The organism is Aldersonia kunmingensis (assembly GCF_001646865.1).
GTDB classification, from domain to species: domain Bacteria; phylum Actinomycetota; class Actinomycetes; order Mycobacteriales; family Mycobacteriaceae; genus Aldersonia; species Aldersonia kunmingensis.
Map to the genome: position 1 here is coordinate 1 of NZ_LRRB01000081.1, position 85007 is coordinate 85007.

The following is an 85007-nucleotide window of genomic DNA, read 5'->3' on the forward strand; positions in this document are numbered from 1 at the left end:
AGTTGGAATATACGGCGTGGAACTGTTGGATTCAACGGCTCGGTTCGCGGTTAAGTAGAAGACATGGGCGCCACATCCCCGAACGGCGAAGCCGAGCAAGCCACCTTCAAGCGCGACACCCGGTACATCGCCACACGCATCACCGAGGACGGCCGCGACGGATATCCCGTCGCGCCGGACAGGTACCGCCTGATCGCGGCGCGCGCGTGCCCGTGGGCGAACCGCGCGCTCATCGTGCGGCGACTGCTCGGGCTCGAGGACGTCCTATCGCTCGGACTGTGCGGCCCCACCCACGACGAGCGCAGCTGGACGTTCGATCTCGACCCCGACGGCGTCGATCCGGTGCTGCAGATCCCGCGCCTGCGTGACGCCTACCTGGCACGCGACCCGGACTTCTCGCTCGGCGTCACAGTGCCCGCGATCGTCGATGTACCCACCGGTCAGGTGGTCACCAACGACATCTTCACCCTCACCGTCGACCTGTCCACCGAATGGACGAAGTACCACCGGCCGGGCGCGCCGCAGCTATACCCCGAGGCCTTGCGCGTCGAAATCGATGAGCTCGCCGAACTCATCTACCAGGACGTCAACAACGGCGTGTACCGCTGCGGCTTCTCGGGATCCCAGCGTGCATACGACCTCGCCTACGACAGACTCTTCGCCCGGCTCGACTGGCTCACCGAACGGCTTTCCACGCGTAGGTATCTGGTCGGCACGACGATCACCGAGGCCGACGTCCGGCTGTTCACGACACTCGTTCGGTTCGACGCCGTGTACCACGGGCACTTCAAGTGCAATCGCCGCAAACTCACCGAGATGCCAGTCCTCTGGGCGTATGCGCGCGATCTGTTCCAGACCCCCGGCTTCGGCGACACCATCGACTTCGGGCAGATCAAGACGCACTACTACGTGGTGCACACCAACCTGAATCCGAAGCAGATCGTGCCGAAAGGCCCCGACCCGACCGGCTGGCTCGCGCCGCACGGCCGGGATGAACTCGGCGGGCTGCCGTTCGGCAACGGCACGCCGCCGACGCCCCCTACTGCGGACGAGACGGTGCCGCCGCTGCACGCGCTGTCCTTCTGAGCTACTCCCCTGCGTAACTGCCGAAAGACCAGTAAACGCCCTCGGGATCGCGGCAGAGGAAATCGCGTCCGCCGTAGTCTTCGTCGCGAGGTTCGCGGACGATCTGCGCGCCGCCCTCGACCGCGCGGCGGTACAGATCGTCGACGTCGTCAGTGACGATGTAAATCGAGCCGACGCCGGGTGGCAGGTCGCTCAGCGCGCTGCCCTCGCGCACCGACCCCAGCATCAGTCCGCCACCGCCGGGCCAATCGAGTTGCGCATGTTCCACCACGTCGCCCTCGCCGTACACGGCGATCTCGTTGAATCCGAAGACGTCCACCAGGAATCGGATTGCCGCGCGCGCGTCGCGGTAGGACAGCGTCGGCCATACGGTCGTCTTCGCGCGGCTGGAACTCTCGTTGTGCTGTGTTGTTTCGGCCATGTTCGTCATGTCGTCGAGTGTTCGCCGTGCTCGGCGTCGGGATCTTGGATAAATGCGAAGACCTCGTTCTCGCGCCATGCCGACGGCGACATGCCGGCGAGTTCGCGCCACTCCCGGGCCATATGCGCCTGGTCGTAGTAGCCGCAGTCGGCGGCGACGACCGCGAGCGACGGGATGCTGCGGCGGCGCAGCTGATCGTGTGCGACCGAGAAGCGCGCGATCCGGGCCGACTCCTTCGGGGTGATCCCGTACTCGGCGGTGAACCGGTTGACCAGGTGCCGCCGGCTCCAGCCCACTTCCTGCGCGACATTCGCGACCCGATTCCGGCCACCGCTGCCGACGAGCAGCTGCCAGGCGCCGTGCACGGACGGATCGATGCCCAAATCGTCCCTACGGCCGATCTGCTCGGCGAGCCGCCGCATGAGCACCGCGTCGAGCACGTCGAACCGGGCATCCCACGAATCGAGTGCGGCGATCCGCTCGCGGAGTTCGCGTCCATCGGCACCGATCACATCGTCCAGATCGACGATCCATGCGCCGAGTTCCGCGGTCGGGACGCCCAACAGCGCTCGCGCACCCTGGGGCGTCAGCGAAAGCTGGATTCCGTGCTGATTGCCGTCGTGCACGATCGTCACCGGCGCACTCGCGATCCCGCTGGCCAGCGCCCCCCACCGGCCACCCGGTTGATGCGGCTGCGCGATAGGCCCGATCTCGATCTCATCACCGATCGTGATGACCACCGTCAGAAACGGCGACGGCATGCCGACATGGGTTCCCGGCGCGTACCCGCTGAGCCGGTAGCCGTCGTAATCGCGCAGGTATGGGCGCAATGCAGGGGCCGGCGCGCGCCGGGCGCCCGCAGAAATCGGGCTCACCGTTTCAGGGTATGCAGATATCGGGCTCGGGGTCGATCGGAATTCGAGCACCGCAGTAGTGCGGAACCGGGCGGGATCGGCGATCGTTGATCAGAACAACCCGTCCGGACAAACCCGGCGAGAAACGAAGGGCGAACAATGGCACGGCAGTCGAGACTCGATCGCACCGTGGTGTCACTCCTCGACAACGGCAGCAAGCTGCAGTCCCCGGCGGTGGACAAGTACGTCGAGCGACTGCGCCGCGCGCACCCCGACGAGTCGCCCGCGCAGATCATCGAGCGCATCGAGCACCTGTTCCTCAACTCCGTGACCGGGTCCGGCGCCGCGGTCGGCGCGACGGCAGCAGTCCCGGCAATCGGAACCGTGGCAACGCTCGCCGCCGCCGGCGCGGAGACCGTCTTCTTCCTGGAAGCGTCCGCGCTGATGACCCTCGCGGTTGCGTCGGTGCACGGCATCCACCCCGCTGACCACGAACAACGGCGTGCGCTGGTGCTTGCCGTTGCCCTGGGCGACAGCGGCGCGGCGATCATGGCGCGCACCCTCGGCAAGACGAACAAGACCTGGGTCAACGCGATCGGCGGCAAGATCCCCGGCATCAAGTCGGTCAACGAGACGCTGCTGCGCAAGTTCGTCACGCAGTACGCGGCGAAGCGCAGTGCGCTGCTGCTCGGCAAGATCGTGCCCGCCGGCATCGGCGCGGTGATCGGCAGCGTCGGCAACCGGGCGATCGGCAAGAAGACGATCGAGCACGCCCGGAGCACATTCGGCCCTGCACCGACCACGTGGCCGAACCGTCCGCCCGGCAATGTCGTGAATCTAAGGCCAGCGATCGAAGCGTAAAAGCTGCGTTCCGGTCACGCGAAAGTCGCGATCTGGTCACATGACCATTTGCCTGCTAGTGTTGCAGATCACATGGTGACGGCCTGCGGGCCACGTAGCGCGGAGGCGGAGTGCAATGGCGCACGATTCCGGCCCGTTGGGGCTGCACGTCGAGACCTACGGCAGGGGTTCACACACCCTGTTGCTGATCCACGGCTTCTCGGACAACATCTCCACCTGGCAGCGCGTGATTCCGGAGCTCGGCAGGGATTACCGGGTCATCGCAGTGGACCTGCCCGGCTTCGGCCGGGCCAGCCGTAGCTGGCCCACCCCGCTCGTCCCGGGCTATGTCGAGTTGCTGCGCGAGCTGCTCATCGCACACCGCACCGGACCGGTCACGGTCATCGGCAACTCGCTCGGCGCAGTCACGGCACTCATGCTCGCGACCGAGCATCCCGAACTCGTGCACCGCGTGGTGCTCGCGGACATGCCCGGCATCGACGGCATCCCGCGCTACTGGCACATGATCGGGAACCAGTTCACCGAACGCGCGCTGCGGCTGCTCTCCGTCGGCGTTCCCTCGCCGGTCCTGCAGCAGGTGCTGCAGCACGGGTACAGCCTCGCGGGCATGCGCCACCCGCGGCAGAACGGCAGCGACGAGATCCGCCGCGCCTGGGGCACGCATTATGCGGACAAGGCCCGCGCCCTGGACCTGTTCCCCATTGCGCGTCAGCTGTTCGAAGAGCTCCCGTCAATGCCGGTTCGGCGGATGGTGCGCGAGCTGACGATGCCGGTGCTGCTGCTGTGGGGCCAGCACGACGTACTCACCCCGTCGAGCAAGGCGCGCAGCTTCGTCAATGGCCCAGCCCGGCGCGTCGTGGTAATCCCGGATTGCGGCCACTGCCCACACCTGGACCGGCCCGAGGAGTTCCTGGCCACCGTGCGCCCGTTCCTCGAACAGTCATTCCTGCTCGCCGGCTGAGCGAAGCGAACCGACCACGCTGACTCGGTCACACCCAACTCCGAGCGGCGGCGAACGCCAGTAGGCTCGTGGCGATCCGGACACCGGAGACAACGACCACGACAGTTGGGCGGAGCCGACGATGAGTTCCACGTTCGCCCGACCGCACGGAATCGGCCTGAGAGCAATCGATCTCAGCAAGGAGTTCGGCCAGATCCGCGCGGTCGACGATCTGAGTTTTACGGTGCCGCCGGGTGCCGTCACGGCCTTTCTCGGACCGAACGGTGCGGGCAAGACCACCACGCTGCGGATGATGCTCGGGCTGATCCGGCCGACCGCGGGAATGGCGCTCTTCGATGACATTCCGTATGCGGGCCTTCCTTATCCGGCGCGAACGGTCGGCGCGGTGCTCGACACCGTCGGCCTGCACCCCGGGCGCACCGCGATCGGCCATCTCGAGATCTTCGCCGCCGCCATCGGTGTGCCCCGCGGCCAGGCCGCCCGGGTGCTCGCCCTCGTCGGTCTCGAGCGCTCCGCCCGAGCGAAGGTCCGCACGTTCTCCCTCGGCATGCGGCAGCGCCTGGCGTTGGCCACCGCACTGCTGGGCGAGCCGCGGGTGCTGGTGCTCGACGAACCGGCAAACGGCCTGGACCCCGAGGGCACCGCCTGGCTGCGGGAGTTCCTGCGTTCGTTCGCCGATCGCGGTGGCACCGTATTGATTTCGAGCCACATCCTGCGCGAGGTCGAGCACAGCGCGGACAACCTGGTCGTGGTGAGCCGAGGCGCCCTGGTCTACGAGGGTTCACTTGCCGCGCTGCGGCAGCGCAATCGCGGCCGGGTTCTGGTCGCGAGCGCCTCGCCCGCACGGCTGGCCACCGCGCTCGCCGCCAACGGGTACACCGACGCCCAGGTACAGCCCGACGGCCGGCTCGCGGTCGCGGGCTGTGGCGAGCCCGAGATCGGCGCCATCGCGCACGCCGCACAGGTGGAGATATTCGGCATGGCCACCGAGCAGATCGACCTGGAACAGATCTTCCTGTCCATGACCTCGGGTGCGAACGCGGCGCAACCGCTTATCGCCGGGTCCGAAACATATTGGCAGCCACCGAACCCGGGGTACCGCGATGAATACCGGGCTGCTCGTCTCCGAGTCGCGCAAGGTCACGACCCTCAATTTCTGGTGGGCCCTGCCGATCGCGCCCATCGTCGTCGGCATGTTCGCCAGCGCGATCTACGCGGCGCTGGCCGACTCCCTCGACCCGTATGGCGATTCGGGGCTGTCCACCGGCGCCGCAACCATCGGGATCTACTTCGCGCTGGCGTGGGTGATCCTGTTCGCCGGGATCTTCGGCGCAGTCAACGCGGGCACCGACTTTCGGCACAAGACGCTGACGCCGACGTTCCTCGTCGCGCCGCGCCGCGACAGCGTCGTCGCGAGCAAGCTGATCGTGACTGCGGTCGTCGGCCTCGCCTATGGCGTGCTGGCCGAGGCGGCCGGCGTGATCTGCATGTCGCTCTTCGGTGGCGGGCGGGTGGAGTGGTCGGGCACGTTTGCCGCGGTGCTCGCCGCCGGACTGGTCGCGACGGTGTGCTGGGCGCTCATCGGGGCCGGCCTCGGCCTACTGCTCGCCTCCCCGATTGGTGCCGCGCTCGCCCTGGTGGCCTGGTATCTGGTCGGCGAGATCACGGTCTCGACGATCAGCGCGGGGCTCGGCTTCCAGCGCCTCGGGGGTCTGCTGCCGGGCGGATCGACCTTGTCCACCGTCGCGGTCGGTTCGCTCGATGGCTCAGACGTATTCGTCTCGTGGCCGGCGGCGCCGGTGCTGCTGCTCGCGTGGACCGCGCTGTTCGCTGGTGGCGGCTGGCTCGCCGTGCGGGTCCGCGACGTGCTGTAGGGCGTGTCTCCCAATTTTCCTCGGATGCACCTGACAGGACAATCGTCGTCCAGCAAGGCGGAGGAGAAGCCGATACCGGGGTTGTATCGGCGCCGACGACAACGCAGCGGGGCGGCGATTGGACGCCAGGGGCGCCGAGAAGGAATTGGGAGACATGCCCTCGCACCGCCACCCGCTCCTGTCGGGCGCTCGGACTACCGTGGCGAGTAAATGACGAGCCACCCGGACCACCATCAGCAGGGCTGGATTCGCCGGTTGTGGCAGCGGTGCTGGTCGCAGCGCGGCGTGACGATCGGTGCCCTGACCGCGACGAGCGTCGCCGCCCTCGTCGAGATCGCCGGTCCGTTGCTAACCAGGAACGCCATCGACTCCGCGAGCGCGGGCATGGTGGACCGCATTCCGCCGATCGCGATGACACTTGTCGCGCTCGCCTTCGTCCGGTTCGGCTGCCAATTCGCGCGGCGCATGCTGGCCGGCAAGCTTTCGCTCGGCGTCCAGCACGATCTGCGGCTCGAACTGCTGGGCTCGCTGCAACGGCTCGACGGACGCGGTCAGGACCAGATCCGAACCGGGCAGGTCGTTTCCCGGTCCATCACCGATCTGCAGCTGGTGCAGGGGCTGCTCGCAATGGTGCCGCTGTCGGCGGGGGCACTCCTGCAGTTCGTGCTCGCGCTGGTGGTGATGGCGTGGCTGTCGCCGCTGCTGACGCTCGTGGCGCTGACGATCGTGCCCGCGGTCATCGTGGTCGTGTACCTGGTGCGGCCCAAGCTGTTCGCCGCGACATGGTCGGCGCAGCAGCGCGCGGCCGACCTCGCCCAGCACGTCGAGGAAACGGTCACCGGCGTCCGCGTGGTGAAGGGTTTCGGGCAGGAGGCCCGGGCAGTCGAGACGCTGGAACGGCATGGCCGCCAGCTCTACGCCGAGCGGATGCGGGCCGCGCGCATCAACGCCCGATTCGCACCGAGCATGGCCAGCCTCCCGCAGCTGGGCCTCGTCGGTGTCATTGCTCTCGGCGGCTGGCTGGCGATGCGTGGTTCTATCAGCATTGGCACCTTCCTGGCCTTCGCCTCGTACGTCGCGACAATGACCAGCACCACCCGCACGATTTCCTCGGTCGTGATCATGGCCCAGCTCTCCCGCGCGGCAGTAGAGCGTGTGTACGACGTGATCGACACCCGGCCCGAGGTCGCGGACCCAGCCTCGCCGGACGCGCTGCCAGACGGCCCGCTCGGCGTGCGGATCAACAACGTCCACTTCGGTTTCGACGGTGACCGCGACGTATTGCGCGGGCTGGACCTCGATGTCGCGCCCGGCGAGAGCGTCGCGCTCGTCGGGCGCGCCGGGTCTGGCAAGACCGCGCTGTCATTACTACTGCCACGGTTCTACGCACCGCACGCCGGGCATATCGCACTCACGGCCAACGGCAGTTCGGTCGATATCGCTCAGGCCCGCGGCGATGATCTACGCAGCGCGATCGGGCTCGTTTTCGACGAGCCCTTCCTGTTCTCCGACACAATCGCCGCCAACATCGCGCTCGGCCGCCCCGACGCGAGCGCCGAGGAGATCCGGAACGCGGCGAAGATGGCCGCGGCCGATCAGTTCATCGAGGAGTTGCCCGACGGCTACGACAGCGTGGTCGGCGAACGCGGACTAACGCTGTCCGGCGGGCAGCGGCAGCGCATCGCGCTGGCCCGTGCGCTGCTCGTCGAGCCGCGGGTGCTGATTCTCGACGACGCCACCTCCGCGGTCGACGCCGAAACCGAGGCGGCGATATTCGATGCGCTCGGCTGGGCGGGCGCGGGCGGCAGTGTCGATGCGCGCTCCGCAGGCTCCGGCGGCAGTGCCGATGCGCGCTCCGCAGGCTCCGCGCGGGCGGGCCGCACCACGTTGATCCTTGCGCACCGCCGATCCACGCTGATGCTGGCCGATCGGGTCGCGGTGCTGGACGAGGGCCGCATCCTCGATGTCGGCACCGTCGCCGAACTCGACGATCGGTGTGCACTGTTCCGAACTTTGATGTCCGCGGACGGCGAGCCCTCCGGACAGGCCGATTCGCTTGCCACGGAACCTGATTCGATCGCGACCAACGGCTCGCACGATGGTGCGCGACTCTGGCCGGAGGTGAGTGAGGACGGCGAGGGCTCGCGGGTCATCGCGGCCGGCGATGGCGGCGGCCGCGCAGCGGGCCGTGGAGGCGGTGGCCGGTCCGGTGGCGGCGGACCGATGTCCGGCGCAATGGGTGCCATGGCCGCGACCCCGGAACTGCGGGCCGCGGTCGACGCGTTGCCGCCCGCGATCGAAGACCCCGAGTTGGACACCACCCGGCTCCAAAAGCCCGATCCGGCATTCCGGCTCGCCCGCCTACTGCGCCCCGTCCGGGGACTGCTCATCGCGGTGATCGCCTGCCTGGCACTGGATTCGATGATCTCGATCGCCTTCCCCGCGGTGGTGCAGCGCGCGATCGACCACGGCGTGATCCCGGGCAACCCAGACGGGCTGTGGACCGCGGTCGCGTTCGGTGTGGTCCTCGTCGTGGTGGATTGGCTGCTGCTCACCCGGATGACGGTGATCACCGCGCGCGCCGGGGAGCGGGTGCTGTTCGCGCTGCGGGTGCGCTCGTACGCCCACCTGCAGCGGCTCGGCCTGGATTACTACGAACGCGAACTGTCCGGCCGGATCATGACCCGGATGACCACCGACGTCGACGCGCTGTCGACGTTTTTGCAGACCGGGCTGTCCACGGCAGTGGTCAGCGTGCTCACCGTGTTCGGTATCTCGGCCGCCCTGCTGATCACCGACCCGCAACTCGCGCTCGTCGCGCTGTCGGTGGTGCCGCCGCTATTGGTGGCGACGTTCGTCTTCCGGCGAGTGTCGTCGGTGGCGTACGCGGTCTCGCGGGAGCGCGTGTCGATCGTCAACGCCGATTTCCAGGAGAACATCGCCGGGCTCCGAGCCGCCCAGGCCTACCGCCGCGAGGCCGGCGCCGCGCAGCGATTCGCCGAGCGCGCCGAGAGCTACCGTTCGGCCCGGATGCGGTCACAACGCGCGATCTCGATCTACTTCCCGCTCGTCGCGCTGCTGTCCGATCTCGCGCTTGCCGCGGTCATCTACGCCGGCGCCCATCAGGTCGCCAGCGGCACGACGAGCGCGGGCGTGCTTATCGCGTTCGTGCTCTACCTCGGTCTGCTGTTCGGCCCGATCCAGCAGCTCTCCCAGGTCTTCGACGGCTACCAGCAGGCGCGCGTAGGCCTCACCCGGATCGGCGACCTGCTGGCGACCCGCAGCTCCATCGAATCCGCACTCGACGGCGCGGCAGACACCCGGCCGATCACCGGTCACCTGCGCGGTGACGTCAACCTCGACCACATCCGCTTCCGCTACGCGGGTTCGTCCACCGACGCGCTGTCCGACATCCACCTCGAGATCCCGGCCGGGTCGACGGTCGCGCTTGTCGGGCGGACCGGCGCGGGCAAGTCGACGGTGGTCAAGCTGCTCGCCCGGTTCTACGACCCGACCGATGGCGCGGTCCGGGTGGACGGCGTCGATCTGCGGAACTACGACCTCGCGGAGTACCGCGGCCGGCTCGGCGTCGTGCCGCAGGAAGCGCATCTGTTCACGGGTGACGTGGCGAGCAATATCGCCTACGGGCGTCCGGACGCGAGCCGTGCGCAGATCGAGGCGGCAGCCCGCGCGGTCGGTGCGCTCGACACGATTTCCGCACTGCCGCTGGGCATGCGACAGCCGATCGGTGAGCGCGGCCAAGGCCTGTCCGCCGGGCAGCGACAACTGGTCGCGCTCGCCCGCGCGGAGCTCGTCGACCCGGACCTTTTGCTACTCGACGAGGCCACGGCGACCCTCGACCCGGCGACTGAGCGCAAGGTGCTCGACGCCAGCGACGCGCTGCTGCGGCGGCGGACCGCCGTGGTTGTCGCACATCGCCTGGTGACAGCTGCCACAGCAGACGTCATTGTCGTAGTCGATCACGCTAGGATCATCGAAGTCGGCGAGCATGCGACGTTGCTGCGAGCTGGAGGTCATTACGCCCGGCTGTGGGGGGCCGCGCAGGGCCGAAGCGGAATATTTTCGTATCCGGAAGAGTCTTAAGTCTGGGGTGCGGAAGCGCTGTGCGCGCTGCCACAAGCGGCGCGTCCCGACCATGCGACAGCCAACGGCGGCGGGAATACGCGCACGGTCAGGTCGAGAGGATTAGCCTCGAAGACACAGGCTCCGATACTCCAGGGCTTTGTGTAACAGAGAAAAGAGGCGAACCTCTGCCGTGAGCAGCTCCACAACGCAGTTCGGTCAGAACCAGTGGCTGGTAGACGAGATGTACCAGCGGTTCAAGGAGGACCCGTCGTCGGTCGACGCCAGCTGGCACGAGTTCCTCGCCGACTACACGCCGGAGCCCGCCGAAGGCGGTAACGGCCAAGCCACCTCGCCCGAGAACGGCGCCGCCGCCGAGCCGAAGACCGCACAGCCCGCAGCCAAGCAGGAGCAGCCCGCGAAGCAGGCGCCCGCAACAGCCGCGGCCGAGGCGCCCAAGAAGCAGCCCGAGGCCCCGAAGAAGCCCGTCGCCCCGCAGCCGAAGGCCGCAGCCTCCACAACTCGCGAGCCGCACACCACGCCGGCACCCGCGTCCAACGCCGCGAAGACCTCGGGCGCACCGAAGCCGCCGAAGGATGCCGAGCCCGCCGGTGTGAGCACCCAGGTGCTGCGCGGCGCCGCTGCCGCAGTTGCGAAGAACATGTCCGCGTCGCTGTCGATCCCGACCGCGACCAGCGTGCGCGCCCTCCCGGCGAAGCTGATGATCGACAACCGTTTGGTCATCAACAACCATCTCGCACGCACCCGCGGCGGCAAGATCAGCTTCACCCACCTGCTCGGCTACGCGATCGTCCAGGGCATCAAGAAGTTCCCGAACATGAACCGGCACTTCGCCGAGATCGACGGGAAGCCCAACTCGGTCACGCCGGCGCACACCAACCTCGGCCTCGCGATCGACCTGCCCGGCAAGGACGGCAACCGCACGCTCGTCGTCGCCGCCATCAAGGGCTGCGAGGAGATGACCTTCGGTCAGTTCCACGCCGCCTACGAAGACATTGTCCGGCGCGCGCGTGACGGCAAGCTCACTGCCGAAGACTTTGCGGGCGTGACTGTTTCCCTGACCAACCCGGGCACGATCGGCACGGTGCACTCGGTGCCGCGGCTGATGCCGGGCCAGGGCGCGATCATCGGCGCCGGCGCGATGGAATACCCGGTCGAGTACCAGGGTGCGAGCGACGAGAAGATCGCCGAGATGGGCGTCGGCAAGCTGATGACGCTGACCTCCACCTACGACCACCGCATCATCCAGGGCGCCGAGTCCGGCGACTTCCTGCGCACGCTGCACAACTTGCTGATCAGCGACGAGTTCTACGACGAGATCTTCCATCAGATGGGGATCCCGTACGAGCCGATCCGGTGGCGCAAGGACGTGTACGTCCGCGGCATCGACAAGAACACCCGCGTGCTCGAACTCATTGCCGCGTACCGCAACCGCGGCCACCTGATGGCCGACAGCGACCCGCTGCGTCTGGTCAAGGACAAGTTCCGCAGCCACCCCGATCTCGACGTCATCACCCACCAGCTCACGTTGTGGGATCTCGACCGCGAGTTCAACGTCGCCGGATTCCACGGCGAGGAGCGGATGAAGCTCCGCGAAGTTCTCTCCGTGCTGCGCGACGCCTACTGCCGTCACATCGGCGTCGAGTACATGCACATCCTCGAGCCCGAGCAGCTGCGCTGGCTGCAGGAGCGCGTCGAGCAGAAGCATGTCAAACCGACTGTGGCGCAACAGAAGTACATTCTGAGCCGACTCAACGCGGCTGAGGCGTTCGAGACCTTCCTCCAGACCAAGTACGTCGGCCAGAAGCGCTTCTCGCTCGAGGGCGCCGAGGCGGTCATCCCGATGATGGACTCGGTGATCGACCGCAGCGCCGAGCATGCGCTCGACGAGGTTGTCATCGCCATGCCGCACCGCGGCCGGCTCAACGTGCTCGCCAACATCGTCGGCAAGCCCTACTCCACGATCTTCACCGAGTTCGAGGGCAACATGAACCCCTCGGCCGCACACGGCTCGGGTGACGTGAAGTACCACCTCGGCGCCGAGGGCACCTACATCCAGATGTTCGGCGACAACGACATCAAGGTCTCGCTCACCGCAAACCCTTCGCATCTCGAGGCGGTCGACCCGGTGCTCGAAGGCCTGGTGCGCGCCAAGCAGGATCTGCTCGACAAGGGCGACGGCGCGGACGGCTTCTCGGTCGTGCCGCTGATGCTTCACGGCGACGCGGCTTTCGCCGGCCAGGGCGTCGTCGCGGAGACGCTCAACCTCTCGATGCTGCGTGGCTACCGCACCGGCGGCACCATCCACATCGTGGTGAACAACCAGGTCGGTTTCACCACCGCGCCGGAGTACTCGCGGTCGAGCGAGTACTGCACCGATATCGCGAAGATGATCGGCGCACCGATCTTCCACGTGAACGGTGACGATCCGGAGGCGTGCGTCTGGGTCGCTCAGCTCGCGGTCGACTTCCGCCAGCGGTTCCACAAGGACGTCGTGATCGACATGATCTGCTACCGGCGCCGTGGCCACAACGAGGGCGACGACCCGTCGATGACGCAGCCCTATATGTACGACGTGATCGACACGAAGCGCAGCGTCCGCAAGAGCTACACGGAGAGCTTGATCGGCCGTGGCGATATCTCGCTCAAAGAGGCCGAAGACGCTCTGCGCGACTACCAGGGTCAGTTGGAGCGGGTCTTCAACGAGGTGCGCGAGCTGGAGAAGTATCCACCGGAGCCGAGCGAATCGGTCGAGTTGGACCAGACGATCCCGCACAAGCTCGTCACCGCCGTGGACAAGTCGGTCCTGCACCGAATCGGCGATGCGTTCGTGAACGTGCCGGATGGTTTCTCGGTGCACCCGCGCGTCAAGCCGGTACTCGACAAGCGTCGCGAGATGGCTTACGAAGGCAAGGTCGACTGGGCATTCGCCGAGTTGCTGGCCTTCGGCACGCTGGTCGACGAGGGCCGCTCGATTCGTCTGACCGGTCAGGACAGCCGCCGCGGCACGTTCAGCCAGCGGCACTCGGTGTTGATCGACCGCCGCACCGCCGACGAATACACCCCGCTGCACAACATCGGCAGCGAGAGCCCCGGCCGCTTCGCCGTGCACGATTCGGCTCTCAGCGAGTTCGCGGCGGTCGGCTTCGAGTACGGCTACTCGCTGGGTAACCCGGACGCACTGGTGCTCTGGGAGGCTCAGTTCGGCGACTTCGTCAATGGCGCGCAGTCGATCATCGATGAGTTCATCTCCTCCGGTGAAGCGAAGTGGGGCCAGCTCTCGCAGGTCGTGCTGCTGCTGCCGCACGGACACGAGGGCCAGGGCCCGGACCACACCTCGGGCCGAATCGAGCGCTGGCTGCAGCTGTGTGCCGAGGGCTCGATGACGGTCGCGGTGCCTTCCACCCCGGCGAACTACTTCCACCTGCTGCGTCGCCATGCCCGCGACGGCATCCGGCGCCCGCTGGTGGTGTTCACACCGAAGTCGATGCTTCGCAACAAGGCCGCGGTCAGCAATGTCGAGGACTTCACCGATGGCAAGTTCCACTCGGTGTTCGACGAGCCGACCTACGAGACCGGCGACGGCGACCGCAGCAAGGTCAAGCGGGTTCTGCTGACGAGCGGCAAGATCTACTACGAGTTGCTCGCGCGCAAGCACAAGGAGAACCGCGAGGACGTCGCGATCGTGCGGATCGAGCAGCTGTACCCGATTCCGGAGTTCCGCATCGCCGAGGCGATCGACCGCTTCCCGAACGTCAACGACGTCCGATGGGTGCAGGAAGAGCCGGCGAACCAGGGTGCCTGGCCGTACTTCGGCCTGATGCTCCCGGAGAAGCTGCCGGAGAAGCTCAGCGGAATCCGCCGGATCTCGCGGCGCGCGATGTCCGCACCGTCCTCGGGCTCGAGCAAGGTACATGCCGTAGAGCAGCAGGAGATTCTCGACGAGGCCTTCTCGCCGACCAAGTAAGTCGCAATCGGGCGTTCTCCCGATGACCAAAACGTTATGTGCATCACATTTTGACCCCTCGGGTGCGGGGACATAGGCACGGCTCGCCAATCGGCCTACGCGGGCTGAAACGGGCAGTAACGGGCAGTAACGGGCAGTAACGGTACGGTCGCGTACGACTATTACCCATATGTCAAGCTGCGTTAACTCCGCGGGGGTGCGTTATTGGCTGCCCTGGCGGCTCTTCGCGGACTGGATCCACATCGCGCTTGCTGGGAACTGCCAGGAAGTTCCCAGAAATGGGGAGACACAGAACCGGGATCGAACTGTTACAGTATTGCGACTGCCGGGGGCCCGACGAAGGTCAACACACATAGAAGGACTCGAATGTTCAAGACTCGAAGCTGGTTCGATAGCACCATCAACAACAACACCACCAACAACGTTGACACGACGATCAACATGGTGATGCAGGCCCTCGTCCTCGATCTTGGAAGCAGCAACCTCGGCAGCGGCAGCTCCCTGTTCGGCCCCTCCTAACCAACCGCGGCCGGACGGCACCTGCCGTTAGACGATGCCCTCGAACGACTGCCCGGGTCGCAACGCGACCCGGGCAGTCGTTTGTTCCGGAGGCGGTAGCGGTATCCCGAGCGGCCGGCGGCATCCGGCACGCGGTGGAACGACAGGTAATCCTCGATGAGGCATTCTCGCGAACCAACTGAATTGACGTCCCTGCCCCTCATCCGGGTCGAACTGCGCCAACGCGCATCGTTCGACCCGGACGCTTGGTATCTGGACCTCCCCGCAATCGCCGAGTTGCGCACGGTGGGCCTCGATTTCGAGGCCCCGATCACCGTGATCGTCGGGGAGAACGGCTCGGGCAAGTCGACGTTGCTCGAGGCCATCGCGGGCCACTGGGAGAGCAGCCTCACGGGCCTGGAGTACCACCCGTGGTCGGCCGGCACGAGTCCCGAGGACACCGACCTCCGCGAACATCTGCAATGTATCGGCGCCGATCCCCGGCCACAGGGCGGCTGTTTCCTGCGCGCCGAGGCGATGCACACGGCTTTTTCCCGGGCCGACACTGCCCGGCCGCGTGACACCGATCAGGCGCTCAATCAGCTATCGCACGGCCAATCGTTTCTGCGCTACGTCGGGGATCGCCCGATCGAGCAAGGGCTGTGGGTGCTCGACGAACCCGAGGCAGCGCTGTCCTTCCACGCCTGCCTGGCCCTCATCGCGGTGCTCGGCGAGCTCGCCGCCGAGGGCTCACAGGTGATCATGGCGACGCACTCCCCTGTCCTCGCCGCATGCCCGGGCGCCGACATCTGGGAACTCACAGAGACCGGCATCGACGCGCGCCAATGGGATGAGTTGGACATGGTGCGCAACTGGCGCGCGTTCCTCGACGAGCCGCAGCGTTACCTACGTCACCTTTGAGCCACTGCGGACAGCGCGAATTCCCGCTGTTACCAGCAGATTTGCGGGATGCCACCAATCCTGGCGGGTGATTCCCTCCGCGCGGGGGTGTTTAGTGTGCGCTCGCTCGTGCAAAGCCTCTGTCGCTGGACGTTGTTGGGCGCGCGAGATCGCGTGCCCGCAGCGAAAGTGTAAGAACAGAAGGGAAATACATGATTCCGGTCATTATCGACACTGGCAGTGCAGCACTGAACGGCACCTTTGACGTGGCGGCCGCCGCCTGGAACGGCTTGGTCTCCACGTTGTTCACCGGATCGTTCGGCGCCTGATCGCCGAAGTCGTTGGACCGAACAGGTCTTCGTCTGCCCGGGCCGCTCGGCGGCCCGGGCAGGTTCCTGTCCGGGCGGCTCTGCGAAGCCGCAGCGAATCTTCCGCTGGATGACAAATGTTTCGATTGAGCTTTCATCGCATCTCGAACGAAATCTATAGGTGAAATCACGCGGTTTCGGGTCTACGGTGAAACCTCGTCGGCGAAACTCAGAAACGCCGAAAAGATCGGCGAAGCGACAGAGAGGACCTCATATGGGATCGGTCACGGGATCACTCGAAACCATCTTCAATTTCGGTCTAGACCAGGTTCAGGCCTGGGGACACCTCTTCCTCGGCCTGCTCCAATCACTGCCAGGCGGTTCCCTCTGACAGTCTTCAACCCAGCGTTGCCGTTGCCCGGGTCCGGTCTGGACCCGGGCAGACGCATTCTTGCCACCGGCGCGTGGCGCGTACCGCGGGATATAGCGGCCGAGCAGGCCTGCGCCCAGTCCCGACAATCCGGATACCGTGAAGATCGCGACCGGTAGCGAAACGAGTGCCACCACAAGCGATATCGAGAGCGGCCCCAACAGAAACCCCGCGTCGTGGGTGAGCCGCCACGCGGCGAGGAACTCGGCACGCCCGGTGTCCGGTGCAATATCGGCGCCAAGCGTCATGATCACGCCGTTACCGAAGCCGTTGCCAATACCCATCACCACCGCAACCACGGTGAACGCAATCGCGTTGTCGGTGAACGGCACTGCGAAGTACGACACGGCAAGAATGATGATCGAGGGCAGGGCGACGAACGCCCTTCCGAAGCGATCCATCAGGTGCCCCGCGGGATATGAACACGCGACGTCGAGCGCGGCGCCGATCCCGAAGATCAGGCTTGCGGTCGCGGCCGACATGCCGAGATGGTGTGCCCATAGCGGCAGCACAGCCTCCCTGGACGCACGAGCGACGCCGAGCAGCAGCGATCCGGCACCCAGCGAACTCAGTAGTTGGCGGTGATCGGCGAACACCCTGCGCAGCGAGTGTGGTGACGCGACCGCTCCGGCGCCCTCCGGGTCCGGCAGCCTGGCCATCAGGGCTCCCGAGACGATCACCGCGATCAGTTGCACCACGAACCCGCCGCGCACGCCGAGCCCCCAGATCGCTAGGGCGCCGAGCAGCGGTCCGACGAAGAAGCCGAACCTCATCGCGCCGCCGAACAGCGACATCGCCCGCGCACGCCATGCGAACGGAACCGCGAGCGAGAGGTAGTTTTGCCGGGCCAGGCCCCATACCGAGTTGGCCAGGCCGACCGCGAGGATGCCGCCGCACAGCCACCACACCGTCGGCGCGAAGATGCAGACGAGCACACCGACCGTGGCCACGCTGCTTGCGACGATGATCGAGCGGCGCTCGCCCAGCCGCGCGACCACCTGGCCGGCCTGCAGGTCACCGAGCACCTGACCCAGCCCGACAAGCGCGACGGTCAGTCCGGCCAATGCGACGCCAGCGCCGAGGTCGAGTGCGGCGAGCGTCATCACCGGCGCGGCGGCGCCCATGCCGATGCCGTAGGCCGCGGCCGGGATGTACACGGTCGATGCCAGGGCAGTGAGTGGATTGGCCGACGAAGTATCGCTGGACAAGGCGGTCTTCCTTCGATTCGCACAAAGCAGGGGATGCCTGAAGTTTCGGCGAAATCGTTGCTTCAGCGAAGGGTTCGGCGCGGGGTGATCCGATTGCGGCGGATCGAAACTAGCCGAACGGCTACTTCCCCGGCGGAACCGTGCGATTGTCTCCGGCATGGGGATCCGGAAGATCATCAGGAAGAACGCGAACATGACTCGCGCGCTCCGGTTGGGCGTGCTCGCCACCGCGATGGCCGCAGTACTTCAGGGCGGTGTTGTCGCGACCGCACACGCCGATCCCGCACCTGAACTGCCACTTCCCGTGCCCAACCAGTTCCTCATCGATGCGATCCGGGGCGCGCTGCAGGGTCCTGCCGCAAGCCCACCGGGGACCAACGACTGGTCATGCAAGCCCTCGGCCGCGCACCCCGAGCCGGTCATCCTTATCCATGGCTTCCTCGCCAACCGCAACGACAATTGGCAGACCTACGGACCGCTGCTCAAGAACAGCGGGTACTGCGTGTTCGCGCTCACCTACGGCTCCCCCGATGGCAACCCCGATGCGCTGATCGGCGGACTGGCACCGATGGAGACCAGCACGGCAACGCTGGATGCGTTCGTCGACCGGGTGCGTCAGGCGACCGGCGCGCCGAAGGTCGCACTGGTCGGGCACTCCGAGGGCGCAACCATGCCCTATTGGTACATCAAGTCCGGTGGTGCGCCGAAGGTCTCGAAGATGATCGGACTAGCGCCTGCCGTCCACGGCCTCGGCGGCCAGGAACTCGCTGCCACCGGCATCGACACCGGGTCCGCCGGCGATCCGTCGGCGTTCCAGTTCCTCGCCACGTCCCCGTTCATTCGGCAACTCAACGCGGGCGGGATCACCGTGCCCGGCGTCGCGTACACGCAGATCGTCACCCGCTACGACGAAATGATCCTCCCGTATACGGCGGGGATCATCACCGAACCGGGCTCGATCAACCACACCGTCCAGGACTTCTGCCCCCAGGACTTCGCCGACCACCTGTCGATCAACTCCGACCCGACGACGGCCCAATTGGTCCTCAACGCACTCGATCCCGCAAACACGCGGCCCGTTCCCTGCACCCTGGTGTTGCCGGCGATTGGAGTGCCGCCGAGCGGTTTGGGTGGGTAGCGCGGTTCGTTCGACCTAACCCGCGACGGTGGCCTTCGCCCAGCCGTAGTCGGCCTTGCCGGCCGGGGTCCGCTTGACCTCGTCGACGAACGAGACCTTGCGCGGGATCTTGTAGCCGGCGAGCGATGTGCGGCAGTGGTTCTGGATGTCCTCGAGTGTGAGCTCAGGGGTATCGGGATAGGTCGCGATCACCGCTGCCACCTGTTGGCCCATGCGCTCGTCGGGAATCGGAACGACGAGCGCATCGAAAACCGACGGATGCGCGTGCAGTGCGGCCTCGACCTCTTCGGCGAAGACTTTCTCGCCGCCCGTGTTGATACATTGCGAGCCGCGGCCGAGGAAGACGATGGTGCCGTCGGCCTCGATCTTGCCCATATCGCCGAGCACCGACATTCGGACGCCGTCGGCGCGAGTGGGGAAAGTCCGTGCGGTCTTTTCCTCGTCCTTGTAGTAACCGAGTGGGACGCCACCGATCCGGGCGATGTAGCCGATGTCGTCCGAACCGGGCGCGATCTCGTTCAGCGCCTCGTCCACCAGGATCATCTTGGGGGAAGGCGGCATTCGGAGGGTGCCGGCCTCGTCGATCGTGAAGGCGCCATCGTTGCCCGATTCCGAAGCGCCGAAGTTGTCGCGCAGCAGTAGATCCGGCTTCACAGCAAGCATGCGGTCACGGACGCTGGTCGACCAGAGCGCCCCGCCCGAGGTGACCGAGAACAGCGAGCCGAAGTCGACCTCACCCTGCCTGCGTTCCATCTCATCGACCAGCGGCAGACCCATCCCGTCGCCGACGATAAGGATCACATTCAGTGATTCCTTCTCGATCGCGTCGACGACCGTCGCCGGAATGAAATCGCGCTGGAGGACGACACGGGCACCGAGCGTGAAGAAGGTGAACAGGGAGTACAGCGCGGCACCGTGCATCAGCGGCGCCGCAATGAGGAATGCCATTTCCGGGAATTCCTTTGCCGCCTCCGCGATCTCGGCAAGGTCGCGCCGTGGTTCGTCGCCGTACGGATTTCCGCCGGACAGCGGCTTACGGAAGAAGTCGTCGTGTCGCCACATGACGCCCTTGGGGTATCCGGTGGTTCCACCCGTGTAGAGCAGGTAGAGATCATCGCCGCTACGAGCGGCAAATTCTGCGACAGCGGGTAGCTCGTGCGCGCGGCCGAAAGCGACGACGGATACGCCGCGAGCCTCTGCGGCCGCTCGAAGAGCGGCGGTCGTTTCCCCAACCACGATCACCGTGCGGAGCACCGGGCACTGATCGAGGATCGTTGCGAGCACGTTCTGATGTTCGGCAACTTCGACCACGACGGCGACCGAGTCGGAGTTGGTGAAGATGTACTGAAGTTCGGCAGGCGTATACCGGTAGTTGACGTTGATCGGCACCGCGCGGATCTTGATCAGGCCCAGGATGCTGGTGACGTGCTCGACGCTGTTCTTCAGGAACAGGGCGACGTGCTCGCCCGCCGAGACGCCGGCCTCTGCGAACATCGCCGCGGTCTTGTTTGCCTCGCCGCTCAACGCCGCGTACGAGATGTTCTCACCCTCGTAGCTCAGCGCGACGCGGTCTGGCACTGCGGCAGCAGTCGCTTCGAAGACGTCCGCAAGGTTGAACTGCATCGGTTTCCTTTCGTCGTCGACGCGATGTCGAAGAGATCGCCTCAACCTAGAACTTGTTCCACCTGTCCGAAAGTCTACGAACATCGTCCCGACCCGCCGCGTCGCGGCACGACGCGATCACTCCGATAGGACCGATCCGCGACTGTTCAGGGGCTCAGGCGGTCATGGGTTCAGTCGGCACACCATTGCAGTTGCGCGGACGTCCTCGCCGACGCAGGACCAGACGTTTATTTGCGAATCCGTGGTCTCGGTGCGGAGCGTCACCGATTCCCCGAGCGTGATCGGCTTGCGATATTCGATGACTGCCCGGTACGGAGGTTCGGCGAGCTGAGGGTAATGGGCCAGCACCTCAGGTATGGCATGCCAATAGGCCGAGTTGGTGACGTGCTCGAACGAGTCGATATCGGTGTGCCGCAGCGGAATGGATATTCATCGGCATCGACGGTGAATGTCTTGGGGAGACGCGGACGCCATCTGAGCCGGTGGTTGTCGGTCGTCGTTGCCATCCTGTTGAAGAACTCGTCGGCCAACAGCGACGGGGCTGGTCCTTTCCTGAAAGAACGCACGATTCGTCAGGACTGCAACTGCGCCGCGAGCTCCGGAGTGAGCGCCACCGCCGGCAGTGCCCGGAAGTTGAGCTCGATCAGCTCCTCACGAGTGATCTGCTTATCACGCAGCCAGCTGATCGTGGTCTCTTCGAGGAACGCGATCCAGCCGCGCACCGCCAGTTCCAACTGGGCGCGCCCTTCCACCGGGAATGGCAGGTTGTCCACGATGCGGGCCGCATTGGCCGTGCGGTTGGCCTCGAACACGGCGACAAACTCCGGATCCGCGCTGGCTGGGCCACGTAGCTGCGAGATATAAGCCTCGCGGTTCTCGACGACGTAATCGACGTAGCGCTCGATCGAATCGCGCAGCATGTCGAACGGTTCGAGATCGCGATTCGGCTCAGTCGCCTCGAGCAGCATCTCGCTTGCGCGACGCACGATCGCGAGGTGGAAGTCGCGCTTGGAAGAGAAGTAGTGGAACAGCAGGCCCTTCGAGATGCCGGCTTGTTTGGCGATCTCGTCCACCGAAAGCGCCTCGAGTCCGCGCGACGCGAGCATCTCCACGCCCAGCTTGATCAGCTGCGCGCGGCGTGCCGCGGGGGCGAGTCGAACTCGTTTGATGTCCATCGGTTGCCACTCTAATTGAATCCAGGTCAATAGCTATTGACTACTACTCAGCAGTTCTCTACCCTACGTTATATGAGTCTTCCAGTTACAGATAACTCTGCAGCCGCGGAATCCGTGCCCCGCCACGTACGCACGCTGATCATCGGAAGCGGCTTCGCCGGACTCGGCGCCGCGATCAAGCTGCAGCAGGACGGCCATAGCGACTTCGTCGTACTCGAGCGGTCGAACGAGGTCGGCGGCACCTGGCGCGACAACACCTACCCCGGTGCGGCCTGCGACGTGCCGTCCCATCTGTACTCGTACTCCTTCGCGCTCAACCCGGACTGGACGCGCTCGTTCTCCGCCCAGGGCGAGATTCAGCGCTACATTGTGTCCGTCGCAGATAAGTACGGCGTGCGCGAGAAGCACGTCTTCGGTTGCGACGTCACCGGCGCCCGCTGGAATGCCGGCCGCGCGCACTGGGAGGTGGACACCACCGTCGGGTCCTACACCGCCGACTTCGTTATCAGTGCCGTCGGCGCACTGTGTGAGCCGGCGCTGCCCGATATCAAGGGCATCGATTCGTTCCAGGGCGAGATCTTCCACTCGTCGCGCTGGGACCACGATTCCGATCTCACCGGCAAGCGCGTGGCCGTGATCGGCACCGGCGCGTCGGCGATCCAGATCGTGCCGGCGATCGCACCCAAGGTCGCCCAGCTCGACGTTTACCAGCGCACCGCACCGTGGCTGTTGCCGCGCGGCGATCGCGCGTACACGCTGCCCGAGCGGCTCGCCTTCAAGCACCTCCCGGGTTTCCAGCGCCTGTCCCGATTCGGGATCTACGCCATGCGCGAGACCCAGGTGGTCGGCCTTGCCAAGGCGCCGACGTTCATGAAGCCGCTAGAGCTCGTTGCCCGCGCCAAGCTGCGCGCCGAGGTGCGCGACCCCGAGCTGCGCGCGAAGGTCACGCCGAACTTCAAGATCGGCTGCAAGCGCATGCTCATCTCGAACGATTACTACCCCGCGCTCGGCCGGGAGAACGTCGATCTGGTCACCGCCGGCATTGCCGAGATCACCGAGAACGCCATCATCACCAAGGACGGCACGCTCCGCGAGGTCGACGCCATCGTCGTTGCCACCGGTTTCCATGTGACCGACTCCCCCACCTTCGAGACAATCACCGGCCGCGACGGGCGCACGCTTGCAGCGACTTTCGATGAGGGTGGGCAGCAGGGCTACAAGGGCACCACGGTCGCGAACTTCCCGAACATGTTCTTCCTGGTCGGACCGAACACCGGCCTCGGCCACACCTCGATGGTGTACATGATCGAATCGCAGATCAATTACGTGGCCGACGCGCTGCGAACGGCCGAGCGCAAGTCCGTGCGCACTGTCGAGGTACGCCGCGAGGCCCAGGACCGCTACAACCGCGACTTGCAGGAACGGCTTTCGAAGAGCGTCTGGATGAACGGCGGCTGCGCCAGCTGGTACCTGGACAAGCACGGCAACAACACGACGCTGTGGCCGGGCTTCACCTTCGAATTCCGTAATATCACAAGGAATTTCGATCTCAGCGCGTACGAGACGACAACGGTCGCCGGTGGCGCCGATATCATCGCGATCGGCGCGGACAGCAAGGACGACGATTCCAAGGTGGTTACTCGATGAGCTCATTCACAGGCAAGGTCGCCGTCGTCACCGGCGCCGGCTCCGGAATCGGGCGTGCGCTCTCGGTCGAACTCGCGCGCCGCGGCGCCAAGCTCGCGATATCCGATATCGACACCGAGGGGCTCGCGGAGACCGCACGGCAGTGCGAAGCCATTGGCGCCGAGGTGAAGCAGGACCGGCTCAACGTCGCCGAGCGCGAGGCGGTGCTGCTCTACGCCGACGAGGTCAAGGCCCACTTCGGCAAGGTCAACCAGATCTACAACAACGCCGGCATCGCCCACCACGGCGAGGTGGAGACCACCGCGTTCAAGGACATCGAACGCATCATGGACGTCGATTTCTACGGTGTCGTGAACGGCACCAAGGCGTTCCTGCCGCACCTGATTTCGTCGGGCGACGGTCACGTCGTCAACATCTCCAGCCTGTTCGGCCTCATCGCGATTCCGGGCCAAAGCGCCTACAACGCAGCCAAGTTCGCGGTCCGCGGGTTCACCGAGGCGCTCCGGCAGGAAATGCTGATCAGCGGGCACCCGGTCAAGGTGACGTGTGTGCACCCAGGCGGCATCAAGACGGCGGTGGCCCGAAACGCGACGGTCAACGAGGGCGCCGACCAGGAGTCGTTCGCCCAGCTCTTCGACCGCAAGCTCGCGATTCACACGCCGGAGTACGCGGCGACGACGATCCTGGGCGCGGTCGAGAAGGGACACGGCCGTGTCCTGATCGGCTACGAGGCCAAGGCACTCGACTTGCTCGTGCGCGCGACCGGGTCCTGGTACCAGCGCCTGGTGGCTTTCTCCACTAAGCGCCTGATCCCCCAGTAGCGGTGCGCTAGGCTCCGCGAAATGCGGACCCTGAACGTGCCCCTGCCGGTCGCAAAGGCAATGGCGCGCGGCGTACTCGGAAACATCCTCACCACCCGTTTCTCCTGGGCACGTCAGCGCTCGCTGATCGCGGGGATGGTGAAGATCATTCCGCTGCCGCCGGGCACAGAGGTCGAGCAATTGACGCTGGGTGGCCGCCCCGCCGACCGGGTCACCAACGGCACCCCCACGGCCGGGATTGCCGTGCTGTATTTGCATGGCGGCGGCTACACCACCGCGTCACCGGCCAGCCACCGCTCGCTGGCGAGTTTGATCGCGCGTGACACCGGCGCGCCGGTCTACGTTCTCGACTACCGACTGGCGCCGGAGGACCCGTTCCCCGCGGGAGTGGACGATTCGATCGCGGCGTTCGTGGATTTGGTTGAGAACCACGGCTTCACACCCGATCGCATTGCGGTAGCGGGCGATTCGGCCGGCGGCGGGCTCACCCTCGCCGCCAGCCGCCGGCTCATCGACGACCGCGGCATGCGCCCGGCGGCTCTCGGGTTGCTTTCGCCGTGGGTGGATCCCGAGGCCGTCCTTCCCGGTTCCCGCGACACCCTGCTCAACGTTCCGTGGCTGCGAGCCTGCGCCGCCGCATACCGCGGATCGGCGAGCACCACCGACCCGGGCTACGCGCCGCTGCACGGCGACCTGTCCGGCCTGCCCGACACGCTGATTCAGATCGGCACCACCGAGCTCTTCCATCCGCAGGCGCTGCGACTTGCCGCGAAGATTCAGGACGCCGGCGGCGACGTGACGCTGCAGGAGTTCCCCGTCCTCTGGCATGTCGCGCAGCTGCAGGCCGTGCAGATCAAGGAAGCGGCAGAGGCGGTCTCACAGTTCACCGATTTCCTGCGGGAGCGGCTACAGCCCGTGGATATCGAGCCAGGACCGGGCGACGTCGCCTGACGATTCACCCGCCGCGACCGCGGCGGTCATCTCGGCCAGTCCGGCGGTGGTCAGTTCGCCCGCAACGATGTTGAGCCGCCGAATCTGATCCTCGGTGAGTGCGCCGGTGCGAAACACCGGCAGGACATTCTGGGCCGAGGTTTCATCTCGAGCATCGACCTGCGCCGCCGGTACCTCGGCCATTGCGTAGTCCGAAACCGAGATCCCCTCGGGCAGAGAGCGATTCAGCTCGGTGTAGACATCGTCGGCGTCGGTGACATCGGCCGATGGGTGCAGGTAGGCCAAGTAGGCACCAGACTGCTCGGGCAACAGGGTGATTCGGCCGGAATCCAGTGCACCGAGGTACGTGGTGCGCTCCCCCAGCCCGAGGTCGGTGCGGACCTGTGCACCCGTGCCGCCTATCGCTCCCGCGTACAGCTCGGCAACGATTGCGCTTTCGGGCGAATCGGCCGAACCGACGACGATGACCTTGTCCTCCTGTGCGGCATCGACCGGTTCCACCGAACCGCATGCCGTTGCCGCCAGCACGGTGATCGGCACGACTGCCAATGCGAACCGCGCTACGGTGCCACGCCGCTTCGGCGTTCGATCCACGCTCACTATCCCGTCCCGTCGCTCGACCGGCGCTATGGTAGCCGAGAGGCGTTCCGACACGGGTTCGGAAAGGTTGGTCATGGGGATTCGGTCACGACCCTGGTTCATCGCTCTCGCGATTTCGGCCATCGTCGCGGTATCCGGCGGCTGTGGCGATTCGGAAAGTCCGATCGGCGGGAACGAAACCGGCACCAGCACCGATGCCACAAACTCGGTCATGATCGGTTCGGCGAACTTCCCCGAATCGGAGACGGTCGCGAGCATCTACGCCGCGGCATTGCGGGCCAATGGCTTCGATGTCAGTACCAAGCTGAATATCGGCAGCCGTGAGGCATACATGCCGGCGCTCAACGACGGATCCATCGACGTCATCCCTGATTACACCGGAAACCTGCTGCTCTACCTCGATCCGAATGCCACCGCCTCGTCGTCCCCGGATGTCGCGGCAGCGCTCACCAAGGCGATCGGACCCGATCTCGTGCTCGGCACGCCTGCTCCGGGCGAGGACAAGGACGCCGTCGTGGTCACCAAGGAGACCGCCGACCGCTGGCAGCTCACCGCTATCGGCGATCTGGCGTCCCATTCGGCGGAGATCAAGTTCGCCGGCCCGCCCGAGTTCGCGGAACGTCCGGCGGGCCTTCCCGGACTCGCCGCGAAGTACGGCGTTATTGTCGCGCCGCAGAACTTCGTGCCGATCGCGGACGGAGGCGGTCCCGCGACTGTCGATGCGCTGGCCAAGGGCGACGTCACCGCGGCGAATATCTTCACCACGTCGCCGTCGATCAAGGAGAACAACTTCGTCGTTCTCGCCGACCCGGCAAACAACTTCCCCGCGCAAAATGTCATCCCCGTCGTACGCAACGAGAAGTACTCGCCGAAGCTGATGGCCGTGTTGAACGCGGTCTCGCAGAAGCTCACCACCGACGAGTTGATCGCGCTCAACACGCAGGTGTCCGGAGACAGCAAGACCGAGCCGGATGACGCGGCACAGGAATGGATCCTGGCGCACCAGCTGGACAAACCGCTCGGCTGATCGTCCGGCATTGATCGAATTCGATGGCGTCACCAAGACCTACGCGGACGGCACGACGGCGGTCCGCGACCTGAACCTGCGTGTTGAGCCCGGTTCCCTGACCGTGTTCGTCGGACCGTCGGGATGCGGCAAGACCACCTCGATGCGAATGATCAACGCGATGATCACACCGACGACCGGCACGGTTCGGGTGGATGGGCGGGATGTCACCAAGGGCAGCGCAGTCCGGCTGCGCCGCGGTATCGGCTACGTAATTCAGAGCGGCGGCCTGCTGCCGCACCGCACCGTGGTGGACAACGTGGCGACCGTGCCAATGCTGACCGGTACCTCACGCCGGTCGGCACGCACCGCCGCACTCGGGCTGCTCGAGCAGGTGGGACTGGATCCGGAACTGGCTGGGCGCTATCCGGCTCAGCTGTCCGGCGGGCAGCAGCAGCGCGTCGGGGTGGCACGCGCCCTCGCCGCCGATCCGCCGATCCTGCTGATGGACGAACCGTTCAGCGCGGTCGACCCGGTGGTGCGCGCCGGATTGCAGCAGCAGATGCGGGAGCTACAGGCCCGGCTGCACAAGACGATCGTGTTCGTCACCCACGACATCGACGAGGCAATCCGACTCGGCGACCGGATCGCGGTCTTCGGCACCGGCGGGGTACTGCAGCAATACGACGAACCGCAGCGCGTTCTGGCAGCACCCGCGACGGAGTTCGTTGCCGATTTCGTCGGCCGGGACCGCGGCTACCGGGGGCTGTCCTTTCGGTCGGCCGACGGGGTGCCGGTGCACCCGATCGTCACCGTTCCTGCCGACCGTGTGGCCGAACTCGAACTGGCCGAGTCTGATTGGGCCCTCGTACTCACCGATACGGGCGGAGCCCGCGGCTGGATCGACGCGCAAGGCATCGCGGCAGTGCGCGCGGGGAGCGCTAGCGCCGAGGTCATTGCGGCCGTCGGATCGCTCTATCGCCCTGGCGAATCGCTGCGTCAGGCGTTGGATGCTGCCATCTCCTCCCCCGCCGGGATCGGCGTCGCGGTTGACGAGCTCGGCGCGGTGCTGGGCGGGATCCGGGCCGGCGAGGTGCTCGATCAACTCACCCAACAGCGCCGGGGCGAGCGCGCGGTGGACGGACTGCCGGGGTGAGGTACCTCGTCGAAAACTTCGATGACGTCCTCGAACTCGCTCGGACCCACCTCTACCTGTCGCTGGTTCCGCTGTTCATCGGACTGCTGATCGCGATACCGGTCGGCGCAGCGATCCGGTCGGTCCGCTGGTTGCGCCGTGGCACCCTCCTCGCGGCGAGTATCGCCTTCACCATCCCGTCGCTGGCGTTGTTCGTGATCCTGCCGCCGTTGCTCGGTATCAAGGTGCTCGATCCACTGAACGTGATTGTCGCGCTGACGATCTACTCCACGGCACTGTTGGTGCGGGCCGTTCCCGAAGCACTCGATGCCGTGCCTTCAGATGTGGTCGACTCCTCGATTGCCATGGGATTCACCCGGATTCGGCGCGCACTCGGTGTGGAGCTGCCGCTTGCGACGCCGGTGCTGATCGCGAACATTCGCGTCGTCGCGGTCACCAACATCTCGCTGGTATCAGTCGGCGCAGTGATCGGCATCGGCGGGCTTGGCAAGCTGTTCACGCAGGGCTACCAGCGTGATTACCCGTCCGAGATCGTCGCCGGGATCATCGCGATCCTCACGCTGGCATTCGTCATCGACCTCACCTTGTTCCTCTTTGGGCGATTTCTGACGCCCTGGACTCGGGGCAGTCGCAGGGCCATGTTCGCGCGGGCGGTGGGCCGCCGATGACGCTCTTCACCGAAGCCTGGGCCTACCTGACCGACCCGGCGAACTGGTCCGGGCCGACCGGAATCGCCAGGCGGATCGCGCAGCACATCTGGTACAGCCTGCTCGCCGTCGGCTGCGCGAGCGTAATCGCGATCCCGCTCGGCGCACTGATCGGCCACACCCGGCGCGGTGCCGGCCTGCTCGTCGGCCTGGTCAACGCGATGCGCGCGCTTCCCACCCTCGGCCTGATGACCCTGCTGGTACTGCTGTACGGACTCGGCCTGATACCCCCGATTGCCGCGCTGGTGGTCCTGGCCGTTCCGCCGCTGCTGGCCGGCACCTATGCGGGAATCGTGAACGTCGATGCGGCGGCGGTGGATGCGTCCCGCGCGATGGGCATGACCGAATGGCAGATTCTCACCCGTGCGGAACTGCCGAATGCCCTGCCGCTCATCCTCGGTGGCCTGCGCGGCGCGACACTGCAGGTGATCGCGACCGCGACGATCGCCGCGTTCGTGAATCTGGGTGGGCTCGGGCGCTATATCTTCGACGGCCTCGCGCTCTACCAGTACGACATCGTGCTGGTCGGAGCCATCCTGGTGGCGGTGCTCGCGTCCGCGGTGGACGGGATGCTCGCAGTCGCGGTGTGGTTCTCGATTCCCGGCACCGGCCGGGCCCGAAAAGCGCTCAACCCGGGCAAATCCCGTTCGGGGGTGTGAAACACCTTCCCCGCGAACACGATTTGCCCGGGTTGAGGACCTGAGGGCTGAAACTCAGGAAATCAGGCGACGCCGTCCGCACGCGCGGCATCGGCAACCGCCGCGGCAACGGCCGGGGCGACGCGCGGGTCGAGTGGGCTCGGCACGATCTTCTCGGGGCCGAGCTCGTCGGCGACCACGGACAGGATCGCATTCGCGGCAGCGATCTTCATGTTCTCGGTGATCCGGCGCGCACCCGCGTCGAGGGCACCCTTGAAGACGCCCGGGAACGCGAGAACGTTGTTGATCTGGTTCGGAAAGTCGCTGCGGCCGGTCGCGACGATCGCCGCGTGCTTCTTGGCGTCCTCCGGCAGGATCTCCGGGTCCGGGTTCGATAGCGCGAACACGATCGAGTTCGGGGCCATCGAGGCGATGAGCTCCTCGGGGATCTTGCCCGCGGAAACGCCGAGGAACACGTCCGCACCGTTCAGGGCTTCGGCGGCACCGCCGGTGACATTGCGCGGGTTGGTCCGCGAAGCCAGGTCGACCTTGACCGCGTTGAGGTCACCGCGGTCCTTGGACACGACGCCCTTCGAGTCGAGCACGACCACGTCGCTGATGCCCGCGGCGAGCAGGATGTTGGCGCACGCGACACCGGCCGCGCCGGCGCCGGAGATAACGACCTTCAGCGGCTCAATCTCACGGTCGAGCACGCGGGCGGCGCCGTTGAGCGCGGCGAGGACCACGATCGCGGTGCCGTGCTGGTCGTCGTGCATGACCGGGCAGTCCAGCGCCTCGATCACGCGCTGCTCGATCTCGAAGCAACGGGGCGCCGAGATGTCCTCGAGGTTTACTGCACCGAAGCTCGGGCGCAGACGAATCAGCGTCTCGACGATCTCGTCGACGTCCTTCGTGTCGAGGACGATCGGAATCGAGTTCAGTCCGGCGAACTTCTTGAAGAGCGCCGACTTGCCCTCCATCACCGGCAGCGACGCACGCGGGCCGATATCGCCGAGGCCGAGCACGGCCGAACCGTCACTGACCACGACCACGAGACGGTCCGTCCACGTGTACCGCTTGGCCAGGGTCGCATCAGTCGCGATTGCACGGCTGACCTGCGCGACACCCGGGGTGTAGGCGATGGACAAGTCGCGCTGCGTATCGAGCGGAGCGGTCAGCTCCACCGAAAGCTTGCCGCCGATGTGGCCATCGAAGATGTCCTCATCGGTGATCGCGGAGACGGTCTGTGTTTCGTTCAACGCTTCGGTCACACGCATAGGGTTCCACTTCCCGTTTCATCCGGATATACCCGGGTCCGACATCACTACGGCCGCGCTGCCACGGTGAGCATTCCCGCACACCATTCGCACTGCTTGGGGCGGTTTTCAGCCCCACCACTGTGTCCAAAACAACAGCCCTACTGTTACCAAAACGACCAGGCAACCGGCATATCCCGCAAAGCCACGGCGGCGATCGGCATAGATCTGCGCCGCAACAGCCACAATCGCGGCGACCACATGCCCGCCGATCGACACCCCACCGGGCCCCGCGAGACCGTGTTCGTCGCCGAGTATCGCGCTCCCGATAACCACCACTGTCAGTACCACCAGGCCACCGGCAAGCAGGCCTGTGAACGCCCGCACGAATCGCAGCATGTGATCAGCGCTCGCCGCGGGCGTCGGACCGGCCGTGCAGCACCGCTGCGCCACTCGCACGTGCAACGAGCGCGTCGAAAGCGTCCAGATCGGTCGTGCACGCGCCGAGCGCCTGTTCCTTGTGATCGCCGTGGTAATCCGACGAACCGGTGACGATCAGGCCGAGCCTGCGAGCCAGCCCATTCAGCAGCACCCGCTCGTCCTCGGGGTGGTCGGGATGGTCGACTTCGAGACCGCCCAGACCGCGCTCGGCGAGCTCCTCGATGTGGTCGATCGCCAGCAACCGACCACGCATCCGCGCCCGTGCGTGGGCGATCACGCTGACGCCACCCGCCGCCGCGATCATTGCGACCGCTTCGTCGATCGGGGCGTCCTGCTTGTTGACGAAGTACTTGCTCTTGCGTGAGAGCAGCTCCTCGAACGCCTCGGAGACCGAATCGACAACGCCGGCCTCGACCAGCGCCGCCGCCAGGTGCGGTCGGCCCGCCGAGGTGCCCACCCGTGCGAGCACCTCTTCCGGATCGATCGGGTAGTCGGCGGCGATATTGATGGCCATCGCCCGCAACCGGGAGACCCGTTCCTCGCGCTGCCGAATGCGCTCGGCGGCGAAGGTGGAATCGGCGGGGTCGAACAGATAGGCCAGCAGATGCACCGGTACCGGGTCGCCGTCTTCGCCGCGACCCTCGCACGACATCTCCATCCCCCGGACCAAACGGAAGCTGGTGGGGGCGTCGTCGAGGGCGGCTTGGGCCTCGGCCCAGCCCGCAGTGGTGTCGTGGTCGGTTATGGCGACGACGTCGAGCCCGGAAGACACCGCTTTGGCGACCAGTTCCGCCGGAGTGTCCGTCCCGTCCGAAGCGTCCGAATGGGTGTGGAGATCGATGCGCACGACCTCCATCCTGTCAGTCTTTCGACACCGATTGCCCTGCGTGCCGGGCGTACGATGCGCTCGTGCCGTCGATTCCCGCACTTCCATCGATCCGCGGACAGGCTCGCGTAGCGGGCGCGCCGCCGCGTATCCGCGTGCCCGCGTCCGAGGCAATCGTCGACTGCGCGGTGTATCGCGGTGGGCACCGCCTGCGCGGGAAGTTCAGTCATTCCGCAGCGCTCGAGGAAGTGCGCGAACAAGGCACCGGATTCGCCTGGGTCGGCCTGCATGAGCCGGACGAGGGCCAGATGGCGGCGATCGCGGAAACCTACGGCCTGCACGAACTCGCCGTCGAGGACGCGGTGCACGCCCATCAGCGGCCCAAACTCGAGCGCTACGACGACCTGCTATTCGTCGTGCTGCGCACAGTGAAGTACGTCGAGCACGACTTGCGCATCCCCAGCGAGATCGTCGAAACCGGCGAAATCATGATCTTCATGGGTCCCGATTTTGTGGTGACCGTCCGCCACGGCGACCACACCCACCTCAGCGGGGTCCGCAAGGACCTCGAGGCCAATCCCGAGCAGCTCGAATTCGGCCCGTCGGCGGTGCTGCACGCTATCGCCGACCACGTCGTGGACTCGTATCTCGGCGCCGCGAACGCCCTCGAGCAGGACGTCGACGAGATGGAGGAAGCGGTTTTCAGTCCCGGCGGCGACGTCCCTATCGACGGGCTCTACCAGCTCAAGCGCGAGATCGTGGAGCTGCGGCGGTCGGTGAAACCGCTCGCGACGCCGCTCCAATCGCTCTCCCGCGGTGCCGCAGGGTCGATTCCCAAGGAAGTGCGCCGCTACCTGCGCGACGTCAGCGACCACCACGCCACCGTGTCCGAACGCATCACCGAATTCGACGAGACGATCAGCGCGCTGGTCGATACCGCGAGTGCGAAGATCGCGATACGGCAGAGCACCGATATGCGCAAGATCTCGGCGTGGGTCGCGATCGCCGCGGTGCCGACCATGATCGCGGGCATCTACGGGATGAACTTCGACAATATGCCCGAACTGCACTGGACCTACGGCTACCCACTCGTGGTCGGGTTCGTGGCGCTCGTGTGCGGTGGCCTGTTCTTCACCTTCCGCCGCAATCACTGGCTGTAGCCGTCCCGCGCGCGCTGCTTCACGGGTGCAGATTGTGTTCCCGAGTGCGAAATTTCGGCCCCGGAAACAAGTTTTGCACCCGGTTAGGTGCGGACGGACCTGACCACCTAGAGGGTGGCGGCGGACCGACCCGGATCGCGCGGGTCGATCCCGGCCTCGCGCCAGGCTTCGCGCAGTGCCTCCGCGCCCTTCAGCCGGATCCAGGCGGCCTCGGTGCCGGTGATCGGTGCGCCCTCGAAGAACTGGACCGGATCGGCGGGGGGATCGAGCGGCAGATCCGACACCTCCGAGGCACCGAGGAGGATCGCCGTGAACGGCGAACCGTGCCAGAGCGGTTCGCCCAGGTCCATCAGTCGGTCCACGCCGAGCACGACACCCTCCACCGCCGGCGCCGCGGCGAGCACCGCCAGGCTGCGGTGGATCCCCGACGCGGTACCGGCACCACCACGCAGGCGCACCAACACCTCGGCGCGCGGCCCGCGCACCGGGTCGGCGACAAGGTCGTTGGGGTCGGTCATCGGGTATCGGGAGCAGCCGAGCGTCGCGTAGGTCACCAGATCGTCGGTGTCCGGGCCGAAGCGCAGGACCTGCAGCGGTTCGAGCCCAACGAAGGTCACCGACGCCGCCGATGGGTTGTCATCGCCAAGCGCCGCGCACAGGTGCGCGCGCACGGAACTCACCACATCGGACACGCCTTCATTGTTTCACTGTGGCGCCCAGCGCCCGCACCGCCCGCCGCGCACCGGTCGGTCACCTTGCGCGCGAGCCGGTTTCGCGGTGTCAGATGGCGAGGCGGGCGAGTAGGTCGCGGGCGTGCTCGGCGGACTTCGGGTCGCACAACACGTCGTAGCGCCCGGCGACGAGTTGCATCGTCGAGGCGAAATCGCGCTGACCCCGGGTGGCCGCGTAGGGAATCGAGGTGGAGATCACTCCGAACACGATGCCGCCGACGATGCCGACGATCAGCGGCCCGAGCAGCCCGCCCGTGAAGATGCCGAGCAGCAAACCAAGGAAGACACCGAGCCACGCACCCGAAACCACGCCGCCACCAACGACTTTCGACCACGACAGTCGGCCGAGCACCCGCTCCACCTGCATGAGGTCCACGCCGACGATCGTCACGTCCTCGACCGCGAACTGCTCGTCAGCCAGGAAGTCCACGGCGCGTTGCGCTTCGGCGTACGTGGGATACGAACCGACCGGCCATCCCGACGGGGGCGTCGGCAAACCTCGACTCGCACGGTTCCCTGGTCCGAGTGGATTCGTCATCCCCCCATTGTGCCCCGATCAGGCTCGAATCGGTCTGTGGCGCCTGCTACGCGGGCGGGGTGAACGTTTCGGTCCGCGAAAGCCCGGCAGCTCGGCCCTTTGCCGCGATGACCAGCGCCATCTTGCGGCTCGCCTCGTCGATCATCTCGTCGCCGAGCATCGCCGCGCCACGCGCGCCACCTGCCGCGGAGGTGTGGTACTCGTACGCGTCGAGGATCAATTCCGCGTGGTCGTAATCGGACTGGCGCGGGCTGAAGATCTCGTTCGCCGCGTTGATCTGGTCGGGGTGCAGCACCCATTTGCCGTCGAATCCGAGTGCCGCGGTGCGACCGGCCGCCCGGCGGAACGCGTCCACGTCGCGGATCTGCAGGTACGGACCGTCGATGGCCTGCAGGCCGTGCGCCCGCGCGGCGAGCAGGATCGTCATCAGGATGTGGTGGTACGCATCGCCCGTGTCGTAGCCCTCGGGCTGTTCACCGACCACGAGGGTCCGCATGTTGATGCTGGCCATGAAATCGGCAGGACCGAATACGAGCGTCTGCACACGCGGGCTGGCGGTGGCGATCGCGTCGATATTGCGCAGACCGATGGCGTTCTCGATCTGCGGCTCGATGCCGATCCGCCCCACCTCGAGGCCGTCTGCCTTCTCCAGCTGAGTGAGCAGCAGGTCAAGTGCGACAACCTGCGCCGCGTCGGTGACCTTGGGCAGCAGGATCGCGTCGATATTCGCTCCGGCGCCCTGCACCACGGCGATCACATCGGCGTAGGTCCACTCCGTGGTCCAGTCGTTGACCCGCACCACCCGGATCTGGCTGCCCCACCCGGAGGAGTTCAGTCCAGCGACGATATTGGCGCGCGCTTCGGCCTTCGCCAGCGGCGCCACTGCGTCCTCGAGATCGAGAAATACCGCGTCGGCGGGCAGCCCTTTGGCCTTCTCGATCATCTTCGTGCTGCTCCCGGGCACGGCGAGTACCGAACGTCGCGGCCGCATGACACTCCCTCCAGATAGGTCCGAACCAGCACCGAAGCTTTAGCCTTGCAAGCATGGCAGCGACAAAGGTGTTCGCCGCCAGGCTGGCCGGCCTGGTGGTGCTTGGCCCAGACGGGGAGTCTATCGGCCGAGTACGCGATGTCGTCATAGCCATCCGCATCAATCGAATGCAGCCACGAGTTCTCGGTCTTGTGGTCGAATTGCCCACGCGGAAAAGGATTTTCGTCCCGATGCTGCGGGTGACCGCAATCGAGCCCGGGTCGATCACGCTCAACACCGGCAACGTGAGTTTGCGGCGTTTCGCGCGCAGGCCCAGCGAGATCCTCGTACTCGCACAGGTTCTCGACTCCCATGTGCGGGTCGATGATCCAGAACTCGAGCAGCTCGCGGGAATCGACGTTGTGGTGGTCGATCTCGGCATCGAGCAGCTGCGCACCCGGGACTGGGTCGTGTCGCGGGTCGCGATCCGCCAGCACCAGCGCCGTCTCGCACGCCGCTCGGCCGTGCACGTGGTCGATTGGCAGCACGTGCAGGGGCTCACCCATCAGGACCTGTCGCTTCCCGGCCAGGGCGTTGACCAGTTGCTGCAGCAGTTCGAAGGACTGCGGCCTGCCGACGTCGCCAACGCGCTGCGGGAGCTGCCGGAAAAGCGGCGCATCGAGGTCGCGCTGGCCCTCGACGACGAACGCCTCGCCGATGTCGTGCAGGAATTGCCGGACGACGACCAGGTCGAGCTGCTCGGCAAGCTCGAGGCCGACCGGGCCGCGGACGTGCTCGAGGCGATGGATCCCGACGACGCGGCCGACCTTCTCGGCGAGTTGCCCGCGAACGAGGCCGAATCGCTGCTGCGCCTGATGGACCCGCAGGAGTCCGAGCCGGTGCGCCGCCTGCTCGAGCACTCCCCCAATACGGCCGGCGGCATGATGACGCCGGAACCGGTCATCCTCACGCCCGCGACCACCATCGCTGAGGCACTCGCCCGCGTCCGCGATCCGGACCTCACGCCGGCGGTCGCGTCACTGGTGTTCGTGGTGCGGCCGCCGACCGCAACCCCGACCGGCACCTACCTCGGCTGTGTGCACCTGCAGCAGTTGTTGCGTGAGCCGCCGGCATCGCTGGTCGGCGGCATCCTCGATAGCGATTTGCCCAAACTCCAACCGGACGACAGCCTCGCCGGGGTGACCCGTTACTTCGCGACCTACAACCTCGTGTGCGGGCCCGTCGTCGACGAGGAAAACCACCTGCTCGGCGCGGTCACCGTCGACGACGTGCTCGACCACCTGCTCCCCGAGGACTGGCGCGAACAGGAGGCCGTCGATGAGTGAGAAGTCCGCTCAGATCGCTCGGCAGCGCCTCGACACGCCACGCGAGTCGCGGATCCGATTCCAGGTCGACGTCGAGGCGGTCGGCCGGATCGGCGAGACCGTCGCGCACTTCCTCGGCACCGGGCGCTACCTCGCGATTCAGACCACGATCGTCATCTTCTGGATTGCACTCAACCTGTTCGCCATCCGACTGCAGTGGGATCCGTACCCGTTCATCCTGCTCAACCTTGCGTTCTCCACCCAGGCCGCCTACGCCGCGCCGCTGATCCTGCTCGCCCAGAACCGGCAGGAGAACCGCGACCGCGTCTCCCTCGAGGAAGACCGGATCCGGGCGGCGCAGACGAAGGCCGATACCGAGTTCCTCGCACGCGAGCTCGCGGCGCTGCGGATTGCACTTGGCGAGGTCACCACGCGCGATTACCTGCGTCGCGAACTCGAGGATTTGCGCGAGGACCTTCGCGAAGACCTGCTCGGCGAGCTCGAGGACGAGGGCGATTCCGACTCGCCAAAGGCCAAATCGCGCTCCCCCCGCAAGCCGAGCTGAGCTTCTACCAAACCGGTCCCGGAGGCCCTTACCAAACCGAGCCGGGAACCTCAATATCGTGTCCCGCGCGTCACCGCTATGTAATGTTGGACACGTTATTGAGGGTGGCCACCGCGTCAACGTCGAGACCAGCAGAAATGCGGCCCAGCTGAGACGGTGGTCACCGTACGGTCTAACGGGGTGGGTGTTGCCGTAATGCGTTGGAGAGGTCCGATCACTGTCTCGGCGTTGATCGCCGCAGGTCTGGTTACGGCAAGCTCATCGACCGGCTGGTCAGCTACCGAGACGGACCCACCACAACCCGATAAACCCGATGTCACCACGCTCGCCGCCGCGCAATCAGCAGTTGGGGGAACTGCTGCACCCGTGGGCAAGGTCGGGCTGCTGCCAGCGTCACCCAAGCAGGGACGCACCCTCCGCGCGTACACGCCAGAGCCCGAAACACCGTTTGCCGGCGCGTTGCCGCTCTACAACGTCGCCATTCCAACGGCGTTCGGCCCGCTCGGCATCCCGGAGATGGTGCTCGCGGCATACCGCAATGCCGAACTCGCCCTCGCGACGTCCGAGCCGGGCTGCGGCGTGAGCTGGAACCTGCTCGCGGGAATCGGCCGCATCGAGTCCGGACATGCCGGCGGCGGCCGCACCGACGCGGCGGGTACCACGGTGACCCGGATCCTCGGCCCGGTCCTCGACGGCCGCTTGGCCGGAAACGCGATCATCCGCGACACCGATGCGGGCGCCTTCGACGGCGACAACGGCCACGACCGTGCGGTCGGGCCGATGCAGTTCATCCCGAGCACCTGGCGAGCCTGGGCAACCGACGGAAACGCGGACGGCGTAGCGGATCCGAACAACATCTTCGACGCCACCGTGTCCGCGGCGAAGTACTTGTGCGCCGGCGGACTGAACCTGCGTGACGCGCAGCAGGAAGTGCGCGCGGTGCTGCGCTACAACAACTCGATCTCCTACGCCGCCAATGTGCTGAGTTGGTCGGCGGCCTACCGCACCGGCGGCGCACCGACGCAGGTGATGCTCTCCCCGGATTTGGTCCCGCCCGGTGCCTCGCCGGTCGACGCCGCCTCGCTGCTGCAGGCCGACGCGACGACAACCACCACAACAACGACCACTACAACGACAACCACCACGACTACTACGACGACGACCCCGCCGATGATCACCATTCCGGGGTTGCCACCGATTCCCTGCGGCATCTTCTGCCCACCGCCTCCTCCGCCTCCTCCGTCTCCGCCGGCTCCGGTCAACCAGGGCGAGGTCGCCCCGCCGGCACCGGGCGCGACGGCGGAGTCCCCTGTTCCGCCGCCGCCCGCGACAACGACAACCACGCCGCCCCCGCCACCACCGCCCGGTCTGCCGCAGCTGCCGGCGCTGCAGTTCGGTGCCGGATTGCCGGGCGTGCAGCCGGTACTCCCGGGTGGTCCCGCGCCGCGGTAGCCGAGCCTTCCGGACCGGCAAAAATCGGTCACGAGGGGGTAACGGAAATATCTCGAATCATGTACCGTCGGTTCCGATCTGAAATCGGGACGTCCCCTCGGGGCGACGGGAGGTTTTGGTGGGGCGCCACCGGACGAAGTCGAACAATGTCGGTCGGCACCACACCATCATCGCGCTCTCCGCGCTCGTACCCGGCGGGCTGATCGCAGCAGCCACTTCGGCGCACGCCAACGGGGCACATCTGGGGCCGTACCCCTCGCGAGACCACATCTCGGTCGATGCGGCCGCCTCCCCGCCACCGGACACCATCCCACTCGAACGCGTCTACCCGGACTTGAACGCGACACCGCCGCCGGCGGACACGGCCCCGGCGCCGGTCCCGAGCGTCGCAGGCACCCACCCGCTCATCAAGGCGCGGATAACTGCCCCACCAGCCGGTTCGGCGGTACCCGCGCCGCCGCCTCCCGCCGTAGCTCCGCCACCTCCGCCGATGCCGGCCGAACCGCAGTTGCCGACGAGTCTCGCGGCCGGTCGACTCGGCGTGCCCGCAATCAACCTCGCCGCCTACAAGAATGCCGCGCACCTCCTCGCCGAGCAGGAACCCAACTGCGCAATCCCGTGGACGCTGATCGCCGGAATCGGGCGGGTCGAGTCCACGCACGCCAATGACGGCAAGGCGGACCCCGACGGCACACTCGACCCGCCGATCTACGGACCGGTGCTCGACGGCAGCCTGTGGGGCAACAACGTCATCCACGACACCGATGGCGGCGCACTCGACGGGATCGCCAGGTACGACCGCGCGGTCGGCCCGATGCAGTTCCTGCCCGAGACGTGGCACCGCTACGGCGCGGACGGCAACGGGGACGGCAAGGTGGACCCGCAGAACCTGTTCGACGCCGCACTCACCACTGGTCGCTACCTGTGCTCCGGCGGCCTGGACATGCGCGACCTGTCCCAGCAGACACGAGCGATCCTGCGCTACAACAACTCCATGGCCTACGTCACGAACGTGATGGCCTGGTCCACCGGCTACCACACCGGCATCGCGCCGACACTCGAGGAGCTGCCCCGCATCTGATCGCGGCGTGGGTCGGACCAGGGCAAATTCGTACCGGCGGCACTCCGTAGGATCGTAGGCATGCCAGTCATTACGGAATCCGACGTTCGTGCTGCCCTCTCTCGGGTGAACGACCCGGAGATCCGCAAGCCGATAACCGAGCTCGGCATGATCAAGAGCATCCGCGTCGGCGATGATGCCAGCGTCGATGTCGAGGTCTACCTGACCACCGCGGGTTGCCCGATGCGCACCGAGATCACCGACCGGGTCACCAAGGCAGTTGCCGACGTGCCCGGCGCCGGCCAGGTGCGCGTGGAGCTCGATGTAATGAACGACGAGCAGCGCACCGAACTTCGTAAGTCGCTGCGCGGCGACTCCGCCGAGCCGGTGATTCCGTTCGCCCAGCCGGGATCGTTGACGCGCGTGTACGCCGTCGCGTCCGGTAAGGGCGGCGTCGGCAAGTCAAGCGTGACAGTCAATCTCGCTGCTGCCATGGCAGCCCGCGGCCTGTCGGTCGGCCTGCTCGACGCCGATATCTACGGCCACTCCATTCCCCGCATGCTCGGCACCGATGCCCGCCCGACCCAGGTCGAGCGGATGATCATGCCCCCGGTCGGGCACGACGTGAAGATGATTTCGATCGCGCAGTTCACCCAAGGCAATACCCCGGTGGTGTGGCGCGGCCCGATGCTGCACCGCGCGCTGCAGCAGTTCCTCGCCGACGTGTTCTGGGGCGACCTCGATGTGCTGCTGCTCGACCTCCCGCCCGGTACCGGCGACGTCGCCATCTCGGTCGCCCAGTTGATCCCGAACGCCGAGATCCTCGTCGTCACCACCCCGCAGCAGGCTGCGGCGGAGGTTGCCGAGCGGGCCGGCGCGATCGCGCTGCAGACGCGGCAGCGCGTGGTCGGCGTGGTGGAGAACATGTCCTGGCTCGAACTGCCCGACGGCACCCGAATGGACGTGTTCCAGTCCGGCGGCGGCCAGGCCGTCTCCGAGCGGCTCAGTCTCGCGGTCGGCGCAGACGTTCCACTCCTCGGGCAGATCCCGCTCGATCCGGCGGTCGCGAAGGCCGGTGACGACGGTGTGCCGATCGTGCTCGGGATGCCCGAGTCCCCCGCCGCGAAGGCGCTCCAGGCGATCTCCGAGAAGCTCGCGGTGCGTTCGCGCGGTCTCGCGGGCATGTCGCTGTCGATCGACACCACCCGCAACCTTTAGGGCGTTCTCAGCGCACAACCGACCTCTCTCGGGCCCCGCCGCTAGGCTTGGAACGATCAACGGCACATTCCGCTGAGGCGATTCGCCGACCGCGAGGAGACACCGTGCAGCTCGACGACAAGGTGGTACTTGTCACGGGCGCGTCGGCGGGAATCGGGCGCGCCATCGCGGCCCGGGCCGGCGCTGCGGGCGCGCGCGTGCTCGTGCACGGCCGAGACGAGGAGCGCACCCGTCTGGTTGCCGCCGAAGTCGACGGATTTCCCCTGGTCGCAGACCTGTCTGTGGGAGCCGAGCGGGCCCGGCTCTGCGACGAGGCGCTCGAGCAGTTCGGTCGCGTCGACGTGCTGGTCAACAATGCGGGCGTCGGCTGGGCCGGACCGCTGACCGAGATGACGGTCGCGCAGTTGCGCGCCGTGATCGAGGTGGACCTGCTGGCCGCCCTGGAACTCACGCATGAACTGCTTCCCCCGATGGTGAACCGGGGCGAGGGCGCGATCTGCTTCGTTTCCTCGATCGCCGGGCGCACCGGCGTCGCGGGCGAGGCGGTGTACTCGGCCGCGAAGGCCGGCGTCGACATGTTCGCCGAAAGCCTGCGCGCCGAGACCGCCGGCACCGGTGTCGGCGTGAGTGTGGTGGTCCCTGGAGCGGTGAGCACCGGATTCTTCGAGACCCGCGGCCGGCCGTACACGCGAAGCCGGCCGCGTCCGGTGCCGCCCGAGGACGTGGCGAATGCGGTGCTGACGACCATCACGCGCGGGCGCGCCGAGGCGTGGGTGCCCGGTTGGCTGCGGATCGCGCCGGCCGTGCGGGTGCTCGCGCCCGGCGCCTACCGCCAGTTGAGCACGCGCTTCGGTGAGCAGGTCCGCGTCAGTCCCGAGCCGAACCACACGTCCCACGAGGGCGCGTCATGATCCTGGTCCTCATCCTCGGACTGCTGGCGTCGTTCCTGTTCGCCCTCGCCGCGTGGTTCCAGCAGCGCGCGGCACGCGCGACGGTCGCGCCGGACATAACGACGGGCGCCGACATCCCCCGTGCGACCAGCCTCATCAAGGTGCTGCTGCGCAGCCGCACCTGGCTGACCGGCTGGGCGACCAACCTCGGCGGCTTCCTCACCCAGGCAATTGCGCTGCATTTCGGATCGGTGGCCGTAGTGCAGCCGCTGATGTCGACGCAGCTCCTGTTCGCGCTGCCGCTGTCCGCGGCCGAACAGCGCCGCTGGCCGACGCGGCGCGACTGGTGCGCGGCAATTCTGGTGGTCGGTGGTCTGGTGCTGCTGCTCACCGCCGACGATGCCGCGCCGCTGTCCGGCGACCCCCGGCGCTCACGGGTCCTGCTGGCAATCGTGAGCGCGGTCGGGCTCATCGCGATCCTGCTCGCGGTGAGCCGCCGGGCATCGCTGCGGACGGCCAGCATGCTGATCGCGGTGGGCGCGGGGGTTTGTTTCGCGCTGAGCGCGGTATTCATGAAGATGACCGTTGACAACCTGGTACACGTCGGGATACCGGGAACCGCCGTGGACTGGCCCGGCTACGCGCTCGCCGGTTCGACGTTGGCGGGGCTGCTCCTCGAACAGCAGGCGTTCGCCAGCGGAACACTGCCCTCCGCGGTCGCCGCAATGAGCGTCACCAATCCAGTGGTCAGTCTCACAATCGGGCTGATGGCATTCGAGGTTCCAGCGCCCACAACGCCGGGCACTCTGGCCGCCATCGCGGGTGCGGGAGTGCTTATCGCCGTGGGCATCACGGGCCTCGCGAACTCGCCCAGCGTGCAGGCGATGTATGGCTCGGGCGCGGCCGCCACGCCGTCCGGACGGGTACCCCCGCAGGGCATAACCAGGGCGAATGCACCAGCCACGCCGAAAAGCTAGGGGCGACTTTGACGAACATGCATGGCATATTGGCCCATATGCCAATCGACGCTGATGCTGCCGATTCGGCCCTTCTCGGTCCCACTGCTGGCGTTGCTACGGCCCAACCGGATCGCTTTACGGGCTCTACGACGGACACGCAGGAACACGACCACCACCACTTGATCGTCGAGCTCGGAAAGCTCCGGCCCACGCTGCTGCGCGGACTGCGCCTGTTGTTGGAGACGGTCGTTATCCCGACGATGCTGCTCTACGCGTGCACCCTCACCGTCGGTTCCTTCTGGGGTTTGATCGCCGTGCTCGCCTGGTGTGCGTTCACCGTCGGCGTCCGGTTCATCGCCCGGGCCCGCGTGCCCGGCACCCTGCTACTCGCGGTCGGGATGATCGTCGGCCGCACCACCATCTCGCTGGCGTTCTCGAGCGTCTACGTCTACCTGTTCCAGCCGATCATCGGCTCGCTGTTCATGGCGGCACTGTTCCTCGGTAGCGCGGCGATCGGCCGCCCGGTGACGATGCGGCTCGCGCAGGACTTCGTCGCATTGCCGAACCGGTTGTTCCACGACAAGCGGGTCCGCCGGATGTTCACCGAGGTCGCCCTGATCTGGGGTGCGTCACGGCTGATCGATGCCAGCCTCGGTTACAGCATGCTGCAGTTCGGCGGCGTCGACGCCGGCCTGCTCTCCCGCGGGACGTTCAGCGCACTGCTGACGGTCACCGCCGTCGCGGCGTGCGCAGCGTGGGGCTGGAACAAGCTCCGCCGCATGCCGGGCGTGACGTTCCGGATGGCATGACACTTTAAGCACGCTGTACGGCGCTCCGAGGGCTTCGCACTTGCGGGCACGCCCGGGTGTGTTATTACCGAGGGTGTGACCGTCGCCTTCGACGCACCACCCTCACGGCCCAATCCGGTTCGGGAAGTCGCCGCCGGACTCGCGGTGTTCGGCTTCTATCTGGTCGTCGATTTTCTCGGCGGCCCCGACCGCCAAGCGACGGCTGACCACAATGCCGAGCAGCTGATCGATCTCGAGCGCTGGCTGCACATCGACAACGAGCGCGCGCTCAACGACTGGCTGCATCCGCACGAGACACTCACCACCCTGGCGAACTACGAGTACGCCATCACCTACGTCATCAGCGCGTTCGCGCTGCTGGGCTGGCTGTACTGGCGCGACCCGATCGACTATCGCCGGGCGCGCAGTTCGTTCATCGTGCTCAACCTGCTCGCCATCACGTGCTTCGCGTTCTATCCCGTCACCCCACCCCGGCTGCTGCCCGAACTCGGCTACACCGACACGGTCCTGCAGGGCGGCACTATCGGCTCGTGGGGTACGCCGCTGGTGGGCAACGCCAATCAGTTGGCGGCGATGCCGTCGCTGCATATCGCATGGGCCTTGTGGGTCAGCGTTGTGCTCGCCCGCCTCGCCCGCGGACGGTTCGTGCAGGGCGTCAGCGGCATACACGTCGCTGTCACCCTGTTCGTCATCATCGCGACGGCGAACCACTACTGGGTGGACGCGCTCGCCGCGGTGCCCTTCATCTGTGTCAGCGTCGTGGTGGTGGACTGGCATCGCACCCGCACCACCCGCGCCAAAGTGCCCGCCTCCGACGCATTCTTCCTCCATGTCGAGAGCGATCAGGCGCCGCAGCACGTCGGCGGCATGGTCGTCCTGGATACGTCCGCCCCTGGAGTGCCGAGCCTCGACGAGGTTCGTGCGCTCATCCACGACGAACTCGGGAACCTGCCCCGGTTCCGGCAGCGCATCGTGCCGCCCACCAGGTGGCGCCGGGCGCGCTGGGTCGACACGGACCACGTCGACTGGGAGTGGCATGTGTGCGAACGCATCGCGCGCCCGCCCGACGGCGTGACGGACGGCGGTGTCGACGCCGCAGCGGCGGCGCAGAGTCTCGCCATCGCCGATCTCGCCGCCGAGCGGCTGCCGCTCGACCGGCCGCCGTGGCGGATGGTGCTGATCCGCGAGATCACTCCCGGCCGAACCGGCCTAGCGTTCCTGGTGCACCACAGCGTGGCCGACGGGATCGGCACCGTCGTGCAGGCGCTCAACCTGCTTCGCCCGCGCTACGACTTGCCGGAGTCCGACCGGCCGCCGCTGAGCCGCACACGCAAGGCGGCGGCAATCGGCGCTGGTCTCGCGCAGCTCGCCACGGATGGCTCTCCGGCGGATCGGCTGCAAATAGCCTCTCCAGCAAGAGAATTCGCAACCGCCCGACTGCCGATGTCGATGGCCCGTGCCGTTGCGCACGCGAACGGCGCCCGAGTGACCGATCTCGTGCTCGCGCTCGTTGCCACCGCGATCGTGCGGACGAATCCCCATTTCGCCTTGGCCGCCGGCGGGCGCCTACGGGTATCGGTGCCGATCATGCTGCGCGAACCGGGTGCCGCCGCCGAGGGCAATGTGACCGCGGCCGTCATGATCGATGTGCCGCTCGGCGACCTAAGCACCGCTGAACGATTGGCGGAGATTCGCAGCCGCAGCGACCGGTTGCGCACACCGACGCGGGCGCTCGCGTCGCGCTTCGTGATGAGTTCGGCACTCGGCCTGTTCCCTGTTCCCGCGCAACGCTGGTTCGCGCGAACCGTCTACGGCCCGGCCATCTTCCAGTCGATCGTGTCGAATATGCCGGGTCCGGACGTCCAGATGAGCTTCTGCGATGTCCCGATCGAATACGTGGTGCCGATCCTGCCGTTGGCCCCCGGCGTCCCCGTCGCCGTCGGGGCACTGAGCTGGAACGGCTACCTCGGTCTCGGCATCGCCACCGATCCCGCAGGGGTGCATGCGCGCCCGTTGGCCGACGAAATCGCCCGCGCGCTGGACGAACTCGCCGCCGGGCACCCCGTGGTGCCCGCTCAGTCCTCCTCGGCGCTGCCCCACTCGAGTGCAAGCAACATCTGGGCGCGTGCCCGCGGCGAATCGAGCGCCCCTCCGAAGTAGTTGCGCAGCTGCGCCATTCGATAGCGAACGGTCTGCGGATGCACGTACAACTCCTCGGCGACCGCGGATCGGTCACCCATATGCCGCAGCCAGGCTGCGAGCGTCTCTGTCAGCCGCTCGCGCGTCGCCGGTGCGAGGTCGGCGAGCGGCGCGAGCACCTGCCGCCGCAGCGCATTGATCGGCCGCGGGTCCCTGTGCACGATCAGCGTGTCGAGGTGTTCGGTGACGAAGAGCGGGTCGCCTGCGAGGAGCCCGCGCCGCTGCAGGTCCATTGCGATCTGCGGCAGTCGCATGCTTGCGGGAAGCAGATCGAGCGGAACCGATGGTCCGACAATGGCATTCGCGCCACGGAGCGCCGTCTCCGCGCGGTCGCGACGGGCGCGACCGATCGGGCCGGGCACGATCGCGCCGTACAGCGTGGGTGTTCGCACCGGGAGGCACTGGGAGTCGAGGCGATCCACCACCGCGCGAGCCGTCGCCTCGGCCGGGTCGACGAGCACGACGCAGGCCTGCTCGGGTAGCTCCCATCTGGCCCGCTCGGCCGCACTGCCGACAGCGACGCTGTCCGACCGGTCGGACAGCAGCAGATCCGAGAGCTCGCGTCGGAATCGCTCGCGCTCGGCGACGGCCTCGGACTGTTCGAGCACGTAGCCGTTCGCGGACGCTGAGGACAGCTGATCGACGAAGACGAAGACCGCCTCGGCGAGTGCGGCGAGCACCTCGGAGGACAGGTGCATCTCGAGGGCGATCATCGAGACCTGCCGCCACGCCGCGCGGGCTCCGACCTGGTACGCGCTCAACAGGGAGGTGAGGTCGCGGCCGTGCATCCACTGCAGGCGGCCGATCTGCTCGAACACCAACTGCACGGTCGGCTCGGTGTTGAGCGGTTCCGGTTCGCGGTGCTCGAGTCCGCGCAGGGCCATCTCGATGAGTCGGTGCACGAACAACCCCGCGGCCTCGGCAACATCGAGGCCGTTCTCGTCGAGGAACTCCGCATAGTCCGGCCAGTCCATCCGGAGTAGGTCACCGACCTGATCGAGCAACCCCGGCAAGCGAGCCACGAGCGACCGCTCCAGGCGTTCGAGGTCTGGAGCACTCCGCAATACGGAGCCTTCGGGGTGCTCCGCAGGCTGCGTACCCGAGTTTTCCATTTGTCAGAAATAGCACGATTTGGGACGGCGTGTCGGCTTTGTTTTATCACCGCATGACAAAAATGCGTTCCAAGAACTACGCGGAGCAGTGCAGATTTAGCCCCTGACGGCGGGAAACAATGATCAACATGTGCGCGATGCACTTCGCATCGGAATCGGATTCGATGCACGCCAAAGAGAGCGCGGAGAATTTTCCGGTCGCCCTCCGGTTGTTGCCCGCCGGTATTCGCAATGATCTGCACGCGCTCTATTCGGTCGCCCGAACCATCGATGATCTCGGTGACGAGGCGCCCGGAAATCGGGTCGCCGCACTCACCGAGTTCCGCGACGACATGCGCCTCATCTGGGCCGGCGAGACACCCTTCAACCCGGTGCTCCGCGCACTCGTGCCGACCGTCCGGGCACACAATCTCCACCCAGAACCGTTCGAGCGACTGGTCGAGGCCAACCTCGTCGATCAGCGCGTCACCCGCTACGGGACCTACGAGGATCTGATCGGGTACTGCCATTTCTCCGCCGACCCGATCGGCCACCTGGTGCTGGCGGTCTTTGACGCGGCCTCCCCCGCACGCATCGAGCTGTCGGATCGGGTCTGCCGCGCGCTGCAACTGCTCGAGCACTGGCAGGACGTGGCCGAGGACCGCGCCGCCGGACGGGTGTATCTCCCGCTCGAGGACCTCGAACGATTCGACGTCGCGGAGTCCGAATTGGACCGGCCGTTCGCGAGCGCGGCCCTGCGCCAGCTGATGCGTTTCGAAATCGAGCGGGCTGCCGCGCTATTGGAGTCCGGCGCTGCACTGGTCGGGCACCTGCGCGGCTGGGCAAGGGTCGCCGTCGCCGGCTATGTGGCCGGCGGCCGGGCCACCGCGCACGCGTTGCGCCGTTCGAACGGTGATGTGCTCGCCGCCAAAACCAGCCCCAGCCGGGGCCGCACTGCCGCGAGCGCGGCCCGACTGTTGATCGCACCACCGCGATCGAAGAGTGAAAGGGGCGGTGTTTGACCACACTCGACGACGCCTACTCGGCGTGCGCACACATCACCCGCACCGAGGCGAAGAACTTCTACTACGGAATCCGCCTGCTACCAGCGCCGAAACGCTCGGCGCTGTGTGCCGTGTACGCCCTTGCCCGGCGCATCGACGATATTGGCGACGGCGACCTGCCCACCGCACAGAAGGTCGCCGAACTGGCCAAGATCCGCAAGTTGCTCGAAGAAATCGACAGCGCCGGCGATCCGGTGTTGCTGGCCGTTGCCGACGCGGCACGCCGATTCCCGGTGCCGCTCGGTGCCTTCGAGGAATTGATCGACGGCGTGCAGATGGATCTCGACGCGGTTCACTACGCCGATTTCCCCGCGCTCGTGGTCTATTGCCGTCGCGTGGCCGGCTCGGTTGGCCGGTTGTGCCTGTCCATCTTCGGTACCGAGGAAGGACACATCGACCCACGCACCTCGACGTACGCCGATCAACTCGGCATCGCGCTGCAGCAGACCAACATCCTGCGCGACGTGCGTGAGGACCTGCTGAACGGGCGGATCTATCTGCCCCAGGACGATCTCGACCGGTTCGGGGTGGTGTTGCGGGTCGACGAATCCGGCGAACTCGCCGACCCCGAGGCCCGGCTTGCGGCCCTGCTGCGGGATTCCGCGGCCCGCGCCGAGGACTGGTACGCGCTGGGGATGCGCCTTGTGCCGTACCTCGATCGGCGCAGCGCCGCGTGTTGCCTGGCCATGGCCGGTATCTACCGGCACTTGCTCAACCGGATCGAGGAGGACCCCACGAGCATCTACCGCTCACGCATGTCGTTGTCGGGCGGAGAAAAGGCGCGGGTCGCGGCCGCGGCGCTGCTGAGGGCGGCGCGATGACAATAGCTCGGGGGGCGCGCTCGCATGAGCATCGCGTTGCTGTCATCGGCGGCGGACTTGCCGGCATCACCGCTGCGCTGGACTGCGCCGACGCAGGTTCGGCCGTAACGCTTTTCGAATCGCGTTCATTCCTAGGCGGACTCACGTTCTCCTTCCGCCGAGGCGATCTCTGGGTGGACAACGGGCAGCACGTCTTCCTGCGCTGTTGCACGAGCTACCTTGCGCTGCTCGAACGGCTCGGGGTCACCGACAAGACGGTGTTGCAACCGCGCCTGGACATACCGGTGCGTAGTCCGGCCACCGCGGGTCGGCTGCACCGCAACGGTTTTCCTGCCCCGCTGCATCTCTCCGGCTCGCTGCTTCGCTATCCGTGGCTGTCGCACGCCGAGCGGGTACGGTTCGCCCGCGCGGCGCTTGCCCTGAAGAACGTCAATCGCGCCGACCCACGCACGGACGAGCAGAGCTTCGGCGACTGGCTGCGCGCGCACCGACAGAGCGAGCGCGCTATTGCGACGCTGTGGGATCTGGTCGGAATAGCGACGCTCAATGCGCGGGCTGACGATGCCTCACTGTCTCTGGCGGCGACCGTCTTTCAAATCGGCATGCTCAACGCCAACTCGACGGGCGACATCGGCTGGGCCAGCGTGCCATTGCAGGAGCTGCACGGCGATGCCGCGATGACCGCGCTCGACCGGGCCGGTGCACGGGTCCGGCTGCGCGCCAAGGTAACCGGGCTGCGGGCCAGCGGTGCCGGCTGGACGGTTACGACGGACTGCGGCGCGGATGGCTTCGATGCCGTCGTCCTCGCCGTCCCACCCTCGGTCGCCGAACAACTCGCGCCTGCGGCGCTGCGGCCGGGACTGGCGGACGAACTCGGCAGCGCGCCGATCGTGAATGTGCATGTGGTGGTGGACCGTCAGGTGCTCGACGCGCCGTTCCTCGCCGGCGTGGACAGCCCGGTGCAGTGGGTTTTCGACCGCACCGAACAGTCCGGTCTCACACGCGGACAGTATCTGGCGATCTCGCTCTCCGCCGCCGACGACGTCATCGACGTGCCGACGGCCGACCTACGGGACCGGTTCCTCCCCGCACTACGAGACCTGCTGCCGCGGTTGCGTGAGGCCAACGAAATGGACTTCTTCGTCACACGCGAGCGCGCCGCCACGTTCCGCCCGGTGCCCGGTAGTGCCCATCATCGGCCCGGACCGGTGACCGCGAGCCATGGTCTGTTTCTCGCCGGCGCATGGACCGACACCGGCTGGCCCGCAACGATGGAGGGTGCGGTGCGCAGCGGCGCCGCCGCGGCCTCCGCCGTCCTCGACAGTTCCCGAATCCGGGCAACGAAGGAGGTTGCGTGACCGCAACACTGAATGGACTGGGCTACGGTCGGGACCTCATCGATGCGGCGCTGCGCAACGCGGTAGCCCGGCTCGACCCGGACACCGGGCTAGTCGTCTCATACCACCTCGGCTGGTGCGATCCGCAGGGCAATCCGCTGACCGGTAACGGCGGCAAGGCAATTCGGCCCATCATGACGTTGCTCGCTGCCCGTGCCTGCGGGGCCGCCGACACCGCCGCACTGCCCGGTGCGGTCGCCGTTGAGCTGGTGCACAACTTCTCACTGGTGCACGACGACCTGATGGACCGCGACCGCGAACGCCGCCATCGCGCGACGGTGTGGGCGGTGTGGGGTGACGCGACCGCGGTCCTGGCCGGGGACATGATGCTGTCGCTCGCGCATGACGTCCTGCTCGAGAGCGACTCACCGCACGCGGCACCAGCGGGCAGAGTGATCGCCGCCGCGACGCGCGATCTCATCCGCGGGCAGGCCCAAGACATTGCGTTCGAGCGGCGCAACGACGTTGGCCTACAGGAGTGCCTCGACATGGCGTTCGGCAAGACGGGCGCACTACTCGGGGCGAGCTCGGCGGTGGGCGCGGTCCTGGCAGGAGCGGACGAGCCGACGGTCGCAGCGATGTCGGATTACGGCCGCCACGTTGGGCTGGCATTCCAACTCGTCGACGATGTGCTCGGCATCTGGGGCGAGCCCGAGATCACGGGAAAGCCGGTCTATTCCGATCTGCGTTCACACAAGAAGTCGTTGCCGATCACGTGGACGCTGGAACAAGACGACACAACGGCGAGTGAGCTACGCGAATGGCTTGCAGCCGAACCGGATTCGATGGTGACCGAGTCCGAACTCCGCTCTGTCGCCACACTGATCGACCACAGCGGTGCGCGCGACTGGACACTCGCCGAGGCCCGCCGCCGCGTCGAACTCGCCCAGCGCGCCCTGGACAGCATCGACCTGCTCACCACGCCCCGCGCAGCGCTGTGCGATCTCGCGCAATACATCGTCGACCGGGAGGCATGAATGACGCAGACCGCCGATCGCACCGACACCTCCGCTTCGGCTGCACAGGTCTCGCTCGATGCCAACGCGCGGGCCGCGCTCGACACCGCGGTAGGACTGCTCCGCTCGCAGCAGCACGAGAACGGTTGGTGGAAGGGCGCGCTCGACACGAATGTCACGATGGATGCCGAGGACCTGCTGATGCGCGCGTTCCTCGGTATCTCCTCCCCCGAGGTCACAATTCCCGCGGCGCGCTGGATTCGGTCCCAGCAGCGCGCGGACGGCACCTGGGCCACCTTCCACCATGGGCCCGGCGACCTGTCCACCACGATCGAGGCGTGGGTGGCGCTGCGGCTGGCCGGTGACGAGCCCGACGACCCGCATATGCAGGCGGCGGCCGAGTTCGTGCGGGCTCAGGGCGGTATCGAGGCAAGCCGGGTGTTCACCCGAATCTGGTTGGCGCTGTTCGGCCTCTGGTCCTGGGACGACTGCCCGAATATGCCGCCCGAGATCATGTTCCTGCCGTCCTGGGCACCGTTGAATATCTACGACTGGGGCTGCTGGGCGCGCCAGACCATCGTCCCGCTCACCATCGTCGGCACGCTGCGTCCGGTCCGGCCGTTGCGCACCGCCACTGGTGACCCGATCGGTATCGACGAATTACATACTGGGGCAATCTCTCCTGAGCCGCGACTGTTCTCGGCGAAGGGTGCGTTCGCCCGGCTCGACTCCGTGCTGCACACCTACGCCCGCCGTCCGATCGGGCCGGTCCGCCGGCTCGCGATGCGGCAGGCCACCGAATGGATCCTGGCCCGCCAGGAGGCCGACGGCGGCTGGGGCGGCATCCAGCCGCCATGGGTGTACTCGCTCCTCGCCCTGAACCTGATGGGCTACCCGATCGACCACCCGGCGATGAAGGCCGGACTCGACGGCCTCGACACCTTCGTGCTGCACGGACAGACCCCGGAGGGACCCACCCGGCGGCTGGAAGCCTGCCAGTCGCCGGTGTGGGACACCGCCCTCGCGCTCGCGGCCCTGCTGGATGCCGGTGCGCCATCGGATGATCCGGCCGTACTGCGCGCCGCGAACTGGCTGCTCGACGAGCAGGTCACCGGTGCGGGCGGCGACTGGCAGGTGCGCCGGCCCGATCTCCCGCTCGGCGGTTGGGCATTCGAGTTCGCCAACGACAACTACCCCGACACCGACGACTCCGCGGAGATCATCCTGAGCCTGCGCCGGGTCGCGCACCCGGAACCCGGCAGGCTCACCGACGCGCTGGACCGCGCGGTGGAGTGGACCGCGGGTATGCAGTCGCGTGACGGCGGCTGGGGCGCGTTCGATGCCGACAACACAAGCACCGTGCCGACCATGCTGCCGTTCTGCGATTTCGGCGCGGTGATCGATCCGCCCTCGGCCGACGTCACCGCCCACGTCGTGGAGATGCTCGCCCGCGAAGGCGATCGACATACCGAGCGGGTACAGCGCGGGGTGCGCTGGCTGCTCGACAATCAAGAGCCGGACGGTTCGTGGTTCGGCCGGTGGGGGGCCAACTACATCTACGGGACCGGCGCGGCGGTGCCCGCGCTCATCGAGGCAGGCGTTGATCCTGGATCGTCGGCCATCCGATCGGCGGTGCGCTGGCTGACCGAACACCAGAATCCTGATGGCGGCTGGGGCGAGGATCTGCGCTCGTATCGCGACCGGGACAAATGGGCGGGTCGCGGCGAGTCGACGCCCTCGCAGACCGGCTGGGCACTGATCGCACTGCTCGCTGCGGGCTGCGGGTCGGCGGCGTTCCGCACCGACAGCGACTCATCCGCGGTGCGGGCCGGCGTCGAGTACCTGGTTGTGACGCAACGTATCGATGGCGGCTGGGACGAGGACTATTTCACCGGCACCGGATTTCCCGGTGACTTCTACATCAACTACCACATGTATCGGCTGGTCTTTCCGATCTGGGCGCTCGGCCGATACCTGAGGGGCCGACCATGACGGCCCACACGCCGGCCACGGTCTGCACCCCGCTACGCAGCGAATACGCGGCGCTGCGCGGCAGGGTCGCGGTGCCGGTGCACAGGACCGGCCGCGGGCCAGAACGGCCACTGCCCGCGGCCGGCCCGGTGCTTATCGCCGGGGTAGCCGGTGCGCTGGACACCAACCTGCGTCCCGGCGATGTCATCGTCGCCAGCGAATTGCGCACCCCGACGAGCACTCTCACCAGCCCGGCGGCAGTGCTGCTCGCGAACGAACTGCGCCGACTCGGACTGCCCACCCATTTCGGCCCACTGCTCTCGACGGATCGGGTGGTGGACGGAAAGGCGCGCACCGCAGCAGCCGCAACCGGCGCCCTCGCTGTCGACACCGAGTCCGCCTTCCTCGCCGCGCAGGCACCGCCCGGTCAGGCCGTCGCGCTGCGCACCATCGTGGACACACCCGTTGCCCCGCTGTTGCGGCCGGGAACCCCATGGCGCGGGTACTCCGCGCTGCGGGCGCTGCGGACTGCGGCACCGGCGATCGATGCCTGGGCCGCGGCCACCGGCGCGCGCGAACTGCTGTTGGCCGGTCCGCGCTCGTTCTGCGCCGGGGTGGAACGAGCCGTCGAGATCGTCGAGCGCGCGCTGGCCCAGTACTCGGTGCCGGTCTATGTGCGACGACAGATCGTGCACAACCGCCACGTCATCGACGACCTGCGCAGCCGGGGTGCGGTCTTCGTCGAAGAGGTCGAGCAGATTCCGGAGGGCTCGGTCGCGGTCCTCGCCGCGCACGGCGTGGCGCCTGCCGTGCGCCGCGCGGCCGCGGCACGTTCACTGCGCGTCATAGATGCGACGTGCCCGCTGGTTGCGAAGGTGCACTCCGAGGTGCGCCGCTTCGCTGCAAAAGGCAACACCGTGCTGTTGATCGGCCACGACGACCACGAGGAAGTTGTCGGCACCCGCGGCGAGGCACAGGACAACGTGATTGTTGTGCCCGATCCGGCTGCCGCGGAGCAGGTTTCGGTACCCGATCCCGAGAGGGTTTCCTACGTCATGCAGACCACCCTGGCCGTGGACGAGGCTGAGGGGATCGCCGCAGTGCTGCGCGAGCGGTTCCCCGCGGTGGAGCGGCCGGCCAGCGACGACATCTGCTACGCCACCACCAACCGGCAGCGGGCCGTCCGCGTCGTCGCGGAACAGTCCGATCTCGTCCTGGTGGTCGGCTCGCAGAACTCGTCGAACTCGCACCGGCTCGCCGAGGTCGCCGGCCGGACCGGAATCCCCGCACACCTGATCGACGATGCGTCCGAAGTCGAGCTGTCCTGGCTCGCCAGTGCTCGTCGAGTCGGGATCACCGCCGGGGCCTCCGCGCCACCGCAATTGGTCAGCGAGCTCATCACGTGCCTGTCCGGGCTCGGCACCACCACGACTCGTGAAGTCACCGTCGTCAACGAGGACATCCAATTCACACTCCCGAGAGAGGTGAGCTGATATGGCCATGCCCCTGCACCTGTCGCTGCGGCTCGGCGGCTACCTGTTCAAGCAGAAGCTGTTGCGCCGGGAGAAGTTCCCGATCCTCGTCGAACTCGAACCACTCTTCGCGTGCAACCTCGCCTGTGCGGGTTGCGGCAAGATCGCGCATCCCGCCGCAATTCTCAAGCAGCGCATGCCGGTCGAGCAGGCGGTGAACGCGGTGGTGGAGACCGGTGCACCGATGGTGTCGATTGCCGGCGGAGAACCGTTGATGCACAAGCAGATCGACGAGATCGTGCAGCAGCTGCTGGACAAGCACAAGATCGTCTTCCTGTGCACGAACGCGGTGCTGCTGCCCAAGCACCTGCACCGGTTCAAGCCACATCGCAACTTCGCCTGGATCGTGCATATCGATGGGCTGCGCGAGCGCCACGACGCATCGGTGTGCAAGGAGGGCGTGTTCGATCAGGCGATCGCGGCGATCAAACAGGCCCAGGCCGCCGGCTTCCGGGTGATGACCAATACGACGTTCTTCGATACGGACACCCCGCAGGACGTCATCGATGTGCTCGACTACCTCAACGACGAGCTCGGCGTCGACAACATGCAGATCTCACCCGGGTACGCGTATGAGCGCGCACCTGATCAGGAGCACTGGCTGGGCCCCGCCCAGACCAAGGCGCTGTTCGCAAAGGCGTTCTCGGACGGCCGGCGCAAGAAGTGGCGACTCAACCACTCCCCCATATTCCTCGACTTCCTCGAGGGCAAGGTGGACCTGGACTGCACGGCCTGGGCGATTCCGTCGTACTCGATCAAGGGCTGGCAGCGGCCGTGCTACCTGCTCGACGACGGCTACGTCGAGACCTACAAGGAGCTGTTGGAGTCGACCGATTGGGACGCGTTCGGCCGCGGCAAGGATGAGCGCTGCGCGAACTGCATGGCGCACTGCGGCTACGAGCCGACCGCGGTGGTCGCCACGCTCGGGTCGCTGCGAGAGACGATCCGCGCCGCTGTCGGCTCCTGAGCCGCCGTCGATACGGTCGGCTCCTGATCAGTCGGGAGCTTCGTCGCCGCTGTCGACCGGTGGCATCTGCTTGCGCTCACCGGCGTGACCAGGCACGTCGTCGTCCTCGCGTTCGTCCTCGACACGTTGCTCGAGGTTGTCGAGCAGCTTGTCGAGGTTGCTCGGGTCGGAGTAGTAGACCGGCTCGCCGCGGCGGCCACTCCTTCGGCTCGAATCAGTCATGGTCCCTTAGTACCCGAAACCGGCGCGACACACGCGGGCATGCCCGATTGGTCGTATCTTGCCGCGATCCGCGGAATCGACGCGTCAGGTGGCGTCGGGATCGATCGGCGGGGCCTCGTTCGCCTTCAGCGGCTTCTGCCGCCGGGCAGGCTGCTGAGGTGCGCCGGCCTGCTCCGCGGCCTTGTCGAAATTGCCGGTGAAGAGCGAATCGTCGCCGTCGAGGAGATGCTTGGTGATCGCCGAGCGCGGTGTCATGCCACGCATCTTGTTGAGCTCCGACAGCGGCTGACGCAGTTCATCGAAGTCCGTGCCTAGCTCATCCTTCAGCTGGGCGGTCGCGCCGCTGGCGTAATCACGTACCTGGCGCAGGGAACGCGAGGTCCACTGCACAGCCCCGGGCAGCCGTTCCGGGCCCAGGATCACGAGGGCGGCGACGAGCAAGACAACCATCTCGCCCCAGCCGATATTGCCGAACACCCAGCCAGGATACCTGCGCTCGTTTGGATGCCTAGTCCGATGTCAGCGTGACCTGCACTTCGACCGGACGGCCATCGCGAATCAGAGTGACGGGAACGGTGTCCCCGATCTGCTGCGACTGTACTGCGACGACGAGTTCGTCCGAGCTGGTGACGTCACGGTCGCCGACCTTCACGATCACGTCGCCCTCGACGATGCCGGCCTGCTGCGCGGGGCTGCCTGCCCGCACGTTCGCCACCTCGGCGCCGCTCGTGGCTTCGTTGACCACCGAGCGGGAGTTGATGCCCATCTCGGGATGGTGCATCTCGCCGTCCTTGATGAGCGACTGCGCCACCTTGGCCACCACGTCGGCCGGGATCGCGAAGCCAAGACCCACCGAGCCGCCGCTCTCGCTACGGATCGCGCTGTTGATGCCGATCACGTGCCCGTCGAAATCGACGAGCGGCCCGCCGGAGTTGCCGGGGTTGATCGCGGCGTCTGTCTGCACGGCGTCGATCACCGCATCGGTGTCGGTGCCCTCGCCGGACAGTCGCACCGGACGGTTGAGCGCACTGACGATGCCGGAGGTGACGGTCTTGCTCAGGCCGAGCGGGGAGCCCACCGCGACCACATCCTGGCCGACCTGGATGTCTTCGGACTTGCCCAACTGGGCGACGGTGAGGTTGTCCACGTCGACCTTCACCACCGCGAGGTCGGTCTTGATGTCGCGGCCCACGATCTGCCCCGGCACCTTGCTGCCGTCGGAGAACACGACCTGCAGCGTCGCGGCCTCGGGGTCGCTCGCGGCCATCGAGATCACGTGGTTGTTGGTGACGATGTAGCCCTGCCCGTCGATCACGACACCCGATCCAGTGGACGCGTTGTCGCCGAGCGTCGACTGGATCGAAACGACCGCGGGCAGCACCGCCTCGGCCACCGCCGCGACCGTGCTGCGCGGACTCTCACCCTCGTCGACCTGTTCGAGCGCGACATTGCGCGAAGTCAGGTCCTGACCGGTTTCGGCGGTGAGACGGCCGACCAGGCCACCGACGATTCCGATGAGCAGGGCGATCGCGGCCAGTACGACCAGGGCCTTGGGCTTTACGCGGGAGCCGAAAAGCACCTCGCGCACAGCAAGTTTGTGCGCGGGCGTGGTGTGCGCGCTGCGCGTTTCGGTGAGCGCGGGCGGGCCGAGGCGCGCACCCGCAGCGGGATCGCGCCAGGGATCCTCCGGCGTCGGCTCCGCTTCCCGGTCCTGATCGGCGTCGGGGTCGCGCTGGATGGTGTCGGACTCACCCTCGGGCCGGCCGAATGCTTCGGCGAGCACCGGATCCGGGCGGGCGATCGTCACCTCTGGTGACGGTGAAATCCGCTGCCCGGCAGCGGAGAACGGGCCCTCTTCCCCAGCCGGTCGGCCGAACGCGTTCGCGGTTCGCGTGTCGACCTTCGGCCGGTAGACCGGGCGTGGCCCGAGAACCGGGGCGTCCGGGGGACGCAGCGCACTGGGGCGCGTCGCATCGTCGGGGGTCGGAGAAGCCGCATCCCGGTCGCCCGATGAGGGCGACCCGCTCGAATCCGAGGTCACTCGGCCGACTCTACTTGCGCCAGCGCAGGGTCCAACGCCTGCTCCCGGCGCCGAATTGCGTGTCGGGCGAGCAGCCCGGGTATTCGCCAAGCGGAATCTGGCTCAGGGTACCGAGCAGCGAGCTGGGCATGGTGATGTCACCGGCGCAATGCCGCAGCATGCGGCGGGCGTTCAGCTGAGCCTCCACCTCGGCGGCGCACTCCGGGCACAGCGAGAGATGCTGCGATGCACGCATGTACGCGCCCATCCGGAGTTCCCCGTCGACGTAGGAAGCGATCGCTTCGCTGGCCAGGTGCTCGGTGGAACCGAACCGACGGTGATCACGAGGGTCGAATGGAGAAGCCGACCCGCCGAACTCGCCGTGGGTCATCGATTCCTCCTTCGTTGTCATCCTCGCGCTACGCGCTCGTTGCTCGTACTGCCGTGTCCTCGCTGTGCTCGGACAAATACTCACGTATCGCTTGTCGGCCGCGGTGGATCCGACTCCGCACAGTACCGAGCTTCACACCCAGTGTGGCACCGATCTCCTCGTAGGAGAGTCCTTCGATGTCACACAGGACGACCGCGGCGCGAAACTCCGGCGCCAGCGAGTCGAGCGCGGACTGCAGATCCGGGGCCAGACGCGCGTCGTGATAGGCCTGCTCGGGGCTCGGCCCGTCCGACGGAACCCGGTCGTAGTCCTCAGGCAGCGCCTCCATCCGGATGCGATTACGCCGGCGGACCATGTCCAGGAACAGGTTGGTCGTAATGCGGTGCAGCCAGCCCTCGAACGTGCCGGGCTGGTAGTTCTGCAGCGACCTGAAAACCCTGATGAAGGTGTCCTGGGTCAGGTCTTCGGCGTCTTGGGCGTTGCCGGACAGCCGGTAGGCCAGGCGGTACACACGATCTCCGTGCTCGCGCACAAGCTCTTCCCAGGATGGCATCCCAGCCTTGCCGTCGGTCGCGTCGAACGCGGCCATTCCGGACAATGGCATCACGCCATCGGGATCGATATCGCCGCCGAATTCGGCGGACGGCACAACTTCGATCATGCCCGCACGCACAGCGTTCTCGGGCAGGTCAACGGATTCGCGCACAACATCGACCATGTGGATGGTGCCTACCTCCTCGTCAGGATCGCGCGTCGCCTTGCAAGACATCGCATCAACAGAGAACTACCTGAACACCCGGTTTGTTCCCGTTTTCCGCATCGCCTATGCGTCGATTTCGCGTTCGACCACCTCCTGTGTAGGCATCACTCTCTCCGTTGCGCCTGAGGGATGGCCTAGGAGAAACCTGAGGTGCCGCTGAGAATATTTGCCGCGACCAGGGAAATCCTTCGTCGTGCCTGCCCGACCTGCGCCGACGGGAGCGATAGCCTCGGCATCGTGGCCACGAACGCGGAGAAGACTCTGAGCTACGTCGAGGAGTCGGTGATCGAGGACGACGTCCTGATCGCGGCGCGCGAACGCGCCGAGGATCTCGGCGCCGAACCCGTGTCACCGGCGGTCGGTGCGGTATTGAGCATGTTCGCGCAGTTGCTCGATGCGAAAACTGTGGTTGAGGTCGGCACGGGAGCTGGAATCAGTGGGTTGTGGCTGCTCGACGGCATGCGCGAGGACGGCACCCTCACGACGATCGACGCCGAACCCGAGCACCAGCGGGCCGCGAAGGAAGCTTTCAAGGCCGGCGGCATCCCCGCCACCCGCACCCGCCTGATCAACGGCCGTGCCCTCGACGTCCTCCCCCGGCTCGCCGACGGCTCCTACGACCTGGTCTTCATTGACGCCACCCCGACCGACCACCCGCTCTACGTCCAGCAGGCCGTGCGCCTGCTGCGCCCGGGCGGGCTGATCGTGTTCCACAACGCCCTGCTCTCCGGCAAGGTGCCGGATTCCTCGGAGCGCGAAGCGGCGACGGTCGCGGTGCGCGCGGCGACGCGGGCGATTGCCGAGGACGAGCAGTTGACCAAGGTGATCGTGCCGCTGGGCGACGGACTGCTTTGCGCCGTGCGAGACGGGGATTCCGGCCCGAACACCTAGCGCCTCCTCGCGGTGGACAACCTTGCCACTCGCTGAACGCGCGTTTAGCATATTGAACATGCGTTCAACCGACGCCGACCTGTCCACCCCGGCCAGGATCCGGGACGCGGCAATCGACACCTTCGGCACGAAGGGGTTCGACACCGGAGTTCGCGCTATTTCGGCTGCGGCGGGCGTTTCCCCTGGCTTGGTCATCCACCATTTCGGGTCCAAGGACGGCCTGCGCGCGGCGTGCGATGAGCGGGTGCTCGAGATCATCCGCGACCAGAAGCTGGCCAACATCCGCGAGCCCGGGCCGGGCCGGATGCTCACCGCGCTTGCCGAGGTCGACGAGTACGCCACCGTCGTCGCATACATGGTCCGGAGCTTCGCCGCCGGAGGCCCGCTGGCCGAGTCGCTCCTCGAGCACATGATTGCCGACGCCGAGGAGTACCTGGCCGAGGGCGTCGCCACCGGAGTGCTGCGCGAAAGCCGCGATCCGCAGGCCCGGGCGCGCTACCTCACGCTGGCCAATGTCGGCGCGATGATCCTGCACCTGCAGTTGCATCCGGTCCCCGAGGACAGCGACCATCGCGCAGCCCTGCGCGATGTCGCCGAGACGCTGGCGCTGCCCGCCCTCGAGCTGTACACCCAGGGACTCCTCACCGATTCGACCATGCTCGACGGCTATCTCGCTGCCCGAGCACCGACTACACAGGAGTGATGATGGCAACGGTCATCGACGTCTCGGGAGTGACCAAGAAATTCGGCAAGTCGGTCGCACTCGACCAACTCGATCTCCGCGTCGAGGAGGGCGAAACACACGGCTTCCTCGGTCCCAACGGCGCGGGCAAGTCGACGACGCTGCGGATCCTGCTCGGCATGTTGAGCATCGACGGTGGAACCGTCCGCGTCCTCGACCGTGATCCCTGGCGCGACGCGGTAGCACTCCACCGCGAAATCGCCTATGTACCTGGCGATGTCACGCTTTGGCCATCGCTCTCCGGTGGGGAGACCATCGACCTGCTCGGCCGGATGCGCGGCGGTATCGATCTGGCGCGGCGCGATGAGCTCATCGAGCGGTTCGGGCTCGACCCACGCAAGCGGAACCGCGCCTACTCGAAGGGCAACCGCCAGAAGGTCGCCCTCGTCTCGGCGCTCTCCTCTTCCGCACGCGTGCTGTTGCTCGATGAACCGACGTCCGGACTGGATCCGCTGATGGAGCAGGTCTTTCGCGAGTGCGTCGCAGAGGCGCGCGAACGCGGTGCCACCATCTTGCTGTCGAGCCACATCCTCTCCGAGGTCGAGCGGCTGTGCGAACGCGTGACCATCATCCGCGCCGGACGCACGATCGAGAGCGGCTCCCTGGCCTCGATGCGACACCTGAGCCGCACCTCTGTCACCGCCGAATTACTCAGTGAACCAGTCGATCTCGAACGTTTACCCGGTGTATCGGATGTGCATGTCGACGGCCGGATACTGCACTGCCAGGTGGACAGCGAGCACCTCGGCGAGCTGATCCGCCTGCTCGGCGACACCGGCGTGCGAAGTCTCGTCAGCAATCCCCCGACGCTCGAGGACCTCTTCCTGCGCCACTACCGCGTCGGCCCGGCCGAGGTGGCGGTATGACCATGACGCTCGCTCGGCCCGCGGCCGCGCCGGTAGCGGCGGGCGATTTCGCCGGCACGGCGGGATTGCTCCGGCTGTACCTGCGTCGCGACCGAATTGTCTTGCCGCTCTGGGTACTTCTGCTGTCGCTACCGCTCGCTCCGGTCTACGTGGACAGCGTTGCGAGCCTCTACACCACCGAGGCCGAACGCGCTGGGTTCGCGGCGATGATTCTGTCCAGCCCGGCCCAGCTCGCCATGTACGGCCCGCTGTACAACACCAGCATTGGGGCAACCGGCGTATGGAAAGCCGGCATGTTCTACACGCTGATCGGCGTGGCGGTGATTCTCACCGTGGTCCGGCATACCCGGGCCGAGGAGGAAACCGGCCGCGCCGAGCTGATCGATTCCACCGCGGTGGGCCGATTCGCCGGCCTGACGGCTGCCATGCTGCTCGGCTTCGGCGCCTCGCTGGCGACCGGATTGCTCGGCGCGGCAAGCCTGTTCACCGCCGATGTGCCGAAGTCCGGGTCGCTCGCATTCGGTCTCGCGTTGGCGGGGAGCGGGTTTGTCTACACGGCGGTGGCTGCGGTCGCCGCACAGCTGAGCGCGAACGCCCGGACCACCCGCGGTATCGCGTTCGCCGTGCTCGGCACCGCCTATGCGCTGCGGGCGATCGGTGATGCCAGTGGCGACGAGGCATTGTCGTGGCTATCCCCGCAAGGCTGGTCGCTGCAAGTCCGCCCGTACGCCGGGGACCGGTGGTGGGTGCTGTTGCTCCACCTGGCCGCGACAGTCGTCCTGACCGTGCTGGCCTACGACCTGCAGCGCCGACGCGACCTAGGCTCTGGCCTGATCGCCGCCCGACTCGGGCCGCCCAACGCCTCGCCATGGTTGAGCAGTCCGTTCGGCCTGTCGTGGCGACTACAGCGCGGCAGCCTGCTGGTGTGGACCATCGGTCTAGCGCTCTACGCAGCGCTTGCCGGGTCGGTGGTTCATGGCATCGCAGACAACCTCGGCACCAACGACACCATGCGCGAGATCGTCACCCGGATCGGCGGCACGACCACCATCGAGGACGCGTTCATCCGGCTCGCCTTCACCATGCTCGGGGTCGGCGCCTCCGCGTATGCGATCTCGGCGACGCTGCGGCTGCATGGCGAGGAGGAGGCGCACCACGCCGAGACCATCCTGTCCAGATCGGTCGGCAGATTGCGCTGGGCGGCAAGCCATCTCCTTTTTGCACTACTCGGCCCGGTGCTGTTGATGGCCGTTGCGGCCACCGCATGCGGGGTGACCTACGGCATCTCGGCGAACGATGTTCCTGGCAAGCTCACCGACTCCTTCGGCGCCGCCCTGCTGCAACTGCCGTCCATCTGGCTGATAGCAGGGACCGCGATCCTGTTGTTCGGTGCACTCCCCCGGTTCGCGCCGGTCGCCTGGGGGGTGTTGTCGGCGTTCATTGCGCTGTACCTGCTCGGGTCGGTCTCCGGCATCCCGCACTGGGTGCTCGACCTTGCCCCGTTCGCGCACACGCCGGTGATCCCGGGCGGGCAGTTCGAGGCCACCGCCACGATCTGGTTGCTGGTGATCGACGCCGCGCTGATCGGGTTGGGGCTCTGGGCTTTTCGCCGCCGCGACCTCCGCTGAGCCCGCTCGAGCGCACGCTTCCCGAGCGCACGCTTCCCGAGTGCGAACTGTGTAAACGGGTGCAAAGTTTTGGCCCCACGAACACAATTTGCACCCGCGGAGGAAGTGCGAAGCGTTAGATCCAGACGCCCTTGCCGATCGCGACGACGCCGCCGTTGGAGACGGCGAACCGCTGGCGATCACGCTCGAGGTCGACGCCGATGATCTCGCCGTCGTTCACCACCACGTTCTTGTCGAGGATCGCCTTGCGCACGACCGCGCCGCGGCCGATCCGGACACCGGGCATGATCACGCTGCCCTCGACGGTGGCGCCTTCCTCGATGTAGACGTTGCTAGACAGCACCGAGTTGCGCACAGTCGCCGCCGAGAGGATGCAGCCCGCGCCGACCACCGATTCCTGCGCGAGGCCGCCCTGCACGAACTTCGCCGGCGGGAAGTTCTCCGCCTCACCGCGGATAGGCCAGCGGCGGTTGTACAGGTTGAACACCGGGTGCGTGGAGACGAGGTCCATGTGCGCGTCGTAGAACGCGTCGATGGTTCCGACGTCGCGCCAATAGCCTCGGTCCCGGTCCGTCGCGCCCGGCACGACGTTGTCCTTGAAGTCGTAGACCGCGGCCTCACCCTTGCCGACGAGGAACGGAATGATGTCGCCGCCCATGTCGTGGTCGGAGTCCGTGTTCTCGGAGTCGGCGCGAATCGAGTCGACGAGCACCTTCGTGGTGAAGACGTAGTTGCCCATCGACGCGAAGGTCATATTCGGATCATCCGGGGTACCCGGCGGATGGGTCGGCTTCTCCAGGAACTGGATGATCCGGCCGGACTCGTCGGTGTCGATGCACCCGAATGCGGTCGCCTCGCTGCGCGGGACGCGAATACCCGCGACGGTCACGCCCGCGCCCGATTCGATGTGCTGGCGAACCATCTGCTCCGGGTCCATCCGGTACACGTGGTCGGCACCGAAGACGACGATGTACTCGGGGTCCTCGTCGTAGATCAGGTTCAGCGACTGCAAGATCGCGTCGGCGCTGCCGGTGTACCAGCGCGGGCCGAGCCGCTGCTGCGCCGGGACCGGGGTGATGTACTCGCCGCCGAACCCGGACAGCCGCCACGTCTGCGAGATGTGCCGGTCCAGGGAGTGCGACTTGTACTGGGTCAGCACACAGATCCGGAGGTAGCCGGCGTTCACGAGATTGCTCAGTACGAAGTCGATCAGGCGGTACGCGCCTCCGAACGGAACGGCAGGCTTCGCCCGATCAGCCGTCAGGGGGAACAGTCGCTTTCCGGCGCCCCCGGCGAGCACTATTCCGAGCACATGCGGCTGGCTCCTCACATGTCCAAACTATCGGCAGCGGGTAGACCTCGCTAGCGATACGGCCAGCGTTTTGCGATCGAATGGCTCACTCCGGCGACGCGGACGGTCGCCGACTTCAGCGGAGCGGACTAGGTTTGACTCGTGCGAGTGGCGATGATGACGCGCGAGTACCCGCCCGAGGTGTACGGCGGCGCTGGAGTACACGTGACGCAGCTCGTCGCTCAGTTGCAGCGACTCTGCGATGTCGACGTGCATTGCATGGGCGCCCCCCGCGACGGTGCGCAGGTGCATGCCCCCGATCCGGAACTGGCAAAGGCCAACTCGGCGCTGCAGATCATTTCGGCCGAACTCCGGATGGCCGATGCCGCGCGCGAGGCGCAGGTGGTGCATTCCCACACCTGGTACGCAGGGTTGGCCGGACACCTGGCGTCCGCCCTGTACGACGTGCCACATGTGCTGACGGCCCATTCGCTCGAGCCGCGCCGGCCGTGGAAGGCCGAGCAGCTTGGCGGCGGTTACCGGGTGTCGTCGTGGTCCGAGCGCACTGCCGTGGAGAACGCCGACGCGGTCATCGCGGTGAGTGAGGGCATGCGTCTCGACGTGCTCGACGCCTACCCCGCGCTCGACCCCGGCCGCGTGCATGTCGTGCACAACGGCATCGACACCGACGCTTGGTATGCCGGTCCAGCGAAACCCGGGGAGCGAGCGGTGCTCGACGAACTCGGTGTGCGCCGCGACGCGCCCATCGCGGCCTTCGTCGGCCGGATCACTCGGCAGAAGGGCGTGCCCCATCTCCTCGCTGCCGCACGGGAATTCGATCCCGATATCTCGCTGGTGTTCTGCGCCGGCGCACCGGACACGCCGGAGATTGCGGCCGAGGTGCGCGATGGCGTCGCGGAGCTGGCGAAACAGCGGAACAACGTGTTCTGGGTGCAGGAGATGCTACCCACCGAGCAAATACGCGAAATCGTCTCCGCCGCAGATGTTTTCATCTGCCCCTCGGTGTACGAGCCGCTCGGCATCGTCAATCTCGAGGCGATGGCCGCCGAAACGGCGGTCGTCGCATCGGATGTGGGCGGTATCCCCGAGGTCGTCGAGGACGGTGTCACGGGCCGGCTGGTGCACTACGACCCGGCCGAGCACGAGACCTACGAGCACGCGCTCGCCCAGGCGGTGAACGAGGTTGCCGGAGACCGGGCGCGGGCCGCAGCGATGGGTCAGGCCGGCCGGGCACGCGCCATCGATCACTTCTCCTGGCCGGAGATCGCCCGGCAGACCCTCGCCATCTACTCCGACGTGATCGCCAAGCGCCCCTAATCCGCGGCGCGGTAGTGCGTCAACTGCACCGAGGCGGTCACTGACATCGGTTCGGGTAGTAGCTCGATGAGTTCTGCCCGCCGCTCCGGCGTGACGTGGTGCGCCGATGGCCCCATCCCGACGAGCGTGGCGACCTCATCACGATGCAGGGTCATGGTGAACTCGACCGGAACCTGCTCGACCCGTTCGAAATCCCCGGACAACGACTCGTCGAGTCGGCGATCCTTCTGCTCGTCCACGCCGATCATGCCGAGCGGTCCGATCAGTTCACGAAGGTGCCGCGTCGTCGGGGTGACGACGAGGAACGCGCCGCCCGGCGCGAGCACGCGCCGAATCTCCGGCGCATTTCGCGGCGCGAACACCGTCAGGACGGCGCTCATGCTGTCGTCGCGCACGGGCAAACCCTGCCACGCGTCCGCGACCACCGCGGCAGCCCGCTCGTGCGCCCGCGCGAGCCGGCGCGCTGCGGGCTTGGAGACGTCGAGACCGATGCCGACTGCGTCGGGTAGCTGGTCGAGCACGCGGCTCAGATAAAACCCCGTGCCGGCGCCGATATCGAGGATCCGCCGCTGGTGACCGCCCAGGCGTGCGATGAGGTCGGCCACCGCGGCCGCGATCGGGTCGTAGTGACCGGCAGCGAGGAATCGCACGCGGGCATCCACCATCGCGACCGTGTCCCCCACCATCGGTGACCGCCCGGCCAGCAGGGCAACGTAGCCCTGCCGAGCGATATCGAAGCTGTGCCCCCGTTCGCACTGCAGGCGCGCGTCCTCGGCGAGAAGCGTGCCCTCGCATACCGGGCAGCGCAGCAGCCCGACTGCAGACATAAATGAGCCCCGTAACCCACGACGGGGTGTACGGGGCTCGCCGGGGGGATTCCCGCTAGCTCGTGACACCCTTGAGTTCATCGCCGAGAGCTGCAGCTTCCTCCGGGGTCAGTTCGACGACCAGGCGTCCACCACCCTCGAGTGGAACCCGCATGACGATTCCCCGACCTTCCTTGGTTGCCTCGAGGGGACCGTCCCCAGTGCGGGGCTTCATGGCCGCCATCCCTACTCCCTCCGGATTTGCGCCAGACTTCGACGCGTTGGGTTCCTCATCCGGCACGCCCGTGGACGCGCCTCAATCGTCCATTCTTCCCTATCCCAGCGAGATGCGGGTATTGAGTCCATAATGTCGGCCCGCGAGTCGCGTTAGCCAGCGCTTGCGCGGGCTACTGAGAATGCTGGTTAACCAGCGCGCATGCTGGTTTTGGGGGCCTCGACGTCGACCCAGCAATCCGCAACGTGATCGTTCACGATCCCAGTCGCCTGCATGAGCGCATATGCGGTGGTTGGGCCAACGAACGCGAAGCCCCGGCGACGTAGCTCCTTCGCCATGGCAACCGATTCCGGAGTCGTCGCCGGAACGTCTGCCATCGTGGCGGGACGCGAATGCCCCTTCGGTGCGAAAGACCAGAGCAACTCGCCGAGATCGGTGTCGAGGTCGAGCACGGCTTGCGCATTGCGGACCGACGCGCGGATTTTGGCCTTGTTGCGCACGATCCCAGCGTCCGCGAGCAGGCGCTGCTCGTCGTCGTCACCGAATCGCGCAACCACTTCCGGGTCGAAGCCGGCGAAGGCCTCCCTGAACGCCGGGCGTTTGCGCAGGATCGTGATCCACGACAGCCCCGACTGGAACGCCTCGAGGCAGATGCGCTCGAACAACTCGTCACGGTCGTGCAGCGGCCTGCCCCACTCGGTGTCGTGGTAGTCCGCGTAGAGCTGCGATGAGGTCGCCCACCCGCATCGAACGAGTCCGTCAGCGATCTCGGTCATCGGTGCTGTCCCCGGGCCAGTTCCTCGGACAGCGACTGCACCTGCCCCCGGAGCGCATCGATCTCCCCCGCGAGGCGGTCCAGCGCCCAATCCACCTCCGCGGCCTTGTAACCGCGCAGCGTCTGCTGGAAGCGCAGTGCGCGCACGTCACGGCCATTCACGTCCTCGGCGGGCAGGACAGTGGCAGTGGTGCCGCGCGGCAACGGGCCGAGCTCCTCGGACCTGCCGAACACCGCGCTGGCGACCACAAACAGGATGGCGGCGATCACGGCGACGACCAGGACGTACAGCAGCATCGTCAGCATGCGTCGATCCTGCCAGTTGCCGCCGACAACGACATCGACAGCGTGATCGCCGCGCGAGCTAGGGGCGCAGCGTGTTCATCGGCGGCCGGTCGGCCAGCGACACATCGGTGCTCGCCGGCACGAACAGGCCCTGCTCCAGCGGGAACTGAGTCAGCGGAGCACCGGAATCCTTCACGCCGCAGCGGCCGAGGATCGTGCCCACGATCTGGCGGCTCATCGCACCGAGCTCGTTGAGCGGCCTGTTGCGATGCTTGCGGACCCCGAGATTGACCTGCCCGATCGCGGCCAGCCCGAGCTTGTCGTAGGTGTCGAGCAGCAGCCCGATCTCCACTCCGTAACCGGGCGCGAACGGCACCGAGGTGAGCAGCTCCCGGGTGCCGGCGTACTCGCCACCGAGCGGCTGCAGCACGCTGGACAGATCCGGCCGCAATGCGGACAGCATGGGCCGGGCGACGAGTTCGGTCACCCGTCCGCCGCCGTTCGCGTCCTCGGCCTCGCCCACCTTGAGCGGCCGCCGGTAATACCCCTTGACGAGGTGAATGCCCTCGCCGGTGAGCAGTGGGCCGAGCAGATTGGGCACGAAGGACGGGTCGGGATCGATCAGATCGGCGTCGATGAAGGCAACCAGGTCGCCGTCGGTGGCGGCCAGCGAGCGCCAGAGCACCTCGCCCTTCCCCGGCACGGGCAGCAACTCAGGGACCGCCTGCTCCCGGTTGATCACCTTCGCACCCGCCGCGCGGGCCCGTGCCGCGGTGGCGTCGACGGATCCGGAGTCGAGCACAACCAGCTCATCAACAAGATTGCCGAGCAGTGGGCGGATCGTCTCGATCACGCCGGCCACGGTCGCTTCCTCATTGAGCGCCGGAAGGACGACCGAGACTGTGCGACCCTTCTTCGCCGCAATCAGCTCCGCGACCGTCCAGTTCGGTGCGTCCCAGGTGTTGGCCTCCGCCCAATAGCGATGTGCGGGGCCGTTCTCGATGTCGGTAACGGTCATGCCAAACCTCGCAGGGTGTGTGCCGGCCTGCGGGCACCGATGATCGCAGCGACCATATCGACGACTCGGCGAGTCTGAGCCACTTCGTGCACACGGAAAACTTCGCGCGCCGCCCGCGGCTGCTATCGCCGTTGCCGCCAAGGTGCCCTCCAACCGCTCGTCGAGTGCTACACCCAGAGTCTCCCCGATAAAGTCTTTGTTGCTCAGCGCCATAAGCACTGGCCACCCGGTGTTTACAAGAACGTCCACTCGACGCAACAACTCGAGCCCGTGGAAGGTGTTTTTCCCGAAATCATGGGTCGGATCGATGAGGATCGCGTCCTTGGGCACCCCGAGTTCGCACGCCCGCTCGGCCGCGCCGACCACCTCGTCGAGCACCGAAGCGACGACATCCGGGTACCGCACCCGATGCGGGCGGGTGCGCGGGACGGCACCGCCGGTGTGGCTGCAGACGATTCCCACGCCGAGTTCGGCCGCCACCGCGACCAGCTCGGGATCAGCCCCCGCCCACGTGTCGTTGATCAGGTCGGCGCCCTCGGCAACCGCCTGCCGCGCGACGTCGCTGCGCCACGTGTCGACGCTGATGAGCAGCTCGGGATACCGCCGGCGGATCTCGGCGACGAACGGGACGACCCGCCGCGACTCCTCGGTGGCGTCCACGACATCGCCAGGACCGGCCTTCACACCGCCGATGTCGACCAGGTCGGCGCCCTCGTCGACCGCGCGTTCCACCGCGGCCATCGCGGCCGTATCGGTGAAGGTCGCGCCCCGGTCGTAGAACGAGTCCGGAGTGCGGTTGACGATGGCCATGACCAGCGCGCGGTCGGTGGCGACCGGCTTTCCGCACAGCGTCGCCGAAGGCATCGGCGGTGGCGCAGTCGGCGAGGTCACCCCTCCATGAAACACGACCGCTCCGGATCGCTCGCCGTGCGCATTGGCTACTTGCCGGGTTTGCGGCCCGCGGCGACCTCGTCGGGGTATTCCTCGTAGAACTCGACGTAGCCCTCGCCGCGCCCGGCGAGCACGTACAGCTCGCTGTCCTCGTTGTTCTCGAAGCCCTGTTTGCGCAGCGTCACCTTCATGCTCTTGAACGTGGAGGTCTGTTCCAGTTCTTCGACCACCCGGACAAATAGCGGTACGGCGTAGGACGGCAGATCCTTGTACAGCTGATTCGCTGTGGCCCCGCCGTCGAAGGACTGCCCGTCACGCAGCGTCACCGCGGCCATGCCTGCCTTGCCGTCCGCACCGGGCACCTCGACGCCGTACACAACGGCATCTCCGACGGTGTCGAGTTTGCGCACTGCCTCCTCGACCTCGGTGGTTGCCACGTTCTCGCCCTTCCAGCGGAACGTGTCGCCGAGCCGGTCGATGAACGCGACATGGAACCAGCCCTGTTGGCGCACCAGATCGCCGGTGTCGAACCAGCAGTCGCCGTCCTTGAACGCATCCCGGACCAGTTTCGACTCGGATTGCTTGGAATCGGTGTAGCCGTCGTAGGGCGCGAGTGCGGTCACCTTGCCCAGCAACAGCCCGACCTCCCCGCTCTCTACCCGGCGCAGTCGCCCATCCTTCCCGCGCCGCGGAGAGCCCTGCTCCTCGTCGTACTCCACCACCGCATGCGGCAGCGGGCACAGGCCCGCGGTGTGATCCATGTTCAGCACATTGACGAACGCGATGTTCGCCTCACTGGCGCCGTAGAACTCCACCACCCGGTCAATCCCGAAGCGCTGCTTGAACTCATCCCAGATATCGGGCCGCAGGCCGTTGCCTGCCATCAGCCGGATCCCGTTGTCCGCGTCGTCGGGCCGCTCAGGTTGCTTGAGCAGGTAGCGGCACAGTTCGCCGATATAGACGAAACCGGTGGCGCCGTTTCGCTTCGCGTCCTCCCAGAAGTTGGTGGCCGAGAACTTGCGGCCGAGAGCCAGGGTCGCGTTCCCGGCGAGGACGGACGACAGCGCCACCGTCAGCGCATTGTTGTGATAGAGCGGGAGGCAGCAGTACAGGACGTCACGGCCGTGCAGCCGGATCGCCATGTTGCCCAGCCCGGATGATGCCTTCAGCCACCGTCCGTGTGTCATGACACTGGCCTTGGGCATGCCGGTCGTGCCGGACGTGAAGATCAGGAAGGCGCGCTCGCGCGCGGTGATCTTCGCGCACACCTCGGGATCGCCGATCGTCCCGGACAGCTCATCCGCGGCTGTCGAAAGCTCTTCGAACGAAACAGCATTGGCGGGACGCTCGGGCAGCGAGTCGAGTGCCTCCTCGGATTCCTCACCGCACACCACCAGTGCGGCCTCGAGCACCCCGATGCTGTGCTCGAGCACATCGCCACGCTGGTTGTGGTTGAGCAGGCCTGCGGTGCCGCCGATCTTGACGATCGCGAGCACGATCAGCAGCGTGTCCGGCCGGTTGTGCATCAGCACACCGACCACGTCACCGCGCTCGACGCCACGATCGGAAAGGACGCGGGCGAGCCGGTTCACGCGCTCATTGGCGGCCCGGTAGGTAATCGACTCCCCCTCGAACCGAATGAAGTCGCGATCCGGGTGCCGGTGCGCGGCGTGCTGGAACCGCTGGCCGAGCGAGTCCGCGCCGATAAGGCCCTGAACCAGCCCGATTCCCCCCGCGGCCAGCGTCGGCAGATCCGCGATGAGGCCCGGCAGCCGTTGCGCGATGTCCAGCAAACCGACGGTTCGCGAACTCATCCTCGATTCCCTCCTGCAGCGGCCGCGGCACACGCGTCGAGCGCGGCCTCGACCTCGGTCGTCCGGATCAGCCGGTCCAGTGCGCCGGAACCGACGAACCCACGGGTGCGCAGCCCGTCGAGCCAATCCAGTAGTCCGTCGTAATGTCCGATCGGGTCGAGCAGGACCACGGGCTTCGCATGCATACCGAGATACCCCGCCGTCCAGGTTTCGAACAGTTCCTCGAGCGTGCCGATGCCGCCGGGCAGCGCAATGAACGCGTCCGCCCGGTCCTCCATGATCTGTTTGCGCTGCCGCATTGTGTCGGTGACGACGAGTTCATCGGCCTCGGTGTCGGCGACCTCGCGGTGCACGAGTTGCTTCGGTATCACTCCGATGGTGTGTGCGCCCGCGACGCGCGCCGACTCGGCCAGCACGCCCATCATGGACACGTTGCCGCCGCCGGATACCAACCGCCACCCGCGCCGGCCGATCGCCGTGCCGAGTTCGGCAGCCAGTTCCAGGCACGATGGATCGTCGGTTCCCGAAGCGCAGTAGACACAGATCGACAGCGAAGTCACGGCGGTCAGGGTAGTAGTGCTGCGGCAATGCTGTGCCGATACGCCACCTCACGCCACGGCCGGCGGCACAGTATCGGTATAGAAGCGCATACGTTCCCGCAGACCGTCGGGGTCGATGCCGAATTGATCGGCCCCGTAGCGGTGTTTGCCTTTGCCGTCGCGCGGTTGGGCACTGTGGTGCTGTGCGATCATCCCGGCGGTGTCGGCGCTGTCGAGTCCCGCTGCTTCGTAGATTCGCCGCAGGGCGGCTTCGGGGTCGGAGACCAGATCCGCGTACTGGATGTCGAGCCACGTAACCGACTGTGCCTCAGGTGATTTCCGCACCGCGACGGAACGCCGCAGCCATAGTTCGGTTTGGTCGGTCTGGAACCGACCCACATCCACACCGTCGACGTGATCGCTGTAGGTGGATCGGTAGGTCGCGAACAGGCTCGCGCCCGACGCGACTGTTTCGACGATGTCGCGGTGCAAGTGCACCACGACGGCTCCCGGGTATGTCGCGATCAGATGGTCGAGCTCGGCAGTGTGCGCAGGTGCCTTGAGCACCCAGCGCCGACCGTCCTGGGCGTCGAGGATCTGCAGCAGGCGGCGATGCCGCAGGTACTCCTCGGTAAAAGATTCCCCGCCCAGCCAGTTCGCGTAGCTGTCCAGGCGGGTCGTCGCGGTGAACCCCCAGTTGTGCAGCGTGGTGCCCATCCCAAGCACGCACTCTTCGGGCAGCTCAGGCCCGGAATCGTGCACGGCGGCCATCGTGGGGTTGAGTACATGCAAGATGTGATGACCGGCGGCACTCGCCTCCAGCCGCTGGGCTCGCTCCCCCGGTTCCAGATCACCGGCCAGCTTCCACGGCGCACCGAGTTCGGCAGGCAACGGCGCCCGCAGTCGCGGATCGCGCGCGAGGAGCCGGAACAGGAAGGTGGTCCCGGTCCGCCACCCACCGGTGATCACGATCGGCGGATCCAGCGGCCGTTCCCTCACCTCGGGGTGCTCATCCAGGTACTCGGCGATGCTGGCCCGGGCGATCAGCCTGCCGGTCGCGGTGCTCTGCGCCATGCGCGCTCCGAGGGCATTGAGCCGGCCATCCTCGGCCGCTGAGCCGAGGTATTGGGAGAGGCCCGGCCGCCACCCCTCGGGATCGCCGAACACTTCGCCGCCACCGCTGCCGGAGGCGCGCTCCGCCACGCCTCGTGAAGCGCGATCGACCACGAAGTCGACGGCGTCGACGCCGAGGCGGTACTTGTCGGGGTTGGCGACCCGGTCGTTCTCCGCGGCCTCGTAAGCCGCGCGCGCCGCCGGTGTCCGCGGCGGTGCCTCCCACAGTGTCATGACTGCTCCGGGAGATCCGCGATAGCCACCCGTCGCACCACGGGGAGTTCGGGCGGACGTTCGGGCTGCAGGAACCGCATCACGATGATGCCGAACGGGCGCTGTTCGGTGTCGATCCAGTCGGCGTCGGCCACCCCCGGGTCGGTGCCGGCGACGACGAATCGATAGTGGCTACCAACAACGCTTGCCGTCGCACCCGTGTACGAGACATTGCGATAGCGGTGATCGAGCGAGTTGAGAAACCTGCTGTACGCCAGGATGTTCCAGAATCGGCAGTCCACCAACTCGCCCTCGATCAGTAAGGCCTCGTCCGGAGCAAGTTCCCAACCGCCGCGCAGATAGTGAATTCCGGGCTCGGTGAACACCGCACCGCCGCTCATCTCCTCCCAGTGCCGAAACTGGTTGGGCTGCGCCTGATCCGCAGCCTTGGCGGCATTCCAGATATGGGGCAGATAGTTCGTCGCGGTCGCGAGTTTCGACAGCTGCTTGGTGAACCGCGCCGGATCGATCGGCGGGGGCACCTCTGGACGCACAACGGGATCGATGGCGCACCAACCGATGTGATCGGTGCGCGCATCGTTGTGGAAGTGCCGTACCCACACCACCGTCGCTCTGTCGGGGAGTGCGAGCCAGTCACCATCGGCGGGAGCATCGCCGCCGAGCACTAGTTGGTAGCCGCCGGATTCGTCGAAGGTGAGCGTGTCACTGTCTATCCGGGCAGTGGCCTGAGCGTCCGTGCCGCCAGCGCTGGCATAGACGGTGATCGAGACATAGGCGGCGTCGCCCCGGTTGCCGCGAATTCGGTAGTGCCCGTCGGCGCGGATATCCGCGACCCAGTATTGGAAGTCCGGATTGTCCATTAGGAACTTCTGGCGCCACTGATTGAACGCGACGAGTTCGGGTCGGTCTCGGTCGACTTCGAGCCGGCCCAGTTGGTTCGTGACAGACCTCAGCAGCGCCCGGAATCCGTCTGCCTGTTCGGTTTTGGAGAGATCCGCAGTATCAGCGGCGACCTGTTCCCCGGCGGACCGCAATGCCTCGACGAACCCGTTCCATGCGTTGACTTCGGCGCGCGGCTGCGGTTCGGGTCCACCCGCGAAATCATCTGCCATGAACTGCCTCCCAGTGCCGGTCGTCGACGTCACTAGTGCATCTTGATTGTGCGGCGTGCCCGCCGCGGCGAGATCGGCAAAGCCGCCGCGACGGGCCACCAACGTCGTTCTACTTGCTGAATCGCCGGCCGATCTTCTGCACGACCGCCGGGATCTTCGACGCCCCCATCAGGGTGCGGAACGCGAAGCTGTCGTCGCGCGGCAAGATTCCGGCGCGCTGCACGCCATCGAGGAAGTCGTAGAGCGTCTCACCCTCGATCATGAGACCGTCCTTGTTGAAGTGGTAGCGGTCCACGGCCGGCGCCTGGATGAAGCGTCCGGTGCCGTGGATGGTCGGCGCGCTGTCGTCGTACGGGTACAGGCGAAGGGGGCCGCTCCAGTGCCCGCTGCCCATGTACCGGATCACCGTGCGGACCGTGCCGTCGGGCTGGACGTCGATGTAGGCCTGCTCGGGCAGCGGGTCGTAGCGCCAGTCGGGGATGGCATCGAAGAAGGCGAAGTTGTACTTCACGAACTCGTCGATGCCGACGATGGTCCGGCCGAACGTGGTGACGTCGGTGTAGCGGACGTCCTGTGCGTACAGCTCGTCGTTGATGCTCATGTCACGGACGAGAAAGCTCCACCAGTACTTCTTGGCCCAGGTCATGATCCACGACAGGTCTTGGTCATGGCACTCGCTGAGATAGTCCAGCTTGAGGGCGAACCACTCGAACCACTCCTTCGTGGTCTGCTGCAGCTCGCTTTCCGGGATCGCGCGGATCTCGACCGAGCGGTTGGAATTCAGGAATTCCGGCACCGGGCGCGACAGGCGCGGCTGGGCCAGTGAGCGCTGGAACTCTTCCTCGTCGAACATGCGACTCCTCATGCGTGGGATCGGGCTCCGCAGTGAACGCCCAAATTGGAATCGTATGATTCATGTTGAATCAAGTGATGTCAACATTGCCGCATGGAGCCGGTGCGATGCGAGGATGAACGGATGAGTGGACCGAAACTGTGGCGCGGGCAGACCCTGCAGGATCGGTCCAGCGAACGGCGTGAGCAGATACTCGACGTCGGCGAGCACCTGCTCGGAACGGGCGGCGCGACCGCCGTGACGATGCGCGCGGTGACCCGCGAGGCCAACCTGAGCCCCCGCTACTTTTACGAGAGCTTCGCGACGCGGGAAGAGCTGATCATCGCGATTTACGACCGGCTCGAAGCACAACTACTGGAACGACTGCTCGGCATCTCGCTCGACGGCGGCCTTCGCGTGACATTGCGGGAGGTGTTCGAGCGATTCGGCGATTTCTTCGACGAGGATCCGCGACGCGCGCGAATCCTGCTACGCGAACCACTCGCCGACGACACGCTGCACAACCACAGTGTCAGCCGCACACCGACTTTCATCCGCGCGGTGATTCCACTGCTCGGCGCCGAAGCCGGCGAACTCGCGCCGCCCAATGACGAGGACCTCGCGATTGCCGCTGCGGCACTGTCAGGGGCGTTGGTGTCGATCTATCTGGAGTACGCGGACGGGCGGCTGGTGCCCGACCGGGACCGGATTGCCCAGGCCGCTGTGGAAGTGGTCTTCGCACTCTCGAGCGCAATCCGCACCGGGAATTGATGCAGCCACGGGGACGCTGAACAACCACTCTTCGCCCGTTTCAACGGAATCCCGCCAATTCGAACGCCGAGCGGTTACCCAGCGCCAACCATCCACAATCTAAAAAACGTCTAACCAACCGTCCGAGGGTCTACGACGCGACGACGTCTCGCCGGCCAACCCGCTTCGGCGTAGGCGTGATAGCCAAACCGCCCATGGCCCGCATCAGGTGCGGATACACGATCGCCGGGCCGACCCACCTGTTGAGGTATCGGCGCAGTTCCTGCGGTGAGCGCGCTTCGTTGCCCTCGTCGATGAGGAACGAATGCATCACTCGGATCCCGAACTCCGCCAACTCATCGAGGTCATCCTCGCCGAAACCGTGGTCCTCCCAGTCGACGTCGTAGCGGTGCAACATGGCACGGCCAAAAGTCCTCGCGGTGTCGGACGTAATCGACGTGACCATCCCACCCTGCTTCGTGCGCTTGCCGAGTAGGTACATGACCTGGGCATCCTTGGACAAAGCCTCAATGGCGAAGGCCATCCCCTCGACCATCGCTGCTACGGGGTCCGTGACGCCCCGGCCGTGCGCCGCGAGCTGGTCGAGGAAACCATTCGCCGACCGCATGGCCGTCGCGAGCAACAGCGCATCGGTTCCGGGAAAGTACCGATAAACGGTCTGACGGGTCACGCCGAGCACCCTCGCCACGTCGGCGATTCGCATAGCCGACCCACGCTCGGCGATGATCTCGTCCGCGGTATCGAGAATCCGATCGATCGCTTCCTCGTCGGACTTCGGCGCGTTTCCACCCCACCCGCTACGCATCGAGTGTTCGCCCGCTGGCGTCGGCGTCACCCCTGTGCATGTGTGGATGATAGCCGCGATCAAGGCCCAGGGTTGACTCCCGCCGAACCGTCGCCAACAATTCTGGTTAGACGTTCTTTCAAAAGTGTATGACTGCCGGCCGAAGGACTGGACGATGAGCGATCTACAGGTCCGGCGCGTGCGCTTCGATTTCTCCGGCGCCGACGTGCCGTTCAACTGGAATCCCGAGCGGCCGGCATTTGCGGTGCAGTGCAATCTTGTTTCGTTCTTCGCGCCGGGATTCGAGAAGTTCATCGTCGACGCGACGCGTGAGGCCATACCGCTCATGCCGAATCCCGCTGACGCCGAGGAAGCCGACCTGTACCTACGTCAGGAAGCCCAGCATTCGGCGGCGCATCGCAGTCATATCCGCGCTCTGGTCCGGCGGTGGCCAGGGCTTCAGGAGACTGTCGATGAAGTCATCGCCTCGTACGACCAGCTCACCGCGACCAAATCCCTGGAGTGGCGGCTCGCATACCCGGCCATCGTGGAGGCGACGTTCACGCCGTACTTCAAGGTGTTCCTCGATCACGAGGACAAGCTGTTCCGGCCGGGAGATGAGCGCGTTTCGTCACTCTTCATCTGGCACTTCGTCGAGGAGATGGAACACCGCAGCTCTGCATTGGTCGTCTACAACGCCGTCCACAACGACTACCGATATCGGGCGAAGACCATTCCGAGCGTGGTCAAGCACCTCAACGAGATCATGCGCATCGTCATCCGCGGCTTCAAGGCGCACGTGCCCGCCGAGGATGGTGGCGACATCGCCGCGCTCCTGCCGGAAGGCGTGTCGTTCAAGACGATCCGTGAGTCGCGCCAAGTGGCCAAGCGACTACAAGAGCCTGGACAAGCCACGTACGACGGTGTGCCGAAGCGCGAATTGGTTGCCATGATCGTCGGACTCGTGCGCTCGCAAGGCCCGAGATTCGATCCAGCGGACGAAAGACTTCCAGTCCTTGCCGAGCGCTGGTTTGAGCGCTACGACGAAGATCCCAACAGCGCGGCCCGCTGGTACTCGGTCGGACGATCGGGCAGCACGCGATGAGCCCGGTCATCATCAACGACCCGTTCGATCTTCCGTGGCAGACGAACGTGTACGACACGCTGATCCTGGCGCTGTTCGTCGCCGCGGTGATCAACGCGGTCCGCCAATATCGCCGTGGCACACGGATGTACGCATTCGTCTTGGCCAGCGCGCTCGTCTACGGCATCGTGTTGGAACTTGCTGGGATGGCAACGCTGAATATGTACCTGCAGGGCGATTTCGCGATCATGCTGAACTTCCCCGCGATCCCACTCTTCGCCGGCACCACGGCAATGCCGCTCTACGTCACGCTGTTCTACCCGGTGATCTTCACGGTCGGATTCAAGGTCGTCGAGGCGCTTGGCATCGAAAAGAATTGGCAGGCAGCAATAACCGGCGGTCTGTTCATGATCTTCCTCGATGCTCCGTACATCATCGAGGGCAATCTGCGGCACGTGGTGTGGTGGACCTGGGACACCGATTTCATCATGTTCCAGTTCTGGGAAGGCTGGCCCCTCGCCGACATGGCATGGCAGGCGATATGGGGCAGCGCCTTCTACTTCCTCATGCTGCACGCGCGGCCGCGCCTCGACGGGGACATCGATCCATGGACCACATCGCGAGACTTCGTCATGCCCAGCCGCCGCGAGGCCGGATCGACGGTTGGACCGCCGGGGCAATCGCGGCATTCTCCCTCGCCTTCGCGGCGATGATCATCGGCAATGTTGTGCACGAGGGCGGCGTGACGTCGTACATCGTCGTTCAGACGCTTGGCCTGTGCGGTGTGCTCGCCTTCGCCACATTTCCGGTTTGGTCTCCGCGCCAGGACTCGGATGCCGCCGTTGCACGGACGATTCTCAGGCGGTCAAGTAGCCGCGCAACACCCGCTCAGCGTCGATGATCCGGTCGATGCGCACGTGCTCGTCACGCTTGTGCGCGAGGTTCGGATCGCCCGGGCCGTAGTTCACCGCAGGGATCCCGAGGGCCGCGAACCGCGCCACGTCGGTCCAGCCGTACTTGGCCCGCACCTCGCCGCCGGCGGCGGCGATCAGGTCCGCGGCGGCCGGAGCGCTCAGGCCCGGCAGCGCGCCGGACGCGGCATCGGTGCGCTCGATTTCGGCGTCGAGCCCGGCAAACACCTCGAGCACATGCTCGGTCGCCTCATCGATCGAACGGTCCGGCGCGAAGCGGAAATTGACGTCGAGCTCGGCCGCATCGGGAATGACATTGCCGGCGACACCACCCTCGATGCGCACTGCGGACAAACCCTCCCGGTACACGCAGCCGTCGATGTCCACCGAGCGCGCCGAGTACTCGGACAGCCGGGTGAGGATCGGAGCGAGCCGGTGAATCGCATTGTCGCCCAGCCACGAACGGGCGGAGTGGGCGCGAGTGCCCTTGGTGCGCACCCGCATTCGCAGCGTGCCCTGACAGCCCGCCTCGATCCAGCCGTCCGATGGTTCGCCGAGCACCGCCACGTCGCCGCGCAGCCACTCCGGCAACTCGCGCTCGATTCGGCCGAGCCCGTTGAACTTGGCCGCGATTTCCTCGCAGTCGTACATGATCAGGGTGATGTCGTGCACCGGCTCTGCGATCGTTGCGGCCAGGTGCAGGAACACCGCGTCGCCCGACTTCATGTCGGCCGTACCGCAGCCGTACATCACCTCTGCACCGTCGAGCAGCGCACGCGTGCTCGGCACGTTGTCCGCGATCGGCACCGTATCCAGGTGACCGGCGAGGATCACTCGGCTCGGCCGACCGAGGTTGGTGCGGGCCAGGACGGCATCGCCATTGCGGACCACCTCGAACCCCGGGGCCTGCGTGCGCAGCGCCGCCTCGACGGCGTCCGCGATCACGGCCTCGTCGTGCGATTCGCTCGCGATGTCCACGAGCGCGGCGGTCAGCGTTACGGGGTCGGCGTGCAGATCGAGTGCGGTCACGCCGTTCACCCTATGCGCCGCGTCCGCGGCCCTCGGGCTTACCGCTGCCGCCCTGCTTGTACCCAGCTTCCGGTGGGGTGGGCCGCTGAGTTCGTTCGCCGCCAACCGCGGAGGCGGCCTCGTCGATGATCGCCCGCATCGCCCGTTCGGCTCCCTCAGCGTCGCGGCGGCGGATCGCCCGCGAGACCTCGTCGTGCAGATCGACGGCCACCGGATTCGGCGTGGTGGGCATCATCCCGTGGTGCGTGCGGCCGGTGAGCACCTCGGCCACGACGTCGTAGAGCGAGCGCAACATCTCGTTGCCGCTCGCCTCGAGCAGTGTCTTGTGAAAGATCTTGTCCGCGAGCAGGTACTGCTCGAGATCACCGCTGCGGGCATGCACTGCCATGTCCGAGACCGCGGCCGCCAGAATCCGGCAGTGGTGTCCGTCTGCGCGCCGTGCGGCGAGTGCGGCGGCAATCGGCTCGAAGCCGCGCCGCAGCTCCGACAACGACGCCAACTGCGCCGCGCGGTCACCGGCATCGAGGCGCCAGCGGATCACCCGCGGATCGAAGACATTCCAGCGCTCGCGCGGCTGAATCGTGATGCCAACCCGTCGCCGCGACGCGACAAGGCCCATCGACTCGAGGACGCGGATCGCTTCCCGAGCGACGCCGCGGGACACGGTGTACTCGGCGCCGATGCCATCGAGGGTGATCACGTCACCGATCGCGAGGCGGCCGGAGACGATCCCTGTACCAAGCGCGGCCACCACGCTGCCGTGCAATTCCCCGACATTCACGGTTGCGGTCACGGAATCATCATCTCATCAGTTCATCGATCCAGATAAAGAATCGATGTATTTCGGAGATCTAGTTGCAAAAGTAGGACTATTCGTTCCATGATGTGACGGCAACCACAGTTCTGAAGGAGTGCTGCGATGCGAGAACTCGTCGTCATGGGTGTATCCGGTTCCGGCAAGTCCACCGTCGGAGCGGCGCTGGCGCAGCGGCTGCGCGTGCCGTTCGCCGACGCCGACGACTTCCATCCGCCGGCCAATATCGCCAAGATGACCGCCGGTCATCCCCTCGACGATGTGGACCGCCTGCCTTGGCTGGACGCTCTCGGGGCCTGGCTGGACGCACATCCGGATGGCGCAGTACTGAGTTGCTCTGCCCTGAAGCGGTCCTACCGGGACCGGCTGCGCAGCTATTGCCCAGACCTCGAATTCCTGCATCTGCACGGTGAGCGGCACGTGATCGAACGCCGCCAGGCCAGCCGACCCGGACATTTCATGCCCGCGTCCCTGCTCGACTCGCAGTTCAACACGCTCGAGCCGCTCGCCGCGGATGAGCGCGGACTGCTCGTCGACGTCGATCAGAGCGTCGACAACATCGTCACCGCCTATCTCGCCGGTACCGCAACGTCCGAGGAGAACTGATGTCCCCCACCGCCACACTCGCAGCCACCGACATGGTCGAGCCGGTTGCCGCAGGCTGGCAGCTCATCGTCGCGGCACTGGTGGGCATTGCCGTCATCGTTGTGCTGATCACGGTCGCGAAACTGCACCCGTTCCTCGCGCTGATCTTCGGCGCCCTGACCGTCGGCATCCTCGCGGGCGAGAACCCCCAAACCGTCCTCGAGTCGTTCGCGAAGGGCTTCGGTTCCACCGCGGCAGGAGTCGGCATTCTTATCGCGTTGGGCGCGATGTTCGCCAAACTGCTCGCCGATTCCGGTGGCGCGGACGAGATCGTGGACACGATCATCGGGCACGCATCGGTGCGCGCGCTGCCGTGGGCAATGGCGTTGGTAGGCGCGATCATCGGCCTGCCGATGTTCTTCGAAATCGGGCTCGTGCTGCTGATGCCGGTGATCTATCTGGTCGCGCGGCGCGCCGAAGTCTCGATCGTCACGATCGGAATTCCGACGCTGGCGGGCCTCTCGGTCATGCACGGACTGGTGCCGCCCCATCCCGGTCCGCTGATCGCCATCGACGCGCTCGGCGCCGACCTCGGTATCACACTGGCGCTCGGCGTGGTCGTCGCGATCCCGACGCTGATCCTGGCCGGCCCGTTGTTCGGCAAGGTCGCCGGCCGATGGGTCAACGTGCCCCCGCCGACCACCTTCGACGCGGACGCCTTCGCAAAGGATCTCCCGCGCCGCCCTTCGTTTGGCATCACGCTGTTCAGTGTCCTGCTGCCCGTCGTGTTGATGATGGGCAAGGCGATGGTGGACATCTTCATCGAAGACGAGGATCAGCCGCTGCGCCAGGTGTGGGACATCCTCGGCACTCCACTGATCGCGCTACTCATCGCGGTGATCGTCGCGATGTTCACGCTCGGCCGCGGCTCCGGCATGGGTAAGGCGGAGATCTCCAAGTGCGTCGAATCCGCGCTGCCGGCAATCGCTGGGATCCTGCTGATCGTCGCCGCCGGTGGTGGGTTCAAGCAGGTGCTCATCGATACCGGCATCGGCACCCTGCTCGCCGACTGGGCGAAGGATGCGAACATCTCGGTGATTCTGCTGGCGTGGGTGCTCGCGGTGCTCATCCGCCTCGCGACCGGCTCCGCGACCGTCGCCACCATCACCGCCTCCTCCCTCATGGCCGGCCTCGTGGAGGGCATGAGCTCGGGCGAGACCTCGTTGGTGGTGCTGGCCGTCGGTGCCGGTTCGCTGTTCTTCTCACACGTCAACGACGCCGGGTTCTGGCTGGTGAAGGAGTTCTTCGGACTCAGCGTCGGCCAGACGATCAAGACGTGGTCGATCATGGAGACAGTTCTGTCGGTGGCCGGTCTGGTCTTCGTGATGTTGCTCAGCCTGTTGATGTAGGGCATGCGCCTCGGGTGGCGGGCGACGTCCGGTCCCGCCACCAGTAACCTCTTCTCCCGTGAGCGCAACGGGAGCAGCAGCAGTCGGAATTGCCACCATCACGACGGACGGCACCGTCCTCGACACCTGGTACCCGAGCCCCAAGCTCGACGAGTACGAGGAGTCGGCGACCACCGAGATCGACGACGCGCCGGCCGATATCGCCGCGCTGGTCGGCGAAGACGAGGCGCGCGGTGTCCGCCAGGTCGCGGTGCGCACGACCATCGCCGACATCTCGCAGCCCCCGGTCGACACGCACGACGTGTACCTGCGCCTGCACCTGCTGTCCCACCGTCTGGTCCAGCCGCACGGCGTCAACCTCGACGGCATCTTCGGAAAGCTCGCCAACGTGGTGTGGACCAACTACGGTCCCGCCGCGGTTGAGGGATTCGAGACCGTTCGCACAAAGCTGCGAGCGCGTGGGCCGGTGACGGTATTCGGCGTGGACAAGTTCCCGCGCATGGTCGACTACGTGGTGCCGTCGGGCGTCCGTATCGCCGACGCGGACCGTGTCCGGCTCGGCGCGCACCTGGCTTCGGGCACCACTGTCATGCACGAGGGCTTCGTGAACTTCAATGCCGGGACGCTCGGCACCTCCATGGTCGAAGGACGGATCTCCGGCGGCGTCGTCGTCGACGACGGCAGCGACGTGGGTGGCGGCGCCTCGATCATGGGCACCCTGTCCGGTGGTGGCAAGGAAGTGATCTCGGTCGGCAAGCGCTGCCTGCTCGGCGCGAACTCGGGCCTTGGCATCTCGCTCGGCGACGACTGCGTGATCGAGGCCGGCCTTTACGTCACCGCGGGCACCAAGGTCACCGGGCCGGACGGCACGGTCGTGAAGGCCGGTGCGCTGTCCGGCAAGAACAACATGCTGTTCCGCCGCAACTCGGTGTCCGGCGCGGTCGAGGTCGTGCCGTGGAAGGGCGGCGGCGTGGAGCTCAACGCCGCCCTACACGCCAACGACTGACGCGGCTCAGTTCTCCCAGATCTTGCCGTAGGTCGTCACCGAGTCGCCCTTCGAACTCGTCAATGTGACGAATGGGCGGATGTTCGTGCTGCCAATGACGCCGGTAACGGTGCAGTGCACGCCGTGCACGACGAACGAGCCGCCCGCGCCGGACACGTCGCCGCTGGCAACCTCGAAGACCTGGACGCCCGGCCCATACCCGACCGAAAGGGCGAAACCGGCGGTGGGTATGAGGTTCTTCAGCTGAATGCCCTCGCCGGGAGGGGGCCTGGAGTCGATCCCGGGCGTCGAGTAATTCAGGTTGATCTGGCCGGTCGGACTGAACGGGTAACCGACCTGGTAGCCCATCGTGATCGTGCCGGAGAAGCTACTGGCCTTGCTGCCACGGACCACGAAAGCGGTCTTGCCGTCCTGGAACCATTCGCGGGTCAGCGGGTTTCGATCCAGTGGGGGCACGAACTGCAGGCTCGTGTCCCACTGCTGGACCTCCATCGAGTAGCCGTTCGGGGTCTCGATGACGGTCCAGTTGTCGAGACCGGCATTCGCGGTACCGCTGCCGAGCAGCGCCGCGGTGCCGGCCGAAACCGCGACGACGACCGCGGACACCATCGGCGCGAACCGCGCACGGATACGCGACGGACGAAGCTTCATGACCTGATCACCTTTTTCGGTTGTCGACCGGTCTCAATTGCCGAAAGCGCCGACCGCAGCGGTGTTTTCGTTAACCGCCCCAGCAACTCATCCGCACATGCGGAACAGGCGTGCACAACGCCACCTCGCGGGTAGGGAGAATCGATCACCCGCACGTGATGCGTAATTGATCCAGATCGCCTTCGAGAATAGTGATCAGAGACCGCACAAGTGACCGAAACGAGAGGTTAGGGCGTTGCGGTGCGAGCGTGCGGGTCGAAGCCGCCTGGAATCTCGTAGATGGCGCCGTCGAAGCCCGCGCGATAGAGATGGCCCTGCGCGAATCCCGTCGTCCCGCGGCCGTAGCTGAGCACGCTCGATGACGGAAGGCCACTGGCGAGCACGCAATACCGGTTCGGGCCGTCAACCCGAATGATCTGGCCGGCCGCATTGAGCGGCACTACCGGACGGTCGCGCGAATCGAGGGTCAGCCCGTCCGGTGCCGACAGGACTTCTCCGCCGGTGAAGGTGAGCAGCGACTCCGCCGCAACCGGGTTCGCAAGCGGGATCCGGCTCACGCCCGGATCGGCGAACGTCCGCGACACGTAGAGGTAGGTGTCATCGGCTCCGAGCACGGCGCCATTGGCACTCGGCAACCGCGCCCAGTCAGCTGCGACGGCTCCGTTTGAATAGACCCGACCCACCAATTGCCCGAAATCGTTGGTGGCGTAGATCGTTCCATCGCGAGCGACATCCATGCCGTCCGCGGCGCTGAGCCCGGCGGCAAACGGGGTGAGGCGGTTGGTAGCGATGTCGAGTTTCGCGATGGCGCCGGGACGCAACGAGTCGCCGAGGATGACGCGCGGGTCGGCACCAAAACCGACCAGCAGGGTGCCGTCCGGCGCCCAGGCCAGCGCGCCGGCGCCCGACCCACCTGGAACGGTCGCGACCGGAACCGCCGGCGCGCCCGGCGCATCGACGCGATACACCCGCCCGAAGATGAGGTCGGTGACGTATAGCCGTCCGGCCGGATCCACGGTCAGACCTTC

General features: G+C 66.7%; 79 protein-coding genes and 2 pseudogenes. 45 read left to right on the forward strand and 36 right to left on the reverse strand.

All coding sequences use genetic code 11. From position 1 onward, the window contains the following. Positions 1-63: 63 nt before the first annotated feature. The gene (locus A8G08_RS05900; RefSeq protein WP_068271444.1) at positions 64-1086 is read left to right on the forward strand and encodes a glutathione S-transferase family protein; all 1023 of its coding nucleotides are present in this window, start codon (positions 64-66) and stop codon (positions 1084-1086) included. 1 nt (position 1087) lies between these two features. On the opposite strand, the gene A8G08_RS05905 is transcribed toward A8G08_RS05900, so the two are convergent. Continuing rightward, positions 1088-1516: a VOC family protein gene (locus tag A8G08_RS05905; protein ID WP_245672682.1), complete on the reverse strand. Its 429-nt coding sequence runs from the start codon at positions 1514-1516 to the stop codon at positions 1088-1090. Beyond that, positions 1513-2382 (reverse strand): AraC family transcriptional regulator, encoded by an 870-nt coding sequence (locus A8G08_RS05910; protein ID WP_068271447.1) that lies wholly within the window; start codon positions 2380-2382, stop codon positions 1513-1515. The genes A8G08_RS05905 and A8G08_RS05910 overlap by 4 nt, the downstream gene beginning before the upstream one ends. A 138-nt stretch (positions 2383-2520) precedes the next feature. On the opposite strand from A8G08_RS05910, the gene A8G08_RS05915 reads away from it, so the two are divergent. The 8 genes and pseudogenes from A8G08_RS05915 (at position 2521) to A8G08_RS05950 (ending at position 15547) form a co-directional block, all read left to right on the forward strand. Beyond that, entirely contained in the window at positions 2521-3222 is a 702-nt protein-coding gene (locus tag A8G08_RS05915) for a YbdD/YjiX family protein (protein WP_068271450.1), read from the forward strand. Between the two features lie 115 nt (positions 3223-3337). Next, positions 3338-4183 (forward strand): alpha/beta fold hydrolase, encoded by an 846-nt coding sequence (locus A8G08_RS05920; RefSeq protein WP_068271451.1) that lies wholly within the window; start codon positions 3338-3340, stop codon positions 4181-4183. Positions 4184-4304: 121 nt separating this feature from the next. Beyond that, positions 4305-5282 (forward strand): annotated as a pseudogene (locus A8G08_RS26555) (ABC transporter ATP-binding protein); the annotation flags it as partial. A 4-nt stretch (positions 5283-5286) separates the two neighbouring features. Further along, positions 5287-6057, forward strand: a complete 771-nt coding sequence (locus A8G08_RS05935) for an ABC transporter permease (RefSeq protein WP_068271458.1) — start codon at positions 5287-5289, stop codon at positions 6055-6057. 210 nt (positions 6058-6267) lie between these two features. Continuing rightward, entirely contained in the window at positions 6268-10161 is a 3894-nt protein-coding gene (locus A8G08_RS05940; RefSeq protein ID WP_068271460.1) for an ABC transporter ATP-binding protein, read from the forward strand. Between the two features lie 223 nt (positions 10162-10384). After that, a complete protein-coding gene (locus tag A8G08_RS05945; protein WP_068271595.1) occupies positions 10385-14128 on the forward strand; it encodes a multifunctional oxoglutarate decarboxylase/oxoglutarate dehydrogenase thiamine pyrophosphate-binding subunit/dihydrolipoyllysine-residue succinyltransferase subunit in 3744 nt (1247 codons plus the stop codon). Between the two features lie 366 nt (positions 14129-14494). Further along, positions 14495-14647: a hypothetical protein gene (locus A8G08_RS27020; protein ID WP_157108422.1), complete on the forward strand. Its 153-nt coding sequence runs from the start codon at positions 14495-14497 to the stop codon at positions 14645-14647. A 183-nt stretch (positions 14648-14830) separates the two neighbouring features. Beyond that, positions 14831-15547: an AAA family ATPase gene (locus tag A8G08_RS05950; protein WP_068271462.1), complete on the forward strand. Its 717-nt coding sequence runs from the start codon at positions 14831-14833 to the stop codon at positions 15545-15547. A 617-nt stretch (positions 15548-16164) separates the two neighbouring features. On the opposite strand, the gene A8G08_RS05955 is transcribed toward A8G08_RS05950, so the two are convergent. Then, positions 16165-17472, reverse strand: a complete 1308-nt coding sequence (locus A8G08_RS05955) for an MFS transporter (RefSeq protein WP_281182125.1) — start codon at positions 17470-17472, stop codon at positions 16165-16167. Positions 17473-17665: 193 nt separating this feature from the next. Between A8G08_RS05955 and A8G08_RS05960 the strand changes: the two genes are divergently transcribed. After that, positions 17666-18610: an esterase/lipase family protein gene (locus tag A8G08_RS05960; protein ID WP_245672684.1), complete on the forward strand. Its 945-nt coding sequence runs from the start codon at positions 17666-17668 to the stop codon at positions 18608-18610. Positions 18611-18625: 15 nt separating this feature from the next. On the opposite strand, the gene A8G08_RS05965 is transcribed toward A8G08_RS05960, so the two are convergent. The 3 genes from A8G08_RS05965 to A8G08_RS05975 all read right to left on the reverse strand — a co-directional run bounded on the left by A8G08_RS05965 (position 18626) and on the right by A8G08_RS05975 (position 21408). Next, positions 18626-20233 (reverse strand): AMP-binding protein, encoded by a 1608-nt coding sequence (locus A8G08_RS05965; protein WP_068271465.1) that lies wholly within the window; start codon positions 20231-20233, stop codon positions 18626-18628. Between the two features lie 162 nt (positions 20234-20395). Then, a complete protein-coding gene (locus tag A8G08_RS05970) occupies positions 20396-20662 on the reverse strand; it encodes an acyl-ACP thioesterase domain-containing protein (protein ID WP_084435977.1) in 267 nt (88 codons plus the stop codon). Positions 20663-20805: 143 nt separating this feature from the next. Next, on the reverse strand, positions 20806-21408 hold the full coding sequence (locus tag A8G08_RS05975) for a TetR/AcrR family transcriptional regulator (protein WP_068271473.1): 603 nt from the start codon (positions 21406-21408) through the stop codon (positions 20806-20808). Between the two features lie 72 nt (positions 21409-21480). On the opposite strand from A8G08_RS05975, the gene A8G08_RS05980 reads away from it, so the two are divergent. The 3 genes from A8G08_RS05980 to A8G08_RS05990 are packed head-to-tail and all read left to right on the forward strand — an operon-like array spanning position 21481 to position 24827. After that, positions 21481-23055: a flavin-containing monooxygenase gene (locus A8G08_RS05980; RefSeq protein ID WP_068271480.1), complete on the forward strand. Its 1575-nt coding sequence runs from the start codon at positions 21481-21483 to the stop codon at positions 23053-23055. Next, positions 23052-23876, forward strand: coding sequence for an SDR family NAD(P)-dependent oxidoreductase (locus tag A8G08_RS05985; protein ID WP_068271482.1), 825 nt, complete (start codon positions 23052-23054; stop codon positions 23874-23876). Before A8G08_RS05980 ends, A8G08_RS05985 begins: the two co-directional genes overlap by 4 nt. Before the next feature lie 21 nt (positions 23877-23897). Beyond that, positions 23898-24827: an alpha/beta hydrolase gene (locus A8G08_RS05990; RefSeq protein WP_068271491.1), complete on the forward strand. Its 930-nt coding sequence runs from the start codon at positions 23898-23900 to the stop codon at positions 24825-24827. Here A8G08_RS05990 and A8G08_RS05995 read toward each other — a convergent pair. Beyond that, positions 24783-25421 (reverse strand): glycine betaine ABC transporter substrate-binding protein, encoded by a 639-nt coding sequence (locus A8G08_RS05995; RefSeq protein WP_068271493.1) that lies wholly within the window; start codon positions 25419-25421, stop codon positions 24783-24785. The genes A8G08_RS05990 and A8G08_RS05995 overlap by 45 nt on opposite strands. Before the next feature lie 79 nt (positions 25422-25500). Here A8G08_RS05995 and A8G08_RS06000 point away from each other — a divergent pair, with 79 nt between their 5' ends. The 4 genes from A8G08_RS06000 to A8G08_RS06015 are packed head-to-tail and all read left to right on the forward strand — an operon-like array spanning position 25501 to position 28955. After that, positions 25501-26454 carry an ABC transporter substrate-binding protein gene (locus A8G08_RS06000; RefSeq protein WP_068271495.1) on the forward strand — a complete coding sequence of 318 codons (954 nt, stop codon included), beginning with the start codon at positions 25501-25503 and terminating at the stop codon, positions 26452-26454. Between the two features lie 10 nt (positions 26455-26464). Further along, positions 26465-27589 (forward strand): ABC transporter ATP-binding protein, encoded by a 1125-nt coding sequence (locus tag A8G08_RS06005; RefSeq protein WP_068271499.1) that lies wholly within the window; start codon positions 26465-26467, stop codon positions 27587-27589. Continuing rightward, positions 27586-28257, forward strand: a complete 672-nt coding sequence (locus A8G08_RS06010; protein ID WP_068271501.1) for an ABC transporter permease — start codon at positions 27586-27588, stop codon at positions 28255-28257. The genes A8G08_RS06005 and A8G08_RS06010 overlap by 4 nt, the downstream gene beginning before the upstream one ends. Beyond that, a complete protein-coding gene (locus tag A8G08_RS06015) occupies positions 28254-28955 on the forward strand; it encodes an ABC transporter permease (protein WP_068271502.1) in 702 nt (233 codons plus the stop codon). The genes A8G08_RS06010 and A8G08_RS06015 overlap by 4 nt, the downstream gene beginning before the upstream one ends. Before the next feature lie 62 nt (positions 28956-29017). Here the strand turns inward: A8G08_RS06015 and A8G08_RS06020 are convergent, their stop codons facing one another. The 3 genes from A8G08_RS06020 to A8G08_RS06030 all read right to left on the reverse strand — a co-directional run bounded on the left by A8G08_RS06020 (position 29018) and on the right by A8G08_RS06030 (position 31478). Continuing rightward, entirely contained in the window at positions 29018-30211 is a 1194-nt protein-coding gene (locus A8G08_RS06020; protein ID WP_068271506.1) for an NAD(P)-dependent malic enzyme, read from the reverse strand. Positions 30212-30319: 108 nt separating this feature from the next. Continuing rightward, positions 30320-30577: a hypothetical protein gene (locus tag A8G08_RS06025; RefSeq protein ID WP_245672687.1), complete on the reverse strand. Its 258-nt coding sequence runs from the start codon at positions 30575-30577 to the stop codon at positions 30320-30322. A 16-nt stretch (positions 30578-30593) separates the two neighbouring features. Beyond that, positions 30594-31478 carry a PHP domain-containing protein gene (locus tag A8G08_RS06030; protein ID WP_068271601.1) on the reverse strand — a complete coding sequence of 295 codons (885 nt, stop codon included), beginning with the start codon at positions 31476-31478 and terminating at the stop codon, positions 30594-30596. Positions 31479-31540: 62 nt separating this feature from the next. Here A8G08_RS06030 and A8G08_RS06035 point away from each other — a divergent pair, with 62 nt between their 5' ends. Next, a complete protein-coding gene (locus A8G08_RS06035) occupies positions 31541-32617 on the forward strand; it encodes a magnesium and cobalt transport protein CorA (RefSeq protein WP_068271509.1) in 1077 nt (358 codons plus the stop codon). Between the two features lie 107 nt (positions 32618-32724). Here A8G08_RS06035 and A8G08_RS06040 read toward each other — a convergent pair whose 3' ends face one another. The 3 genes from A8G08_RS06040 to A8G08_RS06050 all read right to left on the reverse strand — a co-directional run bounded on the left by A8G08_RS06040 (position 32725) and on the right by A8G08_RS06050 (position 34877). Further along, positions 32725-33309: a suppressor of fused domain protein gene (locus tag A8G08_RS06040; RefSeq protein ID WP_245672689.1), complete on the reverse strand. Its 585-nt coding sequence runs from the start codon at positions 33307-33309 to the stop codon at positions 32725-32727. Between the two features lie 88 nt (positions 33310-33397). Continuing rightward, positions 33398-33886, reverse strand: a complete 489-nt coding sequence (locus A8G08_RS06045) for a YflT domain-containing protein (protein ID WP_068271511.1) — start codon at positions 33884-33886, stop codon at positions 33398-33400. Positions 33887-33932: 46 nt separating this feature from the next. After that, the gene (locus A8G08_RS06050; protein WP_068271514.1) at positions 33933-34877 is read right to left on the reverse strand and encodes an HpcH/HpaI aldolase/citrate lyase family protein; all 945 of its coding nucleotides are present in this window, start codon (positions 34875-34877) and stop codon (positions 33933-33935) included. Positions 34878-34930: 53 nt separating this feature from the next. Here A8G08_RS06050 and A8G08_RS06055 point away from each other — a divergent pair, with 53 nt between their 5' ends. The 9 genes from A8G08_RS06055 to A8G08_RS06095 all read left to right on the forward strand — a co-directional run bounded on the left by A8G08_RS06055 (position 34931) and on the right by A8G08_RS06095 (position 45294). Then, positions 34931-36202, forward strand: a complete 1272-nt coding sequence (locus tag A8G08_RS06055; protein WP_068271515.1) for a magnesium transporter MgtE N-terminal domain-containing protein — start codon at positions 34931-34933, stop codon at positions 36200-36202. Beyond that, on the forward strand, positions 36195-36746 hold the full coding sequence (locus A8G08_RS06060) for a DUF1003 domain-containing protein (protein ID WP_068271516.1): 552 nt from the start codon (positions 36195-36197) through the stop codon (positions 36744-36746). Before A8G08_RS06055 ends, A8G08_RS06060 begins: the two co-directional genes overlap by 8 nt. A 195-nt stretch (positions 36747-36941) precedes the next feature. After that, entirely contained in the window at positions 36942-38198 is a 1257-nt protein-coding gene (locus A8G08_RS06065; RefSeq protein WP_068271518.1) for a lytic transglycosylase domain-containing protein, read from the forward strand. Positions 38199-38316: 118 nt separating this feature from the next. Beyond that, positions 38317-39279 (forward strand): lytic transglycosylase domain-containing protein, encoded by a 963-nt coding sequence (locus A8G08_RS27395; RefSeq protein ID WP_068271521.1) that lies wholly within the window; start codon positions 38317-38319, stop codon positions 39277-39279. A gap of 60 nt (positions 39280-39339) precedes the next feature. Next, complete coding sequence (locus A8G08_RS06075; RefSeq protein WP_068271524.1) at positions 39340-40476, forward strand: Mrp/NBP35 family ATP-binding protein; 1137 nt, start codon at positions 39340-39342, stop codon at positions 40474-40476. A 104-nt stretch (positions 40477-40580) separates the two neighbouring features. Further along, positions 40581-41387 carry an SDR family NAD(P)-dependent oxidoreductase gene (locus A8G08_RS06080; protein WP_068271526.1) on the forward strand — a complete coding sequence of 269 codons (807 nt, stop codon included), beginning with the start codon at positions 40581-40583 and terminating at the stop codon, positions 41385-41387. Beyond that, on the forward strand, positions 41384-42343 hold the full coding sequence (locus tag A8G08_RS06085; protein ID WP_068271527.1) for a DMT family transporter: 960 nt from the start codon (positions 41384-41386) through the stop codon (positions 42341-42343). The genes A8G08_RS06080 and A8G08_RS06085 overlap by 4 nt, the downstream gene beginning before the upstream one ends. Positions 42344-42381: 38 nt before the next feature. Next, positions 42382-43134 carry a VC0807 family protein gene (locus A8G08_RS06090; protein ID WP_222844240.1) on the forward strand — a complete coding sequence of 251 codons (753 nt, stop codon included), beginning with the start codon at positions 42382-42384 and terminating at the stop codon, positions 43132-43134. 75 nt (positions 43135-43209) lie between these two features. Then, positions 43210-45294 (forward strand): bifunctional phosphatase PAP2/O-acyltransferase family protein, encoded by a 2085-nt coding sequence (locus A8G08_RS06095; protein ID WP_068271529.1) that lies wholly within the window; start codon positions 43210-43212, stop codon positions 45292-45294. Here A8G08_RS06095 and A8G08_RS06100 read toward each other — a convergent pair. Next, entirely contained in the window at positions 45210-46355 is a 1146-nt protein-coding gene (locus tag A8G08_RS06100) for a PucR family transcriptional regulator (RefSeq protein ID WP_222844241.1), read from the reverse strand. The genes A8G08_RS06095 and A8G08_RS06100 overlap by 85 nt on opposite strands. A 227-nt stretch (positions 46356-46582) precedes the next feature. Between A8G08_RS06100 and hpnC the strand changes: the two genes are divergently transcribed. Genes hpnC through hpnH form a run of 7 tightly spaced genes read left to right on the forward strand, consistent with a single transcriptional unit; the run spans position 46583 to position 55132 of the window. Continuing rightward, positions 46583-47446 (forward strand): squalene synthase HpnC, encoded by an 864-nt coding sequence (gene hpnC, locus A8G08_RS06105; RefSeq protein ID WP_068271611.1) that lies wholly within the window; start codon positions 46583-46585, stop codon positions 47444-47446. Then, positions 47443-48309 carry a presqualene diphosphate synthase HpnD gene (gene hpnD / locus A8G08_RS06110; protein ID WP_068271531.1) on the forward strand — a complete coding sequence of 289 codons (867 nt, stop codon included), beginning with the start codon at positions 47443-47445 and terminating at the stop codon, positions 48307-48309. Before hpnC ends, hpnD begins: the two co-directional genes overlap by 4 nt. Continuing rightward, complete coding sequence (gene hpnE, locus A8G08_RS06115) at positions 48306-49667, forward strand: hydroxysqualene dehydroxylase HpnE (RefSeq protein WP_068271533.1); 1362 nt, start codon at positions 48306-48308, stop codon at positions 49665-49667. Before hpnD ends, hpnE begins: the two co-directional genes overlap by 4 nt. Then, entirely contained in the window at positions 49664-50683 is a 1020-nt protein-coding gene (locus A8G08_RS06120; protein ID WP_068271536.1) for a polyprenyl synthetase family protein, read from the forward strand. Before hpnE ends, A8G08_RS06120 begins: the two co-directional genes overlap by 4 nt. After that, positions 50684-52654, forward strand: a complete 1971-nt coding sequence (gene shc / locus A8G08_RS06125; protein WP_068271538.1) for a squalene--hopene cyclase — start codon at positions 50684-50686, stop codon at positions 52652-52654. Then, a complete protein-coding gene (gene ispH, locus A8G08_RS06130) occupies positions 52651-54126 on the forward strand; it encodes a 4-hydroxy-3-methylbut-2-enyl diphosphate reductase (RefSeq protein WP_068271541.1) in 1476 nt (491 codons plus the stop codon). The genes shc and ispH overlap by 4 nt, the downstream gene beginning before the upstream one ends. A 1-nt stretch (position 54127) precedes the next feature. Next, positions 54128-55132: an adenosyl-hopene transferase HpnH gene (hpnH, locus tag A8G08_RS06135; RefSeq protein WP_068271544.1), complete on the forward strand. Its 1005-nt coding sequence runs from the start codon at positions 54128-54130 to the stop codon at positions 55130-55132. 27 nt (positions 55133-55159) lie between these two features. Here the strand turns inward: hpnH and A8G08_RS06140 are convergent, their stop codons facing one another. From A8G08_RS06140 to sigE, 5 genes are all read right to left on the reverse strand, one after another. Beyond that, positions 55160-55354: a hypothetical protein gene (locus A8G08_RS06140; protein WP_068271547.1), complete on the reverse strand. Its 195-nt coding sequence runs from the start codon at positions 55352-55354 to the stop codon at positions 55160-55162. Between the two features lie 84 nt (positions 55355-55438). Beyond that, entirely contained in the window at positions 55439-55831 is a 393-nt protein-coding gene (gene tatB, locus A8G08_RS06145) for a Sec-independent protein translocase protein TatB (protein ID WP_068271548.1), read from the reverse strand. A gap of 31 nt (positions 55832-55862) precedes the next feature. Next, on the reverse strand, positions 55863-57395 hold the full coding sequence (locus A8G08_RS06150) for a S1C family serine protease (protein WP_068271549.1): 1533 nt from the start codon (positions 57393-57395) through the stop codon (positions 55863-55865). Positions 57396-57405: 10 nt separating this feature from the next. Then, complete coding sequence (locus A8G08_RS06155; RefSeq protein ID WP_068271613.1) at positions 57406-57765, reverse strand: hypothetical protein; 360 nt, start codon at positions 57763-57765, stop codon at positions 57406-57408. Between the two features lie 28 nt (positions 57766-57793). Then, positions 57794-58369 (reverse strand): RNA polymerase sigma factor SigE, encoded by a 576-nt coding sequence (gene sigE / locus A8G08_RS06160; protein ID WP_245672695.1) that lies wholly within the window; start codon positions 58367-58369, stop codon positions 57794-57796. A 393-nt stretch (positions 58370-58762) separates the two neighbouring features. Between sigE and A8G08_RS06165 the strand changes: the two genes are divergently transcribed. The 4 genes from A8G08_RS06165 to A8G08_RS06180 are packed head-to-tail and all read left to right on the forward strand — an operon-like array spanning position 58763 to position 62652. Then, entirely contained in the window at positions 58763-59416 is a 654-nt protein-coding gene (locus A8G08_RS06165; protein WP_068271551.1) for an O-methyltransferase, read from the forward strand. A 58-nt stretch (positions 59417-59474) separates the two neighbouring features. Beyond that, positions 59475-60119 carry a TetR/AcrR family transcriptional regulator gene (locus tag A8G08_RS06170; RefSeq protein ID WP_068271552.1) on the forward strand — a complete coding sequence of 215 codons (645 nt, stop codon included), beginning with the start codon at positions 59475-59477 and terminating at the stop codon, positions 60117-60119. A 2-nt stretch (positions 60120-60121) separates the two neighbouring features. After that, positions 60122-61024: an ABC transporter ATP-binding protein gene (locus tag A8G08_RS06175; protein WP_068271554.1), complete on the forward strand. Its 903-nt coding sequence runs from the start codon at positions 60122-60124 to the stop codon at positions 61022-61024. Then, positions 61021-62652 carry an ABC transporter permease gene (locus A8G08_RS06180; RefSeq protein ID WP_068271557.1) on the forward strand — a complete coding sequence of 544 codons (1632 nt, stop codon included), beginning with the start codon at positions 61021-61023 and terminating at the stop codon, positions 62650-62652. The genes A8G08_RS06175 and A8G08_RS06180 overlap by 4 nt, the downstream gene beginning before the upstream one ends. Positions 62653-62767: 115 nt before the next feature. Here the strand turns inward: A8G08_RS06180 and glgC are convergent, their stop codons facing one another. Next, complete coding sequence (gene glgC / locus A8G08_RS06185; protein ID WP_084435979.1) at positions 62768-63982, reverse strand: glucose-1-phosphate adenylyltransferase; 1215 nt, start codon at positions 63980-63982, stop codon at positions 62768-62770. A gap of 123 nt (positions 63983-64105) precedes the next feature. On the opposite strand from glgC, the gene glgA reads away from it, so the two are divergent. Continuing rightward, entirely contained in the window at positions 64106-65281 is a 1176-nt protein-coding gene (gene glgA, locus A8G08_RS06190) for a glycogen synthase (protein WP_068271559.1), read from the forward strand. Here glgA and A8G08_RS06195 read toward each other — a convergent pair. The 11 genes and pseudogenes from A8G08_RS06195 to A8G08_RS06240 all read right to left on the reverse strand — a co-directional run bounded on the left by A8G08_RS06195 (position 65278) and on the right by A8G08_RS06240 (position 74956). Next, positions 65278-66108 carry a putative RNA methyltransferase gene (locus A8G08_RS06195; protein ID WP_068271561.1) on the reverse strand — a complete coding sequence of 277 codons (831 nt, stop codon included), beginning with the start codon at positions 66106-66108 and terminating at the stop codon, positions 65278-65280. The two genes, glgA and A8G08_RS06195, sit on opposite strands and share 4 nt — an antisense overlap. Before the next feature lie 55 nt (positions 66109-66163). After that, complete coding sequence (locus tag A8G08_RS06200) at positions 66164-66331, reverse strand: DUF3117 domain-containing protein (RefSeq protein WP_003931055.1); 168 nt, start codon at positions 66329-66331, stop codon at positions 66164-66166. 179 nt (positions 66332-66510) lie between these two features. Next, positions 66511-67098 carry a DNA-3-methyladenine glycosylase I gene (locus A8G08_RS06205; protein WP_068271564.1) on the reverse strand — a complete coding sequence of 196 codons (588 nt, stop codon included), beginning with the start codon at positions 67096-67098 and terminating at the stop codon, positions 66511-66513. Beyond that, positions 67095-67403, reverse strand: coding sequence for a DivIVA domain-containing protein (locus A8G08_RS06210; RefSeq protein WP_068271567.1), 309 nt, complete (start codon positions 67401-67403; stop codon positions 67095-67097). Before A8G08_RS06210 ends, A8G08_RS06205 begins: the two co-directional genes overlap by 4 nt. A 58-nt stretch (positions 67404-67461) precedes the next feature. Further along, positions 67462-68400 (reverse strand): glucosyl-3-phosphoglycerate synthase, encoded by a 939-nt coding sequence (locus tag A8G08_RS06215; RefSeq protein WP_068271618.1) that lies wholly within the window; start codon positions 68398-68400, stop codon positions 67462-67464. Then, positions 68397-69264: pseudogene (gene folP / locus A8G08_RS26565) on the reverse strand (dihydropteroate synthase). Before folP ends, A8G08_RS06215 begins: the two are co-directional and overlap by 4 nt. A 74-nt stretch (positions 69265-69338) precedes the next feature. After that, on the reverse strand, positions 69339-71105 hold the full coding sequence (locus A8G08_RS06220; RefSeq protein WP_068271570.1) for a long-chain-acyl-CoA synthetase: 1767 nt from the start codon (positions 71103-71105) through the stop codon (positions 69339-69341). Beyond that, positions 71102-71665, reverse strand: coding sequence for an LOG family protein (locus A8G08_RS06225; RefSeq protein ID WP_245672691.1), 564 nt, complete (start codon positions 71663-71665; stop codon positions 71102-71104). The genes A8G08_RS06220 and A8G08_RS06225 overlap by 4 nt, the downstream gene beginning before the upstream one ends. Before the next feature lie 48 nt (positions 71666-71713). After that, on the reverse strand, positions 71714-72991 hold the full coding sequence (locus A8G08_RS06230) for a sulfotransferase family protein (protein WP_068271577.1): 1278 nt from the start codon (positions 72989-72991) through the stop codon (positions 71714-71716). Continuing rightward, positions 72988-74103: a DUF1214 domain-containing protein gene (locus A8G08_RS06235; protein ID WP_068271621.1), complete on the reverse strand. Its 1116-nt coding sequence runs from the start codon at positions 74101-74103 to the stop codon at positions 72988-72990. The genes A8G08_RS06230 and A8G08_RS06235 overlap by 4 nt, the downstream gene beginning before the upstream one ends. A 109-nt stretch (positions 74104-74212) precedes the next feature. After that, positions 74213-74956 carry a nuclear transport factor 2 family protein gene (locus A8G08_RS06240; RefSeq protein WP_068271579.1) on the reverse strand — a complete coding sequence of 248 codons (744 nt, stop codon included), beginning with the start codon at positions 74954-74956 and terminating at the stop codon, positions 74213-74215. A 123-nt stretch (positions 74957-75079) separates the two neighbouring features. On the opposite strand from A8G08_RS06240, the gene A8G08_RS06245 reads away from it, so the two are divergent. Beyond that, on the forward strand, positions 75080-75706 hold the full coding sequence (locus A8G08_RS06245; RefSeq protein WP_068271623.1) for a TetR/AcrR family transcriptional regulator: 627 nt from the start codon (positions 75080-75082) through the stop codon (positions 75704-75706). A 130-nt stretch (positions 75707-75836) separates the two neighbouring features. Here the strand turns inward: A8G08_RS06245 and A8G08_RS06250 are convergent, their stop codons facing one another. Beyond that, a complete protein-coding gene (locus A8G08_RS06250) occupies positions 75837-76511 on the reverse strand; it encodes a TetR/AcrR family transcriptional regulator (RefSeq protein ID WP_068271625.1) in 675 nt (224 codons plus the stop codon). A 154-nt stretch (positions 76512-76665) separates the two neighbouring features. Between A8G08_RS06250 and A8G08_RS06255 the strand changes: the two genes are divergently transcribed. Both A8G08_RS06255 and A8G08_RS06260 read left to right on the forward strand, forming a co-directional pair. Next, complete coding sequence (locus tag A8G08_RS06255) at positions 76666-77595, forward strand: metal-dependent hydrolase (RefSeq protein ID WP_068271582.1); 930 nt, start codon at positions 76666-76668, stop codon at positions 77593-77595. Then, positions 77592-78287, forward strand: coding sequence for a hypothetical protein (locus A8G08_RS06260; protein ID WP_068271583.1), 696 nt, complete (start codon positions 77592-77594; stop codon positions 78285-78287). The genes A8G08_RS06255 and A8G08_RS06260 overlap by 4 nt, the downstream gene beginning before the upstream one ends. A 144-nt stretch (positions 78288-78431) precedes the next feature. Here A8G08_RS06260 and dapE read toward each other — a convergent pair whose 3' ends face one another. Then, a complete protein-coding gene (gene dapE / locus A8G08_RS06265) occupies positions 78432-79514 on the reverse strand; it encodes a succinyl-diaminopimelate desuccinylase (protein WP_068271627.1) in 1083 nt (360 codons plus the stop codon). A 10-nt stretch (positions 79515-79524) separates the two neighbouring features. Next, positions 79525-80307, reverse strand: a complete 783-nt coding sequence (locus A8G08_RS06270) for a FadR/GntR family transcriptional regulator (protein ID WP_084435980.1) — start codon at positions 80305-80307, stop codon at positions 79525-79527. Between the two features lie 126 nt (positions 80308-80433). On the opposite strand from A8G08_RS06270, the gene A8G08_RS06275 reads away from it, so the two are divergent. From A8G08_RS06275 to dapD, 3 genes are read left to right on the forward strand one after another with little or no spacing between them, the layout of a single operon-like run. Next, positions 80434-80934 carry a gluconokinase gene (locus A8G08_RS06275; RefSeq protein ID WP_068271587.1) on the forward strand — a complete coding sequence of 167 codons (501 nt, stop codon included), beginning with the start codon at positions 80434-80436 and terminating at the stop codon, positions 80932-80934. After that, positions 80934-82322 carry a GntP family permease gene (locus A8G08_RS06280; RefSeq protein WP_068271588.1) on the forward strand — a complete coding sequence of 463 codons (1389 nt, stop codon included), beginning with the start codon at positions 80934-80936 and terminating at the stop codon, positions 82320-82322. Before A8G08_RS06275 ends, A8G08_RS06280 begins: the two co-directional genes overlap by 1 nt. Before the next feature lie 58 nt (positions 82323-82380). Beyond that, positions 82381-83328 carry a 2,3,4,5-tetrahydropyridine-2,6-dicarboxylate N-succinyltransferase gene (gene dapD, locus A8G08_RS06285; RefSeq protein ID WP_068271589.1) on the forward strand — a complete coding sequence of 316 codons (948 nt, stop codon included), beginning with the start codon at positions 82381-82383 and terminating at the stop codon, positions 83326-83328. A 6-nt stretch (positions 83329-83334) separates the two neighbouring features. Here dapD and A8G08_RS06290 read toward each other — a convergent pair whose 3' ends face one another. Both A8G08_RS06290 and A8G08_RS06295 read right to left on the reverse strand, forming a co-directional pair. Beyond that, the gene (locus tag A8G08_RS06290) at positions 83335-83979 is read right to left on the reverse strand and encodes an MspA family porin (protein ID WP_084435981.1); all 645 of its coding nucleotides are present in this window, start codon (positions 83977-83979) and stop codon (positions 83335-83337) included. A gap of 227 nt (positions 83980-84206) precedes the next feature. Then, the coding region (locus tag A8G08_RS06295) for an SMP-30/gluconolactonase/LRE family protein (RefSeq protein ID WP_068271632.1) at positions 84207-85007 on the reverse strand (801 nt) is incomplete at its 5' end.

Coding starts and splice junctions, on each gene's coding strand:
- A8G08_RS06280 (WP_068271588.1), top strand. CDS start 80,934: ATGTCCCCCACCGCCACACTCGCAGCCACCGACATGGTCGAGCCGGTT.
- A8G08_RS06175 (WP_068271554.1), top strand. CDS start 60,122: ATGGCAACGGTCATCGACGTCTCGGGAGTGACCAAGAAATTCGGCAAG.
- A8G08_RS06290 (WP_084435981.1), bottom strand. CDS start 83,979: ATGAAGCTTCGTCCGTCGCGTATCCGTGCGCGGTTCGCGCCGATGGTG.
- A8G08_RS06140 (WP_068271547.1), bottom strand. CDS start 55,354: ATGACTGATTCGAGCCGAAGGAGTGGCCGCCGCGGCGAGCCGGTCTAC.
- A8G08_RS06200 (WP_003931055.1), bottom strand. CDS start 66,331: ATGGCGGCCATGAAGCCCCGCACTGGGGACGGTCCCCTCGAGGCAACC.
- A8G08_RS06015 (WP_068271502.1), top strand. CDS start 28,254: ATGACGCTCTTCACCGAAGCCTGGGCCTACCTGACCGACCCGGCGAAC.
- A8G08_RS06155 (WP_068271613.1), bottom strand. CDS start 57,765: ATGACCCACGGCGAGTTCGGCGGGTCGGCTTCTCCATTCGACCCTCGT.
- A8G08_RS06000 (WP_068271495.1), top strand. CDS start 25,501: ATGGGGATTCGGTCACGACCCTGGTTCATCGCTCTCGCGATTTCGGCC.
- A8G08_RS06220 (WP_068271570.1), bottom strand. CDS start 71,105: ATGAGTTCGCGAACCGTCGGTTTGCTGGACATCGCGCAACGGCTGCCG.
- A8G08_RS06215 (WP_068271618.1), bottom strand. CDS start 68,400: ATGACCGTTACCGACATCGAGAACGGCCCCGCACATCGCTATTGGGCG.
- hpnE (WP_068271533.1), top strand. CDS start 48,306: ATGACAATAGCTCGGGGGGCGCGCTCGCATGAGCATCGCGTTGCTGTC.
- A8G08_RS06085 (WP_068271527.1), top strand. CDS start 41,384: ATGATCCTGGTCCTCATCCTCGGACTGCTGGCGTCGTTCCTGTTCGCC.
- A8G08_RS06060 (WP_068271516.1), top strand. CDS start 36,195: ATGAGTGAGAAGTCCGCTCAGATCGCTCGGCAGCGCCTCGACACGCCA.
- A8G08_RS06045 (WP_068271511.1), bottom strand. CDS start 33,886: ATGACGAATCCACTCGGACCAGGGAACCGTGCGAGTCGAGGTTTGCCG.
- A8G08_RS05960 (WP_245672684.1), top strand. CDS start 17,666: ATGACTCGCGCGCTCCGGTTGGGCGTGCTCGCCACCGCGATGGCCGCA.
- A8G08_RS05905 (WP_245672682.1), bottom strand. CDS start 1,516: ATGACGAACATGGCCGAAACAACACAGCACAACGAGAGTTCCAGCCGC.
- A8G08_RS05945 (WP_068271595.1), top strand. CDS start 10,385: ATGTACCAGCGGTTCAAGGAGGACCCGTCGTCGGTCGACGCCAGCTGG.
- A8G08_RS06075 (WP_068271524.1), top strand. CDS start 39,340: ATGCCAGTCATTACGGAATCCGACGTTCGTGCTGCCCTCTCTCGGGTG.
- A8G08_RS06065 (WP_068271518.1), top strand. CDS start 36,942: ATGCGTTGGAGAGGTCCGATCACTGTCTCGGCGTTGATCGCCGCAGGT.
- A8G08_RS06180 (WP_068271557.1), top strand. CDS start 61,021: ATGACCATGACGCTCGCTCGGCCCGCGGCCGCGCCGGTAGCGGCGGGC.
- A8G08_RS06245 (WP_068271623.1), top strand. CDS start 75,080: ATGAGTGGACCGAAACTGTGGCGCGGGCAGACCCTGCAGGATCGGTCC.
- A8G08_RS05990 (WP_068271491.1), top strand. CDS start 23,898: ATGCGGACCCTGAACGTGCCCCTGCCGGTCGCAAAGGCAATGGCGCGC.
- A8G08_RS06240 (WP_068271579.1), bottom strand. CDS start 74,956: ATGTTCGACGAGGAAGAGTTCCAGCGCTCACTGGCCCAGCCGCGCCTG.
- A8G08_RS06050 (WP_068271514.1), bottom strand. CDS start 34,877: ATGCGGCCGCGACGTTCGGTACTCGCCGTGCCCGGGAGCAGCACGAAG.
- A8G08_RS27020 (WP_157108422.1), top strand. CDS start 14,495: ATGTTCAAGACTCGAAGCTGGTTCGATAGCACCATCAACAACAACACC.
- ispH (WP_068271541.1), top strand. CDS start 52,651: ATGACGGCCCACACGCCGGCCACGGTCTGCACCCCGCTACGCAGCGAA.
- A8G08_RS05965 (WP_068271465.1), bottom strand. CDS start 20,233: ATGCAGTTCAACCTTGCGGACGTCTTCGAAGCGACTGCTGCCGCAGTG.
- A8G08_RS06205 (WP_068271564.1), bottom strand. CDS start 67,098: ATGACCGAGATCGCTGACGGACTCGTTCGATGCGGGTGGGCGACCTCA.
- hpnH (WP_068271544.1), top strand. CDS start 54,128: ATGGCCATGCCCCTGCACCTGTCGCTGCGGCTCGGCGGCTACCTGTTC.
- hpnC (WP_068271611.1), top strand. CDS start 46,583: ATGCACTTCGCATCGGAATCGGATTCGATGCACGCCAAAGAGAGCGCG.
- A8G08_RS05935 (WP_068271458.1), top strand. CDS start 5,287: ATGAATACCGGGCTGCTCGTCTCCGAGTCGCGCAAGGTCACGACCCTC.
- A8G08_RS06170 (WP_068271552.1), top strand. CDS start 59,475: ATGCGTTCAACCGACGCCGACCTGTCCACCCCGGCCAGGATCCGGGAC.
- A8G08_RS05940 (WP_068271460.1), top strand. CDS start 6,268: ATGACGAGCCACCCGGACCACCATCAGCAGGGCTGGATTCGCCGGTTG.
- A8G08_RS06230 (WP_068271577.1), bottom strand. CDS start 72,991: ATGACACTGTGGGAGGCACCGCCGCGGACACCGGCGGCGCGCGCGGCT.
- A8G08_RS06055 (WP_068271515.1), top strand. CDS start 34,931: ATGGCAGCGACAAAGGTGTTCGCCGCCAGGCTGGCCGGCCTGGTGGTG.
- A8G08_RS06260 (WP_068271583.1), top strand. CDS start 77,592: ATGAGCCCGGTCATCATCAACGACCCGTTCGATCTTCCGTGGCAGACG.
- sigE (WP_245672695.1), bottom strand. CDS start 58,369: ATGCCATTGTCCGGAATGGCCGCGTTCGACGCGACCGACGGCAAGGCT.
- A8G08_RS06195 (WP_068271561.1), bottom strand. CDS start 66,108: ATGTCTGCAGTCGGGCTGCTGCGCTGCCCGGTATGCGAGGGCACGCTT.
- A8G08_RS05915 (WP_068271450.1), top strand. CDS start 2,521: ATGGCACGGCAGTCGAGACTCGATCGCACCGTGGTGTCACTCCTCGAC.
- A8G08_RS06275 (WP_068271587.1), top strand. CDS start 80,434: ATGCGAGAACTCGTCGTCATGGGTGTATCCGGTTCCGGCAAGTCCACC.
- A8G08_RS05980 (WP_068271480.1), top strand. CDS start 21,481: ATGAGTCTTCCAGTTACAGATAACTCTGCAGCCGCGGAATCCGTGCCC.
- A8G08_RS06090 (WP_222844240.1), top strand. CDS start 42,382: ATGCCAATCGACGCTGATGCTGCCGATTCGGCCCTTCTCGGTCCCACT.
- A8G08_RS06255 (WP_068271582.1), top strand. CDS start 76,666: ATGAGCGATCTACAGGTCCGGCGCGTGCGCTTCGATTTCTCCGGCGCC.
- A8G08_RS05985 (WP_068271482.1), top strand. CDS start 23,052: ATGAGCTCATTCACAGGCAAGGTCGCCGTCGTCACCGGCGCCGGCTCC.
- A8G08_RS06210 (WP_068271567.1), bottom strand. CDS start 67,403: ATGCTGACGATGCTGCTGTACGTCCTGGTCGTCGCCGTGATCGCCGCC.
- A8G08_RS05900 (WP_068271444.1), top strand. CDS start 64: ATGGGCGCCACATCCCCGAACGGCGAAGCCGAGCAAGCCACCTTCAAG.
- A8G08_RS05920 (WP_068271451.1), top strand. CDS start 3,338: ATGGCGCACGATTCCGGCCCGTTGGGGCTGCACGTCGAGACCTACGGC.
- A8G08_RS05975 (WP_068271473.1), bottom strand. CDS start 21,408: ATGGACATCAAACGAGTTCGACTCGCCCCCGCGGCACGCCGCGCGCAG.
- shc (WP_068271538.1), top strand. CDS start 50,684: ATGACGCAGACCGCCGATCGCACCGACACCTCCGCTTCGGCTGCACAG.
- A8G08_RS06235 (WP_068271621.1), bottom strand. CDS start 74,103: ATGGCAGATGATTTCGCGGGTGGACCCGAACCGCAGCCGCGCGCCGAA.
- A8G08_RS06250 (WP_068271625.1), bottom strand. CDS start 76,511: ATGCGTAGCGGGTGGGGTGGAAACGCGCCGAAGTCCGACGAGGAAGCG.
- A8G08_RS06020 (WP_068271506.1), bottom strand. CDS start 30,211: ATGCGTGTGACCGAAGCGTTGAACGAAACACAGACCGTCTCCGCGATC.